Annotated in this window: 105 protein-coding genes, 1 tRNA gene and 2 other RNA genes (1 of these 108 only partly in view); 38 read left to right on the forward strand and 70 right to left on the reverse strand. The window is 61.8% G+C overall.

Annotation, left to right across the window (positions count from 1 at the left end; all coding sequences use genetic code 11):
- On the forward strand, nt 1–293 hold the final stretch of the coding sequence (locus tag AC07E3_RS04825; protein WP_478360459.1) for a translocation/assembly module TamB domain-containing protein. 4,327 nt of this gene lie to the left of the window's left edge; 293 of the gene's 4,620 nt are visible here — the last part of the coding sequence; the start codon falls outside the window, past its left edge; it ends in the stop codon at nt 291–293.
- A 275-nt stretch (nt 294–568) separates the two neighbouring features.
- On the opposite strand, the gene AC07E3_RS04830 is transcribed toward AC07E3_RS04825, so the two are convergent.
- The 3 genes from AC07E3_RS04830 to AC07E3_RS04840 form a co-directional block, all read right to left on the reverse strand.
- Nucleotides 569–1,237, reverse strand: a complete 669-nt coding sequence (locus AC07E3_RS04830) for a protein-L-isoaspartate(D-aspartate) O-methyltransferase (protein ID WP_478360460.1) — start codon at nt 1,235–1,237, stop codon at nt 569–571.
- 167 nt (nt 1,238–1,404) lie between these two features.
- A tRNA-Lys gene (locus tag AC07E3_RS04835) sits at nt 1,405–1,480 on the reverse strand.
- Nucleotides 1,481–1,586: 106 nt separating this feature from the next.
- Nucleotides 1,587–2,504 carry a PhzF family phenazine biosynthesis protein gene (locus tag AC07E3_RS04840; protein WP_336068129.1) on the reverse strand — a complete coding sequence of 306 codons (918 nt, stop codon included), beginning with the start codon at nt 2,502–2,504 and terminating at the stop codon, nt 1,587–1,589.
- Between the two features lie 130 nt (nt 2,505–2,634).
- On the opposite strand from AC07E3_RS04840, the gene AC07E3_RS04845 reads away from it, so the two are divergent.
- The 3 genes from AC07E3_RS04845 to AC07E3_RS04855 are packed head-to-tail and all read left to right on the forward strand — an operon-like array spanning nt 2,635 to nt 5,791.
- Nucleotides 2,635–3,870: an efflux RND transporter periplasmic adaptor subunit gene (locus AC07E3_RS04845; RefSeq protein ID WP_478360461.1), complete on the forward strand. Its 1,236-nt coding sequence runs from the start codon at nt 2,635–2,637 to the stop codon at nt 3,868–3,870.
- The gene (locus tag AC07E3_RS04850; protein ID WP_478360462.1) at nt 3,867–4,583 is read left to right on the forward strand and encodes an ABC transporter ATP-binding protein; all 717 of its coding nucleotides are present in this window, start codon (nt 3,867–3,869) and stop codon (nt 4,581–4,583) included. Before AC07E3_RS04845 ends, AC07E3_RS04850 begins: the two co-directional genes overlap by 4 nt.
- Nucleotides 4,583–5,791, forward strand: coding sequence for an ABC transporter permease (locus AC07E3_RS04855; protein ID WP_478360463.1), 1,209 nt, complete (start codon nt 4,583–4,585; stop codon nt 5,789–5,791). Before AC07E3_RS04850 ends, AC07E3_RS04855 begins: the two co-directional genes overlap by 1 nt.
- 57 nt (nt 5,792–5,848) lie before the next feature.
- Here AC07E3_RS04855 and AC07E3_RS04860 read toward each other — a convergent pair whose 3' ends face one another.
- A complete protein-coding gene (locus AC07E3_RS04860) occupies nt 5,849–6,964 on the reverse strand; it encodes an endonuclease/exonuclease/phosphatase family protein (protein ID WP_336068120.1) in 1,116 nt (371 codons plus the stop codon).
- 230 nt (nt 6,965–7,194) lie between these two features.
- On the opposite strand from AC07E3_RS04860, the gene AC07E3_RS04865 reads away from it, so the two are divergent.
- Together AC07E3_RS04865 and AC07E3_RS04870 are read left to right on the forward strand one after the other, a co-directional pair.
- The gene (locus AC07E3_RS04865) at nt 7,195–7,644 is read left to right on the forward strand and encodes a BA14K family protein (protein WP_478360464.1); all 450 of its coding nucleotides are present in this window, start codon (nt 7,195–7,197) and stop codon (nt 7,642–7,644) included.
- Nucleotides 7,645–7,804: 160 nt separating this feature from the next.
- Nucleotides 7,805–8,347 (forward strand): BA14K family protein, encoded by a 543-nt coding sequence (locus AC07E3_RS04870; RefSeq protein WP_478360465.1) that lies wholly within the window; start codon nt 7,805–7,807, stop codon nt 8,345–8,347.
- A 61-nt stretch (nt 8,348–8,408) separates the two neighbouring features.
- Here the strand turns inward: AC07E3_RS04870 and AC07E3_RS04875 are convergent, their stop codons facing one another.
- The gene (locus AC07E3_RS04875; protein ID WP_478360466.1) at nt 8,409–9,269 is read right to left on the reverse strand and encodes a helix-turn-helix domain-containing protein; all 861 of its coding nucleotides are present in this window, start codon (nt 9,267–9,269) and stop codon (nt 8,409–8,411) included.
- 120 nt (nt 9,270–9,389) lie between these two features.
- On the opposite strand from AC07E3_RS04875, the gene AC07E3_RS04880 reads away from it, so the two are divergent.
- Nucleotides 9,390–10,340 (forward strand): phytanoyl-CoA dioxygenase family protein, encoded by a 951-nt coding sequence (locus tag AC07E3_RS04880; protein WP_478360467.1) that lies wholly within the window; start codon nt 9,390–9,392, stop codon nt 10,338–10,340.
- Nucleotides 10,341–10,369: 29 nt separating this feature from the next.
- On the opposite strand, the gene AC07E3_RS04885 is transcribed toward AC07E3_RS04880, so the two are convergent.
- The 6 genes from AC07E3_RS04885 to AC07E3_RS04910 form a co-directional block, all read right to left on the reverse strand.
- Nucleotides 10,370–10,720 carry a hypothetical protein gene (locus AC07E3_RS04885; RefSeq protein ID WP_478360468.1) on the reverse strand — a complete coding sequence of 117 codons (351 nt, stop codon included), beginning with the start codon at nt 10,718–10,720 and terminating at the stop codon, nt 10,370–10,372.
- A gap of 184 nt (nt 10,721–10,904) precedes the next feature.
- Complete coding sequence (locus AC07E3_RS04890; protein ID WP_478360469.1) at nt 10,905–11,195, reverse strand: PilZ domain-containing protein; 291 nt, start codon at nt 11,193–11,195, stop codon at nt 10,905–10,907.
- 155 nt (nt 11,196–11,350) lie between these two features.
- Nucleotides 11,351–12,370 (reverse strand): ketol-acid reductoisomerase, encoded by a 1,020-nt coding sequence (gene ilvC / locus AC07E3_RS04895; RefSeq protein ID WP_478360470.1) that lies wholly within the window; start codon nt 12,368–12,370, stop codon nt 11,351–11,353.
- A 48-nt stretch (nt 12,371–12,418) separates the two neighbouring features.
- Nucleotides 12,419–13,069, reverse strand: coding sequence for a TetR/AcrR family transcriptional regulator (locus AC07E3_RS04900; RefSeq protein WP_478360537.1), 651 nt, complete (start codon nt 13,067–13,069; stop codon nt 12,419–12,421).
- A gap of 202 nt (nt 13,070–13,271) precedes the next feature.
- Nucleotides 13,272–13,853 (reverse strand): transglycosylase SLT domain-containing protein, encoded by a 582-nt coding sequence (locus tag AC07E3_RS04905; protein WP_336068100.1) that lies wholly within the window; start codon nt 13,851–13,853, stop codon nt 13,272–13,274.
- A gap of 114 nt (nt 13,854–13,967) precedes the next feature.
- Complete coding sequence (locus AC07E3_RS04910; RefSeq protein ID WP_336068097.1) at nt 13,968–14,708, reverse strand: pyridoxine 5'-phosphate synthase; 741 nt, start codon at nt 14,706–14,708, stop codon at nt 13,968–13,970.
- Between the two features lie 127 nt (nt 14,709–14,835).
- Here AC07E3_RS04910 and AC07E3_RS04915 point away from each other — a divergent pair, with 127 nt between their 5' ends.
- Nucleotides 14,836–15,240 carry a SpoIIAA family protein gene (locus tag AC07E3_RS04915; protein WP_478360471.1) on the forward strand — a complete coding sequence of 135 codons (405 nt, stop codon included), beginning with the start codon at nt 14,836–14,838 and terminating at the stop codon, nt 15,238–15,240.
- Nucleotides 15,241–15,449: 209 nt separating this feature from the next.
- Nucleotides 15,450–16,418, forward strand: coding sequence for a DUF3179 domain-containing protein (locus AC07E3_RS04920; RefSeq protein WP_478360472.1), 969 nt, complete (start codon nt 15,450–15,452; stop codon nt 16,416–16,418).
- 27 nt (nt 16,419–16,445) lie between these two features.
- On the opposite strand, the gene AC07E3_RS04925 is transcribed toward AC07E3_RS04920, so the two are convergent.
- From AC07E3_RS04925 to AC07E3_RS04945, 5 genes are all read right to left on the reverse strand, one after another.
- Nucleotides 16,446–17,573: an ATP-dependent DNA helicase gene (locus AC07E3_RS04925; RefSeq protein ID WP_478360473.1), complete on the reverse strand. Its 1,128-nt coding sequence runs from the start codon at nt 17,571–17,573 to the stop codon at nt 16,446–16,448.
- A gap of 47 nt (nt 17,574–17,620) precedes the next feature.
- Complete coding sequence (locus tag AC07E3_RS04930; RefSeq protein ID WP_322338790.1) at nt 17,621–18,118, reverse strand: hypothetical protein; 498 nt, start codon at nt 18,116–18,118, stop codon at nt 17,621–17,623.
- A 139-nt stretch (nt 18,119–18,257) separates the two neighbouring features.
- The gene (locus AC07E3_RS04935; protein WP_478360474.1) at nt 18,258–18,854 is read right to left on the reverse strand and encodes a LysE family translocator; all 597 of its coding nucleotides are present in this window, start codon (nt 18,852–18,854) and stop codon (nt 18,258–18,260) included.
- Nucleotides 18,855–18,985: 131 nt separating this feature from the next.
- Nucleotides 18,986–19,558: an acetolactate synthase small subunit gene (gene ilvN / locus AC07E3_RS04940; protein WP_007007756.1), complete on the reverse strand. Its 573-nt coding sequence runs from the start codon at nt 19,556–19,558 to the stop codon at nt 18,986–18,988.
- A gap of 83 nt (nt 19,559–19,641) precedes the next feature.
- On the reverse strand, nt 19,642–21,444 hold the full coding sequence (locus AC07E3_RS04945) for an acetolactate synthase 3 large subunit (protein WP_083212823.1): 1,803 nt from the start codon (nt 21,442–21,444) through the stop codon (nt 19,642–19,644).
- Between the two features lie 352 nt (nt 21,445–21,796).
- On the opposite strand from AC07E3_RS04945, the gene AC07E3_RS04950 reads away from it, so the two are divergent.
- Entirely contained in the window at nt 21,797–23,680 is a 1,884-nt protein-coding gene (locus AC07E3_RS04950; protein ID WP_478360538.1) for an ATP-binding protein, read from the forward strand.
- Nucleotides 23,681–23,829: 149 nt separating this feature from the next.
- On the opposite strand, the gene AC07E3_RS04955 is transcribed toward AC07E3_RS04950, so the two are convergent.
- Nucleotides 23,830–24,612, reverse strand: coding sequence for a GGDEF domain-containing protein (locus AC07E3_RS04955; RefSeq protein WP_336068081.1), 783 nt, complete (start codon nt 24,610–24,612; stop codon nt 23,830–23,832).
- A gap of 90 nt (nt 24,613–24,702) precedes the next feature.
- Complete coding sequence (gene miaA / locus AC07E3_RS04960) at nt 24,703–25,638, reverse strand: tRNA (adenosine(37)-N6)-dimethylallyltransferase MiaA (RefSeq protein WP_478360475.1); 936 nt, start codon at nt 25,636–25,638, stop codon at nt 24,703–24,705.
- Between the two features lie 29 nt (nt 25,639–25,667).
- Here miaA and serB point away from each other — a divergent pair, with 29 nt between their 5' ends.
- Together serB and AC07E3_RS04970 are read left to right on the forward strand one after the other, a co-directional pair.
- A complete protein-coding gene (gene serB / locus AC07E3_RS04965) occupies nt 25,668–26,555 on the forward strand; it encodes a phosphoserine phosphatase SerB (RefSeq protein WP_478360476.1) in 888 nt (295 codons plus the stop codon).
- Nucleotides 26,552–27,115 (forward strand): GNAT family N-acetyltransferase, encoded by a 564-nt coding sequence (locus AC07E3_RS04970; RefSeq protein ID WP_478360477.1) that lies wholly within the window; start codon nt 26,552–26,554, stop codon nt 27,113–27,115. Before serB ends, AC07E3_RS04970 begins: the two co-directional genes overlap by 4 nt.
- A gap of 65 nt (nt 27,116–27,180) precedes the next feature.
- Here the strand turns inward: AC07E3_RS04970 and AC07E3_RS04975 are convergent, their stop codons facing one another.
- From AC07E3_RS04975 to AC07E3_RS05005, 7 genes are all read right to left on the reverse strand, one after another.
- Nucleotides 27,181–28,680 (reverse strand): DegQ family serine endoprotease, encoded by a 1,500-nt coding sequence (locus AC07E3_RS04975; protein WP_478360478.1) that lies wholly within the window; start codon nt 28,678–28,680, stop codon nt 27,181–27,183.
- A 198-nt stretch (nt 28,681–28,878) separates the two neighbouring features.
- Entirely contained in the window at nt 28,879–29,064 is a 186-nt protein-coding gene (locus AC07E3_RS04980) for a DUF2065 domain-containing protein (protein WP_007007749.1), read from the reverse strand.
- 12 nt (nt 29,065–29,076) lie between these two features.
- A complete protein-coding gene (gene hflC, locus AC07E3_RS04985) occupies nt 29,077–30,006 on the reverse strand; it encodes a protease modulator HflC (RefSeq protein ID WP_336068070.1) in 930 nt (309 codons plus the stop codon).
- Nucleotides 30,006–31,109 (reverse strand): FtsH protease activity modulator HflK, encoded by a 1,104-nt coding sequence (gene hflK / locus AC07E3_RS04990; protein WP_336068068.1) that lies wholly within the window; start codon nt 31,107–31,109, stop codon nt 30,006–30,008. Before hflK ends, hflC begins: the two co-directional genes overlap by 1 nt.
- 232 nt (nt 31,110–31,341) lie before the next feature.
- Nucleotides 31,342–32,007: a dihydrofolate reductase gene (locus AC07E3_RS04995; protein WP_478360479.1), complete on the reverse strand. Its 666-nt coding sequence runs from the start codon at nt 32,005–32,007 to the stop codon at nt 31,342–31,344.
- A 110-nt stretch (nt 32,008–32,117) separates the two neighbouring features.
- A complete protein-coding gene (locus AC07E3_RS05000) occupies nt 32,118–32,912 on the reverse strand; it encodes a thymidylate synthase (RefSeq protein ID WP_478360480.1) in 795 nt (264 codons plus the stop codon).
- Nucleotides 32,913–33,069: 157 nt separating this feature from the next.
- The gene (locus AC07E3_RS05005) at nt 33,070–33,381 is read right to left on the reverse strand and encodes a DUF2853 family protein (protein WP_065814976.1); all 312 of its coding nucleotides are present in this window, start codon (nt 33,379–33,381) and stop codon (nt 33,070–33,072) included.
- Nucleotides 33,382–33,534: 153 nt separating this feature from the next.
- Between AC07E3_RS05005 and ssrA the strand changes: the two genes are divergently transcribed.
- Nucleotides 33,535–33,902, forward strand: a transfer-messenger RNA (tmRNA) gene (gene ssrA / locus AC07E3_RS05010).
- Between the two features lie 118 nt (nt 33,903–34,020).
- Here the strand turns inward: ssrA and AC07E3_RS05015 are convergent.
- The gene (locus AC07E3_RS05015) at nt 34,021–35,226 is read right to left on the reverse strand and encodes a multidrug effflux MFS transporter (RefSeq protein WP_478360481.1); all 1,206 of its coding nucleotides are present in this window, start codon (nt 35,224–35,226) and stop codon (nt 34,021–34,023) included.
- 176 nt (nt 35,227–35,402) lie between these two features.
- Between AC07E3_RS05015 and AC07E3_RS05020 the strand changes: the two genes are divergently transcribed.
- The 4 genes from AC07E3_RS05020 (at nt 35,403) to AC07E3_RS05035 (ending at nt 37,185) form a co-directional block, all read left to right on the forward strand.
- Nucleotides 35,403–36,104, forward strand: coding sequence for a TetR/AcrR family transcriptional regulator (locus tag AC07E3_RS05020; RefSeq protein WP_478360482.1), 702 nt, complete (start codon nt 35,403–35,405; stop codon nt 36,102–36,104).
- Nucleotides 36,105–36,191: 87 nt separating this feature from the next.
- Nucleotides 36,192–36,758 (forward strand): SspB family protein, encoded by a 567-nt coding sequence (locus AC07E3_RS05025; protein WP_336068056.1) that lies wholly within the window; start codon nt 36,192–36,194, stop codon nt 36,756–36,758.
- A gap of 2 nt (nt 36,759–36,760) precedes the next feature.
- On the forward strand, nt 36,761–36,958 hold the full coding sequence (locus AC07E3_RS05030) for a DUF4169 family protein (protein WP_336068053.1): 198 nt from the start codon (nt 36,761–36,763) through the stop codon (nt 36,956–36,958).
- Nucleotides 36,955–37,185 carry a ribbon-helix-helix domain-containing protein gene (locus tag AC07E3_RS05035; RefSeq protein WP_336068050.1) on the forward strand — a complete coding sequence of 77 codons (231 nt, stop codon included), beginning with the start codon at nt 36,955–36,957 and terminating at the stop codon, nt 37,183–37,185. Before AC07E3_RS05030 ends, AC07E3_RS05035 begins: the two co-directional genes overlap by 4 nt.
- Before the next feature lie 3 nt (nt 37,186–37,188).
- Here the strand turns inward: AC07E3_RS05035 and AC07E3_RS05040 are convergent, their stop codons facing one another.
- A complete protein-coding gene (locus AC07E3_RS05040) occupies nt 37,189–40,998 on the reverse strand; it encodes an AsmA family protein (protein WP_478360539.1) in 3,810 nt (1,269 codons plus the stop codon).
- A 198-nt stretch (nt 40,999–41,196) separates the two neighbouring features.
- On the reverse strand, nt 41,197–42,615 hold the full coding sequence (locus AC07E3_RS05045) for an FAD-binding oxidoreductase (RefSeq protein WP_478360483.1): 1,419 nt from the start codon (nt 42,613–42,615) through the stop codon (nt 41,197–41,199).
- Nucleotides 42,616–42,739: 124 nt separating this feature from the next.
- Between AC07E3_RS05045 and AC07E3_RS05050 the strand changes: the two genes are divergently transcribed.
- From AC07E3_RS05050 to AC07E3_RS05060, 3 genes are all read left to right on the forward strand, one after another.
- Entirely contained in the window at nt 42,740–43,228 is a 489-nt protein-coding gene (locus AC07E3_RS05050; protein WP_478360484.1) for a thioesterase family protein, read from the forward strand.
- A gap of 8 nt (nt 43,229–43,236) precedes the next feature.
- On the forward strand, nt 43,237–44,874 hold the full coding sequence (locus AC07E3_RS05055) for a chloride channel protein (RefSeq protein ID WP_478360485.1): 1,638 nt from the start codon (nt 43,237–43,239) through the stop codon (nt 44,872–44,874).
- Between the two features lie 173 nt (nt 44,875–45,047).
- Entirely contained in the window at nt 45,048–45,278 is a 231-nt protein-coding gene (locus tag AC07E3_RS05060) for a hypothetical protein (protein ID WP_336068041.1), read from the forward strand.
- Nucleotides 45,279–45,281: 3 nt separating this feature from the next.
- Here the strand turns inward: AC07E3_RS05060 and AC07E3_RS05065 are convergent, their stop codons facing one another.
- The gene (locus AC07E3_RS05065) at nt 45,282–46,160 is read right to left on the reverse strand and encodes a dienelactone hydrolase family protein (protein ID WP_336068038.1); all 879 of its coding nucleotides are present in this window, start codon (nt 46,158–46,160) and stop codon (nt 45,282–45,284) included.
- A 155-nt stretch (nt 46,161–46,315) separates the two neighbouring features.
- Between AC07E3_RS05065 and AC07E3_RS05070 the strand changes: the two genes are divergently transcribed.
- Together AC07E3_RS05070 and AC07E3_RS05075 are read left to right on the forward strand one after the other, a co-directional pair.
- Nucleotides 46,316–46,729, forward strand: coding sequence for a MerR family transcriptional regulator (locus AC07E3_RS05070; RefSeq protein WP_478360486.1), 414 nt, complete (start codon nt 46,316–46,318; stop codon nt 46,727–46,729).
- 114 nt (nt 46,730–46,843) lie between these two features.
- Nucleotides 46,844–49,342, forward strand: a complete 2,499-nt coding sequence (locus tag AC07E3_RS05075) for an ATP-dependent helicase (RefSeq protein WP_478360487.1) — start codon at nt 46,844–46,846, stop codon at nt 49,340–49,342.
- 83 nt (nt 49,343–49,425) lie between these two features.
- On the opposite strand, the gene AC07E3_RS05080 is transcribed toward AC07E3_RS05075, so the two are convergent.
- Together AC07E3_RS05080 and AC07E3_RS05085 are read right to left on the reverse strand one after the other, a co-directional pair.
- Nucleotides 49,426–49,956: a hypothetical protein gene (locus AC07E3_RS05080; protein ID WP_478360488.1), complete on the reverse strand. Its 531-nt coding sequence runs from the start codon at nt 49,954–49,956 to the stop codon at nt 49,426–49,428.
- A 127-nt stretch (nt 49,957–50,083) separates the two neighbouring features.
- On the reverse strand, nt 50,084–50,449 hold the full coding sequence (locus tag AC07E3_RS05085) for a DUF488 domain-containing protein (RefSeq protein ID WP_336068026.1): 366 nt from the start codon (nt 50,447–50,449) through the stop codon (nt 50,084–50,086).
- Nucleotides 50,450–50,730: 281 nt separating this feature from the next.
- Here AC07E3_RS05085 and AC07E3_RS05090 point away from each other — a divergent pair, with 281 nt between their 5' ends.
- From AC07E3_RS05090 to AC07E3_RS05100, 3 genes are read left to right on the forward strand one after another with little or no spacing between them, the layout of a single operon-like run.
- Entirely contained in the window at nt 50,731–50,892 is a 162-nt protein-coding gene (locus tag AC07E3_RS05090; RefSeq protein WP_478360489.1) for a hypothetical protein, read from the forward strand.
- A gap of 36 nt (nt 50,893–50,928) precedes the next feature.
- Nucleotides 50,929–51,507, forward strand: a complete 579-nt coding sequence (locus AC07E3_RS05095; protein ID WP_478360490.1) for an SCO family protein — start codon at nt 50,929–50,931, stop codon at nt 51,505–51,507.
- A 12-nt stretch (nt 51,508–51,519) separates the two neighbouring features.
- Complete coding sequence (locus tag AC07E3_RS05100) at nt 51,520–52,392, forward strand: 50S ribosomal protein L11 methyltransferase (protein WP_478360491.1); 873 nt, start codon at nt 51,520–51,522, stop codon at nt 52,390–52,392.
- An 80-nt stretch (nt 52,393–52,472) separates the two neighbouring features.
- Here the strand turns inward: AC07E3_RS05100 and AC07E3_RS05105 are convergent, their stop codons facing one another.
- On the reverse strand, nt 52,473–52,652 hold the full coding sequence (locus AC07E3_RS05105; RefSeq protein ID WP_007007727.1) for a hypothetical protein: 180 nt from the start codon (nt 52,650–52,652) through the stop codon (nt 52,473–52,475).
- A 231-nt stretch (nt 52,653–52,883) separates the two neighbouring features.
- Here AC07E3_RS05105 and AC07E3_RS05110 point away from each other — a divergent pair, with 231 nt between their 5' ends.
- Nucleotides 52,884–54,713 (forward strand): aminopeptidase P family protein, encoded by a 1,830-nt coding sequence (locus AC07E3_RS05110; protein ID WP_478360492.1) that lies wholly within the window; start codon nt 52,884–52,886, stop codon nt 54,711–54,713.
- A 7-nt stretch (nt 54,714–54,720) separates the two neighbouring features.
- Here AC07E3_RS05110 and AC07E3_RS05115 read toward each other — a convergent pair whose 3' ends face one another.
- The 22 genes from AC07E3_RS05115 to mraZ all read right to left on the reverse strand — a co-directional run bounded on the left by AC07E3_RS05115 (nt 54,721) and on the right by mraZ (nt 81,143).
- A complete protein-coding gene (locus AC07E3_RS05115) occupies nt 54,721–55,023 on the reverse strand; it encodes an AzlD family protein (protein ID WP_065814960.1) in 303 nt (100 codons plus the stop codon).
- On the reverse strand, nt 55,020–55,748 hold the full coding sequence (locus AC07E3_RS05120; protein ID WP_478360493.1) for an AzlC family ABC transporter permease: 729 nt from the start codon (nt 55,746–55,748) through the stop codon (nt 55,020–55,022). Before AC07E3_RS05120 ends, AC07E3_RS05115 begins: the two co-directional genes overlap by 4 nt.
- Before the next feature lie 81 nt (nt 55,749–55,829).
- Complete coding sequence (gene ligA, locus AC07E3_RS05125; protein ID WP_478360494.1) at nt 55,830–57,941, reverse strand: NAD-dependent DNA ligase LigA; 2,112 nt, start codon at nt 57,939–57,941, stop codon at nt 55,830–55,832.
- A 125-nt stretch (nt 57,942–58,066) separates the two neighbouring features.
- The gene (gene recN, locus AC07E3_RS05130) at nt 58,067–59,740 is read right to left on the reverse strand and encodes a DNA repair protein RecN (RefSeq protein WP_478360495.1); all 1,674 of its coding nucleotides are present in this window, start codon (nt 59,738–59,740) and stop codon (nt 58,067–58,069) included.
- A 276-nt stretch (nt 59,741–60,016) separates the two neighbouring features.
- Entirely contained in the window at nt 60,017–60,859 is an 843-nt protein-coding gene (locus AC07E3_RS05135; RefSeq protein WP_336068693.1) for an outer membrane protein assembly factor BamD, read from the reverse strand.
- Between the two features lie 170 nt (nt 60,860–61,029).
- Nucleotides 61,030–61,968: a UDP-3-O-acyl-N-acetylglucosamine deacetylase gene (gene lpxC, locus AC07E3_RS05140; protein ID WP_336068007.1), complete on the reverse strand. Its 939-nt coding sequence runs from the start codon at nt 61,966–61,968 to the stop codon at nt 61,030–61,032.
- Nucleotides 61,969–62,276: 308 nt separating this feature from the next.
- Complete coding sequence (gene ftsZ / locus AC07E3_RS05145; protein ID WP_478360496.1) at nt 62,277–63,956, reverse strand: cell division protein FtsZ; 1,680 nt, start codon at nt 63,954–63,956, stop codon at nt 62,277–62,279.
- Between the two features lie 65 nt (nt 63,957–64,021).
- Nucleotides 64,022–65,338 (reverse strand): cell division protein FtsA, encoded by a 1,317-nt coding sequence (gene ftsA, locus AC07E3_RS05150; protein WP_223003787.1) that lies wholly within the window; start codon nt 65,336–65,338, stop codon nt 64,022–64,024.
- Entirely contained in the window at nt 65,335–66,255 is a 921-nt protein-coding gene (locus AC07E3_RS05155; RefSeq protein ID WP_418792933.1) for a cell division protein FtsQ/DivIB, read from the reverse strand. The genes ftsA and AC07E3_RS05155 overlap by 4 nt, the downstream gene beginning before the upstream one ends.
- The gene (locus AC07E3_RS05160) at nt 66,243–67,169 is read right to left on the reverse strand and encodes a D-alanine--D-alanine ligase (protein ID WP_478360497.1); all 927 of its coding nucleotides are present in this window, start codon (nt 67,167–67,169) and stop codon (nt 66,243–66,245) included. The genes AC07E3_RS05155 and AC07E3_RS05160 overlap by 13 nt, the downstream gene beginning before the upstream one ends.
- A gap of 308 nt (nt 67,170–67,477) precedes the next feature.
- On the reverse strand, nt 67,478–68,440 hold the full coding sequence (murB, locus tag AC07E3_RS05165; RefSeq protein ID WP_478360498.1) for a UDP-N-acetylmuramate dehydrogenase: 963 nt from the start codon (nt 68,438–68,440) through the stop codon (nt 67,478–67,480).
- Nucleotides 68,437–69,840: a UDP-N-acetylmuramate--L-alanine ligase gene (murC, locus tag AC07E3_RS05170; RefSeq protein ID WP_478360499.1), complete on the reverse strand. Its 1,404-nt coding sequence runs from the start codon at nt 69,838–69,840 to the stop codon at nt 68,437–68,439. The genes murB and murC overlap by 4 nt, the downstream gene beginning before the upstream one ends.
- Entirely contained in the window at nt 69,837–70,961 is a 1,125-nt protein-coding gene (gene murG, locus AC07E3_RS05175) for an undecaprenyldiphospho-muramoylpentapeptide beta-N-acetylglucosaminyltransferase (RefSeq protein WP_478360500.1), read from the reverse strand. The genes murC and murG overlap by 4 nt, the downstream gene beginning before the upstream one ends.
- A 1-nt stretch (nt 70,962) precedes the next feature.
- Nucleotides 70,963–72,117: a putative lipid II flippase FtsW gene (ftsW, locus tag AC07E3_RS05180; RefSeq protein ID WP_336067994.1), complete on the reverse strand. Its 1,155-nt coding sequence runs from the start codon at nt 72,115–72,117 to the stop codon at nt 70,963–70,965.
- Between the two features lies 1 nt (nt 72,118).
- Nucleotides 72,119–73,516, reverse strand: a complete 1,398-nt coding sequence (gene murD / locus AC07E3_RS05185; protein ID WP_478360501.1) for a UDP-N-acetylmuramoyl-L-alanine--D-glutamate ligase — start codon at nt 73,514–73,516, stop codon at nt 72,119–72,121.
- Nucleotides 73,517–73,525: 9 nt separating this feature from the next.
- Complete coding sequence (mraY, locus tag AC07E3_RS05190) at nt 73,526–74,608, reverse strand: phospho-N-acetylmuramoyl-pentapeptide-transferase (RefSeq protein WP_478360502.1); 1,083 nt, start codon at nt 74,606–74,608, stop codon at nt 73,526–73,528.
- Nucleotides 74,609–74,611: 3 nt separating this feature from the next.
- Nucleotides 74,612–76,036 carry a UDP-N-acetylmuramoylalanyl-D-glutamyl-2,6-diaminopimelate--D-alanyl-D-alanine ligase gene (locus AC07E3_RS05195; RefSeq protein WP_478360503.1) on the reverse strand — a complete coding sequence of 475 codons (1,425 nt, stop codon included), beginning with the start codon at nt 76,034–76,036 and terminating at the stop codon, nt 74,612–74,614.
- Complete coding sequence (locus AC07E3_RS05200; protein WP_478360504.1) at nt 76,033–77,487, reverse strand: UDP-N-acetylmuramoyl-L-alanyl-D-glutamate--2,6-diaminopimelate ligase; 1,455 nt, start codon at nt 77,485–77,487, stop codon at nt 76,033–76,035. Before AC07E3_RS05200 ends, AC07E3_RS05195 begins: the two co-directional genes overlap by 4 nt.
- Nucleotides 77,488–77,561: 74 nt before the next feature.
- Nucleotides 77,562–79,286 (reverse strand): peptidoglycan D,D-transpeptidase FtsI family protein, encoded by a 1,725-nt coding sequence (locus tag AC07E3_RS05205; RefSeq protein WP_478360505.1) that lies wholly within the window; start codon nt 79,284–79,286, stop codon nt 77,562–77,564.
- Nucleotides 79,283–79,651: a cell division protein FtsL gene (gene ftsL / locus AC07E3_RS05210; RefSeq protein ID WP_336067981.1), complete on the reverse strand. Its 369-nt coding sequence runs from the start codon at nt 79,649–79,651 to the stop codon at nt 79,283–79,285. The genes AC07E3_RS05205 and ftsL overlap by 4 nt, the downstream gene beginning before the upstream one ends.
- An 8-nt stretch (nt 79,652–79,659) precedes the next feature.
- Nucleotides 79,660–80,679, reverse strand: coding sequence for a 16S rRNA (cytosine(1402)-N(4))-methyltransferase RsmH (gene rsmH / locus AC07E3_RS05215; protein WP_478360506.1), 1,020 nt, complete (start codon nt 80,677–80,679; stop codon nt 79,660–79,662).
- Entirely contained in the window at nt 80,676–81,143 is a 468-nt protein-coding gene (gene mraZ / locus AC07E3_RS05220; RefSeq protein ID WP_025031382.1) for a division/cell wall cluster transcriptional repressor MraZ, read from the reverse strand. Before mraZ ends, rsmH begins: the two co-directional genes overlap by 4 nt.
- Before the next feature lie 362 nt (nt 81,144–81,505).
- On the opposite strand from mraZ, the gene AC07E3_RS05225 reads away from it, so the two are divergent.
- A complete protein-coding gene (locus tag AC07E3_RS05225) occupies nt 81,506–82,615 on the forward strand; it encodes a cystathionine gamma-lyase (RefSeq protein ID WP_478360507.1) in 1,110 nt (369 codons plus the stop codon).
- 72 nt (nt 82,616–82,687) lie between these two features.
- Here the strand turns inward: AC07E3_RS05225 and rnpB are convergent.
- The 9 genes from rnpB to AC07E3_RS05270 all read right to left on the reverse strand — a co-directional run bounded on the left by rnpB (nt 82,688) and on the right by AC07E3_RS05270 (nt 89,614).
- An RNA gene (rnpB, locus tag AC07E3_RS05230) (RNase P RNA component class A) lies at nt 82,688–83,129 on the reverse strand.
- Nucleotides 83,130–83,313: 184 nt separating this feature from the next.
- Nucleotides 83,314–84,039 carry a lytic transglycosylase domain-containing protein gene (locus tag AC07E3_RS05235; protein ID WP_478360508.1) on the reverse strand — a complete coding sequence of 242 codons (726 nt, stop codon included), beginning with the start codon at nt 84,037–84,039 and terminating at the stop codon, nt 83,314–83,316.
- Between the two features lie 212 nt (nt 84,040–84,251).
- Nucleotides 84,252–84,992: an N-acetylmuramoyl-L-alanine amidase gene (locus tag AC07E3_RS05240; RefSeq protein WP_478360540.1), complete on the reverse strand. Its 741-nt coding sequence runs from the start codon at nt 84,990–84,992 to the stop codon at nt 84,252–84,254.
- Between the two features lie 23 nt (nt 84,993–85,015).
- Nucleotides 85,016–85,726, reverse strand: coding sequence for a J domain-containing protein (locus tag AC07E3_RS05245; protein WP_065815351.1), 711 nt, complete (start codon nt 85,724–85,726; stop codon nt 85,016–85,018).
- Nucleotides 85,727–85,858: 132 nt separating this feature from the next.
- Nucleotides 85,859–86,044: a hypothetical protein gene (locus AC07E3_RS05250; RefSeq protein ID WP_007010418.1), complete on the reverse strand. Its 186-nt coding sequence runs from the start codon at nt 86,042–86,044 to the stop codon at nt 85,859–85,861.
- A gap of 119 nt (nt 86,045–86,163) precedes the next feature.
- A complete protein-coding gene (locus tag AC07E3_RS05255) occupies nt 86,164–86,685 on the reverse strand; it encodes a winged helix DNA-binding protein (RefSeq protein ID WP_007010417.1) in 522 nt (173 codons plus the stop codon).
- Nucleotides 86,686–86,687: 2 nt separating this feature from the next.
- Nucleotides 86,688–87,992: a TRAP transporter large permease gene (locus tag AC07E3_RS05260; protein ID WP_336067967.1), complete on the reverse strand. Its 1,305-nt coding sequence runs from the start codon at nt 87,990–87,992 to the stop codon at nt 86,688–86,690.
- Nucleotides 87,992–88,543, reverse strand: a complete 552-nt coding sequence (locus AC07E3_RS05265; protein ID WP_478360509.1) for a TRAP transporter small permease — start codon at nt 88,541–88,543, stop codon at nt 87,992–87,994. The genes AC07E3_RS05260 and AC07E3_RS05265 overlap by 1 nt, the downstream gene beginning before the upstream one ends.
- 99 nt (nt 88,544–88,642) lie before the next feature.
- Nucleotides 88,643–89,614, reverse strand: a complete 972-nt coding sequence (locus AC07E3_RS05270; RefSeq protein ID WP_478360510.1) for a TRAP transporter substrate-binding protein — start codon at nt 89,612–89,614, stop codon at nt 88,643–88,645.
- 160 nt (nt 89,615–89,774) lie between these two features.
- On the opposite strand from AC07E3_RS05270, the gene AC07E3_RS05275 reads away from it, so the two are divergent.
- The 3 genes from AC07E3_RS05275 to AC07E3_RS05285 all read left to right on the forward strand — a co-directional run bounded on the left by AC07E3_RS05275 (nt 89,775) and on the right by AC07E3_RS05285 (nt 95,455).
- Nucleotides 89,775–93,401, forward strand: coding sequence for a hydantoinase B/oxoprolinase family protein (locus AC07E3_RS05275; RefSeq protein WP_478360511.1), 3,627 nt, complete (start codon nt 89,775–89,777; stop codon nt 93,399–93,401).
- Between the two features lie 129 nt (nt 93,402–93,530).
- Nucleotides 93,531–94,775, forward strand: coding sequence for a BtaA family protein (locus AC07E3_RS05280; protein ID WP_478360512.1), 1,245 nt, complete (start codon nt 93,531–93,533; stop codon nt 94,773–94,775).
- A gap of 2 nt (nt 94,776–94,777) precedes the next feature.
- The gene (locus tag AC07E3_RS05285) at nt 94,778–95,455 is read left to right on the forward strand and encodes a class I SAM-dependent methyltransferase (RefSeq protein WP_478360513.1); all 678 of its coding nucleotides are present in this window, start codon (nt 94,778–94,780) and stop codon (nt 95,453–95,455) included.
- Nucleotides 95,456–95,593: 138 nt separating this feature from the next.
- On the opposite strand, the gene AC07E3_RS05290 is transcribed toward AC07E3_RS05285, so the two are convergent.
- Nucleotides 95,594–96,991 (reverse strand): serine hydrolase domain-containing protein, encoded by a 1,398-nt coding sequence (locus tag AC07E3_RS05290; protein WP_478360514.1) that lies wholly within the window; start codon nt 96,989–96,991, stop codon nt 95,594–95,596.
- A gap of 127 nt (nt 96,992–97,118) precedes the next feature.
- Here AC07E3_RS05290 and AC07E3_RS05295 point away from each other — a divergent pair, with 127 nt between their 5' ends.
- On the forward strand, nt 97,119–97,919 hold the full coding sequence (locus AC07E3_RS05295) for a glycoside hydrolase family 25 protein (RefSeq protein WP_478360515.1): 801 nt from the start codon (nt 97,119–97,121) through the stop codon (nt 97,917–97,919).
- A 43-nt stretch (nt 97,920–97,962) separates the two neighbouring features.
- Complete coding sequence (locus tag AC07E3_RS05300; RefSeq protein WP_478360516.1) at nt 97,963–99,141, forward strand: lytic murein transglycosylase; 1,179 nt, start codon at nt 97,963–97,965, stop codon at nt 99,139–99,141.
- On the opposite strand, the gene AC07E3_RS05305 is transcribed toward AC07E3_RS05300, so the two are convergent.
- Both AC07E3_RS05305 and AC07E3_RS05310 read right to left on the reverse strand, forming a co-directional pair.
- Nucleotides 99,138–100,595, reverse strand: a complete 1,458-nt coding sequence (locus AC07E3_RS05305; protein WP_478360517.1) for a cation:proton antiporter — start codon at nt 100,593–100,595, stop codon at nt 99,138–99,140. The genes AC07E3_RS05300 and AC07E3_RS05305 overlap by 4 nt on opposite strands.
- Before the next feature lie 30 nt (nt 100,596–100,625).
- Nucleotides 100,626–101,846 (reverse strand): alanine racemase, encoded by a 1,221-nt coding sequence (locus tag AC07E3_RS05310; protein WP_478360518.1) that lies wholly within the window; start codon nt 101,844–101,846, stop codon nt 100,626–100,628.
- 184 nt (nt 101,847–102,030) lie between these two features.
- Here AC07E3_RS05310 and AC07E3_RS05315 point away from each other — a divergent pair, with 184 nt between their 5' ends.
- Complete coding sequence (locus AC07E3_RS05315; RefSeq protein WP_336067945.1) at nt 102,031–102,954, forward strand: DMT family transporter; 924 nt, start codon at nt 102,031–102,033, stop codon at nt 102,952–102,954.
- A 349-nt stretch (nt 102,955–103,303) separates the two neighbouring features.
- Here the strand turns inward: AC07E3_RS05315 and metF are convergent, their stop codons facing one another.
- Nucleotides 103,304–104,224 carry a methylenetetrahydrofolate reductase [NAD(P)H] gene (metF, locus tag AC07E3_RS05320; protein WP_336067943.1) on the reverse strand — a complete coding sequence of 307 codons (921 nt, stop codon included), beginning with the start codon at nt 104,222–104,224 and terminating at the stop codon, nt 103,304–103,306.
- A complete protein-coding gene (locus tag AC07E3_RS05325) occupies nt 104,224–105,243 on the reverse strand; it encodes an ArsR/SmtB family transcription factor (protein WP_478360519.1) in 1,020 nt (339 codons plus the stop codon). The genes metF and AC07E3_RS05325 overlap by 1 nt, the downstream gene beginning before the upstream one ends.
- Nucleotides 105,244–105,371: 128 nt before the next feature.
- Between AC07E3_RS05325 and AC07E3_RS05330 the strand changes: the two genes are divergently transcribed.
- Nucleotides 105,372–105,707, forward strand: coding sequence for a DUF2293 domain-containing protein (locus tag AC07E3_RS05330; RefSeq protein ID WP_336067938.1), 336 nt, complete (start codon nt 105,372–105,374; stop codon nt 105,705–105,707).
- 28 nt (nt 105,708–105,735) lie between these two features.
- On the opposite strand, the gene AC07E3_RS05335 is transcribed toward AC07E3_RS05330, so the two are convergent.
- The gene (locus AC07E3_RS05335; RefSeq protein ID WP_478360541.1) at nt 105,736–106,857 is read right to left on the reverse strand and encodes a beta-ketoacyl-ACP synthase III; all 1,122 of its coding nucleotides are present in this window, start codon (nt 106,855–106,857) and stop codon (nt 105,736–105,738) included.
- A 310-nt stretch (nt 106,858–107,167) separates the two neighbouring features.
- Here AC07E3_RS05335 and AC07E3_RS05340 point away from each other — a divergent pair, with 310 nt between their 5' ends.
- Nucleotides 107,168–107,689, forward strand: coding sequence for a hypothetical protein (locus tag AC07E3_RS05340; RefSeq protein ID WP_478360520.1), 522 nt, complete (start codon nt 107,168–107,170; stop codon nt 107,687–107,689).
- A 3-nt stretch (nt 107,690–107,692) separates the two neighbouring features.
- On the opposite strand, the gene ettA is transcribed toward AC07E3_RS05340, so the two are convergent.
- Nucleotides 107,693–109,342, reverse strand: coding sequence for an energy-dependent translational throttle protein EttA (gene ettA, locus AC07E3_RS05345; protein WP_478360521.1), 1,650 nt, complete (start codon nt 109,340–109,342; stop codon nt 107,693–107,695).
- A gap of 101 nt (nt 109,343–109,443) precedes the next feature.
- On the opposite strand from ettA, the gene AC07E3_RS05350 reads away from it, so the two are divergent.
- The 3 genes from AC07E3_RS05350 to AC07E3_RS05360 all read left to right on the forward strand — a co-directional run bounded on the left by AC07E3_RS05350 (nt 109,444) and on the right by AC07E3_RS05360 (nt 113,282).
- On the forward strand, nt 109,444–110,373 hold the full coding sequence (locus AC07E3_RS05350) for an alpha/beta fold hydrolase (protein ID WP_478360522.1): 930 nt from the start codon (nt 109,444–109,446) through the stop codon (nt 110,371–110,373).
- 90 nt (nt 110,374–110,463) lie between these two features.
- Nucleotides 110,464–111,639 (forward strand): CaiB/BaiF CoA transferase family protein, encoded by a 1,176-nt coding sequence (locus tag AC07E3_RS05355; protein WP_478360523.1) that lies wholly within the window; start codon nt 110,464–110,466, stop codon nt 111,637–111,639.
- Nucleotides 111,636–113,282 carry a thiamine pyrophosphate-binding protein gene (locus AC07E3_RS05360; protein WP_478360524.1) on the forward strand — a complete coding sequence of 549 codons (1,647 nt, stop codon included), beginning with the start codon at nt 111,636–111,638 and terminating at the stop codon, nt 113,280–113,282. The genes AC07E3_RS05355 and AC07E3_RS05360 overlap by 4 nt, the downstream gene beginning before the upstream one ends.
- Nucleotides 113,283–113,498: the final 216 nt, after the last annotated feature.

Here is a 113,498-nt window from a genome sequence, read left to right on the forward strand (position 1 = left end):
TTGCGGCGGCGGCGGCCGAGCTTGCCGGAGGATCCAACACCTCGCTCCTTGGCTCGCTGCGCAACGCCACCGGGCTGGACGATCTGGATGTCGTGACGGACAGCGAGGGCAACGCCGCCGTCCGCGCCGGACGCTATATCCAGGACAACATCTATTTGGGGGTCGAGGCAGGCGCGAAAGGCACGACACGCGGCACCATCAATCTCGACATCACCGAAGATCTGAAGGCCCGCGGTGCAGTCGGGTCCGACGGCAATTCAAGCCTCGGTATCTTCTTCGAAAAAGACTACTGATCCGCACAAAAGAAAGCCGGCCAGTGAAACTGGCCGGCAAACGGCGCGCTTGGTTCGGGTCGGGGGGATGGTGGGGGCGCGCCTTGAGCATGAACCCGCCCGGGCAACAAAGGTTCCAAACGAAGTTTCATTTTTCCAACTCCCGGCCTGGCGGGTATGCCGCAATCCAGCCTACAGCGCCGCGCGTCTTATAAGACGCGCAAAGGACGCTGTAACACTTTCAAATGATGCATGTTCATTGTCTTTCAAATGAATTCATTTGAAAGCGACATGCATTAACGCTGCCAGCCCTGCGCCCCGATCAGCGGCACGAAGGAGACCGGCGCCAGCGTCTCCGTTCGAAAAGAGTTCTCGCCTTCCCGGACAACACAATTAAGCTGTTGCGGACCGGACGCAGAACCGACCGGCATGACGAGCCGTCCGCCCGGTGCAAGCTGCACGCGCAGCGCCTCCGGCACACGCGGCCCCGCTGCCGCCACGACGATGGCGTCGAACGGCGCCTCTTCGGGCAGTCCCAGCGTTCCATCACCGACGACAATGCTGACATTGTCCAGATAGCCGGCGTCCGCCAGGCGCCTGCGCGCCGCGATTGCCAGCGAATCATGCCGTTCAACCGAGAACACATGGCCTGCAAGCCGGGAGAGAATCGCGGTCGAATACCCGGACCCCGTGCCCACTTCGAGCACCCGGCTTTGCGGCCCGAGATCGGCGACCTCCGTCATCAGGGCAACGATATAGGGCTGGGATATGGTTTGTCCGTCGCCGATGGGCAGAGCGCCGTCCTCATAGGCAAGTTCGGAGAGGTGCGCGGGCACGAACAGTTCGCGCGGCACTTCAGACATCGCATCGAGTACGGCTTCGGACGCAATGCCGCGCCGTCTCAGCACCGACAGCATTTCGCTGCGGCGGTTTTCGTTGATATGGGTATCGGTGTTGCTGCTCAAACCTGCCCGGCTTCAATCATGGAAACGTCGATGTCCCATAATGCCGCCAAACGGTCCTCAAGGTCCATCCTTGCGGCTATGACCTGATGCATAACGGCGCGCGGAACATGCATAGCTGGCTGTCTGGGACCCCGGAGCTTTCGCGCAAACGCTGATGAGAGAAGGTTTGGTGGGTGATACAGGGCTCGAACCTGTGACCCGCTGATTAAGAGTCAGCTGCTCTACCAACTGAGCTAATCACCCGACCGTTTCGTGCGGCAATCAGGTCGCCGTCAACCGAATGACCGGCTCCTTAAACGGTTTCGTGCGAGCATGCAAGACACTCTGACACGAGTTTGTCACTTATTGCTCAAATCAACAGCCTGCCCTCCGCCACGCGAACCGCATGCCCACCGATGCGGGCGGATTCGACTGCGCCCCCGCGGACATCGATTTCAAGGCGAATGCTGGAGGGACGCCCCATTTCAATGCCCTGTTCGATCAGCAGACCATGCGACCCGTCGACCGGGGCATCATGCTGCATGATCGCACCGGCAAAGGCGGCTGCCGCCGAGCCGGTGGCCGGATCCTCGGCGATCCCGTCGTCGGGGGCAAACATGCGCACATGAAATGCATGATCATGGTTCACCGTCTCCCGGCAATAGATATAAGGGGCGGCAGCCGGCCCCTCCAATTCAGGGAGAAGCGAGCGCCAGAGCGCTGCATCGATCCGGGCACGGCGCGCGACATCCAGATCGGCGACAGGCACGCACACATAGGGCACGCCGGCGCTCCAGGTGCTGATTGTGTGGTTCTCGAACCCGATTTCATGATGCCCGAGCCCGAGGGCGGCCGCCACCGCCTCCGGTTCGATCGGAATCGGCAAAGACACCGGAAGCCTGGGCAGATCGAACTCCGCATAGGCCGCGCTCTTCCCGACCGTCACCGCGCAACGCACCGCCCCCACCGCTTCTTCGAGCATCAGGATGGAGGTCTGAATGCCGTCGCCACCGGTGCCCGCCCGCTCCGCCAGCGCAATGGCGGTGCCGACTGTCGGATGTCCGGCAAAAGGCAGTTCCGTGCGGGGTGTGAAGATGCGCAGCCGGGCAGTGTGGTTGTCATTCTCCGCTGGCAGGACGAACACGGTCTCCGAGAGATTGAACTCTCCCGCGATCCGCTGCATGGCCGCATCGTCGAGGTCCTCTGCATCGAGCACGATGGCCAACGGATTTCCCGCCAGAGCCTCATCGGAAAAAACGTCGTAAATATAATAGTTTCGCCCAGTCATCTCGCCTCTCACAGAAATATGCACGCTATTCGCACAATACGGTCGATCCGGCATCGCTTTGCCATCTTTTGCCCACTTTCGTCATACCACGTCACCGCGAACGGGGCGCGCTGCAAACGACAGGCGGACCATGAAAGTGACCGATCATGAATCCGGCGGGGTCGCATCGGCGATCGCGCAAGGCCCCAGCGATAAAGCCAGGTCATCAAGAAAAAAACGCCACTGGCCCCTGCTGCTGACGGGTGCAGCCTTGTTTGCGGCCGGCCTCTGGTTCTTTGCAGGCGCCCGGTCAGGGCAGCCGGAAGCAGCCTATGCGAGCCAGCTCGTGGAACATGGCAATCTCGTCGCACGGGTCGCGACAACGGCTGTCCTGCGCCCACGTACGCAGATCGAGATTTCAAGCGAACTGAAAGGCACGGTTCAGTCCGTTCCCGTTCGACAAAATCAGCGCATCCGGCGCGGCGACATCCTCGCACAGCTCGATTCCACGGTTTTCGAATATGAGGTCGAACGCGGGGAAGCATTCGTGGAAACCGCACGGGCAAGCCTCTCCGATGCAGGGATCTCATTGAAGGAAGCCGAAAGGAAGCTCGCTCGCGCCAGGGCTCTCAGGGCAAAAAACGCGCTCAGTGAGCAGAAGCTGGAAGACGTGCAGGCCGAATATGATCGGGCGCGGAACCGCGTCGCCACTGCCAGGGCCGATCTTTCGGTCAAGCAGGTGGAACTCAGGCTCAAGCGCTTCAATCTCAGTCGAACGACGATCCGCTCGCCCATCGATGGCGTGGTGCTCTCGCGCAGTGCAGAACCGGGCAAAACGATGTTCGCCTCGTCCGACGACGGTGTGCTCTTCATCCTCGCCGAAGACCTGGAGCGGATGGAGCTGATCGCAAAAATCAACGAAGCCGATATCGGCGCGGTCGCTCAGGGGCAGGAGGCGAGTTTCACGGTCGACGCCTATCCCGACCGGACCTTCAGCGCGGAGATCCGCGATGTGTCCTTCGCCCACAAGAGCGATGACAATCTGGTTACCTATGAGGCCAATCTCGACGTTCGCAACAGCGACCTCAAGCTGCGCCCGGGCATGACCGCTTCCGTGTCGATAAAAACGGACGAAGCCGAAAACGCTCTCCTCATCCCTGCCAGCGCTTTGCGGTACAGGCCGCAGATCATTGAAGAGGAGCCGGTCCTGAAAGGGCCCGGAGGGTCACGGGACTCCGCCGTCGTTCACGTGCTTGAAAACGGCAAACCAAAGCCCGTGCAGGTGCGGCTCGGCGTGCGCAACTGGGAGAAGGTCGAGGTGCTCTCCGGCCTGTCGGAGGGCCAGAGCGTCGTCACCGGCGATCTGACCGGTGCGCACGCGCAATGAACGCGCCGGGCAAAACCGCGCCGCTTCTCGCATTCGAGAATGTGTGGCGCAGCTACGGCGGGGGCGACACACAGGTCCATGCACTCTCAGGCGTCAGTTTCGGGATTGAACGGGGAACATTCACCGCCGTAACCGGGCCCTCGGGCTCCGGGAAATCCACTGCCATGAACATTCTCGGCGCCCTCGATGTCCCGTCCCGCGGCAGCTACCGTTTCATGGGCTCGGATGCCGGTCGGCTCGACAGGGCCAGCAGGGCGGAACTGCGCAACCGGCATATCGGATTCGTGTTTCAGGGCTACAACCTCCTGCCCCGGATGACGGCATTCGAAAACGTCGAGCTTCCACTCATCTACCGTGGTCTTCCGGTCCCTGGTCGACGCGCCATGGCCGAAAACGCGCTGGAACAGGTCGGGCTCGAAGGACGCAGGCACCACACACCGGCCACCCTCTCCGGCGGTCAGCAGCAACGCGTCGCCATCGCCCGCGCACTGGTGTCGGAGCCGACCTTGCTCTTGGCCGACGAACCGACCGGCAATCTGGACACCGAGCGCAGCCACGAAATCATGGCGCTGCTGACGGCGCTCAACCGTGAACGCGGACTGACCATCGTCATGGTGACCCACGAGGCCGACATCGCAGCCTTTGCCAGCCGCCAGATCAGCTTTCGTGACGGACGCATCGCCGTCGACAGCGATGCCGGAGCGGTAGCCTGATGTTCCTGGAGTCTGTCCGTCTCGCGCTGCGCTCCATCGCCCGCAACAAGATGCGTTCACTCCTGACGCTTCTGGGTGTCATCATCGGCGTGGCGGCGGTGATCGCACTGCTAACCATCGGCGGCGGCGCCAGGGAGCAGATACGTGCCGAAATGGCCGGCCAGGGCAGTCGCCTGATTTTCGTCTTTGCCGGCATGGTTCGTGATCCCGCTTCGCCAGCCGAAATCGAGGTGCAGCCACTCACAAACGAGCACCTGATGAACCTGGACAAATCCATTGGCCAGCACGCCACCATTGCGGCCCAGGCCGAAACCCGGCTTCGCGTTTCCTATGGGGCGCGTGGTCTCTCGGCACAGATCCGGGGCGTGAGCGAATCCTATTTCACGCTGCGCGAATGGACGCTGAAGCGCGGTCGCCTGCTCTCTCCCCTCGAGGTGGCCAGCCATGCCGGAACCTGTGTGATCGGCAGCAAGGTGGCCAAGGCCCTTTTCGGCACAGAGAACCCCATCGGAGCCCGCATTCGCATCGGCCGCCCCCATTGCCGGGTCGTCGGTGAACTCGCACCAAGGGGCGCTTCATTCGCCGGGGAACAGGACACGCTCGCCCTCATTCCACTCGGTCTCTTTCAAACCCGGATCAGCGGCAGGAACGAGCTTGCCCAGATATTGATCAATGCTCCCAGCGAGGCAGCGGTCGCGCCGCTGAAAGTACGGGTTGCCGAAGAGATGCGCCGTCTCCGCCGGATCGCGCCGGGGCGCAACGACGACTTTCAGGTCGACGACATGGCCGAATATATGCGCCAGGCAGGCAGCATCATCGGCAATGTAACGGCCATACTCGGCGCCATCGCCGCCATCAGCCTGCTGGTGGGCGGCATCGGCATCATGAACATCATGCTGGTGTCGGTAACCGAGCGCACCCGTGAGATCGGCATCCGCATGGCGATCGGCGCACGCCAGCGCGACATTCTGGTTCAGTTCCTCACCGAGGCATCCGTGCTCTCGCTGATCGGCGGGCTTCTCGGCATCGGGCTCGGTCTTGCCATTGCGTGGGTCGTCACCACGTTCATGAATGTCAGCTTTGTGCCGAGCCTCACGGCGATCAGCGCAATCGCGGCCGTCTCCGTCATGATCGGCATCGTGTTCGGCTTTTTTCCTGCATTGCGCGGCGCGCGGCTCGACCCCATCGACGCCCTGCGGCATGAATGATCGCTGAATGCGCCGCCCGCCCGGTCAGGTCCCAGTCAGGTCCCAGTCAGGTCCCGGTCAGGTGATGTCGAGCTGAACCACCACCGGACAATGGTCGGACGCCTTCGGACGATCCCAGCCAACGCGCGGAAAGCGGGGTACGTCCTGTTCCGGTGGAAAGATCGTGCGCCAGGGCTGCCCCGAGCGGATAATATCCGGAACCGCACGGGGGTTTCGCTCCGCCAGCGCCTTCGAGGCAAGCAGATAGTCGAGCTGGCAAAGGTGACGTTCTTCCGGCCCGCGCGTGTGATAAAGCGTCCAGCGGTCCATCTCGGGGCGGCGTTCGACGAGATTCTGGCAGAAACCGCCGGCCGTCAGCGTGTTGACGCTCGAAAGCGGCTCCCGCACGGGCTCGAACCGGTAGCCCTCATGCGCTTCACCGGAAATGACGACGCGCTCGCGATAATCGTTCAGGTCACCGCAGATGACCCAGCGCTTCGCAGAAGCCCGCTCCGCTCCACCGAAGCGCTCCTCGATGATCCCCCGAACCGCCGCAGCCTCGGCCATTCGTACCGGCATGGAGGCCTCTCGCCCGTCCATGCCGTTGCGCGGCGGGCTCATGGCCTTGAAGTGCACGACGTAAAGCGTCATGGGCCGCCCACCGACCTTGATGTCGAGTTCCAGACAGTCCCGGCGGAAAATGCGGTCCTGTGGCTCGATCCCGAGTTCCGCCAGCGCTTCGTTGTGGAGGCCGAGATCGGCGAAGGTCAGATGCGCGTGGCTGGTCATGCGCTCAAATTCGATCGGCTGACCATGCGCGGTCTCTGGCCGCATCATCACCGCCACGTCAATGCCGCGTGAATCATTCCCGGAAGCGGAATATTTCTCACGGTAGCCATTGCCGATCATCTTGAAGAGGTAGCCGTATTCGAATGCCTTGAGCGCGGCGATATTGTCGACTTCCTGAAGGCACAGAATATCAGCGCGCGTCGCGGCGATGGCAAGCGCGGTCAATTGTCTGGCGTCGTCCGTCAGCGCAATGGCGCGCGCCTGTTCGAGCGCGCGATAGTGCGCCTCATCCTCGATCTCGTAGAGCGAAAGCGCGCGATCCCGATGCAAATCGTTGCGGAACCCGGAAAAATCGAACCGGTTCATCAGGTTTTCGACGTTGAAAGTGGCGAGCCGGAGCGACATGCCTGCACGTTTAAACGGTGCAGCGCGGATTTCAAGTCCGCGCCCTGGCCCGCACCGATCGCGCCCCTGCTCTTCGTCCCTGCTCCCTGGCTCAGAGGCCCGGCAAGGCCGCCATTCATCACAGGTTCATGGAGTTTATGCTTGCTTCTGATACTATAAGCATCTCTGACATTGCTTGAGCGAAGGAGATGAAGGGGCATTTTTGGGGGTCTGGAAATCAGGAGACCACTATGAAACACGGACTGACAAAAATAGCCTGTTCGGGCCTGCTCGCCCTGGGCTTCGTCTTCGTCGGCGCGCCGGCAAACGCCAATGCGGTTGGCATCGCCGGCGGCGCAGCCTCGAGTGCGGTAGAGCGTTCGGCGGTCGAAACACCTGTCGTACAGGTCGACAGGCGGGATCGCAGGAAATGGCGCCGCCATCACGACCGTCGGAAATGGCACCGTCATCGCCCGCGTGCGGGCTTCTACTTCGAGTTCGGCCGCCCCGCTCCCTATTACTACCGGCCCTACCACGTTCGCCCGCGCCCTGCCCGTCCCTATTATGGCCGGCCTGTGAGGCTGTCCCGTGCGCATGTGCGCTGGTGCTACAACCGCTATCGGTCGTATCGGGCGTTCGACAACACGTTCCAGCCCTATCACGGCCCGCGCAGGCCCTGCATCTCACCGTATATTCGGTAGGTAGCAGGCTGAATTACCGAGAATGGCGCGGCCCGTCCGCGCCATTTTTCATGGCCGGATCCCTGCACCGGAACAATTTGCAAAAACTGTTACGACAATCCGACTTTTAAGATGGAAAGACGCGACTAAAGTCCAGAGAATCTATCTGGAGTTGCATAAAATGCGTTCTTTGAAACTGGTCCTGATTGTCGCTCTTTGTCTGCTCGGCGCCCAGAGTGCGTCTGCCGGCCGTCTGGTTCTTTCGGCCGGGAACCGTGTCTGTCTGGACAGCTGGAACGAACGCCGCGCGATGCGGCGTCTCTTTCCCGGCCGCATGCAACTGACGCTGGGCGACATGCATCGCCGCCACTGGATAGAGCGTTGCCGCACGATGTACCGGCTTCACGACCGCGCCATTCCCTCATGGTCGCGCTGGCACGATCCGCATGGCCGCTTCGCAGGCTATTTCTACGGCTTCAACGATGTTTACGGCCCGGGACGGCCGCTCCTCAGGCCGCGGCATGGAACACGGTCGTTTTACTGGCGCTACCAGCCGAAACGCACCTACCAGCGGGCGATGCCGCGCGCCTATCCGGGCCACAATGCCCGTGCGGCACATCTTGCCTGGTGCAGCAAAAAATATCGCTCCTACCGGGCCGGCGACAACAGCTTTCAGCCCTACAAGGGACCGCGCAGGCGCTGCGTCTCGCCCTATGGGCGATAGAGCAATTCCAGGAAAAGCGGGAGCGCTCCAGAATGCCGCCCTCCGCGGGGAGCCATGACGCTCAACAGCGAAACAGCCCCCGATAGGCACGCGGTGTCATGCCGCGCAGTGCCTTGAACTGTCGGTTGAAATTGGCGAGCGAATGATAGCCCACCGCCTCGGCCACATGGCCGATCGGCTGATCTCCCGATGAAAGGCGCATGCAGGCCTCGCCGATGCGCAGCCGCATCACATAGTCGGAAATGCTGGTGCGCATGTGCCGGCGAAACAGGCGATGCAGGCCGGACGCGCTGAGCGCGGCGATCCCGGCCAGATCCCCATTGCTGAGACCTTCCGCATAGTGCGTGTGGATATGCAGCAATACCCGATCGATCCGCTCGCGGTCGGCACGGTCGAGATCGCGGGCGGCCACCGTACTTGCAAGAGGCTCGGCGTCCCCGTCCCCGGCCAAAAGCAGAAGAACCCTGACCAGCGCGAGAAACCGCTCGGCCAGTTCCGCCTCGAACAGGGATTCAATCATCGGCCGCGCCCGACGGGAAACCTGTGGCGAAAAGGCAAGCCCCGCCTCCGCGCGCGCCAGAAGCCCGGCAATGGGACGCAGTTCGGCAAACCCCTCCCCCAGTGCCTGCGCCCATTCATGACGAAACCACATGACCAGCGCCACATGTGGCTGCGCCGCGTCCGGCCTGGCGCGCGAGGCCCATGTGTGCGGCAGGTTCGCCCCCACCAGCACCAGATCGCCATCGCCGTATTCGCCAACATGGTCGCCGACAAAACGCTGCCCCTTCGAATTGAGCGTCAGCGTCAGCTCGTATTCGGGATGGTGATGCCATTCGAAGGGAATGCCATCGTCGAGCCGCCGGTTGAGCATGCTCCAGGATGCACCCGGCACGGTTGGCAATGTCTCAAGAAACGGCCTCATCGGGCGCTCCCTCGCCACAGAACGCCATAATTGTATCAATATCGGCCATGTCAGTACAACACCGCCATGTGTGGCGGCAGTATTCTGTTGCCAGCAATGCAGAATTCCTGGGAGGAAACCATGCAGGAAGCAGTCAAAAAACGCGACGCGCACCCTTCGACCAGCAAGATCGGCACGCAGCTAAAAGACATCGAGAAGACGCTGCCGCTGCGCGTTCTTTCATCCGAAGACTGGCAGCACTGGATCACCAAAGGCTACGTCATCGTGCGCCAGGCCGTGCCGCGGGAGAACGTCGAACGTCTGGTCGACCTGCTCTGGGCGTTTGACGAGAAAGACCCGAACGATCCTTCCACCTGGTACGCCCAGCAGCGCCGCGAGCACAAGATGAAGGAGCTCAACAACACCGGCATGCTGGAGATCTACAATCACCAGTATCTGTGGGACAACCGCATGGAACCACGGGTCTACGATGCCTTCGTGGACATCTGGGACCGGGAGGACCTTTGGGTGACCATCGACCGCGCCAATCTCAACGCGCCGAAGAAAAACCCGGGCAACCCCAACGGCTTCATCCACTGGGATGCAGACACATCGATCCGCCCGCTGCCCATCGGCGTTCAGGGCGTTTTGAGCCTGAAGAAGCAGGATGGCGATGTCGGCGGTTTCCAGTGCATTCCCGAGCTCTTCGAGCATTTTGAGGAATGGGTAAAGACCCAGCCCGCGGACCGCGACCCGATGCATCCGGACACGACCGGTTTCAAGATCACCAATATCGACATGGAAGCGGGCGATCTCCTGATTTTCAATTCGCTCCTGGCGCATGGCGTGCGGCCCAACCATTCGAAGGACCGGGTGAGAATGGCACAGTACATCTCCATGCACCCGGCCGAATACGAGAACGAGGAAGAACGCCAGGAACGCATCCGCCTGTGGCGCGAACTGGATCACCCCAAACGAGACGCCTTTCCCGGCGACCCGCGCGAATGGGAAAAGAAGAACGCGAAGACGGCCGAGCTTACGGAGCTGGGAAGAAGACTTTTGGGCCTCGAACCGTGGCGAACCGGCGCCTGATCGCACAACTTGATCGTCATTCCATGCCGTCACTCTCCTGTCAGTGCTCGAACGCCCGGCGGGAGAGGACTGATGTCCAGGCCTTTCGATAATTCCACCACACCTGTCTTCATGTCGACCAGGCAGACGAAGACCGGCCGGTATGCATCAGTCAGGCTAGGGCCAGCGACCACTGCTACCCCGTATTTCGTAAATCCACCATCGTCAGGCAGAACCAGAGGGGCTGTCCAGGTCATGCGTGCCGCTTCAAGGCAACGTGAAGCCACGTCCATTTGCTTCTCGATCAGACCAGAGGCATCTTCCGCCCACACACAAGAGGAGGAATATAAAAATAAAGAAAGCGCATATAATGAGTATTTATTCAAAATAATATCCAACATAAATCTGAATAATACATCGTAACACGCGATCCATAAAGTAAACTTTTTTAAATTATTTATAATTCATAATTTTAAATCAAGCACTCAAATGGAAAACATGACGCGAGAAATCTCTGCAGGATAGAGCGCTTGCGAGCCTTTGAAGTGGCAGGCAGCAGAATGACCTCGCTACCCGCTTCAAAGTTCAATCAAACGCCACCCCGATCTCCGTCAGGCTCCGCCAGCGGATCACCGCCGGGCGCACACGGTCGCTGCCTTCGATCTCGACATAGACCTCGTCGGGAATGGCACAGATATCACCAAAGCGGATGCGGGCACCGTCTTCATTCAGGTCGAGAACAACCCCAGGAAGCATGCAGCTTCCATTATTCCAGAAAAGCCTGGCGCGGCGTTCGACATCCTCACGTGCACGCTCGCGCCGCTCGGTGGGAACCGGGTTTTCGGGACCTGTGCGCTTTTCCATATCCGACATCATCCTGGCCTCCTCAAGGGCAACCTTCCCATGAGGTCTACGTAGCTAAAAACGTGCCAGAAACCTGTTTCATCCCGGAACAGGTTCTAGATCGCCCATGCGCAAAGAAAAAGGCCGCGGGCGATGCCGCGGCCTTCTGTCTGAGACTTTGGAAAAGATCAGTTCTTTTCCTTGTCCACCAGCTTGTTCTTGGAGATCCACGGCATCATGCCGCGCAGCTTCTCGCCGACTTCCTCGATTGGATGCTCGTCGTTCAGGCGACGGGTCGCCTTGAAGCGGGCCGCACCTGCGTGCCACTCCTGCATCCATTCGGTGGTGAAACGGCCGGACTGGATGTCGTGCAGAACGCGCTTCATCTCTGCCTTGGTCTCTGACGTGATGATGCGCGGGCCCGTGACATACTCGCCCCACTCTGCGGTGTTGGAGATCGAGTAGTTCATGTTGGCAATGCCGCCCTCATAGATGAGGTCGACGATCAGCTTCACTTCGTGCAGGCACTCGAAATAGGCCATTTCGGGAGCGTAACCGCCCTCGACCAGCGTCTCGAAGCCGGCACGGATGAGCTCGACCAGGCCGCCGCACAGAACGACCTGCTCACCGAACAGATCCGTCTCGCACTCTTCGCGGAACGTGGTCTCGATGATGCCCGAACGGCCGCCGCCAACGCCGCAGGCGTAGGAAAGGCCAAGGTCCAGCGCATTGCCGGAAGCGTCCTGGTGAACGGCAACCAGGCACGGCACGCCGCCGCCCTTCTCATATTCGCCGCGCACCGTGTGGCCCGGGCCCTTCGGCGCAACCATCAGCACGTCGACGGTCTTCTTCGGCTCGATCAGGCCGAAATGCACGTTGAGGCCGTGCGCGAAGGCAATGGCCGCACCGTCGCGGATGTTCGGCGCGATCTCGGAGTTGTAGATGCCGGCCTGCAGCTCGTCGGGCGTGGCCATCATCATCAGGTCGGCCCATGCAGCAGCCTCGGCCACCGACATCACCTTGAGGCCATCGGCCTCGACCTTCTTGGCGGTTGCAGACCCCGGACGCAGCGCCACGGCAATTTCCTTGGCGCCGGAATCCTTCAGGTTCAGCGCGTGCGCGCGACCCTGGCTGCCATAACCGATAATGGCGACCTTCTTGCTCTTGATGAGATTGAGATCGGCATCGCGATCATAATACACCCGCATACTCAGTTCCTTTCCTGATCCAACTCGCTGTTGTCCGTTTTCGACCGCCTAGACCCTGTCCCGGCCTGTCGTCTCTTCTTTTCGCACTCCGAAGAGAACGAAAAACTGGTCCACCGCCTCCTCTGCGAGCGCGGCGTAATTCTCCGGCCGGCGCACGCCAGATTCGCCCAGAAGCATGCGAACATGAAGGTCGCGCACGATCAGGCCATAAAATGTGTGATAGGCGGCGTCACGGTCGCCATAGGCGATCAGTCCGCGCTGCCGGCCCGCCTCCAGAAGCGCCCCCGCGCGCTTGTCGATGCCATGCCGCCCCCGCTCGATGAGAAGCGCGCCCAGCCGGCTTCCTTCCCGGCTCGCCTGCCCGATGGCCAATCGGTTGAGCGCCAGCGATACATCGCCTCCCAGAACCTGCAGAAGGTCATTGGCAAAATCCACCAGATGCGTGCGAAAGCGGCCATGGTCGAGCTTCTCGCTACCGTCGATCCGGGCGCGCACCTTGCTCGCCTGATGGGCGATCATCGCGGCCAGAAGCCCGTCGCGGTCGCCGAACCATTTGTACAGGCTCTCCTTGGAGCAATTGGCCGCCCGCGCCAGTCCGGCCGTCGTGAGCGCCCGCTCTCCGCCCTCCACTAGGAGCCCGAGCGCCTTGTCCAGAACCGCACGCTGACGCGGCGTGAAGTCATCCTGCATTTCCGGCATCTGGCGCACGAAGATTTCTGTTCCCGCTCTCGTATCGTACCGTACGGTACGGTTCTGTCACACGATCCGCAGGATTGCAAGCCGGTTCGTGGGCAACATCGCCGCACTTCGGGAAAATGCGCTGGAATGAAACATCGAGCCCCGCGTTGAGTTGGTGCGGGGGCACAGGATCGTTTCTATTCGGGGTACCAGGTGGCGGGCATCAACGCCCGCACTGCCGCATCTGCTGACCATACTGATTGGCCATGCCAGCCGCCTTGCGGGCGGATTTCTGCATCTGCGGATTGTTGCGCCAGACACCGCGCCGATAGCCCGCATGCCCGGCATAGTAGTTGAGATAAAGCCCATAGGCGTCATTGAGCGCCACGCCATTGGTGCGGTTGCTGGTCTGGTGGTACCAGCCCACAAAATCCACCGCATCGGCGAAGCTCGTGCGCCGCGCCATCACGTTTCCGGTTTCGCGCTTGTAGCGCTGCCACGTGCCGTCGAGCGCCTGCGAATAGCCATAGGCGCTGGAAGCGCGCTTCCACGGGATGAAGCCGAGCAGCTTGCGGCGTGGCGGGCGCGCATCGGCATCGAAGCCGGATTCGATCCGGATCGTGGCCATCAGCACCTCCGCCGGCACGCCATATTTGCGCTCGGCGCGCCGGGCCTCCGTATACCAGCCGCCGAAAAAGCCCTGCTTCTGGTCGAAGACGGAACAGACATTGTTGATGCTGCGCGGCGTCGAGGCACAGCCTGCCAACGCCAGCGCGAGCAGCACGGTCACTGCAACGATACGCATGGAACACCTCAAAACCCGCCCCATGCATAGATCAGGGAATCCTAAGAATCCCTGTCCATGCGCGTTAACGGTCTGGGCAATGCCGTGACCATTTGAGGGCAAATTGGAGGTGGATCAGCCCTCGCAGGCGCGGATGAAGCGGCGCACGGTTTCGGCCATGCCGTATTCCAGAGCATCGGCGGTGAGCCCGTGGCCGATGGAAACCTCGCAGAGTTCCGGCATGCGGCGCGCCAGGGCTGGAAGGTTCGCCACCGTCAGATCATGACCGGCATTGATCCCAAGCCCGTGCGCGGCAGCGGCGTCCGCCGTTTTGCCGAGCTTTTCCAACTCCATGTCAGCTTTTCCGGAATCATCATGGCAACCGCCATAAGGGCCAGTGTAGAGCTCGATCCGGTCCGCCCCGAGTGCCGCCGCCGCCGGCACCTGATCGGGATCGGGGTCTGCGAAAAGCGAAACGCGAAAGCCCTGCTTCTTAAGCCGCGCGATGATTGGCTTCAGGAAATCGCCCTGCCCGGCAAAGTCCCAGCCATGGTCGGAGGTAGCCTGCGCCGGATCGTCCGGCACCAGTGTCACCTGTTCGGGCTGGTGCTCTTCCACGAGCGCCAGGAACTCCTCGGTGGGAAAGCCCTCGATGTTGAATTCGCGGTCGGGGAACTCGTCATCAAGCAGCGCGCGGATTTCCGGCAGATCGGAAAAGCGGATATGGCGCTGGTCGGGGCGCGGATGCACGGTGAGCCCGCAGGCCCCCGCCTCAAGCGCGATGCGGCCAAGCCCGGTCACGCTCGGCCATGGCAGATCGCGCCGGTTGCGCAGCATGGCGACGGCGTTGAGATTGACGGAGAGTTTTGCCGGCATTGTTGCGTCCCGCTTTTCTGTTGCGCTCGATGCGTTACCATCGCTCCATATCGCGTTCAGGACGGAACGGACAGGCCCAGATCGCGTTGTCGAGAAAGGCAAGCTGGAAAGCCGGCAGGAGCAGACCATGACCGTCAACGACAATCCCCCAAATGTGCGGCGCATAGAAACCAGCCGCGACGACGCCTATGCCTTCGAGATCGTCGGCCACATCACGGCGGCCGACATGGAAAACCTCTACGGCCTGCTCGAGGGCGCCTACGAAGTGCATGACAGGATCGACGTGCTTGTCATCATCCACGACTATGAAGGTTTCGACTGGCAGGCCGCCTTCAAGGAACAGACGATGATCGGCAAGACCAACGCGCTAAGGCATATCCGCAAATATGCGGTGGCTGGCGGACCGACCTGGATGGGCACGACCATCGCCTTCTTCCGTCCGTTCTTCTCGATGGAGATGGAGTATTTTCCCTATGAGAAGGTGGAAGAGGCGTGGAAGTGGCTGGGCGCGGAACCCATAGACACGGCTTGACCGGCCTACCCTGAATGGCTCGCCGGGCAGAGGCTTCACCACGCAAAGGTGATTGGTCTGTGAGGATGAGCCATGCTGACATGCAGGCTACCGCGCAGCGCCCTTTGTGCCTCCGAATGGACGCACGGCGCTCCAGAGCAATTCCAGGAAAAGTGGAAGCGCTCCAGATGGGCATACATCCGGGAGTTCCATACGTCACGGTAAAGGTCATGCGACTTGCAGTTCCCGCCATCGCCGTCGCTTTTCTCGCCCTCCTTGCCAATGGAGCCATGGCGGATCCTGCACGATGGAAAAGCGAGGGCTGGAAGACCGATTTTTCGCGGATGTCGGTCGAGTATGAGGAAATTCGCTCAGGTGGCCCGCCACGCGACGGCATCCCGTCCATCGACAACCCCCGTTTTAGCCCGGCGTCGAGCCTGACCGATCTCGCGGACCGTGAACCGGTGATCCAGCTCGTCATCAACGATACCGCACGAGCCTACCCGCTGCGGGTCCTCACCTGGCACGAGATCGTCAATGATGAAATCGAGGGCCGGCCCGTCGCCGTGACATATTGCCCGCTATGCAACGCTTCCATCGTTTTCGACCGCCGGCTGGAAGGCCGCGTCCTGGAGTTCGGCACCACGGGGAAACTCAGAAACTCCGATCTCGTCATGTATGATCGTGAGACCGAAAGCTGGTGGCAGCAGTTTACCGGAACAGCCATCGCCGGTGAACTGGAAGGACAGAAGCTCTCCCTCATACCGTCACGCATTGTGTCTTTCGCCGCGTTCCGGCAGGCACACCCTGCTGGCGCGGTTCTTGTTCCGGGCGATCCCGCCTTCCGGGACTACGGACGCAACCCCTATCGCGGCTATGACAGTTCTGCGGCTCCGTTCCTCTATTCAGGGGAGATGCCGGAAAACATTCCAGCCATGGCGCGGGTGGTGGTTATACGCACACCCGAGAACCCGGTCATTGTGAGCCTTGAAAGCGTAAGGCGGAACGGTTTCTCACAGGACGGATACAGCATTGTCTACATAGAGGGTGTGGCCTCCGCGCTCGATACCGGCGACATCGCACAGGGGCGTGAGGTGGGCACGGTGCGTGTGACGCATGACGGCAGGGATGTCGCCCATGACATCACCTTCGCGTTTGTCGCCCACGCCTTTCACCCGGACGTACCGATCATCGACTGAGGCCCGAGAGAGGCCCGGCGCACCCTTCTACCGCACGATGGTCAGGCGCTCGGAGGCGCGGGTGATCGCCGTGTAGAGCCAGCGCTGACGCGTGTCGCGAAAGGCGTAGCTCTCGTCGAACAGCACCACCTCATCCCACTGCGAACCCTGCGCCTTGTGAACGGTCAGCGCATACCCATAGTCAAAATCGTCGAACCGCTTCTTCGTTTGCCAGGGAATGTCTGCGCCCGGATCCTCGAAGGCCGCCTTGAGGAGCTTGATTTTGGCGACACCGCGATCGGGATCGTCTTCCTCGGGCGAGACCAGAAGGTTGATGCCGGGTTTTACCGTCTCCTTGGAAGAGGTCATCACCTTCCAGAGCGACCCGTTCAGCAGGCCCTTGGCCGGATCGTTGCGCAGACAGACCAGCTTGTCGCCGGCCTGCGGGTACTCGGCATTGAACCCCTTCAGCTCACGCAGGCGCTGGTTGTAGCGCCGGCGGGTGCGGTTGGTGCCGACAAGCACCTGATCGGCCGACAGCACGAGGTCCTGATCGACTTCGGCCTTGGAAATAACCCTGGCCGCGCCGTAATCGCCATGGGAAATCTCGCGTCCCTCGCGCACGTCGAGTGCAAGCTGGATAATGGGATTGTCGCGTGCCTGACGGTGGATTTCCGTCAAAAGGTGATCCGGTTCGTGCTCGGTGAAGAACCCTCCGCCCGAGATCGGCGGAAGCTGGCCGGGATCGCCCAGAACCAGGATCGGCGTTCCGAACGACATCAGATCGCGGCCAAGCGCCTCATCCACCATCGAACACTCGTCGATGATCACCATGGCCGCCTTGGCAATGGGGCTCTGGCGGTTGAGCGAGAACGTCGGCGAAATGGACGTGCGGCCCGTCACCTCGTCCTCCACCTCCTCCTCGCCGCGCGGGCGATAGATCAGCGAATGGATGGTGCGCGCATTGGTGGCCCCGCGCGAGCGCAGTACCTGGGCCGCCTTGCCGGTGAAAGCGGCAAACTGGACATCGCCATCCACATGCTCGGCGAAATAGCGCGCCAGCGTGGTCTTGCCCGTTCCGGCATAGCCGAACAGACGGAAAATCTGGCTCTGACCGGCCTTAAGCCAGCTTGCCACGGCGTTCAGCGCCGCATCCTGTTGCGGGGAGAATTCCATCCAGCCCAGAAAGCAGATTCGCCACCGTCTGAACAGGCCGCAACGCTCTATTGATACGGTGCCAGGTTTCGGCCGGGCCAGGTGGTGACAGGGGGCTCGGGCATGACGTCTTCATCCAGATGACTCGTGACATAGAAGACATCGTGCCAGAGCTCGTCATCCCCACCGTCATTCAGAACCCGAAGCATCACGAGATAGCGTTTGCGGGCCCTCACCCCGCAGACAGGGGGCGAACGCAGACTGTATCGCCTGCGCCAGCGCTGGACCCGCTCGCGCACGACATAATAGCCGTTGCCGGCCGGGTCCTCGAAATCCGCCTCGATGATCATGCCATGCCGCAGCGGTCGAATTTCCCTCACTGAAAGATCGTAGTGAATCTCCGCCGTATTGTGATCGACGGTAAATCCACCGCCCACGACATCGAGCAGAGGCCTCTTGTCGGGCGGTTCATGGGTTATCCAGCCGATGGCAAACAGAAGGAGAGAGAGAGCGAATACGGACAGGAACAGCCGCCACGTCACCGTGGCTTCATCGAGCTTTGCCATCCGACCACTCCGCCACGCTGCGTGGAGAAATAAAGTAGCCGGCTAATTAGAATTATGCAAGTTGACGGTCCGGTGCGGCCAGTCCGGTTTCGTTACCAGCCGCTTCCGTTGCCTGCCGGTTCGTTGTCTCGGATTCGATCTAGCGCAGCATTGGCCAAAGCGTTGCGGCCAGCGCCACACCCATGGCGATATTGAACCATTTGAGGCGGACGGGATCAGCCAGAAAACCGCGCAGCGCGACGCCAAAGCCGGCCCAGACGGAAACGCTTGGAAAATTGACGATCACAAAGGCGAGCGCCACCAGAAGAACGGTGAGAAATGGTGCAGCCGGATCCGTGTAGACCGCCATCGCGGTCAACGCCATGACCCAGGCTTTCGGGTTGACCCACTGAAAGGCGGCAGCTTCCAGAAACGTCATCGGCTCGGACTTGCTGTCGCCCCCCTGACTGAGTGCCCGCGACATGGCGATGCGCCACGCAAGATAGAGCAGGTAAGCGCCACCGGCGACTTTCAGAACCATATGAAGAGCCGGCAAGGCCGTAAGCACCGCGCCGAGGCCGAAGCCAACAGCCAGAAGCAGCGAGGCAAAACCCCCGGCAATTCCAAACATGTGCGGAATGGTGCGCCGAAAGCCGAAGTTTACGCCGGAAGCCAGCAGCATGAAATTGTTGGGCCCCGGCGTGACCGAGGAAACGAAAGAAAAAATCAGCAAGGCAAAGAAGACGTCGGGCGACATCCGTTTGCTCCCAGGCAGGAATCCGACAGAGGGTTTGAATGTCAGTATTATTGACCCGGTTTGCGGCGCAGGCCATTTGAAACTTGTCACCCTGCGCCGAAAAATTGTCCCTTCCCGCAGCCGGGAGACCTCTACATGCCCTCCGGACCGCGGTTCATCGCTGCAACGCCGGTACGGCAGACCTCGACAAGGCCAAGCGGCTTCATGATGGCGATGAACTGCTCGATCTTGGAAACGCGCCCCGTGATCTCGAAAATGAAGTGCTCCGTATTGGCGTCGATCACCTGTGCGCGGAAGGCATCGGCGAGACGGAGCGCCTCTACACGGTCGTCGCCCTGTCCCCTCACCTTCACCAGCGCGAGTTCGCGTTCCATCGGCCGGTCATGGCCACGTTCGTCGGCAACGACTGAAAGATCGATCACCCGGTGAACGGGCACGATACGCTCAAGCTGATGCTTGATCTGTTCGAGAACGTGGCCCGTACCGCGCGTCACGATGGTGATGCGCGAGAGATGCCGCTCGTGCTCCGTCTCAGAAACGGTCAGGCTGTCGATGTTGTAGCCCCGGCCGGAAAACAGGCCGATGACGCGGGCAAGAACGCCCGGTTCGTTGTCTACCAGAACCGCCAGCGTGTGCGTTTCGGCGGCTTCGGTCTCCTTGGTGATGAAATAGGCAGAGCCGGTGGGTTGTAGCTGCGCGTTCATTGCATGAATCTCTTTTGCAAAACCATCTTGTAACTGACTGGAAACAAAGCGCCTTGCCGTCCCGACAAGGCGTCCCTGCCCCGTCAGACCAGTTGCCGGCCCTTTTCGTCGATCGCGTTGGCGACCGCCTCGTCGCTGGCCTCGTCGGGAAGCAGCATCTCGTTGTGTGCCTTGCCGGACGGGATCATCGGGAAGCAGTTGGCAAGTGCGGCAACACGGCAGTCGAAGATCACCGGCTTGTCCACCTCGATCATCTCGCGGATGGCATCGTCCAGCGCCGCCGGCTTGTCGCACATGATGCCGTGGCAGCCATAGGCTTCGGCCAGCTTGACGAAATCGGGCATCGCCTCGGTGTAGGAGTGCGACAGGCGGTTGCCGTGCAGAAGCTGCTGCCACTGACGCACCATGCCCATATACTGGTTGTTCAGGATGAAGATCTTGATCGGCGCGTTGTGCTGCACCGCCGCGCTCATCTCCTGAATGGTCATCTGCACCGAGGCATCGCCGGCAATATCGATCACCAGCGCATCGGGATGCGCGATCTGAACGCCCAGCGCCGCCGGGAGACCATACCCCATCGTGCCCAGACCACCCGACGTCATCCAGCGATTGGGGGCTTCGAAGCCGAAATGCTGGGCGGCCCACATCTGGTGCTGACCGACTTCGGTCGTGACATAGACGTCGCGGTCCCTGGTCAGTTCGTAGAGCCGCTGGATCGCGTATTGCGGCATGATCACGTCCTCGTTCGGCCTGTAGGCCAGAGAATCGCGCGCCCGCCAGATATCGATCTGCGTCCACCATGGCTTGAGCGCAGCCTTGTCGGCCTTGGCCGTCGCGCGCCACAGACGCACCAGATCCTCGAGAATCCGGCCGGCGTCACCGATGATCGGCACGTCGACGCGGACATTCTTGTTGATCGAGGACGGGTCGATGTCGATGTGAATCTTGCGTGAGTTGGGCGAGAAAGCGTCGAGGCGCCCCGTGATGCGGTCGTCGAAACGCGCGCCGATACACAGCATCACGTCGCAGTCATGCATCGCCATATTGGCTTCATAGGTGCCGTGCATGCCCAGCATGCCGAGCCAGTTGTCGCCGGAAGCCGGATAAGCGCCCAGCCCCATCAGCGTCGAGGTGATCGGAAAGCCGGTCAGTTCCACCAGTTCGCGCAGGAGATGGCTCGCCTCGGGGCCGGCATTGATCACGCCGCCACCCGAATAGATCACCGGCTTTTTGGCATGTGCCATCAGTTCGATCGCCGCCTTGATCTGGTTGATATCGCCCTGCTCCTGCGGATTATAGCTGGTGCGTGGCGCCGTCTGCGGCGGCGTGTACGTTCCCTTGGCGAACTGAATGTCCTTGGGAATGTCCACAACGACAGGGCCGGGACGCCCCGTGGTCGCCACATGAAAGGCTTCGTGGATGATCGCCGCAAGCTGGTTCACGTCCTTCACCAGCCAGTTGTGCTTGGTGCACGGGCGGGTGATGCCGACCGTATCGCACTCCTGGAAAGCATCGGAACCGATCAGCGCCGTCGGCACCTGACCGCTGATGCAGACAAGCGGAATGGAATCCATCAGGGCGTCCTGCAGCGGCGTTACCGCGTTGGTGGCGCCCGGCCCCGAGGTCACCAGCATGACGCCGGCCTTGCCGGTGGCGCGCGCATAGCCTTCGGCCGCGTGGCCGGCCCCCTGCTCATGACGCACGAGAATGTGCCGGACCTCTTCCTGCTGGAAGAGCTCATCATAGATGGGAAGCACCGCGCCGCCCGGATATCCGAAAATATTCTCGACCCCGTTATCCCTGAGCGCCTGCACGACGATTTCAGCCCCCGTCATCTCGTGATGGGCGGATGCATCCGCTGCTGGCTCCGACACTGCCTTGTTCATCTTGGTCTTTCCGTTCTGTCTGCCGGCCCATTCTGTCAACCGGCGAAGTTGGTTTAGCCGCCCGCTGCCCCCAAGGAAACACCGGGCCAATAAAAAAGGCCCCCGAAGGAGCCTGTGTTTCGCGCATGGGAGCTTTCGCCAGACGGCTACGCCGCCTTGCCCATGCGCGTTCCTACGATAAGAATGTTTCCTGTCATCATGGCTGCGCACAATAAGGTTGCTTGGTCGCCCCGTCAACCGGCTTGAGCAGACCAGTTGAATGGTCCTGTTTACCCCGCCTCAACCATCCGCAAACACAGGGTCTTAACCTTGTACGGCTATGGTTGGGGATTAGGGATAACGGGGTGGCATGATGTTTGTCGAAGGTGGAACAACGCAAGGCGAAACCACGTCGCAGGAACGACGCGCAGCCGATCAGCCGCGCAGGCGCCTGCTCGGCCATGTGGTTCACTGCGATGGCGCCCGCGCCACCATTGCCGCCGATACCGAGATCGACGAGCCCGGCCAGTCAAACCACTGGACCGTCGGCAAGATGATTTCCATCAACATGGGCGCGACCCGCACCGTCGGCCTCGTCTATGCCGTCGAACGGCCGCAACACCGCTGGCGCGACGGCGAGGCCAACCCCATCGCAATCTCCGTTGAACTGGTCGGAGAAGTCCGCGACCGCGGCGCCGAACCGGTTTTCGATCGGGGCATCACCGAATACCCGCACATTGGCGCGCCCGCCCACCGCATCCGCTCACGCGACCTGCAGGCGGTCTACGACCTTGCCGGACGCCAGCAGGCGGTCATTGGCAAGCTGTCGCAGGATGAAGCCATTGACGCCTGCATCGCCGTTGACGATACGCTCAACCGCCACTTCGCGGTGGTTGGCACCACAGGCGTCGGCAAATCCTCCGCCGTCTCGCTTCTGCTGCGCAAGACCATTGCCTCCCGGCCGGATCTGCGCGTGCTGATCCTCGATCCGCACAACGAATTCGCCTCGGCTCTGCCAGAACACGCCGTTCGGGTCGACACGCACACGCTTGACCTCCCGTTCTGGCTGTTTCGCCTCGAGGAACTGGTCGAAGTTCTGTTCCGGGGCCGCGAACCCATCGCCGAAGAAGTGGAACTCCTCCGCGACCTCATTCCCAATGCCAAGCATCATTACCGCAATCCCGGCACCACGGCTGCTCTGCGGCGCAGCAATGATAGCGGCGGCCTGACAGCCGATACACCTGTTCCCTACCGGATGGCCGATGTCCTAAAAGAAATAGACGAACGGATCGGCCTGCTCGAAAACAAGGTGGAGCGACCGCTCTACCGCAGCCTCAAGGTGCGCATCGAAGCCGCCATCAGCGATCCCCGCTACCGCTTCATGTTTGCGGCGCGCGTCATCGAAGACACCATCCATGAGACGATCGGCAGGCTCTTCCGTGTTCCCAGCCACGGCAAGACTGTGACCTGCTTTGAGATGGCGGGCATGCCACCGGAAGTGGTCAACTCTGTCTGTTCGGTCATGGCGCGTCTCGCCTTCGATCTGGCTCTATGGAGTGAAGGCAAGCTCAATCTTCTGGTCGTGTGCGAAGAGGCTCACCGCTACATGCCGGCCGACCCACGGCTCGGCTTTGCGCCCACCCGGCATGCGCTGGCGCGCATCGCCAAGGAAGGCCGCAAATATGGCTGCTATCTCGGCGTGATAACCCAGCGCCCCGGCGAGCTTGACCCGACGGTGCTTTCACAGTGCTCGACAGTGTTCGCCATGCGGCTTGCCAACGATCAGGATCAGGCGATCATTCGTTCGGCAATTGCGGATTCGTCCGCCTCCATGCTTTCCTTCCTGTCTGCCATGGGCCGGCGCGAGGCCATCGCATTTGGCGAAGGCGTGGCAACCACCATGCGCATGAAGTTCGAAACCCTGCCGCCACACGCCCTGCCGGGCGTCCGTGACACCGAAAAGCAGAAGGTCTCGAACCCCGAGGAGATCGACCGGGAAGTGGACCTCGCCTCGATCGTCAGTCGCCTGCGCGACACCGGGCGCACGGTGCGCGCCCAGGTGGAGACGGCTCCCGATATCGGCGCCCCGGTCCCCGCCGGCATACAGGCTGGCGACCAGGGATATGCCCCACAGCTGCTCGAGACCGCGGCGCATTGGCGGCCAGCCCCATCCGCACCCCCGTCCCACGAGGCACCCGGCGTCAGCCGCTATGCAGGCGCGACGCCCCACCCACGGGGTAAATTCGGAACCCGCTGACGGGCGCGCATCCCTCTCCATTCCGAACGCCAGCCAGTGAGGCCATATCGCTGCCCCCATCTCGCAGCGGTTCGCCCACAGGCACGCGCAAGCGCGGGCCAAGGGAGGCTGGCACCGCGAAACCCGTTGAAGAAATGAGCGGCCGCCGATCAGGCGCAGACGCGATTGCGTCCCAGACGTTTGGCCTCGTAGAGCATCTTGTCGGCTCGGCGATAGAACTCTTCGGCCGACTCGCGACCGTTCCAGATCGACAGGCCGACGCTGATGGTGACCCGGATGTTCACGTTCGAGGACTCGATCGTTAACGCGCCGACCGCACGGCGAATGCGTTCAGCCAGCTTCACCAGCGATTCATTGTTCATGTTCGGAGCAACGATGGCAAACTCCTCGCCCCCCATGCGTGCCACCACGTCGTGATAGCGCGTCAGATCCTTCAGGCACCGCGCCACCGCGCGAAGCACCTCATCGCCCACATCGTGACCATGTGTGTCGTTGACCTGCTTGAAGTGATCGAGATCGAGCACCATCAGGCCGACCGGCTTTTCGATGCGGCGGAACTCCTGGAGATATTCACGCAGTGCATCATCGAAAAACCGGCGGTTCTGCATTCCCGTGAGGCTATCGGTGAGCGCGGCATGCTGGAGGGATTCGGATCGTGCACTCAGCGTCTCCGTCATCGCCCGCAGCTTCCCCTCCTCCTGCACCTGGGTACGGATCAGCGGATAGATGAAGAAGATGCCGAAGATCGTGGCCGTGGCGAGGAGCACACCGGTGATGAACAGGATCTGGATGAAACTTCCGAGATCCTGGGGGACAGGAAAATTGGTGATATCCGAACGCAGCAGCCAATAGGCATAGGCAAGCATCCCTCCCGCTCCGAGAACGAGCGAAATGAATACAAAAAACGCCGACTCCGCTTTGTGGAAACGCATGCTGGCCCCGAACGACACCCTTTCTGCCGTTCTCGCACAGTCTCACTTACGCAAGGTTAATCTCCACAGGTAGAACTGACAGACTTTGGGCTATTCCAGATTGCTTCTAATAAACTTGAGAAGTTCATCGGCAGATCCTGTTTGCGACCTGATCGGAAGCCTTAGCCATTCATCATCGAGCTGATGCCGAAACCAGGTTGCCTGCCGCTTGGAATAGCGCCGCGTGGCCGTTTTTGCCCGCATGATGGCGTCTTCCAGAGAACACTCGCTTCGCAGATACGCGGCCAGTTCAGGGACCCCGATCGCCTTCATCGCCGGCAGGGCAGCGGAAAGATCAAGTGCGAGCAGAGCCCGCACCTCGTCGAGCGCCCCCTCCTCGACCATGCTGTCGAAGCGGCGCTCTATGCGTTCGGTGACGAAAGCGCGCTCGGGCTCAAGCACAATACAGGTGCATTCGCGTCTTTTGACCAATGGGACCGTCGTCTCATTTTGCCACGTGCTCAGCGCTTTGCCTGTCGAATCGTGAACTTCCAGCGCCCGCGTGATGCGCTGCCCATCCGTGACACCGATTGCCACTGCGGCGGCGGCATCGCGTTCCGACAGGAGGCGATGAAGCGCTTCTGGTCCTTCGTCCAGAAGACGCTGCCGCCAATGGTTTCGCACGCCCTCGGGCACCGGCGGCGTCGGCGCGATCCCGTCCAGGAGCGCGCGAAAATAAAGCCCCGTACCACCAACGAAAATCGGACGACGGCCTGAAAGACTTCCCTTTATTGCAAGCGCTGCCACATCCTCCAGCCAGGCGCCGGTCGAATAGGCGACGGAAGGCGGCACGTGGCCGTAAAGATGGTGCGGAACCCTGGCGAGATCGTCCGCGCCCGGCCGGGCCGAAAGGACGTGAAGCACGTCGTAGACCTGCATGGAGTCGGCGTTGATGATCACCCCGCCCGTTTCGATAGCAAGGCGCAGCGCCAGCGCGGACTTGCCGCTGGCGGTTGGCCCGGCTATCAGGATCGCATCATTCAGCATGCCCGCCACCCAACACTCCGGAAAGCACCATGTCCCTCGTTGCCACACTCATCTCCCATCCGGCGAAGCGCGCACTCACACCGGACGTTGCGACTATGGCCATGAAGGCGCTCGATGCAAGCGCGATCGACTGGCTGGGGGAAAACCTTGCCTGTGACATCGCCCTGAAGCCCGGGCTGGAGACCGAGGCGGCAGAAACCCTCCTGCGTGAAGCCCTTGCCGGTGCCCCCGTGGACGTGGCGGTGCAGGAAGCGGAAGGCCGGCGCAAAAAGATGCTGATCGCCGACATGGACTCCACCATGATCGACCAGGAATGCATTGATGAGCTGGCCGCCGAACTCGGACTGAAAGACGCCGTTGCCGCGATCACCAGCCGCGCCATGAACGGCGAAATCGCTTTCGAACCGGCTCTGGAAGAGCGCGTTGCCCTGCTCAGGGGCCTCCCCCTCGACGTGATCGACAGCGTGATCGAGAAACGCATCACGCTTGCCTCTGGCGGTCCGGCGCTTGTTGCCACCATGAAGGCAGCCGGCGCCTTCACCGCGCTCGTTTCAGGCGGGTTTGAACAGTTCACCGGTCCCGTCGGCGATAAGCTCGGATTCCACATACAGCAGGCGAACCGGCTTCTGGTCGCTGACGGAAAGCTCAGCGGCGAGGTTGCCAAACCCATTCTGGGTCGCGCCGCCAAGGCAGAAGCGCTCGACCGCCTCGCAGCGGAGCGCGGGCTCACGCGCGAGGATGTTCTGGCGGTCGGTGACGGCGCCAACGACCTCGACATGCTCGGGCTGGCCGGACTTGGCGTCGCCCTTCATGCCAAGCCCGCCGTTGCCGCCCAGGCAGGCGTGCGCATCGACCACGGAGATTTGACCGCACTCCTGTTCCTGCAGGGCTACCGTGAGGAGGAGTTCGTCCTGTGACACTGCTTGAGACCGAACGTCTGATCCTGCGCAACTGGCGTGAAGAAGACCGCCCGTTCTTCCACCACATCAACTCCGATGACACGATCATGGAGTTCTTTCCTTTCCGCAGAAACCGCGATGAAGCGGACGCCGTTATGGACCTTATCCGTGACGGCATCACGCGGAACGGCTTCGGGTTTGCGGCAGTGACTCTCAAGGAAACCGGCCAGCCGCTCGGCTTTGTGGGACTGCACAAGCCAGCAGGCCTGGTCAATCTGCCTGAAGGGTCTATCGAGATCGGCTGGCGTCTCGCGCCCGAATTCTGGGGCAAGGGGTATGTCACGGAAGCCGCGCGGGCGTGGCTCGCCTTTGGCTTTGACATTCTCGATCTCGATGAAATCGTCTCCTTCGCCGTGGTCGACAACGAACGCTCCATCGCCGTTATGCGCCGCATCGGCATGCGCCATGATCCGGCGGGCGACTTCGATCACCCGGGCGTCCCGGACAGCCATCCGCATCTCAAGCCGCATGCGCTCTACCGGTTGTCACAGGCAGATTGGCGCGCCCGGCAGGGATAACGAAAACGGCCCGGTTGCAAACGCTCCCGGGCCGTTTTCGTTTCTGCGGTAATACTGCTGAAGGATCAATCCATCCGCAGCGTCACGAAGCGCAGCTCCCCGTTCTTGGAAGCGAGCATCAGAAGCGCGTTGCGGCGGCCCTGCCCTTTCAGTTCCTCCAGCCGGTCCAGAGCCTCCCTGGGGGTCGAGACCGTGGCCTGAGCGATCTCGACAATCACGTCGCCTGCCGTCACACCCTTTGTCGAAGCAGGCGAATCCTCGTCCACCTCGGTGACGACGACGCCATTGACGTCGGCGGAAATCTCGAACCGTTCGCGCAGCTCGTCATCGAGCGCCGCCATGTGCATGCCAAGAACGGCAGCAGACGAAACCGCTTCTCCCTCGCCTTGAGGCTTGTTTTCCCTGGTCTCGGCGGAGGCCAGTTTTTCGCTGTCTTCCAGCCGTCCGAGCGTCACCCGCACGGTCTCTTCCTTGCCCTTTCGAATAACGATAACGTCGACTTTCTTGCCGACCGGGCTTTCGGCCACAATGCGCTGCAGTTCGCGCGCATTTTCGACAATCTGCCCATCGAACTCCACGATCACGTCACCAGGCTGAATGGAGCCATCATCCACCGGACCACCTTCGGTGACGCCGCTCACCATCGCCCCGATGGCTTTTCCCATGCCCAGGCTTTCGGCGATGTCATCGGAGACTTCCTGAATGCGCACGCCAAGCCAGCCGCGCCGCGTCTCGCCGAATTCGCGCAACTGATCGACAACCTTGATCGCCAGTGCCGACGGGATGGAAAAGCCAATGCCGATCGAACCGCCCGTCGGCGAAATGATGGCCGTGTTGATGCCGATCACCTCACCGTCCATGTTGAACAGCGGGCCACCGGAATTGCCACGATTGATGGCGGCATCCGTCTGGATGAAATCCTCATAGACCCCCGAACCGATTTTACGGTTGCGCGCCGAGACGATGCCGACCGTCACTGTGCCGCCAAAACCGAACGGGTTGCCGATGGCCATAACCCAGTCGCCGATCCGCGTCTTTTCGGAATCGCCGAACGAAACCTCCTGCAGCTTGCGTTTGCCGGCATCGACCTTAAGCACCGCAAGATCGGTTTTGGTGTCGACGCCCAGCAACTGGGCCTCGAGTTTCCCGCCATCGGTGAAATTGACCACGATCTCGTCGGCATCGGAGATGACGTGGTTGTTGGTGACAATGATGCCTTCCTCCGCATCGATCACGAAACCGGAACCAAGGGACTGCGCCTGTCGCGGCTCATGATCCTGTTCAGGCTCGTCCTGGAAGAAATCGTCGAAAAACTCCTGCAGCGGCGAGCCTTCCGGCAGCTTGGGCAGCGGGACCCGGCCCGCCCCACCGCCACCGGTGTAGCGGGACGTGGAGATATTGACCACCGCGCCGGCAAGTCGCTCAACGAGGTCTGCCACCGAAGCCGGGCCTTCCGCCCGCGCCTGCTGGCTCAGGATCACCGGTGTCGAGGTGAGACCGCCCAGCGCAATCAGAGCGGCCACTGGTGCCACCCGCGTGGCGCGTAAAATCTTCGTCGGGATCATTGAGAGCGTTTCTCCAGATGGCTTGCTTGGTGGAACGGCCTGCAGCCGGAACGGAAAGCTTAGGATCGGGACCTAAGCGGAATCTTAGGCCGAACACTGCCCGAATTCCATTAACAGGCATTTCACATCTGCATGATCAAGCCTGATTACGGCACGTTTGCGGCCCGCATGGAGTTTCCATGCGGGCCACAAATTGTTTCATCCTCGAACGAGCCAGACCACGACCACCCCAAGAACCATGGCGGTGATGCCGGCCGTGCGCAACGCGCTGTCCGGCATGTCGAGAACCTGTTCGGCAAGCCGCCTGGCCAGCCTCGGCATGCCGCCATAGACCAGGCCCTCGATGACGAGAACCAGGCCCAGGGCGGCGATGAAATCGCTCATTCCAGCCGCCGGTTACTGGCCGACGGTCGCGCCCTGCGCGGCCGGTGCAGATCCACGCGCGCCACCACCGCTTGAGTCGTTGAAGAAACGGAAAAATTCCGAATCGGGCGACAGAAGCATCGTGGTTCCGCTCGGGTCGAGCGCCTGCTGATAAGCACTCATCGAACGATAGAACTCGAAAAAGTCCTCATCGCGCGAAAAGGCATCGGCGAAGATGGCATTGCGTTCAGCCTCGCCTTCACCGCGCAGAATCTCGGACTCGCGCTGGGCAGCAGCCAGGATTTCGACCACCTCGCGGTCAGCGCGGGCGCGAATGCGTGCGGCAGCCTCACGGCCCCGTGCGCGCAGACGCTCGGCTTCTGCCAGACGCTCCGCCTTCATGCGATCGTAAGTCTGCTGCGAGACCTCGGCCGTCAGGTCGGTCCGGCGAATGCGCACATCCTCGATCTCGAGCCCCAGCGAAGCTGCGGCAGGCCGCAGTTCCTCGGCCACTTCACGCATCATCGATGCGCGCTCTTCCGAAAGCGCCGCCTCGAAGCCACGCAGACCGTAGACACGGCGCAGGGCAGCATCGAGACGTGTGCGCAGCCGCTGCTCGGCCAGCGCAACACTGCCCGACACAGCCTGTCGGAACCGACGGGGATCGTTGATCGAATAGGCGATGAACGCATCCACCTCGTAGAACTTGCCGCCCGAAACCTGCACGCGGATGTCATCGAGATCGAAGCGCAGGATGCGGTCTTCGATGATCTGGACATTGTCCGCCTCGATAAACGCAAAAGGCAGTTTGAAGTAGAGACCGGGCTCGGTCTTCACGTCGACGATTTCACCGAAACGAAGGACGATGGCCTGCTGGCGCTCATTGACGACGAAAATAGCCGAGTAGAGCAGGAAGAGAAGAACCGCGCCGATAACGACGAGTATGGGAAAACGGTTGGACATTAATTGCTCCCTCCCGCGGTTCCACGCGGCTGCTGCGATTGCTGGCGAAGCTCGGGCAAAGGCAGATACGGAACCACGCTCTGGCCACCACTCTGCTCGACGATCACCTTGTTCGCCCCCTGCAGCACGCCTTCCATGGTCTCCAGGAAGAGACGCTTGCGCGTCACGTCCGGAGCCTTGGCGTATTCGTCGTAGACGGAGATGAAGCGCTGCGCCTCACCTTCGGCTTCCTGAACGACACGGTTCTTGTAAGCTGCTGCTTCTTCACGAATCTCCGCAGCTTCACCGCGTGCCTGACCGAGCTTCTGGTTGGAGTACTGGTTGGACTCCTCCACGAAACGGTCTTCATCCTGCTCGGCGCGCTGCACCTCGTCGAACGCGTCGGCCACTTCGCGCGGCGGCGCGGCATCCTCGATCGACAGAGCGTTGACCGTCAGCCCCGTGCCATATTCGTCGAGCGCGGTCTGGATGGTCAGGCGCACACCTTCGGCAATGCCCTGACGGTCGTCACGGAAAATATCCTGCGCCGGTCGGCGCCCAACCACTTCGCGCATGGCGCTTTCGGCCACCTGGCGAAGCGTCTCGTCGGGATTGGCGACGTTGAACAGGTAGGCGGAAGGATCAGCGACCTGATAGGCCACGGAGAACTTCACATCGACGATGTTCTGATCGCCCGAAAGCATGAGGCCGCTCGAAGCCCCGCCCCGCGTCTGGCCGATATCGACAAGCCGTTCGGCAACGGATGCCTTCTCGACGGTCTCGATCGGCCACCAGTGGAAATGCAGGCCCGGCTCGGAGAGCTCGGGCTTTGGCTTGCCGAAACGCAGCTCAACCGCCAGTTCGTCCGGCTGCACCGTGTAAACGGACTTGAAAAGCCACAGACCGGCCAGCGCGATCAGCACCAGGCCGATCATGGCCGGGCTGATGCCACCACCGCCCGGCAGCACGTTTTTCAACCGGTCCTGGCCACGTTTGATGATCTCTTCCAGATCGGGCGGAGATCCCTGCGGTCCACTCGGCCCACGCGGCCCCTGATCCCAGGGCCCTCCGTTATTGCCGCCGCCCCAAGGGCCGCCTCCGCCACTTTGACTGTTCCAGGGCATTCTTGTTCCTTTTCTCGATCCGGGTACCGTCCGCCGAGGACAGCTCTCCCATCCGGTCAGTTATAGGTAGCGGCAAATCCTCTTTCAACGCGGCAGCCCGCCGCGTTTCCCGCTCTTTCCAGCGAAAAGAGAGCCCTGCCCTGCCTTGTTAACGACGTTGGTAGACCACATAGGTGGTGGCGTAAACGTCCTTTTGGAGCAGCACAACAACTCGAGCGATCAGCAGAGTGGCCTATAGCTGCTCAAGAAAATCAAGCTGATGCCCCTCGACTAAGTCGTCAGGATCGCTCCGCTTAGTCATTTCCGTATACCTCTCCCAAGCGCCCAATACATCCACCCCTTTTGAGAGAAAATCCTGACGCGACGCAAACCTGTGAAACGGCTTCCTTCTAACTATGCAAGATATCCTAAATGAATAATCATCTACATCCGTCTTCGGAAACTCTCTTTCAAATCGAAAATACCACTCACTAGATATAAATTCTCTATCAAATTTAGCATCACCATTAATATTTCCCGTATTAACATCTGTTAAATAAACAACGTTTATATACTTATCAAATATATTGTATATCTCCTCCCCTCCTATTACAAAAAATTCCTTTCTCATATTATATATAGAATACTGATCAGCAAGAAGAAGAGCGGTTTCAGGATTAGGCGCCCATCTAACTCCGTCATTTTCTTTTATCGGAGTTCTAGACAACACAATATTGAGCCGCTTTGGAAGAGGTTTACCAATGGATTCATAGGTCTTGCGCCCCATAATCACCGCATTTCCTCGAGTTCTTTCTCGAAAATGCTTCATATCGGTACCCAAATGCCATGGGAGGGCATTTTCAATACCAATAATTCGATCTGGGTAACTCCGAGCAACCAGCGAAGTAGCTGATGGCATTCGGGTTCTTGGCTTCTGAGACAAGAAAGCTCCTCACCGTATAGGACGATAAATTCAATAGGGCCCCGGCCCAGGAATCGAGCCTCTGCTACGACGAAATAGCAAAATTATCAAACCGCGATCGGCGCGCGGATCGATGGATCCGCCACATAGCCATCAAGCCGGAAATCCTCGAACCGGAAGGCGAAGAGATCGGTGACGCCCGGATTGATCCACATCGTCGGCAGCGGCTTTGGTGTCCGTGTCAGCTGCTCGCGCGCCTGGTCGAAATGGTTGGAATAAAGATGCGCATCGCCCAGCGTGTGCACGAAATCGCCGGCGCGCAGCCCCGTCACCTGCGCCACCATCATGGTCAAAAGCGCATAGGATGCAATGTTGAAAGGCACACCAAGAAAGATATCGGCCGACCGCTGGTAAAGCTGGCAGGAGAGCCGTCCGTCAGCCACATGAAACTGGAACAGACAGTGGCATGGCGGCAGCGCCATGGAATCGACCTCCGCCGGGTTCCAGGCCGAAACCACATGCCTCCGCGAATGAGGGTTGTCACGCAGGCCTTTCAGAAGCGTCGCAATCTGATCGATCTGCCCACCCTCTGGGGTCGGCCACGAGCGCCATTGCGCGCCATAGACCGGTCCGAGATCGCCGTTCTCGTCCGCCCATTCGTCCCAGATCGAAACGCCGTTCTCCTTGAGATACGCGATATTCGTGTCGCCCTTCAGAAACCACAGCAATTCGTGAATGATCGAGCGCAGGTGCAGCTTCTTCGTGGTGAGAACCGGAAACCCCTCCTCCAGATTGAAGCGCATCTGATAGCCGAAAACGCCGCGCGTACCCGTTCCCGTACGATCGTCGCGGTCGACACCGTTTTCGAGGACATGGGAAAGAAGATCGAGATACTGGCGCATGGCGGTCCGATTCGGGCTGACGTTATCGCCGCATCATAAAGCAGCCGACCGGCACGAAAAGTGCAGGCACTGCGAATATCGGTCTCGTCCACACGCGCAAATGAAAACGCCCCCACCGGCTGGGAGGAGGCGTTTGAAGGTCAGGTCGCGTGGCGGCTCAGAGGCTGGACAGTTTGCCCAGATGCTTTGCCACAAGATAATAGAAGGTCACACGGCCCTTCGAATTGTCGCCGGACATCGTCTCGCAGACCTTTTCGATGATGGAATCGCATTTCGCGCCGTCGGTTTCGCCGAGCTTCTTCATGCACCAGCTCTCGCGCACGCGATCGAGTTCACTGGAATCGCTGCACGAAACCAGAGACGAGTCCCGGTTGCGCAACGCGATGCCAAGATGCTTCACGATCTTGTTGACGGTGTCTTCGTCAGCGGTTGCATCGTATTTGCGGACATCCGCGAGATAATCGGCCATGACTTTTCCCTCGTTTCAAATCGTGGGCCCCCTTCGACACGATCCGGCCACCAACGCAACCTCAACGTTTGCCAAAGTTCCTTCCCACACCGTTGCAGACATTCCGCAAAGCATGACGTCAAGTCAATGCCGAAAAGCCTTTTCGCCAGAATCCCCCTTTTCTTGGTGCGGCTGCCTCACTATATTCGCTGCGTCGGCTTGACCGACTATGGCGATAAACTGCCGGTGTAATAAACCATTCGGACCCGGGGGCAGTGCCCGGCGCCTCCACCAGAAACCGCCCGGGGCAATCAGCCCGCAGACGGCTTCTGATGGGGGCGAAACAGGATCGACGAGGGTGTAAAGATCGGACTTTCGCTCGGCATGATACCACCGTTATCGGGTCAAACCAGTAGTTGCAAACGACAACTATGCGGAGGCACGTCTCGCTGCTTAATGCGGTGCGACAGCTTCACTTAAACTCCTGAGGGTTCGCACTTTCAGGCGGGGTTCGAAGGCACCTGGCAACAGAAGCCTTCACTTTTCCCTTTTCTTGGAACTATCAATTTCCGCCTTCCCGGCGGGCGTCAGTCTTTTGCGCGCAAAAGAAAGGGCGCTCGAGCGCCCCTCCAGAACCCACCCCGTCAGGCACACCCGACCTCACTCTGCGGCAGCCCTCGCAGACTGCTCATCGCGTCCCAGCGTCAGATGGGTCAACGCAAGCGCAAGCACGGCACACACGGCAATGCTCGTCACCATCGGCAATGGCGTTCCGTCAAAGAACAGGCCCGAGATGGCCATCGCCATGGCCCCGATGGCAAAATGCAGCGTCCCCATAAGCGCCGAGGCCGTGCCGGCTATGGTGCCATGATCATCCATCGCGAGAACCGAGGTCGTTGGAATGACCAGGCCCAGGAACCCGTAGCCGACGAAAAGAAACGAAGCGAGCACCCAGAGTGACTGCAGACCCGAGGCCATCACCGCCAGCAGGGTCACAATGGTCGTCGCATAGGAGATGACCGCAACCCTCACCACTCGGCGCAGTCCATAACGCTCGGTCAACCGCCCGGTAAGCTGCGACATGGTGAAAAACGCCACCGCGTTCATGGAAAAGAACACGCTATAGAGCGTCGGCGTCAGCCCGTAATGGTCGATCAGCACAAACGACGAATTCGACAGATAAACGAAGAAGCTGGAAATGCCGAACCCGCCGATGAAGGTCAGCCCCATGAATTTCCGGTCACCCAGAAGAAAACGATACCCGGTAAGCGCGCTGCGCAGCGAACTCCCCTTCCGTTCCCCGACGGGCCTTGTCTCCTTCAGGGCGGTCGCCAGAAGGACAACACCGAGCACTGCTGCAATGGTCACCGACCAGAACACCGCCCGCCAGCCGAGCGTGGCGATGATCACGCTGCCCGTGAGCGGCGCCAGGATGGGCGAGATGGAGAAGACCAGCATCAGAAGAGACATCAGCCGGGCTGCTTCCGTCCCGGTGTGAAGATCGCGCACAACCGCGCGCGGCACCACCATGCCGGCCGACGCGCCCAGCCCCTGCAGGAAACGGAACGCGATCAGCATTTCGATGCTCGTCGCCAGCGCCGAGCCGATGCTGCCGATGATGAACACAGCCAGCCCCGCATAAAGCGGCGCCTTGCGGCCCACCATGTCGGAAATCGGCCCGACGATGATCTGCGCCAGTCCCATCGACAGAAAAAACACCAGAAGAGACATCTGCACCGGCACGGTGTCCGCATTGAGATCGGTGCCGATCGATGGCAGCGCCGGCAGATACATGTCGATGGCGAACGGCCCCACAGCGGTCAAAAGGCCAAGCACCAGCGCGATGCGCAGGAATCTCGTGGTCATGGATTTGCACTTTCAAAAACGATGGCCGCCACAACGGGCGTCAAACCAAGGACGAAAAGCTGGGGAGAGGCCCGACATGGCCCCGACATGCCAGGGCAAAAACGGCACGAGCGACAACCTGATCTTTATTGACTATATTTTTGGACAGTCTTGTCTAATATGTCAATCGCACATATATGTTTTTCATGCATGTGATCAACGCTACTGACAGGCTCCCGACACGCGGACACGCCGCCAAGCGCCTGTCCATTCTGGAAGCGGGTGCACGGGCTTTCTGCCGGGAAGGCTATACGGGCGCGAACATCGACATGATCGCCGCCGAAGCCGGCGTTTCGCGACAGACCGTCTACAATCACTATGGCGATAAGGACAAGCTCTTCGCCGCTGTGGTCACCGAAATCACCCAGCGTTGCAACGCACGCAGTTTCGAGGTTCTGTCGACCTTTCCGGATCAGCCAGTAGATCTTGAAAAAGAACTCGTCGCCTTTGCCATGCGCCTGACGCAGAAATGCCTGTGCGACGAAGATGGCAAATATCTTCGCAAACTCATTCAAAGCGAAGGGGAGCGGCATCCTCACCTGTTTGCAGGCTGGCGCACGGAAGGACCGGGCAAGGTCTGGTCTGCACTGGCAGCCCGCTTCGCCCGTCTTGCCTATGCGGGGCATCTCGAACTTGACGACCCCGACGTCGCCGCGCGCCAGTTCGTCGCCCTGGTGAACGCCGAGCTCCACATCCCCGCTCTTTTTGGCGAGAAGCTGGAGAACGACCGACTACAGGAAGTAACCGCCCGCGCGGTCAAGACCTTCCTGCGCGCCCACCGCAGGAACGGTAAAGAGGGCGAAGAAACGACCCGCGTCGGCAGGGCTCTCCCCGCCTGACGTAGCGGAACCCGTCTTTTTGCCGGTTTACCTGAGCGCGGTCCTTGATTAGAGGTAGGTCAAAGATTCACAAACCGGTTCGCGTTGATGGCCGAAGACCGCATAAGATACGATATTCTCGCTCAGGACGCTCTGCGCGGCGTGATGCGCAAGGTGCTGGCGGAAGTTGCGCGCACCGGCTTGCCCGGTGAGCATCACTTCTTCATCACCTTTCTCACCAACGCTCCGGGTGTGCGCGTTTCCTCGCGCCTGCGGGAGCGTTACCCCGAGCAGATGACAATCGTATTGCAGTATCAGTACTGGGATCTCAAAGTCACCGAGACCGGCTTCGAGGTCGGCTTGTCCTTTGCGGATGTTCCCGAAATGCTGAGCGTGCCTTTCTCCGCCGTCCGGGGGTTTTACGACCCGTCGGTGAATTTCGAGCTCGAATTCGACGTAAAGCCGGAGCAGAGCGAACAGACGGCGGACATCACCGAGGTTCACCCGGAGGACGCTGCGGAAGAACCGCAAAAGCCCGCGGCAAAGAAGAAGCCTGCGAAAAAGGCCAAAAAGGACAAGGCGGAAGCCGAAGCCGAGCCCGTGCAGGAGGATGCGCCGGCATCCGAAAGCAAGGGGGCGGAAGTCGTCTCGCTCGACGCATTTCGAAAGAAGTGACCATGGGCGAACTGGTCAATCTCCGGCAAAGGCGCAAACGCCGCGCCCGCGAAGAGAAAGAGCAGTGCGCCACGGAAAACCGTGTTCTTCACGGACGCACCAAAGCCGAACGCATCCAGGAAGAGAACGCAAAGGCCCGTGCGGTGGCCCGGCTCGAAGGGCACAGGCGCGAAGAGAAACGGGACGACGCTACCCGATGAGCCGCATCGCCAAGCGTTCGGTCAGCATTCGTGGCCATCGGACAAGCGTGTCTTTAGAAGAGCCGTTCCTCGCCGAGCTGGAGAGCATCGCCCAACGCAGAAACATCTCGTTGGCAGCGCTCATTGCTGAGATAGACGCCGGTCGTGAAGACGAGAACAATCTCTCTTCCGAATTGCGGCTCTATGTCCTTCAGGATCTGAAGACCCGGACGCTCCCCCGCTCCTGAGCTTCAGTTCACCCCGCCGTCTGTGCCCAGAAGTTCGCGCAGCCTTTCGGGGGACAGGTTCTTCGAGCGAAAAAACTCTGAAACCGCATCAGGCGAGTTCGCGCCTTCCGGAGCCTCCAGCGGCGCTCGTTCGACTTCTGAGGGTGTGGCGCTTCCGCGGGGGACATTTTGCTGCTGGCGCTTGCGCGCTTCGGCTGCCCGCGCCGCCTCCGTGGCCCGGCGTGCGGCTTCGGCGTCTCGTTCTGCCTGTCGACGCGCCGCTTCCTCCGCCTCGCGCTTCTGACGCAGTTCGCGCTCCAGTCTCTGGCGCTCTGCTTCTGCCCGCTCGCGCTCGGTCTGGAGCGCCGCGAAATAGCGTGCCTCCCGGCGCAATCTCTGCTTTTCAAGAAGCACAGACTGCATGCGCTCGACCCGCACCTGTTCACGCTCCAGCGCCCGCTGGGTCAAAAACTGCGCGAGCGGACCGGTCGAAAGCGAAAGCCCGGTATCGCCGAACGGGCCCGACGCTGCCACATCCACACGAGGCTCCGCCCCCACAACGGCTTCGAGACCGGGATTGAAAACCAGCGCCCCGTTCGCTTCGACCGTCATGCGCTGCAGATCGGCGGAGGCTGTCGTTGTCAGCGTCGCCCTCTCGGCCTCAAGCCGCATGGGCGGCGTGCGCGCCACGCCGCCGGCGATGGTGAAGGCAAACTCGGTGCTTCCCACCTGGAAACGCCCGTCGCGGATCATCGCGGGCGCAAAAACCTCTGTCTTTGCAGTGTCGATCTCATTGCCCAGCGCATCCGCCTTCTCGAGGATCAATGCGAGCGCATCCGGGTTCAGCCCCCGAATGCTCAAATCCTTCAATGTGGCAGAACCCGATCCCGTCAGCGCGGACGCCATACCGTTGACGGTCTTGCCGCTGGCGGTCACGCTTGCATGGCCGCTCAGCCGTCCTTCGAGGCTCCCCTGCGGCATGAGCGCTTCCAGCGCCGTATCCTTCAATCCGATCTGCGCCGTGAGCAACCCTGTCCCGGCATTGTTCTTCAGCGTGGCAAACCCCTCGATCGAACCGTCAAAAGCCGCCGCCTTCAGATCGGAAACCGTCAGCCCTTCATCGTCGAGCTTCAGCTTCAGGCTCGCCTCCTGCCCGGCGGAAAGAAAACCCGCCCAGAGCGCGTCTGTCCGCAGCTCGAGATCGGCCGAAAACGGAAGATCGACATCGCTGCCGAAAGGCTCTTCGGGCCACGCCCCGCTTTCCTCGCCCGAAAGCACATCCGGCCCCAGCACGAGTTCCGCCGCAGGTGCAAGGTCGAAACGCGCCATGCGAAGCGCCCCGTCGACACGCGGCTTGCCGCCATCGAGCAGAATGTTGAAATCACCGCCCACATCGCTGCCGGCCACGGTTCCGGAAAGCCCGGAAAGAACCACGACCTCCTCGCTCCACTCGAGCGCGGCTGCGAGCTCGACAGGCAATCCGAGGCCGAACCCCGGCAGGACGACACCGCCGGCCGCCAGCCACGGCTCGATATCGGTGGTTTCGATGCGCACATTGCCGTCGAGAGACGGAGTGGAAAGCGCATTGGCAAGCCCCCCGTCGAACGAGGCATCAAATCCCTCGCCCGTTACAGTCGCCTTTGTCCTGACCGCATTCGCCAGCGAACCGGCAGCAGAGACCTCGAGCCTGGCCTCTCCGACGAGGCCGAGCGGAAGCGCCGGCAATCCGGCGAGACCGTAGAGAACCGCCGCGTCGTCGTTCCTGGCCGTGACGGAAAGCTCGAAATCCCCCTGAAGCAGTTCTTCCCGGGGACTGCGGTCGGAAAACGAAAGACCGAGATCGGTGCCACCGGCAGTTCCTTCCGCGCTCACCGCAAGCCCGACAGTGCCGTCATTGTTGTCGGCAGCACTTGCGATGACGTTGATTTCCGCATCCTCAAAAAGACCGGGAAAGGCCTGCGCCCGGCGGGCTATGGCTTCGAAAAGCCGGTTCTGGGGAAATCTGCCGGCAAGCATCACCGCAAGGTCCGCCAGATCGGTCGACAGGATGGTTGCATCGACCTGTCCGGTGGGCGCCGTGGAGAAATCGCGTATCTGCCCCGTGGCGCTGAGCTGGGCGCCGGCAAGACCGCCGAGCGTCAGGCGGTCGATCTCGATCACGCCCGCGCGCAGGCGCAGGGCCGTGTCGACCGTTTCGGCCTTCAACCCCTCGGCCGAGACAGGGCCCGCCTTCACGGCGAGGTCCACGTCATGGCCGGCAAGCCTGCTCACGCCCGCATCGTTCACGAAGAGCGACATGAAGGCCTGAATACCGTCGAGATCGAGCGCCTCCCCGTCGAGCGCGACCTCCAGAGAGGGCTTTGCATTGTCCGGTTCGCGCCGCTCCACGCGCCCGTTGAAGCGCGCGTCGCCAAGAATGAGTTCTAGCGCCTCGAAGCTCTGTGCGCGGCGCGAAAGGTTCACATCCGCGCTGAAACCGGCCGAAGGGAGCCGGCGTATGGCATCGTCCACATCGCGCGAAACCCAGGCGGCAAAGCCCGATGGCTGTCCGATCGCAAGCAGCATGTGTCCGTTGAAGGCAAGGGTGTCGCTTGTTGTGAGAAGACCGTTGGCCTCGAACTGGGTGCGCCCCGGGAGGGTCGCCGCCACTGAGCCGATCGACCAGCCGCCCTCCGCCGGTTCCGCCCGCAGTTCGATATTGCGGATCGTCGTATCGCCGGCCACGATCGCCGGCAGGTTGATCGAGACTTGGCCTGGTATGCCCGGCGCCGGCAAAGCGCGCATCAGACCCGCAAACGCATCGAAGCGCGTGTTGAGATCAAGTCCGGCGATGGAACCGCCCTGCCCCTCCTCCGGTTCGAAACGAAGCTGGGCGCCATCCGCCTCTATGAGAAAACGCGGCGCACCGCCAAAATCGAGGCTCGCCCTGCCCTCGGCGCTGTAAGGCGCGTCGACCGGCCCGGTCTCGAAGCGAAACATGTCCACCGCCAGCCGGTCGTGCCTCAGGTCGAAACTGCCCGACAGGCGATTGGTCGCCGCTGCCGTGGTGAGCGCCAGCGGTCGCTCCTCTTCCTTGCGCAGGGCGGCCATCACCTCCCGGGTATAGGTGTTGAGCGCGAACGTGCCGTCATAGTAGGCCGCTCCATCTTCGATATACGCCTGACCGTCCGTGGCCAGCCTGATCGGCGCTCCCTCGGGCAGAGCGTCGATCCGCAGCCGCATGCGCCCGTCATCGCCCAGCGTTCCCGTCGAGACGGAAATCCCCATTGGCAGACCGTCGAACGCGAGCGATCCTCCAATCCGCCACGGCCCCGCCAGGGTGCGCGCCGAAAGCTCCGCGTCTATGTCGGAAACCTGATGAACCTGCCCGCTCGCGGCGTGGCGCAGCGTGACCGAACCATCGACGATGCTGACATTTTCGAGCGTCACCTGGCGCGGGTCGAACGGTCCGGAAGGCCGCACGGCCCAGTCGATGCCGCCATCTGCGGCGACCGCGATGCGCGCCCGCGGCCGCGTGAGCTGCATGTCGAAAATCAGCACTTCGCCGCGCAGGAACGGCGCAAGCTCGGCATGCATGGAGAATTCATCCACCGTCATGCCCGGCGCATCCGGCGTCTCGCCGGCCACCACCACATCGGTGAAAGTCAGCGAAGGAAATGGCAAAAGCCGCGCCCTTGCGCTGCCCTCCACCCGCACCTCGCGGCCGAGCACCCGCCCCGCTTCCCGCTCAAAGGCGGATCGGTAGTGATTCCAGTCGATGAAATACGGGGCAACCAGCGCCGAGGTCAGCGCCAGCACCACAAGTCCACCGAAGAATACAAACAGCCGGGCCAGTTCGCTCTCCCTGGTTCAAACGCCTGTTCTTCTACACTAGAGCATCGGACCGACAAGTGGAATCCGGTATTCGGGTTATTCCGGTGCTCCATCAATGGCTTAGATCGTTCTTTCTGCGCCCCGATCAGTGCAGCTCGATCCAATGCGGTCCAGCGGCATTGAAGAGGCCGTCGGCCACATGGTCGCACAGCCTACCGCTTATATGCGCCTCGCCCCGACGATTTTTCCCGGGTTCATGATGTTGAGCGGATCGATCGCCTCTTTGACCGCCCGCATCACATCGACCGCGTCTCCGAGCTCTTCTTCCAGAAACCGCATCTTGCCCTGCCCGATCCCATGTTCCCCCGTACAGGTTCCATCCATGGCGAGTGCGCGCTTGTTGAGCCGCGCCACAAAGGCCTCCGCCTGCTCGATCTCCTTCGGGTCTTCCATGTCCATCAGAACGAGAACGTGAAAATTACCGTCCCCCACATGGCCAAGCACCGTTGCCATCAGCCCCTCCTGGGCAATGTCGGCCTCCGTCTCCACGATGCATTCGGCAAGCCGTGAGATCGGCACGCACACATCGGTGGAAAGCCCGCGCGTGCCGGGCCGCAGCGCCACACAGGCCCAGTAGGCATTGTGGCGCGCCTTCCACAGCCTGGTGCGCTCCTCGGCGACACTCGTCCATTGAAAGGGACCGCCACCGAATTCCGCCGCGATCTCACCAAAAGTCTCGGCCTGCTCCTTCACACCGGCATCGCTGCCATGAAACTCGACAAACAGACACGGGCTTTCCGGATAGTTCAGATCGGAATAGGCATTGATGGCCTTCATGGCGAGTGCATTGACGAATTCGATACGCGCCACCGGCACCCCCATCTGGATCGTCGTAATGACCGCCTGGCAGGCCGATTCCACGTCCGGGAAGGGGCAGACTCCACCTGAAATGGCCTGTGGAATGCCGTAAAGCTTCAGGGTCAGCGCGGTGATGACGCCCAGCGTCCCTTCCGCTCCGACCAGAAGCCGCGTCAGGTCATAACCCGCCGAGGTTTTGCGCGCGCGGCGCGCCGTTGTGATCAGCCTGCCGTCCGGCATCACCGCCTGCAGGTTCACCACATTGTCACGCATCGTTCCATAGCGCACCGCATTGGTGCCGGAAGCGCGCGTGGAAGCCATGCCGCCCAGGCTCGCATTGGCGCCCGGATCGATCGGGAAAAAGAGACCCGTGTCGCGCAGATAGTGGTTCAGATCCTCACGCGTCACGCCCGGTTCGACCGTGCAGTCCAGATCCTCGGCATTGACCGAAAGAATGCGGTTCATGTTCATGAGGTCGAGCGAGATGCCGCCGCCCGGCGCATTCACATGCCCTTCTAGGGAGGACCCGGTTCCGAAAGGGATGACGGGCACGCGGTGCTCGGAACACATGCGCACCACCTCCTGCACCTCTTCGACGGTGTGGGGCGCGAACACCGCATCCGGCAATTGCGGGGGGATATAACTCGTGGAATGGGCATGCTGTTCACGCACCGAATGGCCGGTAACGAGACGCTCCCCGTAGCGCTGACGCAAAAGGTCCAGCACCAGCCGGATGCCTTCGTCGTTCCGCACAACCTTTTCCATTTCCGCCAGCGCCATTCAGCTTCTCCAATCAGGTGGTCCAACCCTTGCCGCACAGGATCGTTTTCGCTTCTATCCGAATCTGCTGCAAGTCGAACACAGTCCACAGGCCAGGGACAGGACCCAGGGATACAGAAAAACAATGCCAGACGAAGCGCCGCACCGCTCACGCATATTCGAACTGCAGAATGACTGGATCGACTTCAACGGCCATCTGAACATGGCTTATTATCCGGTTCTTTTCGACCGTGCATATGAAGAAGTGTCGGAAGGGTTCGGCATGGGCGCCCGATACGCGGCGGAACGGCAACTCACCACCTATACGGCGGAAATCCACCTCTGCTACGTGCGCGAGCTTCATCTCGCAGACAGGGTTCGCGGCACCTATCAGCTTCTCGATCATGACGAGAAGCGTCTTCATTCCTATCAGGAGCTGCGCCACGCCGAAGAAGGATGGCTGGCAGCCACCTGCGAAACGCTCACGCTGCATATCGACATGTCCGGCCCGAAGGTGACCCCGTTCCCTGCCGACGTGCTTGAACGCATTGCGGCAATGCGCGCCCTGCATGAAGACCTGCCCGAGCCTGAACGCGCCGGCCGTTCCATCGCCATTCGCCGCCAGACGCGTTAGGCTCAGGCATGTCCCTGTTCAAGCTGATACAGCGCCTGCCACAGATTTTGCGTACCTGGATCGAGCCGAATGTCAGCGCCTTTCTTGAAGCGCGGCTACCGCTGGTCTGGCTCCTGTCGCTGCTTCTCGGGCTCGCAGTCGCGATTGCCGCCATCGCCTTTCGTGAGCTGATCGGCTTTTTCCAGCTCTTCTGGCTTGGCACGAGATCCGAACGCGTTTTTACCGCGGCTCTTGCCCTGCCCTGGTACTGGATCATGGCCGGGCCTGTGGTGGGCGGGCTTCTCGTCGGCATCCTGCTTACGCGCCTGGAAGCCCGGCGCACCGGCGCCGTGGCCGACGTGATCGAGGCGCGTGCATTGTCGGGGCGCAAACTTCGGTTTCGTGAAGGCCTGCTCTCTGCCTTCGTCACCGCCCTGTCGCTCGGCTCGGGCGCAAGCGCCGGACGCGAAGGGCCGGTGGTCCATCTGGGCGCGGTTCTGGCGACGGCGATTGCCTGGCGTGCCCATCTTCCGGAATGGTGCCGGCGCACCCTTCTGGGAGCAGGCGTTGCCAGCGCGATCTCCGCTTCGTTCAACGCGCCCATTGCCGGTGTCCTCTTTGCGCATGAAGTCATTCTCGGTCACTACGCCATGCGCTCCTTCGTGCCGATCGTCATCGCCTCGGCTGCGGGTGCGGTTGCATCGCGCCTGTGGTTCGGCAGCGCTGCCGCGTTTCTGGTACCGACACACCAGATCACCTCGTTCTGGGAGTTCCCCGCTTTCGCCCTTCTGGGCGTCACGGCTGCCGTGGTCGCGATCCTGTTCCAGTTCTCGCTTTTCGTTTCGGATTACGCGGCGCGGGGCATCCGCATCCCGCTCTGGACACGACCCGTCGTCGGCGGTCTCATCGTCGGCGGCATCGCCGTGGTGTTCCCGCATGTGCTCGGCGTGGGCTATGAGATAACCGACATGGCGCTGTGGAACCGCCTTCCGCTCATGACCATGCTGGCGCTGATCGTCGTCAAGACGGCAGCGACGTCCATCACGCTTGCAATGCGCTTCGGCGGCGGGATCTTCTCTCCCGCCCTCTTTCTGGGCGCGCTCACGGGCGGCGCGTTCGGCATCATCGCCGCCTCAGTCTTTCCCACCATGGCTTCGAGCGAAGGGCTTTACGCCATCCTCGGCATGGGAGCCGTCGCAGGTGCTGTCCTCGGCGCCCCCATCTCCACCACCGTCATCGTCTTCGAACTGACCGGCGGCTACGAACTCTCCATCGCGCTCCTGCTGACTGTCGCCGTCGCACATGGCATCACCCAGACCATCCACGGCCATTCCTGGTTCCAGTGGCAGCTTGAAATGCGGGGCCTGTTCCTTGTGGAAGGCCCTCACCGGGCTCTCGGCCAGACCATCCGCGTCATGGATTTCATGGAACCGCTGGATGAAGAAGACGAACCCGTCACCTACGACCCGGAAACCGGCGCTCCATCGCTCAGGCCAACCGATACGCTGGAGGCCTCTCTGCGCGCATTCGACAAGGGAGGCCATGACCGCCTGCCGGTGGTCGACCTGAAGGATTCTTCAAAGGTCATCGCCTTTGCGAGCCACGTCCGTGCGCTGCGCTTCTTCAACCGCGCGCTGGTGGACATGAGCGAGGAAGAGCACCGATAAGCGTTATCTTCCAGGAGCTTGGTCGCCCGAAGCGAGGAAGAAGGTTTTGTTAACCATACCGTCACGGCTAAAATCTTTGCACAAGTTTAACCATGTGCCGCGCTTGAAGCGCTCACGCCGCACGTCGACCATCCTTGGTAAACGCATTCGATTCGTAGGTGGCGGAAAGCCCGGTGTTGAACGAGGAAGCCAAAGCCCTGTCAGACGGTCTCGCGCACTCGCACGAGATCACGGACTATGACTTCTGGCGCGCGCTGAAATCCATCGAGGACGAACTCTACTGGCTCGAACGCAACCGCAGGCCGATCCCCATCGACCTGGTCTATGTCCGTGCCATCGTCCGCACCGCGCGCCAGAAGCGCCTCTTCATTGCCTGCGACCCGGCGCCCTTCGACTCATTCTGAGCTTCAGGACAGGTTTTCCTTGAGGAAGGTCACCGTTCTCTGCCAGGCAAGGTCTGCGGCTTCCTTGTCGTATCGCGCCTCCGACGTGTCGTTGTTGAAGGCGTGGTTTACCCCCTCATAGACATGGATGGTGAACGTCTTCCCCGCCCCTTCGAGCGCGGTGCGATAAGCATCGATACCCGCGTTGATCCGCTCATCGAGCCCCGCATAGTGGAGCAGCAGTGGCGCCTCGATCTTCGAGACCTCGCCCGCATCGGCCTGACGCCCGTAATAGGCAACGCCTGCATCGAGCTCGGGATCGTTGACGGCAAGCTCATTCACCAGCCCTCCGCCCCAGCAGAAGCCGATGGCGCCGACATTGCCATTGGTCGCATCATGCCCGGCAAGAAACGCCCGTGTCGCAACCGCGTTGCGCACGGTCTGGCCACCGTCGAGTTGGCCGATCATTTCGCGCGCCCTGTCCTCATCCTCCGGCGTGCCGCCGGACGGCGACAGGAAATCGGGCGCCAGCGCAACAAACCCTTCAAGCGCCATGCGTCGCGCCACATCGCGGATATGCGGGTTGAGACCACGGTTCTCGTGAATGACGATCACGGCCGGCAATTTCCGCTCCACCCCCGCAGGGCGGACGAGATAGCCCATCATCTCCCCGCCGTCGCCGGCATAGGTGATGTCTTCCGCGGTGATGCGCGCGTCGTCTTCGGCGACCATGGCAGCGCGCGCGGAATTCGCTGCGAGCATCGGCACGATGGCTGCGGCCGCGGCTCCGGAACCCGCCAGCTTCGTCAGTCTGCTCATGAAGGCGCGGCGGTCGAGTGTGAGATGCGTGTATTCGTCATAGGCGTCAATCATCGCCTGGGTGATCTTCGGCTGATCCTGCATGAATTCCCTCCCGTTCGCTGGTTGGTTCCCGCCGCTTTGCAAGGTAGGGCCCAGCTGGAAAAGGTCCATTCACAGCCGCGTGAGTGCGCGGCAGTCCTTCCACCTCCGGCGGGGACTTCCTATATTTGGCGCACACAAAAAAGGAGCGATGCCTCATGTGGTCCATCGGAGAACTGTCGAAGCGCGTGGGCGTGAAGGTGCCGACAATCCGGTACTACGAAGAGACGGGTCTGATCGAGCCGCCCGAACGCTCCTCCGGCAACCAGCGTCGCTATGGCAGGCAGGCCATGGAGCGCCTCGCCTTCATCCGTCATGCCCGCGACCTGGGTCTCGGCATCGACGCCATCCGCTCACTCATCGAACTGAGCGGCCACCCCGAAAAGCCGTGCGAGGCGGCCGACAGCATCGCGCGCGAGCATCTCGTAGAAGTGCGCAAACGCATAGCGCGCCTGCAAAGGCTCGAACTCGAACTGCAGCGCATTGTCGATAGCTGCGACAGCGGCGCGGTCTGCGACTGCCACGTTCTACGGGCACTCGCAGACCATTCGCTGTGCGAAAGCGAGCACTGATCCTCAGAACGGGCAGCTTTGCCGGCTGTCAGCATCTTGGTTCATGGGCCACAAACCGGTACAAATAGAAAACATCCTTGGGCTTTGGCCCCCGAATCACCATATGCAGGTCCGATGTCCGGCTTCCCTGACGATATACCGTTCTTCGATGAGGACGACCCGACCCCGCCTCCCCCGGCAGCGCAGAAACCTTCGGGCATTGCAGCGCGCGCCATGGCCGCGCGCTCGGGCGGTCCCGACACGCGCTATCTCGATGCGCTCAATCCCGAGCAGCGTCTTGCCGTGGAGACGACCGAAGGTCCCGTCCTGGTGCTCGCTGGCGCCGGCACCGGCAAGACACGGGTTCTGACCACCCGCATCGCGCATATTCTGGCCTCCGGCCGCGCCTATCCCTCGCAGATCCTCGCCGTGACCTTCACCAACAAGGCCGCCCGCGAGATGAAGCTGCGCATCGGCACGCTGGTGGGCGAGGCCATCGAGGGCATGCCGTGGCTCGGCACCTTCCACTCAATCGGCGTCAAGATCCTGCGCAAACATGCAGAACTTGCGGGCCTGAAGAGCTCCTTCACCATTCTCGACACCGACGACCAGATCCGCCTCCTGAAGCAGATCATCCAGGCAGAGGGGCTGGACGACAAGCGCTGGCCGCCACGCCAGTTCGCCCAGATGATCGATGGCTGGAAGAACAAGGGGCTCGCCCCGAAGGAGATCCCCGAGGGGGATGCGCGTGCCTTCGCCAATGGCAAGGGCCGCGAGCTTTACACCGCCTATCAGGAGCGCCTGAAGACGCTCAACGCCGTCGATTTCGGCGATCTCCTGTGCCATCCGATCCGCATTCTGCGCGACAATCCGGATGTGCTTTCAGAGTATCACCGCAGGTTCCGCTACATCCTCGTCGACGAGTATCAGGACACCAACACCGCACAATATCTGTGGCTGCGCCTCCTCGCCCAGCGCCCCAAGAGCACCGAACCGGTCAATATCTGCTGCGTCGGCGACGACGACCAGTCCATCTATGGCTGGCGCGGCGCGGAAGTGGACAACATCCTGCGCTTCGAGAAGGATTTTCCAGGCGCCGCCGTCATTAGGCTGGAGCGCAATTACCGCTCCACCGCGCATATTCTGGGCGCCGCCTCCCATCTCATCGCCAACAATGAAGGCCGCCTCGGCAAAACCCTCTTCACCGAGCATTCCGACCCCGACGACCCCAAGGTGAAGGTCCACGCCGCCTGGGATTCGGAAGAGGAAGCCCGCGCCGTCGGCGAGGAGATCGAGGCGCTTCAGGTGAAGGGCCACGCGCTCAACGACATCGCCATCCTCGTGCGCGCCTCCTTCCAGATGCGCGAGTTCGAAGACCGTTTCGTCACGCTGGGGCTCAACTACCGCGTCATCGGCGGCCCGCGCTTCTATGAGCGCATGGAGATCCGCGACGCGCTTGCCTATTTCCGCATCGTCGCGCAGGCGGCGGACGACCTCGCCTTCGAGCGCATCGTCAATGTGCCCAAGCGCGGGCTTGGCGAAGCCAGCGTCCGGCAGATTCACGATGTCTCGCGCATGCGCGAGGCCCCCCTCCTCCAGGCCGCGCGCGATCTCGTCGGCACGGAGGAGATGAAGCCCAAGCCGCGCGCCTCGCTGCGCACGCTTGTCGACAATATCGAGCGCTGGCAGGGCATGCTCGATCGCACGCCGCACACCGAACTTGCCGAGATCATCCTCGAGGAGTCCGGCTATACGGATATGTGGAAGAACGACCGCTCCGCCGAAGCGCCGGGCCGGCTGGAAAACCTCAAGGAGCTGATCCGCTCCATGGAGGATTATGACAGCCTGCGCGGCTTCCTGGAGCATGTGGCTCTCGTCATGGATGCCGAGCGCGACGAGGAACTCGACGCCGTCAGCCTGATGACGCTGCATTCGGCCAAGGGTCTCGAATTCCCCACCGTGTTCCTGCCCGGCTGGGAGGAAGGTCTCTTCCCCCACCAGCGCGCCCTCGATGAGGGCGGCCGCTCCGGCCTCGAGGAAGAGCGGCGGCTCGCGTATGTGGGCCTCACCCGCGCCAAGAAGAACCTGCATCTGTGGTTCGCCTCCAACCGGCGCATTCACGGCCTCTGGCAATCCACCATCCCCTCGCGCTTCCTCGACGAGCTTCCCGAAGCGCATGTGGATGTGGCCGAGGAAAGCAGCAGCTATGGCGGTTATTCCGCCGGTCAGCCCGGCCGGCCCAACCCCTATGGCAAATCCCGCTTCGACGATCAGGCCGCCTTTTCAAACAGCTACGCCACGCCCGGCTGGCAGCGTGCCCAGAAAAACCGGACCGAGGCGACGGCGCGCAACTGGGGCAACCGCTCCGGCCATCAGGTAGAGCGCATCGGCTATGGCGAGGCGGATTCTGGCTATGGCGCCGGACGCGGTTCGGTCAAGGGCCGCGTGATCGAAGGAGAGCTGGTCGCCAAATCCGTGTCCGACACCCCCTCTGCCTTCAAGGTCGGCGACCGGGTGTTCCATCTCAAATTCGGCAATGGCAATATCGCGGCAATCGAGGGCAACAAGCTCACCATCGATTTCGACAAGGCGGGCCAGAAGCGCGTGCTCGACGGCTTTGTCCAGCGGGTTTAGGCCCAGTACGGGAAAAGCAGGGATCGTCTCCCTGCCTGAAACGCCTGACAGCAGTGGTCCGGGCGAAAGTCGCCGACGCTTGGTCAGGCGGCTTCAGGCTTCACATACACAAACTTGCCGTCCGCATTCTTTTCGCGGTTGAGAACGCCCGTACGCGCATGGCGCGAAAGCGGTCCGGAAAACGCATTCGACTTGTAACGCATGCCAAACGCCTCCTGACAGCGGGCGACGATGTCGCCAATGGTCCGCGGCTCATCGAAAAAATCGCTCTCAAGCAGCTCGTTCAACGCAGAAACGGCGCCCTTTGCGCTATCGGTGGTTGTCTTGCGGCGCCCCGGGCGTGGCGTATTGCGCACGACATGCATCATACCCGGGCCTGCGATAAACTCGTTAATCCCACCTTCGGCGAAACCGCCGGCCTGCCCCTCGCGTTGCCCCAGCACCAGTTCGACCACACGCAGCTGGACAGCCTCCGATTCGAACTTGTTTACCGCCTCGGACAGCTCGGCAAGCTGCTGCTTTAACTTGTCGAAATCCTTGATCATGAATCCGCCCCGGCACCACGAACGCCCACGCTCCACGGGCGAACCGAGCACATATGTCTCCATAAGCATTCCGTGAGTCAAGAGTGCGGCAACGCCGTATAGGCTAAACGTCTACTCTGTGCCGGATATTCCCCTGATTTCCGGCGAACAGATTGTCGGCACGCGTCAAATGCAATTGTAAATTGAGAACACATTGTCAGGAGTCGTCATCTTCCTGCAGGAATTGACGAACGATCACCGCCTGATTCCGGTCACGGTCCGTAGCGGAGAACAACAGTGTCAGAGGTCCTTTCCTGGCCGCCTCCCTCAATTGTTCGAGCCATTCTTCACGGCCGGCCAGTTCCTCCCGGTATCGCTGACGGAACGTTTCCCAGCGCCCGGGCTCGTGGGCATACCATTTGCGCAGTTCATGGCTGGGGCCGATCTCCGGCATCCACGCGTCAAGTGCTGCGCGTTCCTTGCTGATACCACGCGGCCATAGGCGATCAATCAGGATCCGCCTTCCATCGCGGTCCTCCACCGGGTCATAGATGCGCTTCAGTCGAATATCGGAAATCGCCATGACGTTCCTCCCGGCTAGGGTCATATTAATAGGTCCTGACCCTGGCTTCTCGATGCAATCGATCACACCTCAGGATTGAAGATCAAGGCAATCCTTTCCCAACCATGTCTCAGTAAAGTGCGTATGTGGGGTTGAACCCGTCCCCATAGCCACATGGCAACATACAACCTCAACCCTGAACCTCCCGTCGGCCTCCAGGCGACGGGAGGTTTTCTTCATGACCATCCCTTGCGACAAGATGGGGCTTTGCATACGGTCCGGACTTGCGCGTAATATGGGCCATGAAAATAGAGCACCCCCGGCACACAGCCATCTGGTTCAAACTGGGCGCGGCGACACTGCTCCTGGCCGCATTCACCGGGCTGGCCTTTGCCATGTGGCTGGAAAACGGGGCCGGCATTTTTCTCGCACTCGTCGAGTCCGGGTTGTCCTGGTGCTTTTGACGCCATCTTTCAGCATTTCGTTTCGGGTAAACTTCAATGATGCGCTCCATCCTTATCGGCATCCTGGCGGTCATGGCCGTCGGCGTCGGGCTTCTCACCTTCCAGTGGTATCAAAAACAGAGTTCGGGCGAAGCCTTCGGCGTGCCGTTCGAACTGGTCGATCAGGATGGCAACCCGATCACCGAAGCCGCCTTCAGGGGCGGGCCTCGCGTCGTCTTCTTTGGTTTCACGCATTGCCCGGAAGTGTGCCCAACCACCCTTTTCGAACTCGATGGCTATCTCGAACAACTGGGCGATGAAGCCGCCGACATCAAACCCTATTTCGTTTCCATTGACCCGGAGCGCGATACCCCCGAGGTTATGAAGACCTATCTGTCGAATTTCTCGGACCGCATCACCGGCATCACCGGTGACCCGGAAGAAGTCGCCGCCATGGCCAAGGGGTTCTCCATCTATGTGCGCAAGGTCGAGCTGGAAGATGGCGACTACACGATGGATCACACCGCCTCGATCCTGCTGCTCGACAGCGATGGCGACTTTTTCGGCACGATCGCCTATGAAGAAAACAGTGAAACTGCCATCGCCAAGCTGAAGCGTCTGGCAAACGAAACCTGACACCGGAAATTCATGGGCCAGACACGACTTTTCCTGACGGCGCCGCGCGAGCAGGCCGAATCGATCTTCTCTATTCTCGACGCGCATTTTGAAGATGACGGGCTGCCGATCAGCATATTCGAGCCGGAGGAAGACAGCGGTATCTTCCAGATCTCGATCTACACCGAAGACGACGCCGACAGCCTGGAACAAAGGGTGCTGGAAAGCCTTGCAGATGTTTCGCCCCTTCCCCTGCTAGAGCGCGAGGACGTTCCGGAGATCGACTGGGTCAGTCATTCTCTGGAGGGGCTGCGCCCGGTTCGCGTCGGCCGCTTTCTGGTTCACGGCAGCCATGACCGGCATTTGCAGCGCATCGGCGACATCGCAATAGAAATCGATGCAGGCCTCGCCTTCGGCACGGGCCATCACGGAACGACCGCCGGCTGCCTCAGTGCGCTCGCCCATATCCTCAAAAGCGAGCACCCGCGCAACGCGCTGGACCTGGGCACCGGCAGTGCCGTGCTGGCCATTGCAATTGCCAGGAGCGCCCGCATTCCTGTTCTGGCGACCGACATCGATCCCGTGGCCACCGAAGTTGCCAGAACGAACGTTCGTCTCAATGGCGTTGCCGGACTGGTCGAGGCACACACGGCGCCCGGTTTTCATCACAGTGTTTTCGCGCGCGAGAAGCCATTTGACCTGATCGTCGCCAACATCCTTGCCCGTCCGCTGATGGCACTCGCGCCGGCGATGGCGCAGCACCTCACCTCTGGTGGCTCACTCGTATTGTCGGGCATTCTGGAGCGCCAGAGACGCGCGGTCGTGGCAGCCTATGGCGGACAGGGTTTCCGCCATGTGCGCACGCAGGCGCGCGAAGGCTGGGTCACCATCCATATGAAGCGCTGACGGAGCGCAGCGCCTGCACCAACAAAAAACCCCGAAAGCAGAGCTTTCGGGGTTTTGACAGAAACGCTGCGTCCAGCGGATCAGAACATGTGCGACACGCTGCGGCTGCGCTTGAGTTCGTCACGGTTGTAGCCGTGCGCGCGCAGGGTTTCGTCGTCCAGCATCAGAAGCGCGCCGTTGACATAGCTCCGGACCTGCTTCTGACGAGCTTCGATCAGCGCGTCGAATGCGCCGCGGAAAAAGCCACGCTTTTGGGCCATCTGATATCTCCTTGAATGTTTGCAACGGAAGTACCGTTGTCCATGGCCCTATAAATAAGCCCGCGAAGCCCGTGCAACCAGCGCCGATTGCGCATGGCTACCATCTGATTTTGCATTGCAGCAAAGCAATTGTGCAGTGCGACATAAACATTCTGTTGTCGGAAAGACGTTCCGCTTCCTGAGACCATGCTATAGGTTCGAGCCGATTTTCAGACGAAGCGGCAAGGTTCCATGTTTCAATCTTTTGACGTTACCGCCGACCCGAGCCAGGGCATCACGCGCGTTGGCCAACTGCGCAGGGCGCTGGCGAAAGCAGGCCTCGACGGCTATCTGGTTCCCCGTGCAGACGAACATCAGGGTGAAGATGTCGCCCCGTCCTCCGAGCGGCTTGCGTGGCTGACGGGCTTCACCGGATCGGCAGGCGCGGCACTGGTCCTCAAAGATCGTGCCATTCTCTTTGTCGACGGCCGCTATACGCTTCAGGCGGCCGAGCAGACCGATCCATCGATCTTCACCGTTGAAAGCCTGATAGACACCCCGCCGCGCGAATGGATCGCCAGGAACGCACCCACGGGCAGCCGCATCGGTTTTGATCCATGGCTGCACACCGTCGCCGAGCTGCGGGCCCTGCGCGACAAAGCCAGGGCACGCAGCATCGAGCTCGTTCCGGTAGACGACAACATGATCGACGGCATCTGGGAGGATCGCCCCTCTCCACCGCTGGCACAGGCCCGCATTCAGTCGAAGGACTATGCTGGCGAGCTCGCCACCGCAAAGCTGGAACGCATGGCGAAGGCCATACGCGAAGCCGGCGCCGACTGCACCGTCCTCACCGACCCGTCATCGATTGCCTGGGCATTCAACATTCGTGGACAGGATGTGCCGCATACGCCCCTGGCCCTTGGCTTCGCCATTCTCCCCGTGGACGGGCGCCCGCTGCTTTTCCTCGACAGACGCAAGCTCGACCGTGAAACCGAGGCCTATCTGACACAGCTCGCCGATCTGAAGGCGCCATCCACGCTGGAGGCAGAGCTTTCCCGCTGCGCAAAGAGCACCGGTTCAATCGGCCTTGATCCCTCGCTCGCTGCAGAACGTCTGCGGTTGGTTGTGGAAGAAGCCGGCGGAAGCGTCATCGATCTTGACGATCCCGCCCGTCTCCCCCGGGCAATCAAGAACGCAACGGAGCTTGAAGGCGCACGCACCGCCCATCGCCGGGACGGCGTTGCCATGGCCCGTTTTCTCTCATGGCTCGACCGGCAGGAGCCGGGCACGGTCGACGAGATCAGCGCGGTACGAAAGCTGGAGGAAAGCCGGGCCGAGACGGGTCAGAGCCTGCAGATGCCCCTGCGCGACATTTCCTTCGATACGATATCCGGCGCGGGTCCCAATGGTGCGATCATCCATTATCGCGTCACGACGAAGACCAACCGTACCCTTGCCGCAAACGAGCTCTATCTGGTCGATTCCGGCGCACAGTATGAGGATGGAACCACAGACATCACCCGGACGGTCATCATCGGCCGTCCAGGCGAGGAAATGCGCGAGCGCTACACGCGGGTTCTGAAGGGCCTCATCGCGCTCTCCACCATACGCTTTCCCAAAGGCACACGCGGCATGGACCTCGATCCGTTCGCCCGCCACGCCTTATGGCAGGCAGGTCTCGACTATGCGCACGGCACCGGGCATGGCGTCGGTTCCTACCTTGCCGTCCATGAAGGCCCGCAGCGCATCGCCAGAACAGGAACGCAGGTTCTGGAAGCAGGCATGATCCTGTCCAACGAACCCGGCTACTACAAGCCCGGCAGCTATGGGATCCGGCTTGAGAACCTGATCGTGGTGGAGCCGGCCTCCGCCATTCCCGGCGGAGAGATCGACATGCACGGTTTCGAAACGCTGACTTTGTGCCCCTTCGACCGCCGCCTGATCGACCCCGGTATGCTGTCACCGCAGGAGCGCGACTGGCTCGACACCTATCATGCCCGCGTGCGGGAAACGCTTGCACCGCTGCTCGACGGTGAAACGCTCGACTGGCTCGAAAAGGCAACGGCCCCGTTGGACTGACGGCGCCTTACTGCCCGGTCAGGTGGCGGAGCAGAATGAGCACCGCTGCCGCGGAGAGAAACATCGGCATCATGCCGCCGGCAACAAGCGAGACGACGACGCCGGTCGCCAGCGCGGCGATTTCGGGTATGCCGCCATTCATCGCCGCCGGCGCCACCAGCGTGGTCAGAACAGCGGCGGGAACGGCGTTCAGCCCGGCCTCGACGCGCGGATGAATGCGCTCGAACCGCGACAGCACCATGTGGCCGCCGATGCGCGTCAGGAAGGTCAGCACCGCGCCAGCAAGTATGATCCAGACCGTCGTGCTCATGAGCTCTCCTCACGCCCGCGCGCGTTCGGTGCCATGACCGCCGCCAGCGCCACACCCGCAATGGCGCCGATGGAAACATGCCAGGGAGAGCCGACCGTGGAATAGGCAAGCATGGAAACCGCCGCGCTCATCAGCACGACCGGTAGCCAGAACGAGCGCTTGCGAAAGCTCATGACGAGGCCAAGGAAATAGATCGGCAGCAGGAAGTCGATGCCAAGCGCATGCGCATCGGGCAATAGATTACCAAACAGCGCACCGAGCCAGCCTTCCACCACCCAGCAGAGATAAAGCGGCAGCGCCGCTCCCATATACCAGCCGAACGTGATCCTGCCATGCGTTTCGCTGCGCCGCTCGGCCTCGGCGAAAACGGGATCGGCCAGAAGAAAGAAACCCAGCAGCCGCTGCACCGGCCCCCAATGGGCAATGCGCCGGCCGGTGGTGGCCGAGTAGAGAACGTGACGGAAGTTGACGGCAAGGATCGACAGCACAATCAGCCACGGCGCAACCTTCTGGCCGAAGAGATCGATCCCCACCATCTGGCTGGCGCCCGCGAATACGGTCGCGCTCATCAACACGGCTTCGAACACGGTCAGACCGTTCTCGACCGCCAGCGCTCCGAACAGGAAGCCGAACGGCAACGCCGCGACCACCACGGGCACGCTGTCGCGCACCCCTTGCGCAAAATCGCGCGGGCGCGCGCTTTCCTTGGCAATGTCGGCAGTCATCATCCCTCCAGAGGTCTGAAATCTAGGTCAACAGGACTGACCAGTCACATGAATTCCGTTGAGCCACGCATCAGCGGCAGTTTACGCCCCCACCCGCTCGAACCAGGCGTCCTCGTCGATAACCTCCACGCCGAGATCCGCGGCCTTCTTCAGCTTTGATCCCGCACCGGGCCCGGCAACCACCAGATCCGTCTTCTTGGACACGGACCCTGCCACCTTCGCCCCCAGCCGTTCGGCCATGGCCTTGGCTTCGTCGCGCGACATGCGCTCCAGCGCGCCGGTAAACACGATGGTCTTGCCGGCAACGGGCGAATCCATCGCTGGCCGTTCCGCCTCCTGCACATCGATTTCGCCGGCCAGCGCCTCCACCAGTTCGCGGTTGTGTGCCTCGCCAAAGTAGTGTGCCAGCGAATCGATCACCGCATCGCCGATGTCATCCAGCGCGTCCATTTCCTCGCGCGCCTGCGCGTCGCCATTGGCCACCGCCAGCACGGCATCGTGGAACTCCTGCCAGGAGCCATAGGCCCGCGCCAGCGTCTTCGCCGTCTGCTCGCCCACATGGCGAATGCCGAGCGCATAGATGACCCGCTCCAGCGCGATGGAGCGCCGCGCCTCGATGGCGTCGAACAGGTTGGCGGCCGAGGTCGCGCCCCACCCTTCCTTGTCCTTCAGCTTCTTGAGATTGTCGCCATCGCGCCTTGCGAGCGTAAAAATGTCGCCGGGCGCCTTCACCGGCAGATCGGGATCGTTGAAGAAGAACTCGATCTGCTTGTCGCCCAGCCCGTCAATGTCGAAGGCGCGCCGCGACACGAAGTGGCGCAGATGCTCGACCCGCTGGAACGGGCAGGCAAATTCGCCTGAACAGCGGCGCACCACGCCCTCCGCGCCCGAGCCGATCCCCTCGCGCACCACCGGCGTCTTCAGTTCGCATGGGCACACGCTCGGAAACTCGAAAGCCTGCGCATCCGCCGGTCGCTTCTCCTCGATCACGCCAAGGATCTGCGGGATCACATCGCCCGCGCGCTGCACCGTCACCGTGTCGCCGATCATCACGCCCAGCCGTTCGATCTCTTCGGCATTGTGCAGCGTTGCATTGGTCACCACCACACCGCCCACCGTGACGGGCTCGAGCCGCGCAACAGGCGTCAGCGCGCCCGTGCGGCCCACCTGAATGTCGATCCCGTTCAGAATGGTCGTCGCCTTCTCGGCAGGAAATTTGTGGGCGATCGCCCAGCGCGGGCTGCGCGACACGAAGCCCAGCCGCTGCTGCAGCGCCAGATCGTCCACCTTGTAGACCACGCCGTCGATGTCGTAGGGCAGCGTCGCCCGCCTTTCCTCGATCATGCGGTATTGCGCCAGAAGCGCCTCCGCGCTCTCGCACCGCTTCATCAGATCGTTGACGCGAAAGCCATAGCGCTCCAGCGCCGCCACCATGCCCGTCTGCGTGTCGGACGGCATGTCGGAGACCTCACCCCAGGCATAGGCGAAGAATTTGAGCGGCCGCGCGGCCGTCACGGAGGAGTCCAGCTGGCGCAGCGAGCCTGCCGCCGTGTTGCGCGGGTTCACATAGGTCTGCTTGCCCGCTTCCTCCTGCCTCTTGTTAAGCGCGAAAAAGTCGGCATGGGTCATGTAGACCTCGCCGCGCACCTCGATCACCTCGGGCGGCTCTCCATCGAGCACATTGGGAATATCCGTCACGGCCCGCGCATTGGCCGTCACGTTCTCGCCTTCCTGCCCGTCTCCGCGAGTCGCAGCCGAAACGAGCCGCCCCTTTTCGTAGCGCAGGGAAAGCGAAAGACCGTCGATCTTCGGCTCGGCCGTCATCGCCACCGGCGCATCCGCGTCGAGTTTCAGATAGCGACGGATGCGCGCCACGAAATCGACCACATCCTCATCGGAAAACGCGTTGTCGAGCGAAAGCATCGGCACCTTGTGCCGCACCTTCTCGAACTTTTCCGAGATGGGAGCGCCCACACGCCGGGAAGGCGAATCCTCCCGCACCAGTTCGGGAAAGCGCTGCTCGATGGCCAGATTGCGCCGCCGCAGCGCATCATATTCCGCATCCGAAATCGTCGGCGCGTCTTCGGCATGATAGCGTTTGTCGTGCCCGGCAATCTCCTGAGCGAGCTTTTCAAGCTCGTCCCTGGCTTGGGCTTCCGTCAAACTGTCAACGGCTTGCTTGGCTTTGGGCATGACAACATATCCGGATGTGAACTGGAGCGCAGTTTAGTCTATCCGCGCGCGGTTTTGGCAGCCGTCTTTTTACGCGGCTCATCCCTGCTGACAAGGCCAGCCAAAAACCCTTGAACAGGAACCGTTCAGGAAACCGCTTCACTGCCCCTGAGCAGGCGTTGGGCGGCAGCGCGCGCCTCGTCGGTCACGGTGGCACCCGCCAGCATGCGGGCAATTTCCTCCTGCCTGGCATCGGTGTCCATGACCGAAACCCCGGTGGCGACCCGGTCGGTGCCGCCGCTCTTGGCGATGAGATAGTGTGTACCTGCGCGCGCGGCCACCTGTGGCGCATGGGTCACCGAAAGCACCTGGATACGCTCGGCGAGCCGCGCGAGACGCTGCCCGATGGCATCCGCCACGGCACCGCCGACACCCGTATCGATCTCGTCGAACACCAGCGTTGGCGCCGATCCGCGATCCGCCAGCACCACCTTGAGTGCGAGAAGAAAGCGCGAGAGCTCGCCGCCGGAGGCCACTTTCATCATCGGCCCTGCCCGCGTGCCGGGGTTGGTGCGCACCCAGAATTCCACGTGGTCGATGCCTTCCTCGCCGCGGTCGTCGGCTTCCGTGGAAATCTCGACAATGAACTCCGCACGCTCGAGCTTCAGGGCCGGCAGCTCAGCCATCACCGCCCTGCTGAGAGAGGCTGCTGTCTCGCGGCGCAATTGCGACAGCGCCGCCGCCGCAGCGTCATAAGTGCCGACTGCCGCCCTGGCTTCCTGCTCCAGCACTGCCAGCCGCTCTTCGCCAGCGTCCAGCTCATCCAGATCGCCCACCATGCGGGCGCAGAGCTCGGCGAGGTCGTCCACCTGCACATTGTGTTTGCGGGCAACGGCGCGCAGCGCAAAAAGCCGCTCTTCCGTGTCTTCCAGACGCTGCGGATCGAATTCCGTAGCCCGCATCGCCTCATCCACGGCAGATTGTGCCGCATCGAGCGAAAGCAGGGCCGAATCAAGCGGCTCGATGATCCCGTCCAGCAGACCAGGCGCATCCTGCGCCTTGCGCTGCAGCCGGCGCAAAAGGCTTGAAAGCTGCGACACCGGCGAGGCATTGCCGGACAGCACCTCCTGTGCATCGGAAATGTCGCTGGCGATCTTTTCCGCGCGCATCATCCCTGCGCGCTCCTCGGCCAGCACCGCCTCTTCATCAGGTCGCGGGTCGAGCTTGGAAAGCTCCTCGACCGAGGCTCTCAGAAAATCGGCCTCCCGCGCCGCCGCTTCGACACGCGCCCTGTGCCGCGCCAGGTCCTGCTCGCATTTGCGCAGGTCACGCCATGCAAGCCGCACCCGCGCGACAGCCTCGCCATGCCCGCCGAAAGCATCGAGGAGATCGCGGTGAATACCTGCGTCCACCAGCGCGCGCTCGTCATGCTGCCCGTGGATCTCCACGAGCTGGCGTCCCACCTGCCGCATCAGCGCCACGCTGGAGGGCTGATCGTTGATGAAGACGCGCGTGCGCCCGTCGGCGCTCTGCACACGGCGCAGAATGATGTCGCCCTCATCGTCGATCGCGTTCTCCGCCAGCACCGCGCGAACAGGGTGAGAGCCCGGCAGATCGAACACGGCGATAACCTGCCCCTGATCCGCCCCATGACGCACCAGCGAAGCGTCGCCGCGCCCGCCGAGCGCCAGCGAAAGAGAATCGAGAAGAATGGATTTGCCGGCACCGGTTTCACCGGTCAGCACCGAGAGCCCCCCGGAGAAATCCATGTCGAGGCGTTCAATCAGGACGATATCGCGGATCGACAGGTGAGATAGCATGGTGAGGGTCAGGACCTGTTGATATGGCCGTAATGGTCGGCCTGATTTGTGCGGATACGCGAAGCAAGGCTGCAGGAAGACTTATTGTCTTTCAAGGCCTTGCGACAAAGTAATCCGTGCAAATAAGGCCGATCCGAAGGACGTTCGATAGACCGGCGACCTGCCGCGTCAAACACCTTGACCGGGGGGAAGACCCCGCTCTGCGGGCTTTTCCTTGCATCTCGTGGTCTATCGAACGCCATTGCGACCATATCAACAGGTCCCGACCCTAATGCGTCAGCCGCCCAGAATCGCTGCCCCAGCCTTGGAGATCCACGAACCGGCATTCTCGCGCGGTTCCAGTCCGCCAGACTGCAGCAGGGCGTAGGAGTCCTTGTACCAGTCGCTGTCCGGGAAGTTATGCCCCAGAACGGCAGCGGCCGTCTGCGCTTCCGAGACGAGCCCCATGGCGTAATAGGATTCCGTCAGACGTGCCAGCGCTTCCTCGACATGGCGCGTGTTGGGATAGCTCTCCACCACACCACGGAAGCGGCGCACGGCGGCGACATACTCGCGGCGCTCGAGATAATAGCGTCCGATCTGCATTTCCTTGCCTGCGAGCTGGTCGCGGGAGAAGCGGATTTTGGCCTGCGCATCCTCGACATATTCTGAATCGGGCCAGCGCTGCACCACCTCTTCCATCGCTTCCAGCGTACGGCGTGCCTCGCGCTGATCCTGCGTCACGTCGCGAATCTGGCGGAAATAGCTCAGTCCCACGAGATACTGCGCATAGGCCGCATCGTCCGTGGTGGGATAAAGCGCCACATAGCGCTTGCCGCCATTGATCGCTTCATCGTAGTTGCCCTGCCGGTAGTTGGCGAAGGTGTTCATCACCATCGCCTTGCGGGCATACTCTGAATAGGGATGCTGCCTGTCGATGGATTCGAATTTCGCGCTCGCCTCTTTCAGGCGGCCTGCATTCATGTTCGCCAGTGCCTGATTGTAAAGCACGTCAGCCGGATCGGTCTGCTCGACATAGGTCGACAGGTCCAGATCCTTCTCCGCATTGCATGCAGAAAGAAGAAGCGAAACGCCAAGCAGCGAAGCTGTCGTAACGGCAGCTCTGCCTGTTCTGGTCATGCCGGCAACAAAAGTTGAACGCATTTCGCCTCTCGCAAACGGAAACTCGATTTCGGAACGCAGTCATAGAGCATATGACCGCCACGCGGCAACGCTATTGCCCGCCAATCGTACAATTTTGTGGCGTTTGACGAGGAAAGACCGTTCGCAAATGCAGCAAAAAGCGGATTTCAGAGTGTCCAGGGCGCGTAGACCGGCGCACTCACCGCCACCATTTCAGCCCGGCGTCCCTGCTCACGGCGTGTCGTCTCGACAATCTCGTAGGCAGAACGGTCGGTCAGAAGATGACGCAGAGCCGCTGCATTGAGCCGGTGCCCGCCGCGATAGGAACGGAAGCAGCCGATGAAGCGTGCGCCTGCAAGAGCCAGATCGCCAACTGCGTCGAGCATCTTGTGGCGGACGAACTCGTCGGAATAGCGCAGGCCTTCCATATTGATGACCTTGTGGTCTTCGCCAATCACGACCGAGTTCTCCAGAGAAGAGCCCAGCGCATAGCCGGCAGCCCACAACCGTTCGACATCCTTGATGAAACCGAACGTGCGTGCGCGCGCAACCTCCTGCCGGAAGTTGGCTGCATTGAGATCGAGGCCGAGCGACTGACGGCCAATGGCCGGCGTGTCGAAGTCGATTTCGACCTCGAAGCGCGTTCCGTCATAAGGGCGGAATTCCGCCCATGAGCCGCCATTGTCGATCCGCACGGGCTTCACGACGCGAATATAGCGCCGCTTGACGGGGAGCGTGGCAATACCCGCCTGCTCGAACGCGTCGACAAAACCAATGGCGCTGCCGTCGAGAACAGGCACCTCGCTTCCATCGATTTCAATCGCTACATTGTCGATGCCGACAGCCAGAAGGGCAGCCATCAGGTGCTCGACGGTTGCGACGAACTCCCCGCGTGCATCACCAAGGGCAGTACAGAGATCGGTCTGGCAGACCTCGGAAGCGAGCGCGCGAATCACACGGCCGGTACCGGCCTCGTCGATTCGCTGGAAAACGATACCCGTGTCGGGTTCGGCGGGGGAGAAATGAATGGAGACGGGCTTGCCGCTATGGACACCGATGCCCGAGAGCGAGCAGCGCGCTTTGAGTGTCGTCTGATATTCGAGCAAAATGGTCCCCGTGTGCTCTTCAAGGCCTGCGCTGTTTCAGCGCCGGCGTGTCCAACGTTTCAGGACGACACCCCCAAAATGCGTCCCACACCCCACCTTTAATCGCAACGAAAGATAATGTTGCCGAATACAGACTCCAAATCACGGTTTCTTACTCGATGTTACGGCATAAGAAAAATACGAATGTCGTATAACTTTCTGAATTATTTACGGAATTTTAACAAAAAGGGGGATGCGTCGCATCCCCCCATCGAACATATGTAACAGTTTCTATTGCCCGGAGCATCGGACCTGAAAGTGGAAGCGCTCTAGTTGGCTTGCCGGCGAAGGAACGCGGGAATCTCCAGGTGATCGTCTTCCTGCACATTGCGCGGCTGTGTGGTGAGACGGCCATGTTCATCCAGGCGTCCCTGACGCGGTGCGTAGAGCTGCCCCTCGTTTTCGGGCGTGCGGCGCGGCTGAGGCGTCGCCTGACGCAGCTTCGGCTCACGCGGCTGCTCCACATAGCCCTGCTCGCCGTCGCGGCGGGAAAGGCCGTGCGTAAGCCGCTTGATGAGCCCCATCGGACCGCGATCCTCATGTTCCTGCGTCTTGGCTTCCATCTCGGCCTTCACGACCGGCGGGAAGTCTTCCACACGTGGCATGCGCGGCGCGGAAAACTGCTCTTCCTCAACACGCGTCTGCTGCTGCGGCGGCTGGGACTGAACCTGCTCGGCTGCCGGAGCCAGCCTGGGTGCCGGTGCAGGGGTACGCGGAGCCGGCTGAACCGGCTGGGCACCACGGAAAAGCGAGCTCTGCGGCTGGAAACCGCCATTGGTTGCTGCCGGGCGCGGTGCGGGCGCAGGAGCCGGCGTGGGCTCTGATGCCACACGTTCTGCCTGGCGAATCGCGTCTGCCACGGGATCGGCAGCGACAGGCTGCGGCTTCGCTTCGACAGCGGCTGCCGCCGGGCGCTGAGTTTCGATGGCGCGGGGCTGCTGCACCGGGCGCGTCGCGGTAGCGGGTGCGGAAATTTCCGCTGCGGACTTGTCGATGCCAGTCGCCACCACGGAGACGCGGATAACGCCTTCCAGGTCCTCGTCGAAGGTCGCGCCGAGAATGATGTTCGCGTCCGGATCCACTTCCTCGCGGATGCGGGTTGCTGCCTCATCCACCTCGAACAGTGTGAGATCACGACCGCCGGTAATCGAGATCAGAAGGCCGCGCGCGCCCTTCATGGAGCTCTCGTCCAGCAGCGGGTTGGCGATTGCCGCCTCGGCAGCGGCCATTGCACGGCCCTCGCCGGAAGCCTCACCCGTGCCCATCATGGCCTTGCCCATCTCGCGCATCACCGAGCGAACGTCGGCGAAGTCGAGGTTGATCAGGCCTTCCTTGACCATCAGGTCGGTGATGCAGGCGACACCCGAATAGAGCACCTGGTCGGCCATCGCGAAAGCGTCGGCGAAGGTGGTCTTGTCATTGGCGATGCGGAAGAGGTTCTGGTTCGGAATGACGATCAGCGTATCGACGCACTTCTGCAGTTCCTCGATGCCGGCTTCCGCCGTCTTCATGCGGCGCTGGCCTTCGAAGTGGAACGGCTTGGTGACGACGCCAACGGTCAGGATGCCCTTCTCGCGGGCAGCGCGCGCCACAACGGGCGCAGCACCCGTGCCGGTGCCGCCGCCCATGCCGGCGGTCACGAAGCACATATGGGTCGAGGACAGGTGATCGACCAGCTCGTCGATGCATTCTTCGGCGGCGGCCTTGCCGACTTCCGGCTGCGAACCGGCACCCAGTCCCTCGGTCACGGCAGCGCCGAGCTGGATCAGGCGCTCGGCCTTGGACTGGGTCAGCGCCTGTGCGTCGGTATTGGCGACGACGAACTCGACGCCCCGCAGGCCCGCATTGATCATGTTGTTGACGGCATTGCCGCCCCCGCCCCCGACACCGAACACGGTGATGCGTGGCTTCAGCTCGGTAATATCCGGCTTCTGCAGATTGATAGTCATTGTCCTCGTCCTTTCCGCCTTTGCCGCCGCCTCGCCGCCGCGGTCGTCATTGGGGGCCGCCCCCGCTAGAAGTTGCTTCTCAGCCACTGGCTGACGCGCTGAAACCGGCCGCCAGTGCCGGTCGCACGGGTGAATATGCCGCTCTTGCCGCTGCGGCCACGGTTTTCGAACTCCGCCACCTGCGGATAAATCAACAGCCCCACGGAAGCGGAGAACGCCGCCCCCTTGGCCGCCTCGGGAAGCCCTGCCACGCCGAGCGGACGCCCGAGCCTGACATTGCGTCCAAAAAGCCGGCGGGTTGCCTCGGGCAGACCGACAAGCTGGCTTGCACCGCCCGTCAGAACCACACGACGCCCCACAAGGCCGCCATAGCCGGAGCGGTTGAGCTTGTCGCGCACCATCTCCAGCGTTTCCTCAATGCGGGCGCGGATGATCCGCGTCATCACCGCGCGCGGCACCTGTATCGGTTGCTCGCCCGGATCAGCCCCCATCGGGTGGATAGAAACGATATCCCGGTCGTCGCTCGAGGAGATCAGCGCCGAACCGTGCATCACCTTCAGCCGCTCCGCGTCTTCAAGCCGCGCCGAGAGGCCGCGCACCAGATCCATCGTCACATGGTTGCCGCCAACCGGCAGCGCATCGGCCCACACGAACTTGCCCTCCGCGAAAACGGAGATCGTCGTCGTGCCGCCGCCCATGTCGATGCAGGCCGCACCCATCTGCGCCTCGTCATCCACCAGCGCCGCCAGACCGCTTGCGTAAGGCGTCGCCACCATGCGCTCGACCGAAAGATGCGAACGGTTGATGCAGAGCTCCAGATTGCGCAGCGGCGCTGCGTCCGCCGTCAGGATGTGCATGTCGACGCCGAGTTCGGAACCGACCATGCCGCGCGGATCGCGAATGCCGCGCTCGGCATCGAGGCTGAACCCCGTCGCCAGCGAATGCACCACTTCGCGTTCGGTCTCGAGCCCCTGCCGCGCACCGGCCGCAAGAACGCGGTTGATGTCGGACTGGGCGACCTCATGCCCGCCAAGATTGATCGACGCCGAGATGGTCTCACTGCGCAGCCGCCCGGCTGATACGTTGACGATCAGCGAATCCACCGTCAGGCCGGCCATGCGCTCCGCCGCATCCACCGCCAGCCGAATCGCTTCCTCGGCCCGGTCGAGATCGACGATCACGCCCGACTTCATGCCCTGCGACTGCTGATGGCCGATGCCGATGACCTTCACACGGTGCGTGCGATGGCGCAGCGCCCGTCCCTCTTCCGCCGGCATGAGCCTGGCGATGATGCAGCAGACCTTGCTCGAACCGACGTCGAGAACCGTGATGATGCCGGAGCGGCGCGCGGCGCCTTTCTTGGGTTCTGATAACCAGCTCATATCTGCGCCCCGCCTGCAATCCGCGCCTTGTAGCGCTTGCGCATCGTTTCCTGATGCGCCTCGGCCGCCTCTTCCGAAAGGCCGATCGCCATACGGTCGGGAAGCCGCATGTCCACCGAAGTGATGTCGCGCGACAGAAGACCGTTCTTGCGGTCGAGAGCGGCCAGCGTCGCCAGTGTCAGCGCCTCGTTGGTCTCGGGCAGCTTGATCGTCACACCATTCTTCAGGCGCAGATCCCAGCGCCGTCCGCCGACACGGATATAAGCCCGCACCTCGCCCGCAATGGAGGGATGACGCGCCACCTTGGCGATGAATTCGGGTCCGGCCTCACGCGCACCCGCACCGATCACCATCGGCAGCGCCGTGTAGCGCCCGCCATCGAACGGCGCGATCACGGAGCCGTCCTTTTCGATCAGCGACAGCTCGTTGCCATGCTGCCAGATCGCAAATGCCTTCTTCTCGGTGATGTCCACTTCCAGCGTCGCCGGATAGACCTTGCGCACGGCAACACCCTCGACCCAGGGCAGACCGGCAAGGCGCTGCCGCGCCTCTTCGGCGTTGAAGCCGACCAGCGCCGTCCAGCCGTTCAGACCGACCTCCTGCAGAACATCGATCTCCGAGGTTTCCTCATTTCCGACCACATGGACCTGTGCGATTGCAAGTCCCGTCCGCGCGGTAACGCTCTGCAGAACCTGCGGCAGATGCCCGCCAGCCAGCGTCCCGTATACCGCCGTCGCACCAAGCAGCACGGCGGTCGCGATCGTCGCGCCGTAGCGCGGCGCCTCGACTTCGCCTGCGTTGACCCTGTGCATGAAACGCGCCGGACGACGCAGCCAGCGCGGCAATACGATATCGCCTCCGCGAAAGCGTCCGCCGCTCCGGCCAGTTCCGGCTTGAGATGACGTCAGCGAGAACACGAGGCGTCCTCCACAATCCAACTCAACAATTCACCAAACCCAATTCCCGCCGCAGCGGCGATCTCGGGCACCAGAGAGGTTGGCGTCATGCCGGGCTGCGTGTTCACCTCCAACCAGACAAGCTCCCCATCATCGGATTTGCGATCGTCGAAACGGAAGTCGGACCGGGACACGCCCCGGCAGCCAATAGCCTTGTGTGCCTTAAGGGCCAGTGTTTCTATTTTTTGGTAAATATTTGGTGAAAGTTTTGCCGGGCATTCGTGTTTTGAGCCGCCGGGAACGTATTTTGAATCATAATCGTAGAAGGCGTGCCCGACCGGAATGATTTCCGCAATGCCAAGCACCCGCTCGCCCATCACCGCGCAGGTGAATTCACGCCCGGCAATGTAGCGCTCCACCATGACGCGCTCGCCATACTGCCACTCGGTCGACCCGATGATCTGCGGCGGACTGCTCTGCCCCTCGGTAACGATCACCACCCCGAAGCTCGAGCCCTCATTGACCGGCTTCACCACATAGGGCGGCGCCATGGGGTGCTCATTGCCGATCTCGAAGCGATTGACCACCAGCGCGTCAGCGACCGGAATGCCCCCCGCCTTCGCCACCGTTTTGGCAAGCTGCTTGTCCATGGCCAGCGCGGATGCCAGCACGCCGGAATGCGTGTAGGGAATGTCGAGATATTCGAGAATACCCTGGATAGCCCCGTCCTCGCCGAACGGGCCATGCAGCGCATTGAAGGCGACATCCGGGTTGAGTTCGGACAGAACACGCGCCACATCGCGCCCGACATCGACGCGCGTGACGGCATATCCCTCGACCTCGAGAGCATCGGCGCAGGCAGTGCCGGAAGAAAGACTGACCGGCCGCTCAGAGGAGAAACCTCCCATCAGGACGGCGACGTTCTTTCTCTTCATGGTCCGGCTACCCCCTTGTCCGGCCGCCCAGAATTTTGGGCGATAAGCTGCATTGGCCGAGTGAGACCTCCTCGATTAGGAAAGCCCCCGACCCGAACGCCGCGACTCAAATCAGTGATTACTTATGAGCCAAAGAATCAGAGGTTTGATTCCATGGCAAGGGCTTGAGATTCCCGAAGATTCAATTTTCTGAAAATTTTACACTTTGTGAACGCGAACACCCGCGCCGTGCAACTTGACACGGGTCGGGATCACGGGCGCCACAATTGGAAAGGTTCTTTGCATCATGCGAAAAGTTGCATGCGACTTCAGAGCATCTGCCCCAGCAGCGGATCGATCTCGCGCCCCGGCCTGAACTCGCCGATGCGCTTGATCTCCCATTCCAGGCGAATGCCTGAATGTTCGAGCACACGCGCCCGGACCGTCTCACCGAGATATTCGAGATCGTACCCGCTCGCCGTGCCCGTGTTGATCATGAAATTGCAGTGCATGGGCGACATCTGCGCCCCGCCGATGGTGAGCCCGCGGCATCCCGCCTTGTCGACCTCTTTCCAGGCCGATGTCCCGGGCGGGTTCTTGAATGTCGAGCCGCCCGTCTTCTCGCGCACCGGCTGTACGGTCTCGCGATGGTGCTGGACCGCATCCATCTCTTTCTGGATGGTCTCCCGGTCTTCGGGGTATCCCTCCATGAGGGCCGAGATGAAGATCAGATCCTTCGGCACCGAGGAATGGCGGTAGTCGTATCCCATATCGGCGTTCGAGAAGACGTGCAGTTCGCCCTTCCTGTCGAGCGCACGCACCTCAACGACGCGCTCCCTGGTCTCGACGCCATTGGCGCCCGCATTCATGCGCAGTGCACCGCCCAGTCCGCCGGGTATGCCGTGATAGAAGTGAAAACCACCGATGCCCGCCTCCAGCGCTGCCGCCGCAAGGCGCTTGTCGGGGATGGCCGCGCCGGCGCGAATGCACGTTTCCGAAACCACCTCCGCCTGACCGAACCCCTTGGCCGACAGCCGCACCACGAATCCGCGAATGCCGCCTTCGCGCACAAGCAGGTTCGAGCCGATCCCCACCGTGGTAACCGGAATGTCTTCCGGCACCGCCTTCAGGAAGGCAGCCAGATCCTCTTCGTCTGCCGGCTGAAACAGCGCGTCCGCGGGACCGCCGGCACGAAACCATGTGATCTTGTCCATGCCGGCATCGGGTGTCAGGCGCCCCCGCAGACCCGACAGGCGGTCCCCAAGACGGTCAAGCAGCGCAGCACCGCTCATTCCTTCGCCTCCAGATCATCCGGCAGGGCATATGCCCATTGCGTGATGTTGCCGGCACCCAGATAGACGATGAAGTCCCCCTCCTTCGCCCAGCCCCGCACAATGGGCTCCACCGCTTCCGGCCCCTCGATATGAGCGACGTCGCGGTGGCCCGCCGCACGAACGCGCGAAACCAGCGCCTCGGAAGATACGCCGTCAATCGGGTCTTCGCCCGCCGCATAAACCGGCGCTATCAGCACCTTGTCCGCTTCGTTGAAGCATGCGGCGAAATCATCGTAGAGATCGTGCAGGCGCGAATAGCGGTGCGGCTGTGCGATGGCGAGAATCCGTCCCTTGCAGGCCTCACGCGCGGCTTTGAGAACGGCGCGGATTTCCACCGGGTGATGCCCGTAATCGTCAAAAACGCTCACGCCGTTCCAGGTTCCGGTCAGCGTGAAGCGGCGCTTCACGCCACCAAAGCCCGCAAGCCCCGTGCGGATCGCTTCATGGTCGATGCCCAGTTCATGCGCGACGGCAATCGCCGCCGTCGCGTTCGAAACATTGTGTTTTCCGGGCATGGGCAGGCGCAGTCCTTCGAGCGTTTCCGTGCCACCCGTCTTGCGATCGCGAAAGGTCACGTCAAATACGGAAACCGGCCCATCCATCCGGTGATTGGCAAAGCGCACATCCGACTGCGGGTTCTCGCCATAAGTGACCACCCGGCGATCCTCGATCCGCCCAACAAGCGCCTGAACCTCGGCGTGGTCGATACACATGGCAGCAAAGCCATAAAAAGGTACGTTCTCGACAAACTGACGAAACGCCGCCCGCAACTTGTCGAAATCGCCATAGTGATCGAGATGTTCAGGATCGATATTGGTGATGACGGCAATTTCGGCCGGCAGCTTCAGAAAGCTGCCGTCGCTCTCATCGGCTTCCACCACCATCCAGTCGCCCTCACCCATACGGGCATTGGTTCCATAGGCGTTGATGATGCCCCCATTGATGACCGTCGGATCGAAGCCGCCTGCGTCGAACAGCGCCGCCACCATAGAGGTGGTCGTCGTCTTGCCATGCGTGCCGCCAATGGCGACCGCCTGCCGAAACCGCATCAGCTCGGCCAGCATTTCTGCACGGCGCACGATCGGCAGATGCTTCTCACGTGCCGCAACAAGCTCGGGATTGTTCTTCCTGATGGCCGTGGAGACAACGATGACTTCAGCCTCGCCCAGATTCTCCGCCGCATGGCCGACGAAAACCTCGATGCCCTTCTCACGCAGGCGCACCACATTGGCATTCTCGGACTGATCCGAACCCTGCACCTTGTAGCCAAGCGTATGCAACGCCTCGGCAATGCCGCTCATGCCAATGCCGCCGATGCCGACGAAGTGCACGGTTCCGATCGTCTCCGGCATTTTCATGCGTGGCTTCCTTCTTTCACTGTTTTGGCGGATTGGCCGGAGGCAATAGCCTCAACCACGTCTGCAAGCAACGTCGCCGCATTCGTTTTGCCAACGCCATGCGCGGCCCCGGCCATTTCAGTCAGGCGCCGGGAGTTCTCCATTGCCCCGCCGATCAGACCGGCAAGTCGCTCCGCGTTCAGCGTGGCCTGCGGATGAAGTTCCGCACCGCCGGCCCGCTCCAGTGCCGCGGCATTGGCTGCCTGATCGTGATCGAGCGCATGGGGATACGGCACCAGAAAGGCCGGTCGGCCAATGGCTGCGATTTCCGAAACGGTCGACGCGCCGGAACGCGAAATCACCAGGTGGCTCCCGGCAATCCGGCGTGCCATGTCATTGAAAAAGGGAGAGACTTCCGCAGGCACACCGAGCTTTTCATAGGCAGCGCGAACATCCGCCTCGTCTTCGGGCCGCGCCTGCTGGGTCACGACAAGCCGCGCGCGCTGTTCCGGCCTGAGCTCTGCGACGGCTGCGGGGATCGCCTCCGAAAAAAACTGCGCACCCTGGCTGCCGCCGAAAACGAGAAGATGGAACGGCTCTCCCGCATCCGGCGCGCGATAGGGCACCGCTGCCGCCTCGATCACCGCCGGACGGACCGGATTTCCCGTGGCAATGATCTTGTCCGCGAAAGGTCCTTCATCAGCCAGAAATCCACCGGCAATCGCCTGCACACGTGCCGCCAGCGCCTTGTTGGCGCGTCCCATCACCGCGTTCTGCTCGTGGATCAGCGCCGGAACGCCCCGCCGCGTCGCCGCCCACAGAGGCGGCAGTGTGGGATACCCGCCAAACCCGACCACGGCAGCAGGTTTCAGCCGCTGCAGCAGTGCGGATGCCTGCTTGACACCACGCCAGATGGTCCAGCCTGCCCTGAGAAGGGCGAACGGGTTCTTCGATCCGAATGTGGCGCTTTCGACGATATGCGTTTCCGCAGCCGGAAAATCGCCTGAAAAGCGCGCCGCCCGTTTGTCGGTTGCCAGATGCACCTGCCAGCCGCGCTCATGAAGCGCATGCGCGAGCGCTTCGGCCGGAAACAGATGCCCGCCGGTCCCGCCGGCGGCAAGAAGTATCGTGCCTTTTGCCATGTCAGCCAGCGACCGCCTCGCGTCCCGATGGCGGCGCATAGGCGACCGGGCGGCGTTTTTCAGGCTTGCGGCGCGTCAGCGCCAGCACAAAGCCCATGGAAATGGCCATGGCGAACAAAGAGGTACCGCCATAGGAGACAAACGGCAGCGTCATGCCCTTGGCGGGCAGAAGACGGACATTCACTCCCATGTTGATGATCGACTGAAAGCCAAACAGAATCACGAGACCGCTAACCGCATAGCGCGTGAAATCATCGTCCTCGCGCCGTGCCTTTGCCAGACCGCGCAGGACGACAAACGCAAACAGACCGAGCAGAATAAGGCAAAGGATGATGCCGAACTCCTCACCCGCCACCGCGAACACAAAGTCGGAGTGGCTATCGGGAAGGATACGCTTCACCGTGCCCTCGCCCGGCCCGCGTCCGAACCAGCCGCCACGGGTGATCGCTTCGATGCTCATATCCACCTGATATGTGTCGCCCTCGCCGGTCAGAAAGCGGTCGATACGGGAAGCCGCATGCGGAAATATCGTGTAGGCTAGGAAAGCGCCGCCTGCGCCCAGTGTTCCCAGCACAGCGATCCACAGCCAGGGCATACCGGCAATGAAGAACATCGCCCCCCATGTACCGAGCACCAGCATTGTCTGTCCGAGATCGGGCTGCGCGACCAGCAGTGCCATGACCAGACCGAGCAGGAGCATGGCAAACAGATTGCCGGGAATTTCAGGCTGTCGGGCATGTTCGTGGAAAAGCCAGGCGCAGATAACCACAAAAGCCGGCTTCAGATATTCCGAAGGCTGAACCGAAAAGCCGAAGATATGGAGCCAGCGCCGCGAGCCCTTTACCTCCATACCCGCAAAGAGCGTGACCACCATCAGTACAAGCGAGCCGACAAGCATGAGCAGCGCCAGGCGTCGCACGTGGCGCACGTTCAAGAACGACACCGCGATCATCACCACCACCGCGGGCACCATATAGATGGTCTGGCGTACGACGAAGTGAAAGCTCGACAGACCAATGCGCTCCGCCACCGCGGGGCTGGCGGCGAAGGACAGAAGCACGCCCAGTCCCATAAGCATCAGGAAGGCTGCGAGGAACCACCGGTCGATGGTCCACCACCAGTTTGCCACCGGGCTTCGGTCGGTGCGGCTCACCATGTCACTTGCTCCCCATCATCTCGGCGCCGGCGAGCGAACGCACCGCTTCGCGGAAGGCATCGCCACGCACCTCAAAATTTCTGAACTGATCGAAACTCGCACAGGCTGGCGAAAACAGGACAACAGTCTCCGGCGCGGGATCGCCCGCCGCATCGCGCGCCGCATGGTCGACGGCCTTGTCTATGGTACCCGAAATCTCGAACGCCGTCGCCTCCCCGATGGTGGCGGCGAAAGCCGGTGCTGCCTCGCCGATCAGGTAGGTTTTGGCGATGCGTGGAAAAAAACTCTTCAGTGTTTCAATTCCACCATCCTTGGGCAGGCCGCCGGCGATCCAGTATATGCGCTCGAAACTTGCCAGTGCCCGTTCCGCCGCATCGGCATTGGTGGCCTTGGAATCGTTGACGAAGAGAACCCGCCCCCTGCGTGCCACCTGCTCCATGCGGTGGGCAAGTCCCGGGAAGCTGTTGAAGCCGGCCTGGATTTCTGGCGCAGAAAGACCGCAATCGAGACAGGCCGCGAGCGCGGCAAGCGCGTTCTGCGCATTGTGCGCGCCGCGCAGGGAACCGATCCCCTCAAGCGTCGCAAGCTTCTCGGCGACCCCGCCGACCGCCCGCATGAGATCGAAGCCCTCAAGATAGAACCCGTCCGCCAGCGATGACGTCGCCGAAATGCGCACGAGCCTGCGCCCGTCCTTCTCCAGCCGGTCGGCGATGCGCCGGCAATCGGGGTCGTCGACACCGACAATTGCAAGCCCGCTGTTCGCCACCAGCCGTTCCTTTATGCCGGCGTAATTTTCGAATGAGCCATGGCGGTCGAGATGATCGGGCGAAAGATTGAGCAGAACCCCGACCGAGGGGTCAAGTGTAGGCGCCAGATCGATCTGGTAGGAAGAACACTCCACCACATAATGCCGCCCCGCCTCTGGCGGATCGAGCGTCATCACGGCCCGGCCGATATTGCCGCCCATCTGCGTGTCACGGCCAGCCTGTTCGAGAACATGCGCGATCAGCGCCGTCGTGGTCGATTTGCCGTTCGTGCCCGTGATCGCGACGAAGGGCGCCTCGGGCGCATGCGCCCGGCGCTCGCGTGCAAAAAGCTCCACGTCTCCGATGATCTCGACATCTGCCGCCCGTGCCAGCTCAACGCTCCAGTGCGGACGCGGATGCGTCAGCGGCACACCCGGCGAGAGGACGAACGCGTCCTGTGCGCTCCAGTCGATGGCACGCAGGTCGCCGGTCGGCACGCCCTCGCCTGCCGCCCGTGCCACGCTGTCGGGGTTGTCGTCGAACGCCGTCACCCGCGCCCCACCCGCCACAAGCGCCCGCGCTGTGGCGATGCCCGACCCGCCGAGCCCGAAAAGGGCAATGGTCCTGTCCTTGAAAACCGAAGCCGGGATCATTCGCTCTTCCTAGCGCAGCTTGAGCGTTGAAAGCCCGATCAGGGCGAGCAGCACGGCGATGATCCAGAACCGGATCACCACCTGGCTTTCGGTCCAGCCGAGCTTTTCGAAATGGTGATGGATCGGCGCCATCAGAAACACCCGCTTGCCCGTCATCTTGAACACCGCCACCTGGATGATCACCGACAGGATTTCCACCACGAACAGCCCGCCGATAATGGCGAGCACGATCTCGTGTTTGGTGGCCACGGCCACCGAGCCGATCAGGCCACCCAGTGCCAGTGATCCGGTGTCCCCCATGAAGATCGCCGCCGGCGGCGCGTTGAACCAAAGGAAGCCGAGCCCCGCGCCGATCACCGCCCCCAGGATCACCGCCAGCTCACCCGTACCCGGCACGAAATGGATCTGCAGATAGTTGGCGAAAATGGCATTACCCGAAAGATAGGCGATCACGCCGAACGACGCCGCCGCCACCATCACCGGCACGGTCGCCAGTCCGTCGAGCCCGTCCGTCAAATTCACCGCATTGCCGGCCCCGACGATCACGAAGGCCGCGAACGGGATGAAGAAAATACCCAGATTAAGCAGAAAATCCTTGAAGAACGGAAAGGTCAGCGACGAGGAAAACGGCGCCTGCCCCGCCTGCATGATGGTCCATGCGGCAACCCCCGCGATCAGGAATTCCGCCGAAAGCCGTGCCTTGCCGGAAAAACCCAGATGCGACTGCTTCGTCACCTTGAGATAATCGTCATAGAAGCCGATGGCGCCAAAGCCCACCGTCACCATCAGCACCACCCAGACATAGACGCTGGAAAGGTTTGCCCACAGCGCACAGGAGCCGAGAATGCCCGAGAGCATCATGAGCCCGCCCATGGTGGGCGTTCCCGCCTTCTTGAAATGGGTCTGCGGCCCGTCGGCACGGATCGGCTGGCCCTTGCCCTGCCGAACCCTGAGCGAGGCGATGATCATCGGCCCGAACAGGAACACGATCAGCGCCGAGGTGATCAGCGCGCCGCCGGTGCGGAAGGTGATGTAACGGAATACGTTGAAGACCGAAACTTCATCGGCCAGTTCAACGAGCATCATGAGCATGGATCAGTCTCCCGTCGCCGCGCCCGGATAGGTGTTGATAAAGGCGTCGACCAGTCTGTTGAAGCCGATGCTCTTCGAAGATTTGATCATCACGGCGTCGCCGGGTTTCACCGCCTTCACCACGAGATCGCGCAAGTCGTCGGTCGCCTCGCGGTGTTCCACCGGCAGCCCCTGCGGCAGCGCCGCCGCCAGCGCCTTCATTTCCCGCCCGGCGAGATAAACGCAGTCCGTCCCCGCCCCGGTCACCAGGTCGGCGAGCCCGGCATGCAGCTTCTCCGCATGGGAGCCGAGTTCGGCCATATCGCCCAGAATGGCGATGCGCCGTCCGCCGTCGCCGAGATCCGCCCGTTTCAGAAGGTCGAACGCCGCCTCCATCGAGGCCGGATTGGCGTTAAAGCTTTCATCGATCAGCGTGAACGTGCCCGCGCCGACCTTTAGCCGATGTCGCGCGCCGCGTCCGGCTTCGGCGCCGAACGAGCCCAGCGCCATGGCCGCCTTCCGCACATCGGCCTGCGCCAGATGCACCGCGCCCAGCGTCGCAAGCGCATTCTGAACCATGTGCCGTCCCGGCGCGCCCAGCCGCACTTCCGTCTCCTCGCCGTCGATCTTCACGGCAAAGGTGGAGGATTGCGCCCCGCATTCCGCATGCATCAGCCGGATATCGGCGCGGGTATTCTCGCCAAACCCGGCAATTGTCTTCACGCCGGCCTCTTCAGCAAGTGAGGAAAGAAGCTTCCAGCGCTTGTCGTCACGATTGATCAGGGCTGCCCCGCCCTTCACCACGCCCTCGAAAATTTCGCCCTTGGCGCGGGCAATCTCTTCGATGCTCTTGAAGAAACCCAGATGCGCCGCCGCCACCAGCGTCACCACGGCGATGTGCGGGCGCACCATCTTCACGAGCGGGCGGATTTCGTCCGGGTGGTTCATGCCGATCTCGAAGATCGCGAAGTCGCAGTCGGCCGGCATGCGGGCGAGCGTCAGCGGCACACCCCAGTGATTGTTGAAGGAACGGTCGGCCGCATGGACGCTGCCGCAGGCGGAAAATGCCTGGCGCATCATGTTCTTGGTCGAAGTCTTTCCGACCGATCCCGTCACCGCCACGATCTTGGCACGGCTGCGCAACCGTGCGGCACGACCGAGATCCTCCATCGCCTTCTGCACGTCCGGCACCACGACTTTCGGTACGGAGAGCCGCCCCAGCGCCGGCAGTTTCGCCTCCGAGACCACCAGCACGGATGCGCCTGCCGCCATGGCAGCGGTGGCGAAATCGTGCCCGTCAAACCGCTCGCCCTGAATGGCAAAGAACGCGTCGCCCGGCTGGAGCGTCCGCGTGTCGATGGAAATTCCGGCAATCGCCGCTGCCGGTTGCCCGAGCGGCCTGCCACCCGTCGCCTGCACCAGCGCGTCATGTGTCCACAGCGCACTCATCCGCCACGCTCCGCGAGTGCGGCCCGCACTTCCTCATGATCGGAAAAATGATGTTTTTTGCCAGCGATCTCCTGCCCGGTCTCATGCCCCTTGCCGGCAACGATCAGCGTGTCGCCTTCCTCGAGCATGGCAACGGCTGAACGGATCGCCTCGTGCCGGTCGCCGATCTCGCGCGCTCCCGGAGCCGCCGCCATGATCGCCGCCCGGATCGCCTCCGGATCCTCCGAGCGCGGGTTGTCATCCGTCACGATCGCCACATCGGCCAGCCGGGATGCGATCTCGCCCATGATCGGGCGCTTGCCCGTATCCCGGTCACCGCCGCAGCCGAACACCACGATCACCCGCCCCGTCGTGAAGGGTCGCACCGATTGCAGCACATTCTCCAGCCCGTCGGGCTTGTGTGCATAGTCCACATAGACCTGCGCGCCATTCTTGGCCGTTCCAACAAGCTCCAGCCGGCCCGACGCGCCCCTGAGCGTCTCCAGCGCCGCAAACGCGGTCTCCGCCGCTGTCCCCGTGCTGATCGCCAGACCTGCGGCGACCAGCGCGTTGGCCACCTGGAAATCACCGGCAAGCGGCAGGTCCACCTCGTAGATTACACCGCCGACATCCACCTCGGCCCGCTGGCGGTGCCGCTCGTGCTCGACCCGCTTCAGCGTCAGGAACGCGCCCTTGCGCCCCACCGTGCGTACATCGAGGCTCGCAGCCTGTGCCGCCGCCACCGTTGGGTCCGACCACGGATCGTCGGCAAAGATCACCGCGGGCGCCCCCTTGGGCAAAAGCGTGTCGAACAGGCGCAGCTTCGCCCGATGATACTCCTCCACCGTGGGATGATAATCCATGTGGTCGCGCCCGAGATTGGTAAAGCCCCCGGCGGCAAGCCGCACGCCGTCGAGGCGGCGCTGGTCGAGCCCGTGGCTCGAAGCCTCCATCGAGGCGTGGCTCACGCCCTCTCCCGCCAGTTCATCGAGCAGGCGATGCAGCGCGATCGGATCGGGGGTGGTCAACTCGCCATATTCGTCCCGGCCCGGTGCCACCACACCCGTGGTGCCTATGCTCGCCGCCGGCAGTCCTGCGTGTTCCCAGATCTGGCGCGTGAAAGAGGCAACAGACGTTTTGCCGCTGGTGCCGGTGACCGCGACCATTGTCGCAGGCTGGCGCGGAAAAAGCCGCGCCGCACAGAGCGCAAGGGCACGCCGGGGATCGTCCGTTTCAATGACAGGCCCCCCGGGATCGGAAGAAAGGGCACCCGGCGCCGTGATGATGGCGGCTGCCCCCTTGCGCGCAGCGTCAGCGGCAAAAGCGGCTCCATTGGCCTTGACGCCGGCCAGGGCAAAAAACAGGTCTCCTGCCTTCACCTTCCGCGAATCCGCCGAAATCCCCGAGACCTCCGCTTGCGCAGGCAACGATCCCTGTTGAGGAAGAATGTCCGCAAATTCACTGAACTTCATGAGGCCCCGGTACTTTCAGTTCGTTTGTTCCTTCGGCACATGGTCGACCCACTGCACCGACCCACTGCGCCGACTCACTGTTGCGAAATCAGCAAAGCATCACTTTCTTGACCGAATTCAGGCTTGACGCCAAGCAGCGGCGCAGAACGGCGGATGATGTTGCGCACCATCGGCGCGGCATTCAGGCCGGCCGTCGCGCCGATTCCTTCCCGCTCGGGCTTCGGTTCATCGATGAACACCAGCACCACATATTCAGGATCGTCGACCGGGAACCCTGCGATGAACGCGTTGAAACGGACATTGTTGGAGTACCGGCCGTTGACAACCTTCTCCGCCGTGCCGGTCTTGCCGCCGACATAATAACCCTCGACCTCGGCGCGCCGGCCTGATCCCTTCTCGGAATTGAGCCGGAAGAGATAGCGCATCTGTGCACTGGTCTTAGGCGAGATCACCTGTGTTGCGATCTCATTCGCCTCCGCTTCGGAGCGCGGCAGGAAGGTTGGCGGAATGAGCTTGCCACCGTTCAGCATGGCCGCGGCCGCCACCGCCGTCTGGAGGGGTGTCGTGGCCATGCCATGACCATAGGAGATCGTCACGGAATTGATCTTCTTCCATTCCTTCGGCTCTGTCGGGAGAGCCACCTCGGGCAGTTCCGTCGAGATCCGTCCAAGAAGGCCGATCTTTTTCAGAAATTCCCTGTGTCCCTCGATCCCCACCACGTCCGCCATCTTCGCCGTGCCGATATTGGAGGAATAGATGAAGATTTCGGGCACGCTCAGCACCCGGCGTTTGCCGTGGAAGTCGTTGATCGTGAAACCGCCAATGCGGATCGGCCGCGTTGCATCAAAACTGTCATTGATGCTCACCAGGCCGGAATCGAGACCCATGGCCGTGGTGAATATCTTGAACGTCGAACCCATTTCGAACACACCGGCCGACATACGGTTCAGACGATCCTTGTCCAGCGCGTTGACCGGATTGTTCGGGTCATAATCGGGCACGGATGCCATGCCCACCACTTCGCCCGTATTGGCCTTGAGCACCACGGCACCGGCAGCAATTGCCTTGTAGCGATCGAGCGCCTGCACGAGTTCATCCCGGATGATGTGCTGCACGCGCAGGTCGATCGAAAGCCTGACCGGCTCCAGGTGCCCCTCGACCGCAAGCCCCGTGGCCTGCAGATCCGCCAGCCCCTGATCGTCAACGAATTTCTCGATGCCTGCGATGCCTTTGTTGTCGATGTTCACAAGGCCAAGGATATGCGAGGCGGTCGCCCCGCCGGGATAGAAGCGGCGTTTTTCAGTGCGAAAACCGAGACCCGGCACGCCCAGCGCGAGAATGTCGGCCTGCTGGCGCGGCGAGAGCTGGCGGCGCAGCCACACAAAGCCTGCATCGCTGTCGAGCCTTCGATAGGTCTGCTGGTAGTTGAGGTCGGGAAGAACCGTGGAAAGCTTCTCGATGGCCTCGTCGATGTCCACGATACGCCGCGGCTCGGCAAAGAGCGACGCCGTCTTGATGTCGGTCGCAAGAACCTCGCCATTGCGATCCACGAGGTCGGGGCGCGAAGCGGTCACACGCGCTGCCGGCAGGCTCGCCTCCGGCTCGTCCTGCATGGCAAGGTGAACCAGGCGGCCACCGAGCACTGCATAAATGCCGAACATGACGGCCATGGCCATCACGACCCGGTTCTGCGCCCGTCCGCCACGGGCCTTGCCGGCCCCGTCCATCACAATCGTTGCAGCGCCCCGGCGCACGGCCGACGAAGCCATGTCGTCCCTGTATCCGCTTGTGCCCGTCATGGCCGCACCGCCCCGGTTGTCGTCTCGTCAGGTACGCCTCCGGCATCCGCCATGTCGTTGACGAGCCCTTCTATGGTCAAAGTTTTTTCAGGAAGGTCTGAGAACTCGGCGATCCGCGGCGCCTCAACGGGTTCAAGCCCAAGTTCGTCCTTATACGTCTCGGCCAGCCGCTGCAGCCGCGCGGGCTGCGTCAGCAGGCTCCAGTCCGCCTTGAGGATATCGATCGAGTCTTCCTCAAGCTCAACCTGACGCTCGATCCTGTGCAGTTCGTCATATTTGGCTTCGGCATCGTGCTTGGTCTTGTAGGTGAAAGCCGCCGCTGCCAGCATGACCGTGATCAGCACAATATCGCTCGTGCGAAACATCTTTGCCTCTACCTCTCACCAGCACGCGTCGGCCGCGGAAACCGCAACAGACCGACAATCTCGAAATCAGCCTCCCCGACCGGCGCATCGGTGCGCCTCGCCAGGCGCAGCCGCGCGGAACGCGCCCGCGGGTTCCGCTCCGTCTCCCCGCGCGACGGTGCCACGGGTTTGACCGGCTTCTCGAAAGTCGGAGCCGCGCCATGCACCTCGGGCAGATGACGCGATCCGCCCTGTCCGCCCGCACGCTCCACCATGAAGCGCTTGACGATCCGGTCTTCAAGCGAGTGGAATGTCACCACCACCAGCCGGCCGCCTGGTTTCAGAACGCGCTCGGCTGCAAAGAGTGCACGCGCCAGTTCGCCAAGCTCGTCATTGACGAAAATGCGCAGCCCCTGGAAAACGCGGGTCGCGGGGTGAATTTTCTCCTGCGGACGCCGGCCGACAATCTTTTCGACCGCACTGGCAAGCTCCAGCGTCGTCTCGAACGGCTTTTCGGCCCTCGCCCGTTCCAGTCCACGCGCGATCCGGCCCGCCTGACGCTCCTCGCCGAGAATGCCAAAGATACGGGCAAGATCACCCGCTTTCATGGTGTTGACCACATCGGCAGCACTCAGCCCCGAGCGCTCCATACGCATATCGAGGGGTCCATCCTTCTGGAAGGAGAAACCGCGCACGGCCTGATCGATCTGCATGGAGGAAACGCCGACATCGAGCACCACGCCATCGACCTGACCGTCGACAACCTCGTCGAGCCTGGAAAAGCGGTTTTCCACCAGCCGCAGGCGCCCGCCCCACGTCTTCACCAGCGCCTGACCCGCCTCGATGGCGGTCGGGTCGCGGTCGATGGCCGTGACCGAGGCCCCCTCTTCAAGGAGTGCCGTCGTGTAGCCGCCGGCGCCGAACGTGCCGTCAATGAAATGCTGGCCGTCGAGAGGCTGTAGCGCCTCGAGAACTTCGCGCAAAAGAACCGGAATGTGGCGGGCCAGTCCGCCACCGGCCGGGCTTTCGCCGCCGGGGCCCGCCATCATTCCGACTGTCCGGCAGTTCGGCTCGAAGTGGCCGCTTGCCGAAGCTTCAGAAGCCGTTCGCGCACCGCCTGCCCGTGGGCCTTCAGCCGCTCCGGCTCCCAGATCTGAAAGAAATGCCCACGGCCAACGAAGGCCACATCCTTCGTGATGCCTGTGTGCTCGCGAATGAAATCCGTCACAGTGATGCGCCCGTCTTGATCGAGTTTCAGGAAGGCGCCGTCGCCATGCACGAAAAAGGACATGTCGTCCGCAGTCTGCAGAAAAGGATCTTCCTGCGCGATCCGCTCCTCGTAGCGGTCGAGTAGATCGAGACCGCCCACATCCATCGCCGGGATGTCGAGCGCGCGAAGCGCATAGAGTTCGGTAAAACCACGCTTTTGAACGACGGAGCGAAAGTGCGCCGGCACCGAGACCCGACCCTTGGAGTCGATCTTGTTTACTGCATTCGACAGAAACCGGTCCATGACGCGTTGCGGCCAAAAGGCCCATGCCCCTCTGCATCTCTTCAGCCGCTTTCAGATGCGGCTCTCCGAACACTTGCCCGCCCCCCTGCAAGGGTGAATCCCAACTGCCACGCCGCCCCGCCAAAGAGGCCGACATGAGAGGAACCCGTACTCCAACTGCAACGAAACGCTGATTTGTTATATGGGGTACCATGGGCCGTTATGGGCGTCAACGGGATTAAGCTTCACAAATGCCGCAATGACAGGCGTTTTGGACATGCATCGGGCCATGGTCATTTATCGTGCATTAAGGCTAACAAAAGGTTAGGAAGGGCGAGGCGCCGCCCGGCCCGCATCCACCCGTCATCACCGCGAGGAGCCCAATGTCCGACAGCCAGAACGCCCGCGCTGCAAGCCTTTCGCACATTCATTCAGGCACGCGCACGAAGGGCGATCCGCTCTCCACGCCCATCGTCATGAGCTCGGTGTTTCATCTGCCAGGCGACCCGGCAGGCGCACGTCAATACGGCCGTTTCGACAATCCCACCTGGGAAGCGGTGGAGGCAGCACTCGCCCATCTTGAAGATGCAGACGCCATCGCCTTCCCCTCCGGCATGGCCGCGATCTCGTCGGTTTTTCTGGCCCTGCTTTCAGGCGGCGACCGGGTGCTCCTGCCCTCGGATGGCTATTACACGCCCCGCGTCCTGCTGGAAAAGCACCTGACCCGGCTTGGCATAAGCTACGACACCCGACCGACCGCGTCGTTTCTCGAAGGCGGGTTTGCCGGATACCGCATGGTGCTCGTCGAAACCCCTTCCAACCCGGGGCTTGATGTCTGTGACATCGGGGCGGTGGCAGAGGCCGCCCATGCTGCGGGCGCAATCGTCGTCGCCGACAACACGACCATGACACCCTATGGCCAGCGCCCGCTGGATTTCGACGCCGACATCTTGCTCGCTGCCGACACCAAGGCGCCCAACGGTCATTCGGACGTGCTTTTCGGCCACGTCGCAAGCCGCAATGGGGAGATGATCGAAACCATCCGCGAATGGCGCAAACTGGCCGGCGTCATCCCCGGCCCATTCGAAGCATGGCTGGTCCTGCGCGGCCTCGAAACACTCGAACTGCGCTTCGACCGCATGTGCTCATCCGCCGAAACGATTGCAACGCGCCTTGCAGATCATCCGGCGATCCGCTCGGTGCGCTATCCCGGCCTCAAAGGCGATCCATCGCATTCACTCGCCAAAACACAGATGCTGCGCTTCGGTTCGCTCATCGGATTGACGCTGGGTTCGAAAGAAAAGGCCGAAGCCTTCATCGACACCTGCCCGCTCATCGAGGCGACAACCTCTTTCGGCGGCGTCCACACATCCGCCGAACGGCGCGCGCGATGGGGTGACGATGTGGCGGAAGGGTTCGTTCGTCTCTCGGTCGGATGTGAGCCGACGGAGACACTCTGGCAGGCGATCGACGCTGCATTGAAAACGGCGTAAAACTGTTCGGAATTTTCCGAAAAGGATCCGGAATCCCTCGAATTCCGGAAAAATCGGCAAATTCGGGAAAAATGTGCCAGCCGGTCTGTAAGCCGGGTTCTGTATGGCCGCGCCGCCCGAAAGCGACGCAACGTGACGGCCATTCCTCTGGGACCGATGTTGCCATCGGCCTCAAGCAACCTACCCGAACGGCTGGACCGGAAAACGCCCTGAGGGTTGCCCCTCGCGCCATTCCTATTCGGTTTTGCTCCCGGTGGGGTTTACCATGCCGTCTTCGTTACCGTCGACGCGGTGGGCTCTTACCCCACCCTTTCACCCTGACCCCGCCAGTATTTCGGTTCCCGGCAAGAGCCTGAAAAAGAACCGAAAAACAGGCGGGGCGGTCTGCTTTCTGTGGCACTGTCCCTGGGGTTGCCCCCGCCGGATGTTATCCGGCACCGTTTTTCCGTGGAGCCCGGACTTTCCTCGCAAACAGCCTTTCGGCTCCCGTTCGCGCGGCCGTCCGACCGGCTGGCAGGACGTATAAAGGGTTTCGTGCAGCAAAACGCAACTCAAAACAGACACGTTTGCGCACGAAACCCCGCTTTTCCCGGACTTGGAGCATCGGACCGAAAAGTGGAATCCGATTTTCGGATTATTCCGGTGCTCCATCAATCGTTTAGATCGTCCTTTGTGCATCCGGATGGACGCGCGGCGATCTAATGCCCGAGAATGCGCTTCACCTTCGAGCAATAGCGCGAAGAAATCGGGTTCATGCGCTTTGCCCCGTGGCCGGCATTGTATTTGAGTATGGTACCACAGGTCGTGCCACCGCCCAGCTTGTGCGCCTTGGCGAGGTATTTCATGCCGTATTTGATGTTGGTGTCGGGATTGTAGAGGCCCTTGGCCGAGCCGCGATAGCCCATCATGCGCGCCGTTGCGGGCTTGATCTGCATGAGGCCGATTTCACCCGCCGCGCCGCGAGCATTCGCACGGTAGTTGCTTTCAACCCGGACAACGGCATTGGCAAGCGAGACCGGAACGCCATAGGCTGAAGCGTATTGAGCAATGATCGTCTGGTAGGAGCCGCCCTTGGCACTCTTGCCGCCCTTGGAGCTCTTGCCGCTCGTGCGCACGGTGGTTTTGACCGTGGTCTTCTTCTTGCTGGACTTCGCTGTGACCTTCTTTTCCGTCTTGGCCGGTTTCGCCGGCTTTATCGACGCGGTGGTGGTCATGTCCACTTCGCTCGCCTGGGAACCTTTTCCGCCAAGGATGATTGTACGAAGCAGATTGGGAGCGGCTTCACCCTTTTCCGCTTTCTCTGCACTCTTTTTTGCAGAGTGGGCCGCGATCACCTGCCCATAATTGGTCTTTTCTCCAGCATGAGACAAAGACGTTGCAGCGCCGACAGCGATCGCTGCCGCGAGTAAGGTTTTGATTTTCATTTCGACCCGTAAATCTGTGCCGCAGCATCCGTGCGCGGCAGGTTTTGTTTTTCACGAGGCCGGGACCAATACCCCTCGACCTCAACACGGGTCGGTGTTTTGCAGGCGAAGGGGAAACAAAAAAGGCGCTTCAATTCAAATAATATGAATCGATGAAATTTTGCGCCAGTCTTGGGAGTGAGTGATCGTCAGGGAGAAGAATCAATCACAAATTAATTATACAACAATTTGCGCAGAATCTCGCATGTTGTCACATCAGCCAGGCCACTAACCTCTAAAGGCCTGAAATGCCTTTGAAATTCCCTGACAACCGTTTGCGTTTGCCTGTCGTATATACCGGTAATGGCAATCCCGTATCCGTACCGCTGAAGCAGTCTCTGGAGCGCCAGAACGGCCGGTCCGCCGTCGTCAGACCCGAGAACGCGCCCTCCCGGGATGGGCGCAATTGCGACAAAATGGCCAAGGCCTGCCGCCGCCAACCGCTGCCAGGGAAACTTTTCTCCCGGATCGACCTTGCGACCGGGCGCAATGTCGGAATGGGCAAGAACCCGCTTTGTCAGGATTCCGTGACGCCGGCAGATGTCCAGCCCAAGCTCGAGAACGGCCTCAATCTGCGCCTCTGGAAAGTCCGGCAGGTCCTGCGGATGCCCCGCATTCGCGATCTCGATACCGATGGACCAGGAGTTCACATCGTCACGCCCCTGCCATGATCCCCGCCCCGCATGCCAGGCCCGGTCCGCCTCCCGCACCATCTGAACGATGTGCCCGTTTTCATGGACGAGATAGTGGCTGGAAACCTCGCTTTCGGGTGCGCAAAGCCAGTCCTGCGCACTCTCGCCGGTTTCCATGCCGGTATAGTGGAGGATCAGCGCATCAGGCTTCTGACCGTCCCGCCGCTCGCCAAAATTCGGAGAGGGACAAACCTCCGCCCCACCAAAATCCGGCTCGAACATGGCGGCCGCGCAGACGGTCGCACTCACGCACGCACCTGCGCTTTCTCGATGCTCTCATAGGCCGCGTTGATTGCCGCAAGACGGGTATTTGCGATGGCCAGAAACTCTTCCGGAACCCCGCGTGCAATGAGTTTGTCGGGATGGTTCTCGGCAACAAGCCGGCGATACCGGCGCTTGATCTCGTCGAATGGCGCTCCGTGTTCGACACCGAGAACCAGATAAGGGTTGCCGTCACCGGTGATCGCATGACGAGACAGCATCTGCTCGAAATGGTCGTCGCCAATATCGAATATCTCTGCAACGCGTTGCAGAAACTCCGTTTCACGCTCATGGATCACGCCATCTGCCTTGGCGATATGGAACAGCGCATCGAGAATATCTTCAAGCACCATGCAGTTCGGTCCGCCATAGCCGCACAGATTGGCCATCTGGTGCGCATAGGCCTCGAAACCCGCCACATCCTGCTGGGCGAGATTGTAGAGCCGCGAGACATTGGCCTGCTCGTTGCGCGGAACGGAAAAAATTTCGTGAAAGGCCCGGACCTCGTCCTGTGTCACGACACCATCGGCCTTCGCCATCTTGGCCGACAGGGCGATGATGGCGATGGAAAAGGCAACGCGCCGGCGCAGTTGCGGGTCGCCTTCGAATACGGTGCGAATGGCCTCGACCATCGCTGACAGCGCACTGCCGGGCGCGCGCGTGATAAAGTCTGTTATACGATCCCAAAACGTCATGCCGGTTTTGTAACCGCAAACGCCCGGGATTTCGAGGCGCAGTTTGGCGCAAGCAGAGCCGGATGGGATTTTCATCCCATCCGGTTGCTTTCCCTTCAGGCACTCAATACGCGACCTGAATGGATCGACGCCTTACTGGCTGGTCGTGCCCTGATCCTGCATCGGGTCAGCTTCCGGGGCAGCAGCCGGCGGATCCATCGGGGTTGCATCCTGCTGTTCGGGCTCAATGCTCTGGGTGGTCGTGTTGTCGCCTTCACTGCAGGCTGCAAGTCCAAGAAGGGCGAGGCCCGAAACGGTGGCGGCTAGAAACTTTTTCATGTCGACTCTCCATACAAAGCGCATCTTCAAAAGCGCGACACCGCGCGCTCACACCAAAGAAATGCGCGGACGCGTCTGGAGTTTCGTAACGTTGAATGACCGTTCGTAACGATGCGGGATCAAAGGCTGGTGGCGCTGCGTGCCGCCTGATCATATTGCCCGGAAAGGGCGTGCATCACCGCAGCGATGCCGGAAAGCGCTTCCTCGTCGAGCTTGAGGCGCTTGGTGCTGGCAACGAGCAGTGCTTCTCGAACCTCGTGATAGCGCTCGCAGGCGGCAGCCCCTTCTGGTGTGGCCTTCACCGTCTTTTCCTTGCCCCGGCGCCCGGTCTTGACCAGACCGAGCGCGGCCAGCTTCTTGATGGCGTAAGACGCGACGTGAACGTCTTCGATGTTGAACATCATGCACAGTTCCGAAAGCGTCTTCTCCCGGTTCCTGTGATTGACGGCGTGCAGGATCTGCACGGCGGTGGGCTGCAGACCCGGCACACCCGCCGCCGCCATGCAGCGCACCATCCAGCGCTCGAAGGAATGACTCATCACGGTCATCGCAAACTCGATCTCCGACAGCGCCGGCATGGCGCCAGCGGCCAGATGGGCTGCGGAGACGACCGGTCCGACTTTCCTTTCGGCGTTCGACATCATTACCTCGCGAGCATGGTTTGCGGCAGCCAGAGCGCCAGTTGCGGGAACAGGACGATCAGCGCCACGGCGACGATCATCATGAGGAAGAACGGCAGGGTCATGCCGGCAACCTTGAGAATGTTGTGACCGGTAAGCCCCTGAATGACGAACAGATTGAAGCCGACCGGCGGCGTGATCTGACTCATCTCGACCACGAGCACGAGATAGATGCCGAACCAGATGATGTCGAGCCCCGCAGCCTCGACCATGGGTAGAATGACCGATGCGGTGAGCACAACGATGGAAATTCCATCCAGAAAACAGCCCAGCACGACGAAGAACAGGGTCAGCACCGCCAGAAGCGCATAGGGCGAATAGCCCTGCTCGGCGATGAACTGCGCCAGCGCACGGGGAATGCCCGTATAGCCCATGGCCACCGTCAGAACGGACGCACCGGCAAGGATGAGCACGATCATGCAGGAGGTGCGCGAGGCGTTGCGCAGCGCATCGAAGAAGGTCGAGCGGCTTAACGTGCCGGTGAACCATGAAAGCGCCAGCGAGAGGACCACACCGACAACGGCGGCCTCGGTGGGTGAAGCAAAGCCGCCATAGATGGAGCCGATGACGCCGATGATGAGCGCCAGGATCGGGAACAGGCGGCGCGTCTGCCAGATGCGCTGGAGATAGGGAATACGCGGATCGGCCTCGGGCATGCGCCTGTGATTGATCATCGACCACACGGCCGTGTAGCCCATGAAGAGTGCCGCCAGCATGATGCCGGGAATGACGCCGGCGATGAAAAGGCGGGCGATCGACTGTTCGGTGGCCGCACCGTAGACGATCAGGATGATCGACGGCGGGATGAGCAGGCCGAGCGTGCCGGAACCGGCAAGCGAGCCGATGGCCATACGCTCGTCATAGCCGCGCTTTCTGAGTTCGGGCAGAGACATGCGGCCAATGGTGGCCGTGGTGGCGGCGGACGAGCCGGACACGGCGGCGAAGATGGCGCAGCCCAGAATGTTGACGTGCAGGAGCCGGCCCGGCAGTCGCCGCATCCACGGCGCAAGACCGGCGAACATGTCTTCGGCCAGCCGCGTGCGGAACAGGATCTCCCCCATCCAGATGAACATGGGGAGTGCGGCCAGATCCCACGAATTGATGGAGCCCCACACGGTGGTGGCCATCACCGCACCTGGCGGCACAGGAACCATGAGATAGATGGCCGTAAGACCGGCCACCATGAGCGCCAGAGCGACCCAAAGGCCAGCGGCAAGCAGGACGAGCATCAGCCCGCCAAGCGTGAGGGAAATGGTCAGAAGGTCCATCACACTTCCTCCGCCGCGCCATCTTCGGTGGCGAGATAGGATGGAGACCGGCCCGTGAGCGCGGCGAACAGATCATCCACCAGCGCAATGCCGAAGATGCCGATCCCGAGCGCCATGACCGCCTGCGGTATCCAGAGCGGGATGGCGATGATGCCGTAGGACAATTCGTTGAAGCGGTGACTGTCGAGGGCGAGCTTCGCCGCATAATAGAAAAAGAAGCTGGCCAGCGCCGCGCCGACCAGAAGCACAAACACCTCGGCCACCCGGCGCATGCCCTCGGGCATGGCGGCAAGACCCAGCGTTACGCGAATCTGCGCGCCGCCACGCAGGGAGCCGGCAAGCGCCATGAAAGAGGCTCCGACCAGCAGGAAGCCCGCAATCTCCGCCAACGACGGCACAAGAAAGCCAAAGGGTGGCAGGCCGAAAAGCCCAAGCAGGCTGTCCACCACGCGCCCCATGACCTGGGCGAACACCAGAACTGCGATCACGCAGAGGGCGGCCATGGCCAGCCATTCGGCTGCACCATAAAGCCCGTTCATTAGTTTTCTCATAGTCGTCGTCTCCGCTCCGACGGTCTCATTGTGGTCGCATATGGCGACCGATCTGCAGGCGGCTGGAGAGCCGGCCACCTGCAGCGCCTGTCAAAGCGGTCAGTTTTGGTAGGCTTCGAGGATAGCCTTGCCTTCGTCGCCGGCCTTTTCAGCCCATTCGGCGGACATTTCCGCACCGATGGCGGCAAGCCCTTCCTTCAGCTCGGCGCTGGGCGCAGTCACGGTGATGCCGTTGTCTTTCAGGACCTGGGTCTTTTCCATCGTCTCCTTGACGGAAGCCTCCCAGCCACGCGTCTCGGCTGTGGCCGCTGCCTCAAGCACGGCTGCCTGCTGATCTTCCGGCAGTGCATCGAACGCGGCCTTATTGACGAACACCATGTTGCGCGGCAGCCAGGCCTGCGCGTCGGAGTAATGAGAGAGGAAGTCCCAGACCTTGGAGTTCGCACCGGTGGATGGCGAAGTGATCATGGCCTCGACACGACCGGTGGCGAAGGCGGTCGGCAGGTCCGGCACCTCAACCTGGGTCGGAAGCGAGCCCGCGAGCTGCGCCAGACGCTCGGTGGCGGCATTGTAGGCGCGCATCTTCAGACCCTTGAGGTCGTCGACCGAAGAGACTTCCTTCTGGGTGTAGATGCCCTGCGGCGGCCACGGCACGGAGAAGAGAAGCTGAAGCCCCTGCTCCTGAAGCTTTGCGGCAAGCTGGTCCTTCGACGCGTCATAGAGTTTCTTCGCATCATCATAGCTGGTGGCCAGGAAGGGGATCGAATCCACTTCATAGATCGGGTCTTCGTTGGAAAGGCGCGAGCCAAGGATTTCGCCGATCTGCGCAAGCCCCTGTCGCACGGCGTTCTTGATGTCGGGATGCTTGAAGAGCGATCCGTTGGAGTGAACGGTGATTTCAAGCCCGCCATCGGTGGCCGATTTCACATCCTCGGCGAACTGGACGATATTCTGCGTGTGGAAATTGGTGTCGCCATAGGGCACCGGCATGTCCCACCTGGTCTGGGCCGATGCCGACGTAGCAAAGCCGAGCGCAGCTGCGGCCAGAACGAATTTCACGGAATGATGCATGTTCAGATCTCCCATTTTGTGAAGCAACGGAGGTGTTTCCTCACCCTTCTCATTGCAATAAGGACAGCGTGGCACATTCAGATAATATGTCAATAAATTATTGACGTTTTATCCGAGACATGGTTCTCCTTTTGCCAAGGATAATGCGAAGGAAGCGATGATGACAGAAGGCAAATGGGATTTTTGGATCGACCGCGGCGGCACCTTTACCGACGTTATCGGCCGCGCCCCCGATGGCGGGCTCTTTGCCCGCAAGCTGCTTTCTGAAAATCCGGAAGCCTACGCCGATGCCGGCATCCAGGGCATTCGCGATCACCTCGGCGTCAAGAAGGGCGAAGCCATGCCTTCGCATCTGATCGGCGACGTGAAGATGGGCACGACCGTTGCCACCAATGCGCTTCTGGAGCGCAAGGGCGACCGCGTGGCGCTGGTCATCACCAAGGGTTTCCGCGATGCCCTCAAGATCGCCTATCAGGCGCGGCCCGACATCTTCGCCAAGGAGATCATTCTTCCCGAGCAGCTCTATGAGCGCGTGATCGAGGTGCCGGAGCGCCGCCGGGTCGACGGCACGGTGGAAACGGAACTCGACCTCGACGCCGTGAAGGGCGAGATCGAGGCGGCCAAGGCCGCCGGCATCGATGCGGTCGCCATCGTCTTCATGCATGCGTGGAAATATCCCGAGCATGAGAAAGCGGCGGCAAGCCTTTGCCGCGATTCCGGTTTTTCGCAGGTCTCGGTCAGCCATGAGACCTCACCGCTGATCAAGCTGGTGGGTCGTGGCGACACAACGGTGGTGGACGCCTATCTGTCGCCGATCCTGTCGCGCTATGTAAGCCGCGTGGCGGCGGAACTGGGCGTCAACGAGAACGGCGAAGGCCCGGGCCTCAAATTCATGATGTCGTCGGGCGGCCTGACGGCGGCCGACAAGTTCCAGGGCAAGGACGCGATCCTCTCAGGCCCGGCCGGCGGCGTGGTCGGCATGGTGGAGACGGCGCGGCTTGCCGGCTTCGACAAGGTGATCGGCTTCGACATGGGCGGCACCTCGACGGACGTGGCTCATTATGACGGCGAATATGAACGCGCCTTCGACACGGAAGTGGCGGGCGTGCGCATTCGCGCGCCAATGATGCGCATTCACACCGTGGCCGCCGGTGGCGGTTCGATCCTGCATTATGAGGACAACCGTCTGAAGGCCGGCCCGGATTCGGCCGGCGCAAACCCCGGCCCCGCCTGCTATCGCCGTGGCGGGCCGCTGGCCGTGACCGATGCGAATGTGATGCTGGGCAAGCTGCAGCCGGACTTCTTCCCGGCCATTTTCGGACCCGAGCAGAACGAGCCGCTCGATGTGGACGCCGTGCGCGCACGCTTCACCGAGCTTGCCGAAAAGATTGGCGACGGACGCCCGGCGGAAGCCGTGGCGGAAGGCTTCATCACCATTGCGGTCGAAAACATGGCCAATGCGGTGAAGAAGATTTCCGTGCAGCGCGGCTATGACGTGACCGGCTATCTTCTGAACTGTTTTGGCGGCGCGGGCGGCCAGCATGCCTGCCTCGTGGCCGACGCGCTCGGCATGGAAGCGGTGCTGATCCATCCCATGTCGGGCCTGCTCTCGGCCTATGGCATCGGCCTTGCGACCGTGTTCGCCTCGCGCCAGCAGGCGCTTTTGAAGCCCTTTGCGGAAAGCTCTCTGGACGCCATCGACGCGCTTTCGACGTCGCTGCGCGAAGAGGTGCGCGCGGAGCTGGCCGATCAGGGCATCACCGGCGACAAGGTGATCTGGGCGACCAAGCTGGAAATCCGCTACGAGGGCACCGACACGACGCTGCCCATCGCCTTCGACGGCACGCTTGAGACCGCCAAAGCCGCCTTCGAGGCAGCGCACAAGGCGCAGTTCGGCTTCGTCTATGACGACAAGCCGATGGTGGTGGAAGCCGTCAGCGTCGAAGGACTGGACGCCGGCGACGGCCGCCCGGTGGAGCAGGAGCAGGCGACCAGCGACGCCACGCCCGCCCCCGGCGAAACGCGCGCGATCTTCTGCGATGGCGCCTGGCACGATGCCGGCATCTACCGCCGCGAGACGCTATCGCGCGGCGCGAAGGTCAACGGCCCTGCCCTCATCATTGAGGCCAACCAGACGGTTGTCGTGGAGCCCGGCTGGCAGGCCGAAATCACCGCGCTCGACCACATTCTGATGCGCCGCGTGGAAAAGAAGGCCCGCATGGCCGCACTCGGCACCAAGGCCGATCCGGTGATGCTGGAGGTCTTCAACAACCTGTTCATGTCGATCGCCGAACAGATGGGCGTCACGCTGCAGAACACCGCCTATTCGGTGAACATCAAGGAGCGGCTCGACTTCTCCTGCGCGGTCTTCGACCAGAATGGCGCGCTGGTGGCCAATGCCCCGCACATGCCGGTGCATCTAGGCTCCATGGACCGCTCGGTGGAAACCGTCATCCGGCTGAACAAGGGCAATATCCGCCCCGGCGACGTGTTCGCGCTGAACGCGCCTTACAATGGCGGCACGCATCTGCCCGACATCACGGTGGTCACGCCCGTGTTTGACGATCACGGCGAGAACATCCTGTTCTACACCGCCTCGCGCGGCCACCATGCCGATGTCGGCGGCACAGCACCCGGCTCCATGACGCCGCTGGCGACCACGGTGGATGAGGAAGGCGTTCTGTTCGACAATTTCCGCCTGGTCGAAGGCGGCAGGTTCCGCGAAGAGGAGCTGCACACGCTTCTCACCGACCACGCCTATCCGGCGCGCAACCCGCACCAGAACATCGCCGATCTGAAAGCGCAGATCGCCGCCAACGAAAAGGGCGTGGCGGAACTGCGCAAGATGATCGACCAGTTCGGTCTGGACGTGGTGCAGGCCTATATGGGCCATGTGCAGGACAATGCGGCGGAAGCCGTGCGCCGCGTGCTCGAACGCCTGCCGGATGCGTCGGAATATGAATATCCGACCGACACGGGCCAGGTGATCAAGGTGAAGATCACCGTCGACCGCGAGAAGCGCGAGGCGACCGTCGACTTCACCGGCACGTCGAACGTTCAGAAGAACAATTTCAACGCGCCTGAACCGGTGACCCGCGCGGCCGTGCTCTATGCCTTCCGCGTGATGGTGGAAGGGCAGATCCCGATGAATGCGGGCTGCCTGCGGCCAATCAACATCGTGATCCCGGAAGACTGCATGCTGCGCCCCTCCTATCCGGCGGCGGTCGTGGCCGGCAATGTGGAGACGTCCCAGCACGTCACCAATGCGCTGTTCGGCGCGATGAAGGCCATCGCCAACAGCCAGGGCACGATGAACAACCTGACCTTCGGCAATGAAGAGTATCAGTATTACGAGACCATCTGTTCCGGCTCACCGGCCGGTCGCATGAATGACGGTCGCGGCTTCGACGGTGCGTCGGGCGTTCATGTCCACATGACCAATTCGCGCCTGACGGACCCGGAAATCCTCGAACTGCGCTTCCCGGTTCTGCTCGAGGACTTCCACATCCGCGAAGGCTCCGGCGGCAAGGGCAAGTGGAATGCGGGCGACGGCACGCGCCGCACCATCCGCTTCCTGAAGACCATGGAATGCGCCATTCTCTCCTCCCACCGCAGCGGGCCGCCACGCGGCGTTGAGGGCGGTGGCGATGGCGAAATGGGCAAGACCGAGGTGCGCCGCAAGGACGGTCATGTCGAAACGCTCAAGGGCTGCGACCAGACGGTGATCGAGGCCGGTGAAGCGGTGATCGTCACCACGCCCACCGCCGGCGGGTTCGGCAAGGCGTAGAGCGCTCGGCACTGCGGGCGGGGAATATTCCCCGCCTTTAACAGCCCCGTCACACTCGGTCATTCAGCGTTCACGCGCCTGTCATGGAAGCGCAGTAGCCCCTCAGGGAAAGATTGAGGGGAGAGACCCATGACAGATCTTTCAGCCGGCACCGGCCTTTCCACCCGCCGCCATCTCGGCAAGGCGGTCTATCAGAACAGCGCCACCACGCGCGCCGGCCTTTCCGAACGCCTCTTCGCCCTTCTTTTCTCGGGCCTCGTCTATCCGCAGATATGGGAAGACCCGGACGTGGACATCGCAGCGATGGAACTCGATGAAAGCCATCGCGTCGTCACCATCGCGTCGGGCGGCTGCAATGTGCTGGCCTATCTCACCCGCCAGCCGGCGAAGATCGACGCCGTGGACCTGAACGCCGCGCATGTGGCGCTCAACCGGCTGAAGCTCACCGCCTTCAAGACGCTGCCCGCCCATGGCGACCTGCTGCGCTTCTTCGGCGCAACCAACCAGCGCAGCAACAGCGAGGCCTATCGCCGCTTCATCGCGCCGGCGCTCGACACCCAGTCGCGCCGGCACTGGGAAAGCCGCGGGCCGCTTGGCCGCAGGCGCATCGACGCCTTCACGCGCAATTTCTACCGCAAGGGCCTGCTGGGCTTCTTCATCGCCACCGGCCACACGGTCGCAAAGTTCTATGGCGTGAACCCGGCCGACATCATGAAGTCGCGCTCACTGCGCGATCAGCGCATCTTCTTCGATGAGCAGTTACGTCCGCTGTTCGACCGTGGGCTCGTGCGCTGGGCCACCTCGCGCAAGGCATCGCTTTTTGGTCTCGGCATTCCGCCGGCACAGTATGACTCGCTGATCACGGCGGGTGACGGCACCATGGCGGACGTTCTGTCGAGCCGGCTTGAAAAACTTGCCTGCCATTTTCCGCTGAAGGAAAACTATTTCGCCTGGCAGGCCTTCGCCCGCCATTACCCTGCACAGGGCGAAGCCACCCTGCCCGCCTATCTGGAGCGCAGGAATTTCGACACGATCCGCGCTGCGGCGGACAATGTGACGGTGCATCACGCGAACCTGATGGATGTGCTGGGCAGCAAGCCGGCGCAGAGCGTGGACCGCTATGTGCTGCTCGACGCGCAGGACTGGATGAACGACGATCAGCTCAACGCGCTGTGGGGCGAGATCACCCGCACGGCAGCACCCGGCGCGCGCGTCATCTTCCGCACAGCCGCAGCCCCGAGCCTGCTGCCGGGCCGCGTGAACGACGACATTCTGAACCAGTGGCGCTATGAGAAACTCCGCTCGCGCGAGCTCTCGGCCAATGACCGCTCGGCGATCTATGGCGGGTTCCACCTTTATGTGAAAGCGGCCTGAGAATGGCCATGCCGCAGACCGCCGGCCACGCCAGCCTGATGGACGGCGTCTATCGCCGCCAGCGCCATATCTACGACCTGACGCGCAAATATTATCTGCTTGGGCGTGACGGGCTGATTGGCGGGCTGAATGTGCCGGAAGGCGGCGCGGTGCTGGAGCTGGGCTGCGGAACGGGGCGTAATCTGGCGCTCGTTTCGGACCGTTATCCGAAGGCGCGGCTTTTCGGCCTCGACATCTCGCAGGAGATGCTTGCCACTGCAAGGCGGCGCATGGAGCGCGAGGGGATCGACGCCCGACTGGCCAAAGCCGATGCATCGTCTTTCGATGCCGAAGCGCTGTTCGGGCAGTCGCATTTCGACCGGGTTTTCATTTCCTATTCTCTGTCGATGATCCCGCCTTGGCGCGAGACCATTGCCGCCGGGCTCGACTGCGTTGCGCCGGGCGGCTCGCTGCACATCGTGGATTTCGGCCAGCAGGAACGGCTACCCGGTTGGTTTCGCGCAGGACTGCGCCGCTGGCTTGCGGCCTTCCACGTGACACCGCGTGATTCACTGCGTGAAGCACTGGAATCGGAATGCGAGAAACGGGGCGCAAGCCTGCGTTTCGACTCGTCTTTTCGCGGTTACGCCGTGCAGGCGATTGTGGAACTACCTGCTGAGCACGCCACCCCGTTGCAGTGACGTTGTGCGTGGTTCGACAAGCTCACCATGAGGGAGGTGGAGCTTCGCGGTGAAGACCGGTTCCACGCCCTTGCTCACCGGTTGTGCAGCCAATCCCATCCCTCATGGTGAGCTTGTCGAACCACGCACCACTCCACCCTACTCCATCTCCCCCGGGATCTTCGCCAGAGCCTCGATCAGCGCCTGCGGCTTGTAGCCGAGGCGTGAGGGCGTGAGGCCCATGCGCACCACCACCATGCGCAGCGAGGGAATGACCGTGATGGTCTGCCCATCATGTCCGAGCATCCAGAATGCATCAGCAGGCAGGTCGAAACCCTCGTCAGCAGGAACGCCGCGCGGCGTGTTGGCACGGGGGCCGTGCAACCATACATGACGGCCATATTCACCTCCGGAAGCTTCGGTGGGGGTGCGCATCCACCGCACCCAGCCTTCAGGCAGAATGCGTTTTCCCTTCCAAACGCCATCCTGGAGAAGAAGCTGTCCGAACTTCGCCCAGTCACGCGCTGAGGCGTAGAGATTGGAGGATCCCACATAGGTGCCGCGTGGGTCAGTCTCGAACACTGCGCTATGCATGCCGAGGGGCCCGAACAGGGCCTCATAGGGCCATGTCAGCGCATCCTGCGGCGCGCTGAATGTATCCTGCCAGACGCGAGACAGGAGTACACTGGTCCCGCTCGAATAGTTGAAAACCTCGCCGACCGGAGCTTCAAGCGGCTGATCGGCGGCAAAAGCCGGCATGTCGGTCTCGATATAGAGCATGCGCGTCACATCGCTCACATCGCCATAATCCTCATTGAAATAGAGCCCGCTCTGCATGGCGAGAAGATCGGCAACCGTGATCTTCGAACGCGCGTCATCCGCCCATTCAGGGAACAGATTGTTGTCTTCGACGGATAGCCGCCCGGCCTTAACGCGGGTGCCGATGAGAGCGGCGGTGACGGTCTTGGTCATCGACCAGCCGATCAGAGGCTGGTCATAAAAGGCAACATCCGCTCCGAAGCGTTCGCCGATGATGCGGCCATCCTGCACGACCACAACGGCGCGCATGCCCGGACCAGTCAGCTGTTCATCATCAAGCAGTTCGGCCACCAGGGGATGCTCGTCAACGTCGATCCTTATTCCGTCCGGCCACAAATCCATGCTCCGTGGAGCAGGTTCAAGTCCTTGGAACCGGGTGCCTAGCGCCGCCTTCACATCGCCATCGGGCACTGCAGCGCAGCCGGTCGTGAAGCGATAGACTGCGACCCCGCCCCCGAAAACACCGAAAAGACCGGTATGAACGCTGGGGTTCGACGGATCGACACCCACCCTCATGAGCTTCAAAAGCGGGTGGCCCGGGGCCTGGACGTCACGCTCCAGCACGGTTTGTGGATCGCGCCCGGCAATAAACACATTCGAACAGATGATCTTGGCAGCATAGTTGGAGCCGACACGGATGAGCGCAGGTGGAGCAAAATAGAGCCACAAAGCGCCTCCAATAAGCACCATCATGGCGAGACCGAGAAGCCACTTGAAAAGCTTGAAAACCAGCCGCATTCCAACATCCAATCCTGCATTTCGTATGGCTGCCGGGCTTGCCGTGGTGACTGGGCCGCCATCTTCGCCTATTTCTGTCAGCAACGCTCAATTTCGCTGATTCGCCCCCGGGGGACCTCTGCTCATCATGCGTCGATTGATGATCGCCAGTCTATCCGCCTTGCTCTTTGGCTGCTCCACGGTCGACTATGATTTTTCCGACGTGGCTCCCAAGGTGCAGGCACCAGCTTCAACCAGCCATGGCCTGCGTTTCGCTGACACCGACCCGCATGAGTGGGAGGGCGGCGCGCCCTGGCACTATGCGGTGCATGGTACTGACGTGGCCAAGTATCAGGCTGAAATTGACTGGAAGAAGGTCGCGCGCAACAACATCTCTTTCGCTTTCATCAAGGCGACAGAAGGCGGCGACCGGGTGGACGACTTTTTCGCGCGCAACTGGCGTGAAGCCAAGGCCGCGAATGTTCCACGCGGAGCTTATCACTTCTTCTACTTCTGCCGACCGGCCATCGAACAAGCGCGATGGTTCATCCACAACGTACCGCGCGACGCCTCGGCACTGCCGCCAGTGCTCGACATGGAGTGGAACCCCTTTTCGCCTACCTGCACGATCCGCCCACCGGCTGAGAAGGTGCGCGCAGAGATGCGCGTCTTCCTCGATGCGGTAGAACGGCACTACGGCAAACGCCCCATTATCTACACATCGATCGATTTCTTTGACGACAACGGCCTGAGCAGTTTCAAGGGCTATCCCTTCTGGTTACGCTCGGTGGCCGGACACCCGGACGACAAATACGCGAACCACCCTTGGGTCTTTTGGCAATACACCGGTACCGGTGTCATCCCTGGCATAGAGGGTAAGGCCGACATCAACGTGTTCAACGGCAATGCCAGAGCTTGGAGAAACTGGCTCAAGGCCAATGCCGGCTGACAACGCGAAACGCCATCGGTGGGCGTTTTCAAGGAGAGTAGACATGCGCAGGAAATCCATTTTGCTCGGAGCGCTCTTTGCCTTCGGCCTGGCCGGCAGCGCCCTGGCGCAGCAGTGCGGCGGCGATTTCAACGCCTGGCGAGAAGCCGTGCGTCAAGACGCGGCCGCGGACGGTGTGGGCGAGCATGGGCTCTCCGCGCTGAACGGTGCGAGCATCGACCAGAAAGTTCTGGAGCGCGACCGGGCACAGGGGGTCTTCAACCAGACCTTTGCCGAATTCGCCAACCGCATGATCAACGACTATCGCCTGAAAAATGGCGCGGCCAATCTGAAAAAATACGCCAACACCTTCGCGCGCGCCGAAAACGAGTTCGGCGTGCCGGGACCGGTGATCGCCTCCTTCTGGGCGCTGGAGACGGATTTCGGCGCCGTGCAGGGCGACTTCTCGACTCTCAACGCGCTCGCCACGCTGGCGCATGACTGCCGCCGTCCGGAAATCTTCCGCCCGCAGCTCATCGCGCTGCTGCACCTGATCGATCAGGGATGGGTGCCGGCCAATGTGACTGGCGCTTGGGCCGGCGAGATCGGCCAGATGCAGATGCTGCCGTCCGACTATTATACCAAGGGTGTCGATGGCGACGGCGATGGCAAGGTTGACCTCAAGGGCAGCTCTCCCGACGCAATCCTGACGGCCGCGAAGAACCTTCAGTCGCTCGGCTGGAAACCCGGCCAGCCGTGGATGGAAGAGGTGCGCGTGCCGGATCAGATGGCCTGGGAGAAGACCGGCCGCGTGACCAAGTTGCCGCGCTCGGAATGGGCGGCGATGGGCGTGACCTATCGCGATGGAAGCCCGCTGCCGGCGGACGGGATGCCGACGGCTGTCGTGCTGCCGATGGGCCATAAGGGACCGGCCTTCCTTGTCTACGACAATTACGACATCTATCTGGAATGGAACCAGTCGCTTATCTACACGCTGACGGCGGCGCATCTGGCCACACGCCTTGCCGGCGCGCCGCGCTTTGACGTGCGCTCGCCCGAACAGGGCCTCGCGCCCGAGACGATGAAGCAGTTGCAGACCAAGCTTGCCGCGCGCGGCCATGACGTGGGCGAGATCGACGGCATTCTGGGCGCCGGCACCCGCGAAGCGGTGCGCCAGGAACAGCAGCGTCTTGGCCTGCCTGCCGATGGCTGGCCGACGCCGACTCTATTCTCCAATCTCTAGGCTTTTTCTTTAGACGCCCCGGCAGCCTGATCTTCATCGGGTTGCCGGGGTTTTTCTTCCGCCGCCTCAGATGCGAGCGTCGCCTCGGCGGCTTCCTTTTCCGCCTTTTCCTCTTTCTTCCGGGCCGCTTTCGCTGCCTTTTCGAGCGCGCGGCGGGCGCGCCATTTGCGCAGGGTCAGACGACCGGCGCGATAGCGGGCGCGCACCCACCAGAGCCCCTCACCCACATTCCCGATCTCATCGGCATAGGCTTCCGACAGCGCTTCGCGATAGGAGGAAAAGCCCTTGGCCGCCACGTCCTCGATGCGGCGCATGACCGACATCCACGCCGGCGAGAAGAGGAGCGAGATGGCCGTGACGGCGATGGCAAGGCGATAGCTGTCCTGCCCGAGCGCGCCCGCCGACAGACCGGCTGCCGCAAGCACGAAGGAGAACTCGCCGATCTGCGCCATGGAAAGGCCACCGATCAGCGCCGTGTTGCGGTCGTACCCGGTGGCGCGCAGCAGGAAGACGTTGAGCAGCGTTTTGGCGGCGATGACCAGAAGGGCCGCCCCCAGCACCATCCAGAGATTGTTCCAGATATAGGTCAGGTCGAACAGAAGGCCGATGGACAGGAAGAAGATCACGACGAGGACGCTCTGGATCGGCTCGATGACGGGAATGATGCGGGCACGCAGGTTGGAATTGCCGACCAGAATGCCGGCGACGAACGCGCCATAGGCCGGCGAAAGGCCGAGGAAACCCGAGAGGGCCGCCACGCCGAAGCAGACGCCCAGTGCACCAAGAGCGAGAATTTCCACATTGTCGGCAACCGCATCGGCAAAGGGCACGCGCAGCTTGCCCCGTCGCCCGAGCCACCAAAGAAGCCAACCGAGAAAGCCGACCGCCAGCGCCACTTTTGCAGCGATGGCGACAAGGCTGGTCTCGGCTCCGCCCAGCGCCGACACGATGATGAGCATCGGCACCACGGCAATGTCCTGCGCGATCAGCACGGCGATGGCGATGCGGCCCGCATCGCGGCGCAATTCGTCCATGTCGTCGAGCATCTTCATCGCGACAACGGTGCTGGAAATGCCGATGATGAAGCCGAAGATGATGCCTTCGGAAAGGCCTGTTCCGCCCATCCACGCAATGGAAAGGCCAATGGCCAGCGCCACCGAAAGCTGCCCGACAGCCACCAGAACGGCAGGTCTGAGGCTGATGATGAAAGCTCTCAACGACAATTCCATGCCGATGAAGAAGAGCAGCATTAAAACGCCCATCTCGGCAAGCGCGGTGACGCTTTCGGAATTGCCAATGAGACCGAAGCCGGTTGGTCCCATGAGAACGCCAGCCAGAATGAAACCCACCAGAGGTGGCTGTTTCAGGCGCATCAGGCCGAGCCCAAGTGCAATGGCCACCAGGAGGACAAAGGCAACCTCCGTCAATGGAAAGGCATGTGCTTCCGCTTCCAAGGTCAGGTTTCCTTCCCTTTCGCTGTCCGATCAGTCCGCCATGGTTTCAAGGCTGGCAAAACCTTCCGGCGCAGAACCCGCATCGAAAGGTGTTTTCACCTCGACGAACGTATCGGGGTAAAACCCGTTGAAGCGGGTTCTTAGCGACAGGGAATAGGCGCCAATATGGCCGATCTCGATCCAGTCGCCCGTATCCACTGTTTCCGGCAACCAGAAAGGCCGTGAGAGGATGTCCACGGAATCGCAGGTCGCCCCGCAAACCTTGAACGGAACCAGCTTTTCAGGATCGCCATTGCGATTGCGGATCGCGGGGTCGGGAATGAAACGGGCCGGCAGGGTGATCTTTCCGGTCCAGGAATCCGAAAGCGAGGCCCAGATCCCGTCATTGATGTAGAGCCGGCGGCCCTTGCGAAGGAGAACGCGCACGATCAGCGAAAAGGCGCGCGCGACGATGACGCGGCCGGGCTCCGCCACGAGCGGCATATCGTCAAAGCCCCACTCCACGATATCGGCCCGAAGCCGCGCCATGATTTTGTCAAGGCTCGGCATCTCGGGTTTCTTGCGGTTTGGATCGTGGCCATACTCCGCCGGGAAACCGCCGCCCACGTCGAGCGCGGCTAGCTCGACGCCTGCCCTGCCCCGCACCCAGTCTGCCGAGGCGAGCGCGCGCTCATAGGTGTCCGGATCCTGGATCTGCGAGCCGACATGGAAACACAGGCCGAGCTTATAGCCGTGCCGGTCCAGACGGCGCAGAAGCTCGACCGCCTGCGCCGGCCCGGCGCCGAATTTCTTCGACAGTTCATAGGCGGCATGGCCCTTGGTCTGAATGCGCACGAAAACGGTGAGCGAACCGGGGTCGATATCGAGGGCGCGGACCACGCGGATCAGCTTGGAGACTTCATCCTCGTGATCGACCACGATGACACGGATGCCGTATTCCTCAAGTGCCAGTCGGATATCCGACTGCGCCTTGACCGGATGCATGTAGAGCATTTCGGCGTTGGGCGCGACGGAGCGAACCGCGGCGAACTCTGCCGGGGACGCCACATCGAAAGCTTCAACGCCAGCCTCCGCCAGCGTTTTCAGCACAAGCTTCTCGCCATTGGTTTTCACGGCATAGGCGGTCTTGCCGGGAAACTGGCCCATGAAATCGCGTGCATCGGCTTTCAGCACCTCGGGCCGGAAGCAGTAGACCGGATCATCGGGACGAAGCTTGAGGGCAGCGTCTCGGGCGGTCTCAAAAATCTGCATGGGCAGCTCCTGGTTCGGATGAACGCAAAGGACGGAAGGGAAGCGTAGTGGATTTGTCGTTCATGTAAACGCTCCGCCCGGACGTTCACCGCTGAAAATGCGGCCGGCAGGTTTCGGGTGGGCGCCCTCCTCCCCATAACCTAATGCACAGGATGCACGAACGATCCCGAATTGAGAGACCACAATGACCGCGCAAGCGCCCGCCCAGACAACCGCGCCTCAAATGTCTGCCCGGAACTGGGCGCTTCTCCTCCTTCTTGGCGCGGTGTGGGGCGGCTCCTACTTCTTCGCCCGCATTGCGGTCAGCGAAATGCCGCCACTCATGCTGGTCATGTTTCGCGTGTCGATTGCCGCGCTAGTCCTGCAGGTATTCCTTGCCGTTCGCGGACCGTCGTTTCGCATTGCATTGCCGCTCGCCGGCAGTTTCTTCGTGCTCGCCCTCCTCAACAACGTCATTCCCTTTTCGCTGATCTTCATGGGGCAGACCGAGGTGGGTGCGGGGCTTGCTTCGGTGCTGAATGCGACGACGCCGTTCTGGACCGCGATCCTGGCCAACATGCTCACCGCAGATGAAAAGCTTACCCCGGTGAAGCTGACCGGCATCGCATTCGGCATTGCAGGAACGGGCGTGATGATCGGCCCCGGCCTCCTCAACGGACTGGGCGGCCCTCTCTGGGCGAAGCTCGCCCTGATCGGCGGCGCCGTCTCCTATGGCCTCGCCTTCATCTACGGGCGTCGCTTTCGCGGCGTTCCCCCAACCCTCGTCGCCACGGGGCAGCTCACCGCCTCCACCGTCATCATGATTCCGCTGGTGCTCACGCTCTACGGCCCCGGAAACCTGTTCAGCTTTTCCGGCAACATCTGGTCTGCGGTCATCGGGCTTGCCGTTCTGTCAACGGCGTTTGCCTATCTGATCTATTTCCGGGTGCTGGCAAGTGCGGGCGCTACCAATGCATCGCTCGTCACCTTCCTCAATCCCGTAAGCGCCATCCTGCTGGGAAGTCTTGTTCTGGGCGAACGACTCACGCCCTTCGAGATTGCGGGAATGGTGCTGATCGCCACCGGATTGATCATCATCGACGGGCGGCTTCTTGCGCGCATCCGTTAACACAAAGTGAATCGGACCAGCTGCCCAGTGATTTCACCAATGATTTCAAATGAACGCGGCGACGGACGGTTGTTTTTTTCACAAACCTACCGCAGCGCAGCATAAAATCCGCTTGCCGGACGGCACCTCATCCATAGAATCCGGCGGGTAAATAAGCAGAGGAGGCTTTGCCATGGGACTGACACGGCCTGTGAATGCACTGATCATTTGCGCGGCATTCGTGTTCATCGGCGCCCTGGTGATGGGCGTTTTGCCGTAAACGCATGACCGGAGCAGCCACCTCAAAGGCAGCGGATCCGGAATTTGTTAATACGATACAAGAAAGGGCCGGTCGATCCGGCCCTTTATTTTATGCGGCGGCAGGTTGTTCGAGGCCCTTGCTGGGACGCGGACGAATGCCGATCATGTGGCAGACCGCATAGACGAGATCGGCCCGATTCATCGTGTAGAAGTGGAAATCATCGATCCCGCGTTCCATGAGATCGAGCACCTGCTCGGCAGCGACGGCCGAAGCCACAAGCGCATGAATCTGCGGCTCGTCTTCCAGCCCCTCGAAACGTTCGGCCAGCCAGCCGGGAACACTGGCGCCACACCGCCCGGCGAAATTGGCAACCTGTGTGAAATTGTGCACCGGCAGGATGCCCGGCACGATGGGAATGTAGATGCCCGCGCGCCGCGCACGCTCGACATAGCGCTCATAGTGATCGTTGTCGAAGAAGAACTGGGTGATGGCGCGCGTCGCCCCGTTGTCGACCTTGCGTTTGAGCATGTCTATATCGGTGGCGAAGTCCGGGCTTTCGGGATGCTTCTCGGGATAGGCCGATACCGAAATGTCGAAATCGCCCTGACGCTTCATCGCCCCCACCAACTCAGCGCCATTGGCGTAGCCGTCGGGATGCGGGCGGTATGCTGCTCCGACGCCGGCGCTCGGATCGCCGCGCAGCGCCACGAAGCGCTTTACGCCCATATCGACAAACTCGCCCACCACCTGGTCGACATCCTCACGCGAAGCATCGACACAGGTCATGTGTGCGGCCGGCGTAAGGCTGGTCTCGTCGAGAATGCGCCTGACCGTGCGGGCCGTGCGCTCACGCGTCGAGCCACCCGCGCCGTAGGTGACGGAGACAAAGGACGGGGCCAGGGGTTCCAGACGCTGTACCGTCTCCCAGAGCCGGGCCTCCATCGCGTCCGTCTTCGGCGGAAAGAACTCGAACGACACACGGAGCTTGCCGGCCACATCGGGCTGGCGGGAAAAACGCTGTTGCGGCATCAAGCCGTCTCCTTTTGGGCAAATGACGGCACTATACCGTCGGCAATCTGCATGCGCCGGTCACGGGCGAGCCAGAGCTTGACCGTCAGGCCCTCTCCAGCCTCGCCCCGTGGCGCAAATTCCAGTGTTTCGGTAAGGTCTAGCTCGGCCTCTTCAAGCCACTCGGCAATCTGGCTGTCGGCCAGCCCGAGCCGCATATGGGCATGTTCCTCTCTAAGGAACTCGTGCTCATGGGGCGCGAAATCGACAATCACAAGACGCCCACCCGGTCGGAGCAGCCGGGCGGCCTCTCGAATGGCCACAGCTGGTCTGTCGATGTAATGCAGCACCTGGTGGATGGTCACCAGATCATGCGCATCGCGCTCAAGTTGTGGGGCGGAAATGTCGCCAAGGCGCACCTGCGCGTTGGCGATGCCGGCCCGGTCGAGATTTGCCCGCGCCACCGCAAGCATCTCGCGCGAGAGATCGATGCCGACCCCGCGCTGATAGAGCGGCGCAAAGAGTTCCAGCATACGGCCCGTGCCGGTGCCGAGATCGACCATGGACTGGAACGGCCGCACGCCGATGAGTTTCAAAAGCTCTTCCTCCACGGCCTTGTCGGGCACGTGGAGCGAGCGAATCTGATCCCAGCTCGCCGCATTCTGCGAAAAATACTCCGCCGCCCTCTCCTCACGGCGGCGCTTGATGGCACCGAGACGCTCCAGATCGCGCTCGATGACGGCATCCGCCAGGTCGAGCCGGCCAACGACACCATCGACGAATTCACGCGCCGCATCGGCATCCGACAGGCGGAAATAGGCCCATGACCCTTCCTGATAGCGGACGATGAGCTGCGCCTCGAGCAACAGCTTCAGATGACGGGAAACGCGCGGCTGCGACTGGCCGAGAATCTCTGTCAGGTCGGTCACGGTCAGATCGCCCTGCGACAGAAGCGCAAGGATACGCAGGCGACTGGTTTCAGCCGCCGCCTTCAACGTGTCGACCATCTGGTCGAGATGGATTGCCGGACGCATGAGCATGCGCTTCTCCCAATACATATAAAGATATGTTTATATCGTTTGAGCTTGCTTGGCAAGGCAGTGCAGTTCACACTGCACAGCGTGCGGCAATGCGGGCCGCGCACAGGAAGAAGAGAGTTTTCAGGGACATGAAGCGGGCATCAACCGGGCGGCGCAAAGCGGTCGACAAGGCGCTGACGCTGCTGATTCCCTGGGCGCCGATGGCGGATACCGAGGCGATCCGCGACAAGGTGGACGACCGCAAGCTGCGCACGCTGCCTCCTGCCATCGCCGTGTGGCTGGCAACCGTGACGCATGTGCGCCATGAGCACACGGATTACGACGCGATGCTGGAAGACGGTTACGACCGGGATGCGGCGCGGCATTTCGTGGTAGACGACATCAATGCCGTCCTGACGCGCTGGCGCGCCACGCGGCTGCTCGATCCGGCGGAAGAAGACGGCATGGAAGCCCGGCAGGACTGAACCTGCCGGCGGGCAGCCATGCCCTGCATCACATCATACGCAGGAGCGCGCCGCCGATGGAGTAGCCGGCGCCGAAGGCGCAGAGCAGCCCATGCTCGCCAGTCTTCATGTCACGGTGCGTTTCCTCTAGCGCGACGATCGCGCCAGCGGCTGCCGTGTTGCCCAGACGGTCGAGCACGGTGGGCGCACGGTCCTGCCCCACCTCGCCACCGAAGGCGAGCTTGAGGATCATGGCGTTCATGCGGGCATTCGCCTGATGCAGCCAGAAGCGGCGCATCGTGTGTGGCGTGTGCCCGTGTTCGGCGAGAAAGTCGACAATGAACTTGTGACCGGCGATGGTCACATCCTTAAAAACCTTGTTGCCGTTTTGCTTGATGAGATTGCCTTCCATGGCGAGGTAGGACGGATCGTCCTGCGCCAGGCGGCTCATGAAACCGAAATTGGTGCGGATGTTGTTGGAAAACTGGGTCCAGCTGCGCGTGTCGACGATCTCGAAGCGGCCGGGACGCTCTTCGCTGGCGCCCAGCGCCTCGATGAGGACGGCCACGGAGGCGTCACCGAAGATGAAGTGGGTCTGCCGGTCGCGGAAATTCAGATGCGCGGTGATGAGCTCCGGCGTGACGACGAGAACACGGCGATGCGCGCCGGAGCGCACAAGGTTGGTGGCCACATGAAGGCCGGCGAGCGCCGAGGAGCAGCCAAGCCCCATGTCGAAGCCTGCACCGCTGGTGCCGAGCGCCTTCTGGATCTCGATGGCGATAGCCGGATAGGGCCGCTGATGATGTGCGGAAGCACAGATGACGAGATCGACATCGCGCGCCTCGACACCGGCATGGGCGAGCGCCTTTCTGGCTGCGGCAGCGCCGAACTCGGCCATGACGGAAAGCTCGTCGTCGGCCCGGGCAGGAATGTTGGGCGCCATGCGCGCGGGATCGAGAATGCCGTCACGCTCATAGACATGACGCTGCCTGATGCCAGATGCATTTTCGATGAACTCCGCATCGGATTTCGCCAGCGGCGGCAACCCCCTCGCCCCGCGCTTAGGGTTTTCCGCATCGACCCACGCGTTGAAGCTGTCGACCAGCTCTTCATTGGAAATGGATGCCTCGGGGATCTCGACACCAATCCCGCCAACGCAGACCCGCGTCATGGCGTTGGAGTGATGCGGTGCGAAATCTGAAGCCTTTGGCTCGCCGGTGCGCAGCATGGTCCGTGCCTGTGTGTATCGGAGTTTAAACGCCTTTAATTCTCCAATCGTGGTTTATGTGAGATCAAGCGTGTGTCAAGGTCGTGACCCTATTCAGCGCTGTCACACTCAATAACATTGGTCCGACTTCAGAGACCCCTTTTCACTTGGAGCCTACCAAGTTGCTCCACCGTGTGAACCAAGGCCGAGCATTGACACGAAAGAAATGTTCTGCTTTTGTTCAAAGTAACAATACAAGCGACGGATGAAATCGATGGCTTGGCTGCGAAACAAGTACGAGTGCGACAAATGCGGATGCGGCTGGGAAGGTGAATGGTCCTGCGCCTGTGATGACGACTGTCCACAATGTGGAGCCCAGCAGATTGCAGCAGTCGATTCTCAAGACCTAAGCGTGATTGTTGAAGAAACGCCCGATAGAAACTTTTCCGTATCATTCTCCCCAGCCAGTGCGCAGCACAGCCCTGACTACATAAGAATATACCCAATCCACGACAAAGATCGGGCAGCCATGCTCGCTCAAAAAGCACATTCCCTCTGCAACCCAACGGTGCGGGGTCAGCGCAACGGGTGGCTGGCCGATGTACGTGATTGCGTGCTGGATTTGGAGAAAAGCACTTTCACACTTGATGAAGTTTATCAATATGAGCGGCAGCTATCATCGCTCTATCCAGACAATCGCTTTGTGCGAGAGAAAATTCGACAGCAACTCCAGATGCTACGCGACCTGAATCTTTTGTCCTTTATGGATTCAGGTCGCTATAGCCTCTTAGTATAGCCGCTACCGCGTCAGTCGCTTGTAGGTCACCCGCTTCGGATTGACGCTGTCGGGGCCGAGGCGGCGGATCTTGTCCTGCTCGTAATCCTCGAAGTTTCCTTCGAACCATTCCACATGGCTGTCGCCCTCGAAGGCGAGAATGTGCGTGGCCAGGCGGTCGAGAAACATGCGGTCATGCGAGATGATAACGGCGCAGCCGGCGAAGTTTTCCAGCGCGTCTTCGAGAGCCGCCAGCGTCTCGGTGTCGAGGTCGTTGGTCGGTTCGTCGAGCAGGAGCACATTGCCGCCTTCCTTGAGCAGCTTGGCCATGTGAACGCGGTTGCGCTGACCGCCGGAGAGCGATCCGACCTTCTGCTGCTGGTCGCCGCCCTTGAAGTTGAAGGACGAGCAATAGGCGCGGCTGTTCACCTCGTGGGCGCCGAGCTTGATGATGTCGTTGCCGCCGGAAATCTCTTCCCAGACCGTCTTGTCGGGGTTAAGCGAATCGCGGCTCTGGTCGACATAGCCGAGCTTGACGGTTTCACCGACACGGATTTCGCCGGCATCGGGCTTTTCCTGACCCGTGATCATGCGGAACAGCGTGGTCTTGCCCGCGCCGTTGGCGCCGATCACGCCGACAATGCCGCCGGGCGGCAGCTTGAAGTCGAGACCGTCGATCAGGAGGCGGTCGCCATAGCCCTTGGAGAGGCCTTCGGCCTCGATGACCACATTGCCGAGCCGCTCGCCGGCCGGAATGATGATCTGCGCATCGCCGGGCCGCCGGTCGGCGGCCGACTGAACCAGTTCGTCATAGGCGCGGATACGGGCCTTCGACTTGGCCTGGCGGGCCTTGGGGCTGGCCGCCATCCACTCGCGCTCGCGCGCAAGTGCCTTCTGGCGTGAAGCCTCTTCGCGACCTTCCTGCGCCATGCGCTTGGCCTTGGCTTCCAGATAGGCCGTGTAGTTGCCTTCATAGGGAATGCCGCGACCGCGGTCGAGCTCGAGAATCCAGCCGGTGACGTTGTCGAGGAAGTAGCGGTCGTGGGTGATGATCATCACGGCGCCGGGATATTCGCGCAGATGCTTTTCAAGCCACGCCGTCGTTTCGGCGTCGAGGTGGTTGGTCGGTTCGTCGAGAAGAAGCAGGTCGGGCTGGCGCAGCAAAAGCTGGCACAGCGCAACGCGGCGCTTTTCACCACCCGACAGATGGTCGATGGAGGCATCGCCCGGCGGGCAGCGCAGCGCCTCCATGGCCATTTCCACCTGACTTTCCAGATCCCAGAGGTTCTGGCTGTCGATCTGATCCTGAAGCTGGGAAGCCTCCTCCGCCGTCTCGTCGGAATAGTTCATCATCAGCTCGTTGTAGCGGTCGAGGATCGCCTTCTTGGCGGCGACGCCCTCCATCACATTGCCCATCACGTCAAGGGCCGGATCGAGCTGTGGCTCCTGGGGAAGGTACCCGCAGGTCGCGCCGTCGGCGAGCCATGCCTCGCCCGTAAATTCCTTGTCGAGGCCGGCCATGATCCTGAGCACGGTCGATTTACCCGCGCCGTTGGGGCCGAGAATGCCGATCTTGGCATCCGGATAGAAGGACAGGTGAACGTTCTCCAGAACCTTCTTGGAGCCATAGGCCTTGCTGAGGCCGGACATGTGGTAGATGAATTGGCGTGCCATGTGGCTCGTCGCGCTCCGTCTCACTCGAATTGGGGGGAACCTGTTGCGCAGCGTATGTAGGCCAAACGAAGCGGCGGGGCAATCCGCAGCACGGAGGGAAGATGGGCTTCGATGCTGAAACCCGGCTCGCAACGCCAGCCGGCTCTGATCTGCGCCTTTTCACGCGCCGGGCGAGCAGAAAGGTGCGCGCTGCGGTTCAGATCAATCATGGTGTTGCAGAGCATGCGGCCCGCTATGCCGGTTTTGCGGATTTTCTGTCTGAAAACGGTTTCGATGTCTATGCGCATGACCATCGCGGCCATGGAGCGACCACGGCGCCGGGGGCTCCGCTCGGCCATATCGGCCCAAAGGCGACCGCCGGAACGCTTCTGAAGGACGTGGAAGCCGTCCACAGACACATTGCTCAGGAGCGTGCCGGCCTCCCGATCATCATTTTCGGCCACTCCATGGGCGCCATGATCGCGCTCAACTACGCGCTGCGCAACGGACACCGCCTTGCAGGCGCGGCGATCTGGAATGCGCCGCTGGCAACGCGGACGGAGGCGCTGGCCGGCAAGGCCGTGCTCGCGTGGGAGCGTTTCCGCCTGGGTTCCGATGTGCCCTCGCGGCTCTTGCCGAAACTCACCTTCGCTGCCTGGGCGCGTGCCTTTCCCGACCGGCGCACCGATGCCGACTGGCTGTCGCGGGATGAGAGCGAAGTGGACAAATATATCGCAGACCCCCTCTCCGGCTGGGAGGCGTCCGTCGGCCTCTGGACCGCGCTCTTCGATCTCAGCCTGAAGGCAGCCGACAGTGCGGCACTGGAGGCCGCCCGCAAGACATTGCCCTTCATGCTTGTCGGCGGCAGCGAGGACCCCTCCACCAAAGGAGGAAAGATCGTGCGCAAGCTCGAAAGCCGACTGCGGGAGAGTGGCTTTTCGAATCTGGAAACAACGATCTACGACGGTTTCCGACACGAATCTCTCAATGAACTCGGCCGGGAAAAGGCGATGGAGGACTTTGCCCGCTGGGCCGGAAAATTCATCAATTAATGCCAAAATAATGCGTTCTGCGCATCTGGAAGCAGACCCAGCCGTTTGCTACCTCAAAACGGCATGAATTTTGGAGGGCTGCCGGCGATCATGAACAACCCACCCCTGAAGGGCGTCCGCGTCATTGAACTGGCGCGCATTCTGGCCGGCCCCTGGGCGGGCCAGGTTCTGGCCGATCTGGGCGCCGATGTCATCAAGGTCGAAAACCCCAATGGCGGCGACGACACCCGCAAATGGGGTCCGCCCTTCGTGGAAGGTGCCGATGGCGAGAACCTTTCGGCCGCCTATTACCATTCGTGCAACCGGGGCAAGCGCTCGATCGCGCTCGACTTCTCGAAGCCGGAAGAAGCCGAGAAGCTGAAAAAGCTGATCGCCACCACCGACGTTCTGATCGAGAACTTCAAGCTGGGTGGTCTCAAAAAATACGGGCTCGACTATGAGAGCCTGAAAGCCATCAACCCGCGCCTCGTCTATTGCTCCATCACCGGCTTTGGTCAGACCGGCCCCTATGCGCCGCGCGCGGGCTACGACTTCATCATTCAGGGCATGTCGGGCCTGATGTCCATCACCGGCGCGCCGGGCGGCGAGCCGCAGAAGGTGGGCGTGGCGGTGAGCGACATCTTCACCGGGCTCTACTCGGTGATCGCCATTCAGGCCGCGCTGCGCCATGCGGAGGCGACCGGCCAGGGCCAGCATATCGACATGGCGCTGCTCGACAGCCAGGTGGCGGTGCTCGCCAACCAGAATATGAACTACCTCATCTCCGGCAACAGCCCGGTGCAGATGGGCAATGCCCATATGAACATTGCGCCCTATGAGGTGCTGCCGGTGAAGGACGGGCACATCATCCTCGCCGTGGGCAATGACGGCCAGTTCCAGCGCTTCTGCAAGATCGTCGGCCTTGACGATCTGCCGGCAGACGAACGTTTTGCCACCAACCCGGCGCGCGTGGCCAACCGCGCAGCGCTGCGTGAGCGCATCGTCGCCACGCTGGCGGGCTGGGAAAAGGCGGAGCTTCTGGGCAAGTTCGACGCCAATGCGGTGCCGGCAAGCCCGATTAACACGATTGAGGAGATGTTCGATGATCCGCAGGTGAAGGCGCGCGGCATGCAGCTTTCCCTCGATGACGGACACGGCACGGCGCTGCCTTCGGTGCGTGCGCCCATCGCCCTTTCGGAAACCCCGCTTTCCTATGAACGGCCAAGCCCCCGGCTTGGTGAACACACGGCAGAGATCCTGCGCGAAATCGGAGACGACAGCGAATGAAGACCGGCGGCCAGCTTATCGTCGACAGCCTTGAAGCCAATGGCGTCGACCGCATTTTCAGCGTGCCGGGCGAAAGCTACCTGGCGGTGCTCGACGCGCTTCACGATTCAAAGATCCGCAACATTGTCTGCCGCCAGGAAGGCGGCGCGGCGATGATGGCGGACTGCCACGGACGGCTGACCGGCCAGCCCGGCATCTGCTTCGTCACGCGCGGCCCCGGCGCGACCAACGCATCGCCCGGCGTACACATCGCCATGCAGGATTCCACGCCGATGATCCTGTTCATCGGGCAGGTTGCGAGCCATGCCCGCGAACGCGAGGCGTTTCAGGAAGTGGATTACCGAGCCTTTTTCGGCCCCATCGCCAAATGGGCGACCGAGATCGACGATGCGGCGCGGATTCCCGAAATCCTGACGCGCGCCTTTTCGGTCGCGACCTCCGGCCGCCCCGGTCCGGTGGTGATTTCGCTTCCCGAGGACATGCTGACCAGCCTTGTGGATGCGCCCGCAGCACGGGCAGCCACGCCGGTCGAAACGCGACCGGGCGCAGCCGAGATGGAAGAGCTTGCCGCTCTCCTGAAGAACGCCAAACGGCCCTTCGTCATTCTTGGCGGTTCGCGCTGGAACGAGAAGGCCGTGGCCGATTTCCAGAAGGCGGCGGAAGCATGGTCCCTGCCCGTTGGCTGCTCGTTCCGTCGGCAGATGCTGTTCGATCACCTGCACCCCTCTTATGCCGGCGATGTGGGCATCGGCCCCAATCCGAAGCTCGCAGCCGCGGTCAAGGATGCCGATCTGGTGCTGCTCGTCGGCGGCCGGTTCAGCGAGATGCCGTCCTCCGACTACTCGCTCATGAAGAGCCCCTATCCCGACCAGAAGCTGGTGCATGTGCACGCCGACGCCAATGAACTTGGCCGCGTCTATCGCCCCACGCTTGCCATCAACGCCTCGTCGGCAGCCTTCACCGAGGCGTTTGCCGGGCTCGCGCCCGGTGACACGCCATGGGCAGAAGAGACCGCGCGCCTGCATCAGGCCTATCTCGACTGGTCGACCCCGCCAAAGACCGGCCCCGGCGCGGTGCAGATGGGTCCGATCATGGCGTATCTGGAAAGCGTTCTGCCGGAGGATGCGATCTTCACCAATGGCGCCGGCAATTACGCCACCTGGGTGCATCGTTTCCACCGGTTCCGCCGTTTCGCCACGCAGGGCGCGCCGACCTCGGGCTCGATGGGCTATGGAACGCCGGCAGCCGTGGCCGCCAAGGCGCTCTTCCCCGAGCGGCCCGTTCTGGCATTTGCCGGCGATGGCTGCTTCATGATGAACGGCCAGGAATTCGCCACCGCCGTGCAGGAGAACCTGCCGATCATCGTGGTGGTGGTGAACAACGGCATTTTCGGCACGATCCGCATGCATCAGGAGCGCGAATATCCCGGCCGCGTTTCCGGCACCTCGATCAACAACCCCGATTTCGCAGCGCTTGCCCGCGCCTATGGCGGGCATGGCGAGACGGTGGAAAAGACCGAGGACTTTGCAGGAGCCTTCGAGCGCGCGCAGGCGAGCGGGAAAGCGGCGCTGATCGAAATCCGGCTCGACCCGGAAGCCATCACGCCGGCAAAGACGCTCACGGATATTCGCGAGAAGCGCTGAGGTTGATTTGTGCTGCGGCGTGAGCCTGTGGCACCGGCAGCCCGTGCCTTCTCCCCCGCCCTTCGACAAGCTCAGGATGAGGGAGAAGGCAGATCAGCCGTTGTGGCTTCGAACGGGCGAGACTGTAAGCAGGTTTCTGCATAGAGCGCGAAACGGGCTGGAAGATTGCTCAGCCTGTTTGAAGCCATTCGTAATCTAAGAGCCGCTCTCAGCAAA

It is taken from the genome of Nitratireductor lacus, from assembly GCF_056431025.1.

Coding starts and splice junctions, on each gene's coding strand:
- AC07E3_RS04930 (WP_322338790.1), bottom strand. CDS start 18,118: ATGGCAAAGCTCGATGAAGCCACGGTGACGTGGCGGCTGTTCCTGTCC.
- AC07E3_RS04925 (WP_478360473.1), bottom strand. CDS start 17,573: ATGGAATTCTCCCCGCAACAGGATGCGGCGCTGAACGCCGTGGCAAGC.
- AC07E3_RS04865 (WP_478360464.1), top strand. CDS start 7,195: ATGAAACACGGACTGACAAAAATAGCCTGTTCGGGCCTGCTCGCCCTG.
- AC07E3_RS04880 (WP_478360467.1), top strand. CDS start 9,390: ATGCAGGAAGCAGTCAAAAAACGCGACGCGCACCCTTCGACCAGCAAG.
- AC07E3_RS05030 (WP_336068053.1), top strand. CDS start 36,761: ATGGGCGAACTGGTCAATCTCCGGCAAAGGCGCAAACGCCGCGCCCGC.
- AC07E3_RS05055 (WP_478360485.1), top strand. CDS start 43,237: ATGTCCCTGTTCAAGCTGATACAGCGCCTGCCACAGATTTTGCGTACC.
- AC07E3_RS04920 (WP_478360472.1), top strand. CDS start 15,450: ATGCGACTTGCAGTTCCCGCCATCGCCGTCGCTTTTCTCGCCCTCCTT.
- ftsZ (WP_478360496.1), bottom strand. CDS start 63,956: ATGACTATCAATCTGCAGAAGCCGGATATTACCGAGCTGAAGCCACGC.
- metF (WP_336067943.1), bottom strand. CDS start 104,224: ATGCCGCAACAGCGTTTTTCCCGCCAGCCCGATGTGGCCGGCAAGCTC.
- AC07E3_RS05240 (WP_478360540.1), bottom strand. CDS start 84,992: ATGTTCGAGCCGGATTTTGGTGGGGCGGAGGTTTGTCCCTCTCCGAAT.
- AC07E3_RS05350 (WP_478360522.1), top strand. CDS start 109,444: ATGGGCTTCGATGCTGAAACCCGGCTCGCAACGCCAGCCGGCTCTGAT.
- AC07E3_RS04975 (WP_478360478.1), bottom strand. CDS start 28,680: ATGATCCCGACGAAGATTTTACGCGCCACGCGGGTGGCACCAGTGGCC.
- AC07E3_RS05260 (WP_336067967.1), bottom strand. CDS start 87,992: ATGGACCTTCTGACCATTTCCCTCACGCTTGGCGGGCTGATGCTCGTC.
- AC07E3_RS05265 (WP_478360509.1), bottom strand. CDS start 88,543: ATGAGAAAACTAATGAACGGGCTTTATGGTGCAGCCGAATGGCTGGCC.
- murB (WP_478360498.1), bottom strand. CDS start 68,440: ATGAGCGGTGCTGCGCTGCTTGACCGTCTTGGGGACCGCCTGTCGGGT.
- ilvN (WP_007007756.1), bottom strand. CDS start 19,558: ATGAACGCGCAGCTACAACCCACCGGCTCTGCCTATTTCATCACCAAG.
- AC07E3_RS05285 (WP_478360513.1), top strand. CDS start 94,778: ATGGCCATGCCGCAGACCGCCGGCCACGCCAGCCTGATGGACGGCGTC.
- recN (WP_478360495.1), bottom strand. CDS start 59,740: ATGCTATCTCACCTGTCGATCCGCGATATCGTCCTGATTGAACGCCTC.
- AC07E3_RS04980 (WP_007007749.1), bottom strand. CDS start 29,064: ATGAGCGATTTCATCGCCGCCCTGGGCCTGGTTCTCGTCATCGAGGGC.
- AC07E3_RS05105 (WP_007007727.1), bottom strand. CDS start 52,652: ATGGCCCAAAAGCGTGGCTTTTTCCGCGGCGCATTCGACGCGCTGATC.
- AC07E3_RS05275 (WP_478360511.1), top strand. CDS start 89,775: ATGACAGAAGGCAAATGGGATTTTTGGATCGACCGCGGCGGCACCTTT.
- AC07E3_RS05235 (WP_478360508.1), bottom strand. CDS start 84,039: ATGAAAATCAAAACCTTACTCGCGGCAGCGATCGCTGTCGGCGCTGCA.
- AC07E3_RS04855 (WP_478360463.1), top strand. CDS start 4,583: ATGTTCCTGGAGTCTGTCCGTCTCGCGCTGCGCTCCATCGCCCGCAAC.
- AC07E3_RS05270 (WP_478360510.1), bottom strand. CDS start 89,614: ATGCATCATTCCGTGAAATTCGTTCTGGCCGCAGCTGCGCTCGGCTTT.
- AC07E3_RS04875 (WP_478360466.1), bottom strand. CDS start 9,269: ATGAGGCCGTTTCTTGAGACATTGCCAACCGTGCCGGGTGCATCCTGG.
- hflK (WP_336068068.1), bottom strand. CDS start 31,109: ATGCCCTGGAACAGTCAAAGTGGCGGAGGCGGCCCTTGGGGCGGCGGC.
- AC07E3_RS05045 (WP_478360483.1), bottom strand. CDS start 42,615: ATGGCGCTGGCGGAAATGGAAAAGGTTGTGCGGAACGACGAAGGCATC.
- AC07E3_RS05200 (WP_478360504.1), bottom strand. CDS start 77,487: ATGAAGTTCAGTGAATTTGCGGACATTCTTCCTCAACAGGGATCGTTG.
- murG (WP_478360500.1), bottom strand. CDS start 70,961: ATGGCAAAAGGCACGATACTTCTTGCCGCCGGCGGGACCGGCGGGCAT.
- ligA (WP_478360494.1), bottom strand. CDS start 57,941: ATGCCCAAAGCCAAGCAAGCCGTTGACAGTTTGACGGAAGCCCAAGCC.
- AC07E3_RS05070 (WP_478360486.1), top strand. CDS start 46,316: ATGTGGTCCATCGGAGAACTGTCGAAGCGCGTGGGCGTGAAGGTGCCG.
- AC07E3_RS05330 (WP_336067938.1), top strand. CDS start 105,372: ATGAAGCGGGCATCAACCGGGCGGCGCAAAGCGGTCGACAAGGCGCTG.
- AC07E3_RS05020 (WP_478360482.1), top strand. CDS start 35,403: ATGTTTTTCATGCATGTGATCAACGCTACTGACAGGCTCCCGACACGC.
- ilvC (WP_478360470.1), bottom strand. CDS start 12,370: ATGCGGGTGTATTATGATCGCGATGCCGATCTCAATCTCATCAAGAGC.
- AC07E3_RS05115 (WP_065814960.1), bottom strand. CDS start 55,023: ATGAGCACGACGGTCTGGATCATACTTGCTGGCGCGGTGCTGACCTTC.
- AC07E3_RS04845 (WP_478360461.1), top strand. CDS start 2,635: ATGAAAGTGACCGATCATGAATCCGGCGGGGTCGCATCGGCGATCGCG.
- ettA (WP_478360521.1), bottom strand. CDS start 109,342: ATGGCACGCCAATTCATCTACCACATGTCCGGCCTCAGCAAGGCCTAT.
- AC07E3_RS05290 (WP_478360514.1), bottom strand. CDS start 96,991: ATGCGGCTGGTTTTCAAGCTTTTCAAGTGGCTTCTCGGTCTCGCCATG.
- AC07E3_RS05250 (WP_007010418.1), bottom strand. CDS start 86,044: ATGAAAAAGTTTCTAGCCGCCACCGTTTCGGGCCTCGCCCTTCTTGGA.
- AC07E3_RS04900 (WP_478360537.1), bottom strand. CDS start 13,069: ATGCCGGAAATGCAGGATGACTTCACGCCGCGTCAGCGTGCGGTTCTG.
- AC07E3_RS04955 (WP_336068081.1), bottom strand. CDS start 24,612: ATGCGTTTCCACAAAGCGGAGTCGGCGTTTTTTGTATTCATTTCGCTC.
- AC07E3_RS05075 (WP_478360487.1), top strand. CDS start 46,844: ATGTCCGGCTTCCCTGACGATATACCGTTCTTCGATGAGGACGACCCG.
- AC07E3_RS05090 (WP_478360489.1), top strand. CDS start 50,731: ATGAAAATAGAGCACCCCCGGCACACAGCCATCTGGTTCAAACTGGGC.
- AC07E3_RS05300 (WP_478360516.1), top strand. CDS start 97,963: ATGCGCAGGAAATCCATTTTGCTCGGAGCGCTCTTTGCCTTCGGCCTG.
- AC07E3_RS04935 (WP_478360474.1), bottom strand. CDS start 18,854: ATGTCGCCCGACGTCTTCTTTGCCTTGCTGATTTTTTCTTTCGTTTCC.
- AC07E3_RS05095 (WP_478360490.1), top strand. CDS start 50,929: ATGATGCGCTCCATCCTTATCGGCATCCTGGCGGTCATGGCCGTCGGC.
- mraY (WP_478360502.1), bottom strand. CDS start 74,608: ATGCTCATGATGCTCGTTGAACTGGCCGATGAAGTTTCGGTCTTCAAC.
- AC07E3_RS05100 (WP_478360491.1), top strand. CDS start 51,520: ATGGGCCAGACACGACTTTTCCTGACGGCGCCGCGCGAGCAGGCCGAA.
- AC07E3_RS05065 (WP_336068038.1), bottom strand. CDS start 46,160: ATGCAGGATCAGCCGAAGATCACCCAGGCGATGATTGACGCCTATGAC.
- hflC (WP_336068070.1), bottom strand. CDS start 30,006: ATGTCCAACCGTTTTCCCATACTCGTCGTTATCGGCGCGGTTCTTCTC.
- AC07E3_RS05120 (WP_478360493.1), bottom strand. CDS start 55,748: ATGACTGCCGACATTGCCAAGGAAAGCGCGCGCCCGCGCGATTTTGCG.
- murD (WP_478360501.1), bottom strand. CDS start 73,516: ATGATCCCGGCTTCGGTTTTCAAGGACAGGACCATTGCCCTTTTCGGG.
- AC07E3_RS04995 (WP_478360479.1), bottom strand. CDS start 32,007: ATGCCATCAGCTACTTCGCTGGTTGCTCGGAGTTACCCAGATCGAATT.
- murC (WP_478360499.1), bottom strand. CDS start 69,840: ATGAAAATGCCGGAGACGATCGGAACCGTGCACTTCGTCGGCATCGGC.
- AC07E3_RS04890 (WP_478360469.1), bottom strand. CDS start 11,195: ATGATGTCGGATATGGAAAAGCGCACAGGTCCCGAAAACCCGGTTCCC.
- AC07E3_RS05160 (WP_478360497.1), bottom strand. CDS start 67,169: ATGAAGAGAAAGAACGTCGCCGTCCTGATGGGAGGTTTCTCCTCTGAG.
- AC07E3_RS05110 (WP_478360492.1), top strand. CDS start 52,884: ATGTTTCAATCTTTTGACGTTACCGCCGACCCGAGCCAGGGCATCACG.
- AC07E3_RS05005 (WP_065814976.1), bottom strand. CDS start 33,381: ATGGCCGATTATCTCGCGGATGTCCGCAAATACGATGCAACCGCTGAC.
- AC07E3_RS04905 (WP_336068100.1), bottom strand. CDS start 13,853: ATGCGTATCGTTGCAGTGACCGTGCTGCTCGCGCTGGCGTTGGCAGGC.
- AC07E3_RS05015 (WP_478360481.1), bottom strand. CDS start 35,226: ATGACCACGAGATTCCTGCGCATCGCGCTGGTGCTTGGCCTTTTGACC.
- AC07E3_RS05205 (WP_478360505.1), bottom strand. CDS start 79,286: ATGACGGGCACAAGCGGATACAGGGACGACATGGCTTCGTCGGCCGTG.
- AC07E3_RS05080 (WP_478360488.1), bottom strand. CDS start 49,956: ATGCTTATGGAGACATATGTGCTCGGTTCGCCCGTGGAGCGTGGGCGT.
- mraZ (WP_025031382.1), bottom strand. CDS start 81,143: ATGGACCGGTTTCTGTCGAATGCAGTAAACAAGATCGACTCCAAGGGT.
- rsmH (WP_478360506.1), bottom strand. CDS start 80,679: ATGATGGCGGGCCCCGGCGGCGAAAGCCCGGCCGGTGGCGGACTGGCC.
- AC07E3_RS05340 (WP_478360520.1), top strand. CDS start 107,168: ATGGCTTGGCTGCGAAACAAGTACGAGTGCGACAAATGCGGATGCGGC.
- AC07E3_RS05355 (WP_478360523.1), top strand. CDS start 110,464: ATGAACAACCCACCCCTGAAGGGCGTCCGCGTCATTGAACTGGCGCGC.
- AC07E3_RS05310 (WP_478360518.1), bottom strand. CDS start 101,846: ATGCAGATTTTTGAGACCGCCCGAGACGCTGCCCTCAAGCTTCGTCCC.
- AC07E3_RS05050 (WP_478360484.1), top strand. CDS start 42,740: ATGCCAGACGAAGCGCCGCACCGCTCACGCATATTCGAACTGCAGAAT.
- serB (WP_478360476.1), top strand. CDS start 25,668: ATGTCCCTCGTTGCCACACTCATCTCCCATCCGGCGAAGCGCGCACTC.
- ftsW (WP_336067994.1), bottom strand. CDS start 72,117: ATGGTGAGCCGCACCGACCGAAGCCCGGTGGCAAACTGGTGGTGGACC.
- AC07E3_RS04945 (WP_083212823.1), bottom strand. CDS start 21,444: ATGAACAAGGCAGTGTCGGAGCCAGCAGCGGATGCATCCGCCCATCAC.
- miaA (WP_478360475.1), bottom strand. CDS start 25,638: ATGCTGAATGATGCGATCCTGATAGCCGGGCCAACCGCCAGCGGCAAG.
- AC07E3_RS04870 (WP_478360465.1), top strand. CDS start 7,805: ATGCGTTCTTTGAAACTGGTCCTGATTGTCGCTCTTTGTCTGCTCGGC.
- AC07E3_RS05025 (WP_336068056.1), top strand. CDS start 36,192: ATGGCCGAAGACCGCATAAGATACGATATTCTCGCTCAGGACGCTCTG.
- AC07E3_RS05225 (WP_478360507.1), top strand. CDS start 81,506: ATGTCCGACAGCCAGAACGCCCGCGCTGCAAGCCTTTCGCACATTCAT.
- AC07E3_RS04915 (WP_478360471.1), top strand. CDS start 14,836: ATGACCGTCAACGACAATCCCCCAAATGTGCGGCGCATAGAAACCAGC.
- AC07E3_RS05135 (WP_336068693.1), bottom strand. CDS start 60,859: ATGACCAGAACAGGCAGAGCTGCCGTTACGACAGCTTCGCTGCTTGGC.
- ftsL (WP_336067981.1), bottom strand. CDS start 79,651: ATGTTTCGCACGAGCGATATTGTGCTGATCACGGTCATGCTGGCAGCG.
- AC07E3_RS05315 (WP_336067945.1), top strand. CDS start 102,031: ATGACCGCGCAAGCGCCCGCCCAGACAACCGCGCCTCAAATGTCTGCC.
- AC07E3_RS05280 (WP_478360512.1), top strand. CDS start 93,531: ATGACAGATCTTTCAGCCGGCACCGGCCTTTCCACCCGCCGCCATCTC.
- AC07E3_RS04950 (WP_478360538.1), top strand. CDS start 21,797: ATGTTTGTCGAAGGTGGAACAACGCAAGGCGAAACCACGTCGCAGGAA.
- AC07E3_RS05035 (WP_336068050.1), top strand. CDS start 36,955: ATGAGCCGCATCGCCAAGCGTTCGGTCAGCATTCGTGGCCATCGGACA.
- AC07E3_RS05255 (WP_007010417.1), bottom strand. CDS start 86,685: ATGTCGAACGCCGAAAGGAAAGTCGGACCGGTCGTCTCCGCAGCCCAT.
- AC07E3_RS05085 (WP_336068026.1), bottom strand. CDS start 50,449: ATGGCGATTTCCGATATTCGACTGAAGCGCATCTATGACCCGGTGGAG.
- AC07E3_RS04885 (WP_478360468.1), bottom strand. CDS start 10,720: ATGTTGGATATTATTTTGAATAAATACTCATTATATGCGCTTTCTTTA.
- AC07E3_RS04840 (WP_336068129.1), bottom strand. CDS start 2,504: ATGACTGGGCGAAACTATTATATTTACGACGTTTTTTCCGATGAGGCT.
- AC07E3_RS05295 (WP_478360515.1), top strand. CDS start 97,119: ATGCGTCGATTGATGATCGCCAGTCTATCCGCCTTGCTCTTTGGCTGC.
- AC07E3_RS05000 (WP_478360480.1), bottom strand. CDS start 32,912: ATGCGCCAGTATCTCGATCTTCTTTCCCATGTCCTCGAAAACGGTGTC.
- AC07E3_RS05335 (WP_478360541.1), bottom strand. CDS start 106,857: ATGACGCGGGTCTGCGTTGGCGGGATTGGTGTCGAGATCCCCGAGGCA.
- AC07E3_RS05325 (WP_478360519.1), bottom strand. CDS start 105,243: ATGCTCATGCGTCCGGCAATCCATCTCGACCAGATGGTCGACACGTTG.
- AC07E3_RS04910 (WP_336068097.1), bottom strand. CDS start 14,708: ATGCCGGCAAAACTCTCCGTCAATCTCAACGCCGTCGCCATGCTGCGC.
- AC07E3_RS04860 (WP_336068120.1), bottom strand. CDS start 6,964: ATGTCGCTCCGGCTCGCCACTTTCAACGTCGAAAACCTGATGAACCGG.
- AC07E3_RS05195 (WP_478360503.1), bottom strand. CDS start 76,036: ATGAGTGCGCTGTGGACACATGACGCGCTGGTGCAGGCGACGGGTGGC.
- ftsA (WP_223003787.1), bottom strand. CDS start 65,338: ATGAGCTGGTTATCAGAACCCAAGAAAGGCGCCGCGCGCCGCTCCGGC.
- AC07E3_RS05245 (WP_065815351.1), bottom strand. CDS start 85,726: ATGACGTTTTGGGATCGTATAACAGACTTTATCACGCGCGCGCCCGGC.
- AC07E3_RS04850 (WP_478360462.1), top strand. CDS start 3,867: ATGAACGCGCCGGGCAAAACCGCGCCGCTTCTCGCATTCGAGAATGTG.
- AC07E3_RS05360 (WP_478360524.1), top strand. CDS start 111,636: ATGAAGACCGGCGGCCAGCTTATCGTCGACAGCCTTGAAGCCAATGGC.